The sequence below is a fragment of the Antarctobacter sp. genome, from assembly GCF_034670325.1.
In the GTDB taxonomy this organism is placed as follows: Bacteria; Pseudomonadota; Alphaproteobacteria; order Rhodobacterales; family Rhodobacteraceae; genus Antarctobacter.
The window spans coordinates 55,899-166,861 of the sequence record NZ_JAXMNR010000001.1 but is presented as its reverse complement, the minus strand read 5'-3'; the positions used below and the strand labels follow the sequence as shown (position 1 = coordinate 166,861).

The following is a 110,963-nucleotide window of genomic DNA, read 5'->3' as shown; positions in this document are numbered from 1 at the left end:
GATCTCCAGCTTACCGGGGCGCGGGTTCTCATGGTAGAACAGGGCCGCCTGGCGCAGCGATTCATTGGTGGTGTCGGTCATAAAGAGCCCCTCCCGAAGAGTTTGTTTAATGCTAAACGACCCCGGTCTCCCACGGCAAGAGTCGCGCGTCCGATAGCAGTTTCAGGATGCGATTGAAAACGAAATCCCGAGGCCCGTCCCGGCGGTTCGTCGCTGTTTCGCGCTAACATTCGACCCTCTCCGCCCCTTGCATTCCGCAGGCCGCCTCCGCAACATGGGGCGCGTTCATCGAGAAAGCCCCACCCCATGTCCAATTCCCCTTCCGAATTTGCCGAGCTTGCCGCTGCCGCCCGCGCGGTGCGCGAGAACGCCTATGTACCCTATTCGCATTTCAAGGTCGGCGCAGCCCTGCGCGCGCCCTCTGGTGCGGTTTACGTCGGCTGCAACGTGGAAAACGTCGCCTACCCCGAGGGCACCTGCGCCGAGGCCGGGGCCATCGCGGCGATGGTCGCGGCGGGCGAGACAGAGATTGTCGCCGCCTATGTCATCGCTGACAGCGCGCATCCCGTGCCGCCCTGCGGCGGGTGCCGGCAAAAGCTGTTTGAATTTGCGCGGGGCGATGTGGAGGTAACGATGGCAACCGTTGATGGCGGTGAGGAAACCGTGACGGTGGCGGATCTGCTCCCCGGTGCCTTTGGAAGTTCGCACATGGATCGCACCTGATGGACGCGCGCGGAATCATCGGAGAGCTGCGCCGTGGCGAAGAACCCGCGCCGAAGGAACTGGCGTGGTTTGCGCAAGGGTTGGCCGATGGCACGGTGAGCGCGGCACAGGCCGGGGCCTTTGCCATGGGCGTTTGTCTGCGCGGGTTGTCAGAGGCGGGGCGCGTGGCGTTGACGCTGGCGATGCGGGATTCGGGCCGGGTGCTGGACTGGGACATGGACGCGCCGGTGGTGGACAAGCATTCCACCGGAGGTGTGGGCGATTGCGCCTCTTTGGTGCTGGCCCCGGCCTTGGCGGCCTGCGGGGTCTACGTGCCGATGATCTCTGGCCGGGGGCTGGGCCACACCGGCGGCACATTGGACAAGCTGGAGGCGATCCCCGGCTATTCGGTTGGGGTGGATGAGGCTTTGCTGCGGCATGTGGTGGCGGATGTGGGCTGCGCCATCGTCAGTGCCTCTGCCGATATCGCCCCTGCGGACAAGCGGCTGTATGCGGTGCGCGACGTGACCGGCACGGTCGAGAGCCTTGATCTGATCACCGCGTCGATCCTGTCCAAGAAACTGGCCGCCGGGCTGCAATCGCTGGTGCTGGACGTCAAGACCGGCTCTGGCGCGTTTATGAAAACGGTCGAGGAGTCGCGGGCCTTGGCGCAGGCGCTGGTGAGCACGGCAAACGCTGCCGGGTGTCCCACGACCGCGCTGATCACCGATATGACGCAGCCGCTGGCCCCGGCACTGGGCAACGCGCTGGAGGTCGATGTCTCGATGGCGGTGCTGACCGGGCAGGCCAAGGGGCCGCTGCTGGATCTGAGTATTGCGCTGGGGGCGGAACTGCTGGCGACGGCGGGGATTGCCGATGGTGAGGCCAAGCTGACAAAGGCGATCACCTCTGGCGCGGCGGCCGAGCGGTTCGGCAAGATGGTTTATACGCTGGGCGGGCCGCTGTCCTTTGTCGACGACTGGCGGCGGTTCCTGCCGGAGGCGACGGTCATCCTTGAGGTCCCCGCGCTGGAAGATGGTTATGTGGTGCAGATCGAAGGCGAGGCTTTGGGGTTGGCCGTGATCGACCTTGGCGGCGGGCGGCGGGTCGAGACCGATGTGGTGGACCCGGCGGTGGGCTTTTCCGACGTGGTGCGACTGGGCGACAAGGTGGTCAAGGGCCAGCCCTTGCTGCGGGTCCATGCGGCGCGTGAGGAACAGGCCGCCGCTGCCGCGCAGGCGGTGCTGGGCGCAATCAGGATCGGTGACAAAGCCCCGTCGAATGTGCCCTTGGTTCTGGAAAGGATCAGCTGATGCGCGCTTTTCTGGTGGTGATGGATTCGGTCGGGATTGGCGGCGCGCCGGATGCGGCGCGCTTTTTCAACGATGGGGTGCCGGACACGGGGGCCGACACACTGGGCCATATCTTTGACGCCTGCGCGCGGGGGGAGGCCGAAGACGGCCGCAGCGGGCCATTGCACCTGCCGACACTCGACGGGCTGGGCCTGTATCACGCCGCCGACTTTGCCACTGGCGGAGCGCGCGGCGGTGGAACGGCGACCACCGGCCTGTGGGGCGCGGCAACGGAGGTGTCCAAAGGCAAGGATACGCCCTCGGGCCATTGGGAACTGGCCGGGCTGCCGGTGCCGTGGGACTGGCACTATTTCCCGAACACCACCCCTGCCTTTCCCGAGGAGGTGACCGCCGAGGTCTGCCGGATTGCCGGTGTCGACGGTATTCTTGCCAATTGCCACGGCTCCGGCACCGTGATGCTGGACAAATACGGAGCAGAGCATGTCCGTACCGGCCAGCCGATTTGCTATACCTCTGCGGACAGCGTGTTCCAGATCGCCGCGCATGAGGAGCACTTTGGCCTGCAACGCCTGCTGGATCTGTGTGAGACGCTGGCCCCCACCCTGCACGCGATGAAGGTGGGCCGTGTAATCGCGCGCCCCTTTGTGGGGACGCCGGGGCATTTCACCCGCACCGGCAACCGGCATGACTATGCCATCCAGCCGCCCGATCCCGTGCTGACCAACTGGGTGCAGGACGCCGGTCGCCGGGTCTATGCGGTGGGCAAGATCGGTGACATCTTTTCCATGACGGGCATCGACGAGGTGCGCAAAGGCGATGATGCCACGCTGATGGGGCATCTGTCCGACCTGATCGACGAGGCCGCGGCCGGCAGCCTGACTTTTGCCAATTTTGTCGAGTTCGACAGCCTCTATGGCCATCGCCGCAATGTGTCGGGCTATGCCCGGCATCTGGAATGGTTCGACGCGCAACTGGCGGCGCTGCTGCCGCGCCTGCGCGAAGACGACATGCTGGTGCTGACCGCCGACCACGGCAATGACCCGACATGGATCGGCACCGACCACACCCGCGAACGGGTGCCCGTGTTGGTCGCGGGCAAAGGCGCGGGCAGTCTGGGGCGGATTGCGTTTACCGATGTCGCCGCCTCGATCGCTGCGCATCTTGAGGTGCCCGCGCAGGGCCCCGGAAGGAGTTTCCTGTGATAGACCGCGACCCGATCACTGACGAAGAAGAACTGCACCGCATCGCCAACCTGCCCAAGGTCGAATTGCATCTGCATTTCGAAGGCGCGGCGCCGCCTGCCTTTATCCGCGGTTTGGCGAAGGAAAAGCATGTCGATATCAGCGGGATCTTCAAAGAAGACGGCTCATACGCCTACCGCGATTTCTGGCACTTCCTTGAGGTCTATGAGGCAGCGACGTCGGTTCTGAAAACGCCCGAGGATTTTGCCCGTCTCTGCACGGCCCTGCTGGAGGAAAGCGCGCGCAACGGGGTGGTCTATAGTGAGACCTTCCTGAGCCCCGATTTCTGTGGCGGCGGCGATGTGACGGCGTGGCGTGAATACCTGCACGCGATCCGCGAGGCGGCGGATGCGGCAGAGCGCGACATGGGCATCACCCTGCGCGGCATCGTCACCCCGATCCGCCATTTTGGCCCGGAAAAGGCCAAGCGCGCCGCGCGCTGCGCCGCCGAGACGGCGGGTGACTGGATTGTCGGCCTTGGCATGGGCGGCGACGAAAAGCAGGGCCGCCAGCGCGACTTTGCCTATAGTTTCGACATGGCGCGCGAGGCCGGTCTGCGGCTGACCAGCCATGCGGGCGAATGGCAGGGACCGTCAGAGGTGCGCGAGGCGGTTGAGGATCTGGGCGTCGAACGCATCGGCCACGGGGTCCGCGCCATCGGCGATCTGGCGGTGGTCGACATGCTGATAGAGCGCGAGATCACGCTGGAGGTCTGCCCCGGCTCCAACGTCTTTCTGGGGGTGTTCCCCTCGTTGAAAGAACATCCGATCGAGCGGCTGCGCGAACGGGGTGTCAAGGTGACGGTGTCCACGGATGACCCGCCGTTCTTTCACACCACCATGACGGATGAGTACCTTGGCCTTGCCAAGGCGCACCGTTGGGACGAAGAGGTGTTCGCAAAGATCAACCGCACCGCCCTCGACGCCGCGTTCTGCGATGTGGCCACGCGTGAGGCGGTCCTGAAAAAACTGGAGCCCCGCACATGAGCCAGCACCTGACCGTCGTCGATCACCCCCTTGTCCAGCACAAGCTGACCCTGATGCGGGAAAAGGACACCTCGACCGCGAGTTTCCGGCGGCTGCTGCGGGAAATCAGCTTGCTCTTGGCCTATGAGGTCACGCGCGAGATGCAGATGACCACCAAGCGCATTGAAACGCCGCTGTGTGAGATGGACGCCCCGGTGATCGAGGGCAAAAAGCTGGCGCTGGTGTCGATCCTGCGGGCGGGCAACGGGCTGATGGATGGCATTCTGGAACTGATCCCGGCGGCGCGCGTCGGCTTTATCGGGTTGTACCGGGACGAGGCGACGCTGAAGCCGGTTCAGTATTACAACAAGCTGCCGGAGCAGATGGGCGACCGTCTGACCATCGTGGTCGACCCGATGCTGGCCACCGGGAATTCGTCGGCCGCCGCGATTGATCTGGTCAAGGCTTCCGGTGCCAAGGACATTCGGTTCCTGTGCCTGCTGGCCGCGCCCGAAGGCGTCGCGCGGATGGAAGAGGCGCACCCGGATGTTCCGGTCATCACCGCGTCGCTGGATGAGCGTCTGAACGAAAAGGGCTACATCGTTCCGGGGCTGGGCGATGCAGGCGACCGGATGTTCGGCACCAAATAAGGGGGATGGGGGCGGTCGCGATGCCACCCATAGCGCGTGTGTTTCGCGGCCCGCGACAATCCTGGGTATATGACCCGATTTTCCGCGACCCCGGTTGTGGACATCTCAAAGCCGTTAACAATTTCAAGGCTTTACAGGACGCTTTGTGAAGGGGTATTCTATAGGCCACATCTGTGGGGGCAGACATGACCTTGAAAACGTTCTCTTTTTTTGCACTACTGGTTTCCGGATTCGGAATTTCTTCTCTGCCAGTGGACGCGCAATCCTCGGCCCGGGATGTCCCGGTCAACTTTCCACCGGCGTCTTATACTGGCAGTCAGTTCGTCGATAACCGCGGCTGCGTCTATGTGCGCGCGGGCTTTGACGGGGCGGTGACATGGGTGCCGCGGGTGTCGCGCCAGCGCCAGCAGCTGTGCGGTCAGACGCCGACCTTTGGCACCAAAACCGTCGCCGCACCTGCCGCGCCGGTGCCGACCACAACCAAACCTGTGCAGATCACCACAACGCCGCCGGTCAAGACAGTCGCACCCGCGCGGGTTCAGGTGACCACCACCGCACCCGCGCCCAAGAAGACGGTCAAGCGCACCGTGGTGCGCGCGTCCAAACCCGTCACCGCGCAAACCCCGCGCGTTGTGCGCCGGGTGCCCGTCGCCGCCGCGCCGGTGGCGAAAGCCCCGGTCAAGGTGGTGCCCAAAAGGGTGGTGCAGGGCGGGTATGCCTGCGTCAACGGTGAGACGTTCCGCGTTGTGAACGGCATGAAGCTGCGCGCAAGCTGCGGCCCGCAGACCGCGCCGCATGCCACCGTCATTCGCCGTGGCGAAGCGCCCGCTCCGGGCAAGAACGTCTATTACAACAAGAACAGCTGGGAGGGCAGCAGCCTGAACCTGCCGCCCGAGACGCGCATCGTGCCGAAACACGTGCTGGAACAGCATGATCCGCAGGTGGCCTACGTGCCCGAGGGGTTTAGCCCGGCATGGAAAGACGACCGGCTGAACTCTTACCGCGCATGGCAGACCGTGAAGGGGCATCAGGACACCCAGCAGGTCTGGACCAACACCGTGCCGCGCAAGCTGGTCACGCAGGTCCGCAGGCATGAGGTCAAGCCGCCGGTGGTCGTGGGTCATTCAAAATCGCCGCTGCCGCTGACGCCGGTTGTGACAACACGTGGCCATGCGCCCAAGGCCGTGAGCCAACCCAAGGTCGCAACTGGCCGCTGGATCGAGATCGGCGCCTTTACCACAGCCGACAAGGCGCGCACCGCCGCGCATCGGCTGCAATCGGCGGGTCTGACGGTCCGCATGGGCAGCCACAAGAACCTGTCGCTGCTGCGGGTCGGACCCTATGCCTCGCATGATCAGTTGAAGATGGCGCTTCGCCGGGTCCACATCACCGGCTATACGCAGGCCTATATCCGCTAAGGACAACGCCCCCGAAACAGCCCCGCCCGTGCGCCCCCGCGTGCGGGCGTTCTGCTATCCGCTGCAGATGCCTTGCAGGCGGACCCAATCGGCATCGGTCAGGACCTGACGGCTGTCCTGACCGCTGCGCGGGTCTGCCTCTATCAGCGCCAGCGTGCGCTCTCCGGTGATGTCCAGCGCATAGGCAAAGGGCGTGCTGCGGATCTCGGCCCGGGCAAAGGCGGCGATCAGCGCGTCGGAGGCAGGCAGGTCCGGCTCTATCGCCATCAGGTGTTCGGCATAGGCCGCCAGCGCGCTGTCAGGCAATGCGCCGGTCGTCAGCAGGCGCAGGCTGGCCACCAACCCCGCATGATCCAGCAGCGCAGCGAGCGGATCGGTTTCCCCGGCGCGCACGGTTTCCGATAGCACAAACCCGGCGGCGACGTCGGGATCCTCGTAATCCTCGACCACGGTGCGGCTGAGCAGGACGATCCTGCCCGGCAGATGTGCGCTGCGCCGGGCACCACCCGACAGGACGACAACGCGCCCGCCGCCCTCTAGCAGCCGCGCGGAAAACCGGTCCAGCGGGCCGCGCGCGTCCCGTGATGCGCAGGGTTTGCCCGCAACCCGTTCGATGTGGCGCAGAAGATGCCCGCCGATCTCTGTCCGCTTGACCGGCGGCACCACCGTCACCGCATAGCGTTCCAGTGCGTCCGGCAACCAAAAGACCGCGCCCGCGACCAGCGCCGCGAACAGCCCGCCGGTCAGCAGAAACCGCAGCTTTCCGGGGCGGGGGCGGCGGCGGTCGATCGCCCGCAACAGCCGGTCCACGCCTTCGATCATCTGAGCTTCTGAACCCGCCAGTTCCAGCGTCTCACCCGGTGCGTTGTCGGGGTGATAGATCGCCGGAATCTCCTTGCCGTTGGCGCGGTTGACCGCTCCCAAGGACCAATGCGCCAGCGCGGTGCCGTTGATGTCCGACAGGGTCAGCGTCGCCTCTCCCAGCGACACGATCACCTCGCGGCGCTGTTCCTCCGGCGAGGCCCGCCAGAGGCCGGTCGCTTCGAGACGTGCGAACTGTTTCAGGGCGGTCATCGGGGGCTGCTCTGCCTCACATTTTGGCAACGCTATCATGCGGGGCAGGGCGGGGCAATCTAGCGTACAAGCACCGCGTCAGCTGACGATGCTGATGTTGTAGGTGGAAAAAGCGCGGTCCCGAACCGGGATCAGCGCCTGATATTCCTGACTTTCGAACAATGCGTGTACGGCAGCAATATCCGGGTATTCAACCACCATGATGGTTTCCGCAACTTTTTTCCCGACCACCACGTCACCGACCGGAAACTGCTGAGAAAGTTGGCCTCCGACCTTTTCGAGTAGTGGCATGGCGGCGCTGATGTAGGTCTGGTAATCGTCATCATGGTCGGGGTTTACCGTCAGACAGGCAATGACATAGACGCTCATAGCGACTCCCAAGAGGGCGGTTACGCTTTTACTGTAAATATGCAGCCAAGAGCCGTTACAAAAAGCCTAATTCACAGTCACCAAAAGTCACGTTGCAATCGAGGCGCACCGCTGGATTTGGGTGGATCGGACTGTCACTCCAGCCGTTTGGCCTGTTCGCGCAGGGCGAATTTCTGGATTTTGCCGGTCGAGGTCTTGGGCAGTTCCTGAAAGACCACCTTTTTGGGGGTCTTGAACCCGGCCAGCCTTTCACGGGCAAAGGCGATCATCTCGGCTTCTGTCGCCTCATGCCCGTCCTTGAGTTCGACAAAGGCGCAAGGCACCTCTCCCCATTTCTCATCCGGCTTGGCGACCACCGCACAGAGCAGCACCGCATCGTGGCCCATCAGGCAGCTTTCGACCTCGACCGATGAGATGTTCTCACCGCCCGAGATGATGATGTCCTTGGCGCGGTCGGCGATCTGGACGTAGCCGTCGGGATGCTGGACCGCGATGTCGCCAGAGTGGAAATAGCCGCGCGCAAACGCCTCTGTCGTGGCCTTGGGGTTCTTGTAATATCCTTTCATGACGCCGTTGCCACGGAACATGATTTCGCCCTTGGTGTCGCTGTCGCGGGGGATGTCATGGCCTTCTTCGTCATGCACGGCGACCTCTTCCATAAAGGGCATGGCCACGCCCTGACGGGCCTTGATCGCGGCGCGGGCGTCGCCCTGAAGCGGCTCCCACTCGGGTTTCCATGTGCATTCGGTGGCGGGGCCGTAGACCTCTGTCAGGCCGTAGACCTGCGTCACGTTAAAGCCCATCGGTTCGATTTTCGCCAGCGTCGCCGGGGCCGGGGGCGCGCCTGCGGTGAACACCTCGACCACATGGCCGAAGTCGCGTTTCTGGTCGGCGGGGGCGTTCACCAGCATGTTCAGGACGATGGGCGCGCCGCCAAAATGGGTTGCGCCCTCATCGGCGATGGCGTCAAAGATGGCGGGCGCGGTGATGTCGCGGCAGCAGACAATCGTGCCGCCCAGCGCGGGCATCATCCACGTGTGGCACCAGCCGTTGCAGTGAAACAGCGGCACGATGGTCAGGTATTTGGGGTGCAGCACCATGCGCCAGCTGACGATCTGGCCCATGGCGTTCAGGTAGGCGCCACGGTGGTGATAGACGACACCCTTTGGCCGCCCGGTGGTGCCGGAGGTGTAGTTGAGTGCGATGCTTTCCCACTCATCCTCTGGCATGATCCAGGGGAAATCGGGGTCGCCGGTTTCAAGGAATGCCTCGTAGTTGGTGTAATGGCCATGGGCGTGGACGCCTGCGTGATCGTCGGCGACCTCGACCACCATCGGCGGTTCCCCCTCCATCAGGTCCAGCGCCTCTGCCAGCACGGGCAGGAACTGCGGATCGCAGAGCACGAGTTTCGCGCCGCCGTGGTCTAGGATATAGGCGACGGTGGTCACATCCAGACGGGTGTTGATCGCGTTCAGGATCGCGCCGCAGGCGGGCACGGCGAAATGCGCCTCTGCGTGGGCCGGGATGTTGGGCAGGATCGTGGCGACCACGTCGCCGGGCATCACACCCGACCGCGCGAGGGCCGAGGCCAGCCGCGTCACCCGTTCGATGTATTGGGCGTAAGTCTTGCGGTGCGGGCCGTAGACCACGGCCAGATGATCGGGCCAGATCCCGGCGGCGCGGCGCAGAAAGCTGAGCGGTGTCAGGGGCGTGTAATTCGCTGTTGTCTTGCCCAGTCCGGTTTCGTCTGCCAGCCAGCCCATGAGGTCCTCCCTTTCCGCGTGTTGCGGCGACTATGCGCAAGAGTATTGCGCAAGAAAAGCCCTGTAAGAGGGTTTCATTTCGCCGCATGCCGCGGCTAACCTGTGGGCATGATCCTGTCCCCCGGTCGCCGTTTCATCTTTGTCCATATCCCCAAGACCGGCGGCACCTCGATGGCGCTGGCGCTGGAGGCGCGGGCGCATCGCGACGACATCCCCATCGGCGACACCCCCAAGGCGCAACGCCGTCGCGCGCGGGCCAAGCGGCTGGCGGAGACGGCGCGGGGGCGGATCTGGAAACACGCGACGCTGGCGGATCTGGACGGGGCGCTGACCCCGGATGAGATTGGCGCGCTGTTCTGTTTCTGCCTTGTGCGCAATCCGTGGGACCGGCTGGTCAGCTATTACCACTGGCTGCGCGATCAGGGGTTTGACCACCCCGCCGTATCCCATGCCAAGGCGTATGATTTTGCCGGGTTCCTGCGGCATCCGCACACGCAGGCCACGCTGCGCGCATGGCCTTATGCGCGCTACATGCGCGATGCGGCGGGCCATGAACACGGGCATTTCCTGCGACTGGAGCATCTGGATCAGGACATCGCGCCGCTGGTGGATCATTTGGGCTTTGCCCCGGATCTGCCACATGAAAACAGATCGCAGCGGGCAGCGGATTACCGGGGGTATTACGATCCCGAGACACAGGAGATCGTCGCCGAGACCTGCGCCGAGGATATCGCGCGGTTCGGCTATGCCTTTTGACCGATTCGAATTGGCAGGCGCGGAGGCGCGGCCTTGGGGCAGGGGATCGCAGACCGAAAAGACCGACCGGCCCCGCCGCAAGGCAGACCCGGCCGGGTCGGGCGAGGGTTACGGGCAGACGCCGCCGATATTGAGGTACTTGCCATAAACCCAGCCATTGGGGTTGGCGGCCCCCCAAAGCGGGTTCTGGCAGCGTCCCGTCATACACTGCACCTGATACCAGCCGCCGGATCGGTTCCAGACGGCGATCTCATCACCCAGATACAGCTCTCCGATCTGCTGGTAGTTGGAACTCGGTCCCGTGCGGACGGCCAGAAACCCGTTCCCGGAATAGTGGTTGTATTGGCTGATCGGGCGCACGCCGACCACCCAGCCGGTACAATCCCCGGCCTGAACCTGTGGGGCGGCGACGGCCAATAGGGCGGCGGCGGCGAGGGCCTGAATGCGTGTCATGTCTCTCTCCCTTGTCGAGCTTCGCGCGCCGGTCCCGGATCGGGTCTGGGCGCGAAATGAGATTCGCATTCAACATGGCGCATGTCTTTGACATGGGTCAGCCAAGCACCCGGACAAAGGCGCGTGGGCTTCGGTGTCTTCTCTGTTCAAACACTCAAACCTGCGGCGCTGGCATCACGGGAAATGCCCAAGGTCTGCGACTGACGGGTCTGCAAGTTATTGATTTTAAGCGATGGTTTTACCGGATTGGTTCGAACCGGGCATCGGTCATCTGGCAGTCGCGCACCACGTCGCGCCCGCAGGGCACCGGGTCCAGATCCCGCGACAGGCAAATCCGCACCTCTTGGATGTGGCCCTCCTTGCAGGTGATCGTGATCATGTCCGGTTCCAGCGTCGGGTTTGCCTTGATGAAGGCCTCTTCGACCAGTTCGGCGGGCAATGTGACCGTCTTGTCCAGCTTGCGAAAGACATCCGGGCGCGTGACCGCGCCGTAGGCGTTCCGCGACAGGGCGTAGTATTGGCGCGCCGACAGGCCCGAGCAGACCCCGTGTTTCTTCCACTGGTGCCAGGCCAACCCGCCGGACCCCATGATGTCCTCCATCTCGGCGGTCATCCGCCGCGAGGGGGCGCGTTCGGTGGTGTTGCAGAAGGCCGGCCAGCCGCGATGGTACTGCGGCCAGAGCCCGTGCAACAGCCATCCGGCATCGGTTTCGCATTGTTCGGCATCGCGGGCGTCGCCCTCCAGCGCGCACCAGTTCGGCGACCAGCTAAGGGCCATGACATAATAGTCAAACTCTCCGGCGCGCTCGCCATCGGCGCGCAACATTCCCCCGATTAGACCGGCTCCCAGCACTAGAACACTCAGCAAACGCATTTTTACTTCCCCTTTGGACACGGCGTCACTATATAGGCGCCGAGTTCCCCGACAACGGTAACCCGCTCCGCCCGCCGGAGCCGCCCTTGGCCCCGACTGGCCCTGGGTCTGGCAAGAGGCATGGACGCGGGTCCCGCAAGACCAAGGAGATGATGACGAGATGTCCAAGCTGCTGCACCCCAAGGCGACCGCCGTCTGGCTGGTGGACAACACCACGCTGACCTTCAAGCAGATCGCCGATTTCACCGAATTCCACGAGCTGGAAATTCAGGGCATCGCCGATGGCGATGTGGCGGTCGGGGTCAAGGGCTTTGACCCGATCACCAACAACCAGCTGGATCAGGCCGAGATCGACAAGGCCGAGAAGGACTCGTTGTACCGGCTGAAGGTCAAGCACAACCCGGCTGCACGCGACGAGGACAAGCGGCGCGGCCCGCGTTATACCCCGTTGTCCAAACGTCAGGACCGCCCCAACGCGATCCTCTGGCTGGTGAAGTTTCACCCGGAACTGGCTGACAGCCAGATTGCCAAGCTGGTCGGGACCACCAAGCCGACGATCCAGACCATCCGTGAGCGCACGCACTGGAACATTCAGGCGATGCAGCCGATTGATCCGGTCGCTCTGGGCCTGTGCAAACAGTCCGAACTGGATGCGGCCGTGGCCAAGGCGGCCAAGGCGATGCAAGCGGTGATGACCGACGATGAACGGCGCAAGCTGGTCTCGACCGAGCAGAGCCTTGGGATGGAGCCGGAGCCGCGCCTGCCGTCCGCGATCGAGGGGCTGGAAACCTTCAGCTTGTCCGATCCGCGCGGTGACGATGACGACGAAGAAGACCGCCGCAGCGACAGCGAGTTTCTGGACGCCGACAGCTTTTTCAACCTGCCCGAAGGCGGCAAGGACGACGAAGACGAGGACGACGACAAGAAAAGCTGATCCGCGCTGCGAGGCGGTGCGCCGCTATCGAAGGCGGCGGTCGCCATCATGTTCTCCTGTCGGATCTGGGGCCGGATGTGTGGCTCAGGTCGGCGGAGCGGGTCGCGATCAGATCATGTCATTGACAAACGCCCCTGCGGAAATCTGCGGGGGCGTTTCTTTTAGGGTCTGCGGGAATTTGCGGCCACTGTCGCGCAAGGCAACGTCCGCTCTTGCAATGGACATTTGAGATCCTGCGTGCCATTCAAACAGCATGAGAAACCACGTTCAGTTCACCGGCGTTTGCCGCCTAATTCGAATTACTGTCCCGGTCTGAAACCGGGCCGGGAAATTCGTCTCTGAACGTCATTCACGTAAATTACGCCGAACACTGGGTTACTCATGTCCTCAACGCTGCCTGTCTTGCACTTGATGTGCGGAAAAATCGCATCCGGAAAGTCCACGTTATCCGCCGAACTCGGTCGCGCTGGCGACACGATTGTTATGGCCGAAGACGAATGGCTGAACGCTTTGTATGCAGATCAGTTATCAACGATTCCAGACTATATCCGGTGTACATCCAGGCTGCGGAGCGTCGTGGGGCCGCATGTGGCGTCCTTGCTCAATGCGGGAATTTCGGTGGTACTGGATTTTCAGGCGAACACCCTTGAAGCGCGCCAATGGATGCGAGGCATCTTGGAGCAGACAAACGCGCGGCACGTCCTTCACGTGCTGGATGTGCCGGATGATGTCTGTCTGGCCAGATTGCATGAACGCAACGCGGCAGGGGATCATCCGTTTGCCGCGACGGAACAGCAGTTCCGCCAGATTTCCAAGCATTTTGTCGCCCCGACCGCGGCAGAGGGGTTCAACATCGTGGTGCATGACAGCGTCACATAGCCCGTGCGGCGCGGCTGGGCGGTGTCGACCCAGCCGGTGACGCATTGGCCTGTTGGAATTTGCAGGTTCAGAACGCCATGCCCAGACGCAGGCCCCAAAGGGTCTCTCCCTCGGCATCGCGCGACAGTTCCACCCGGCCTTTCAGCCCGCCGTCGCCGGTGACAAAGCTGGTGCCCAGCGACAGCGCGCCGCCACCGCTGACGTCCGCCGGGTCAAAGCTGGTGCTGATGCCGCCGACGGAAAAGGTGATGTCGTCCGGCGTGCCGCCAAAGGCCGACAGTGCAAGGTAAGGCCGGATGGACGCGCCGTTGCGTTCCATCGGGACGCCCATTTCCAATCGCAGCGCAGAGCTTGTCGTGGTGCGTTCGGACACACGCCCGCCGGGGACGCCGGTGATCGGGTGGCTTTCGGTTGTGTGGCGCACAAAGTCGCCCTGAACCACCAGATCCACGCCGTAGTTCGCTGTCGGGTTTTGCCAGAGCAGGCTGCCGCCCCGCAGGCTGAGGCCCAATAGCTGGCCGTCAAAGTCCGCAGCCCCCGTTAGCGCCACCGGGCTTTCGATCTTATTGTGGGTTCGCCCGGCATACAGGGCGGCGTCATAGCTAAAGCGCCCGCGCTCACCGCTGAGGCCAAGGCCGATGAAATAGGACCGGATGCGGGTCTGCGTCACGCCATCGTCCAGATCGCTTTGCCCCTGCGCATAGCCGATGAAGGGCGCCAGGCCGTGCCAGCCCAGTCCATAGCCGATCGACAGGCCACGGGTTGCGTAATCGGCCCCCTGCGCGCTGTCCGGCGCAATGGTGCCGCCGTTGGCATAGGTGCCCAGCCACGGGCCGCGGTCGGTTTGGAAATCCAGCACGGTGCCGCCAACGCCCATGCCGATCTCACGCGACAGCCGGTCGGGTGAGGAAATCGGCGCTTCGTCGATGGGCGCGGCTTGGGCGCTGAGGGACGCAAGGCTGACAAGCAGGGCGGCAAGGGCAAGCGGGGATGTCCGGGGCATGGCTCAATTCCATCAGGGAAAGATGCGCGTCAGGTAGGAATGCCCCAACGGTTAAACCAGAACCCGCCTTCCACAAATGCCGAAATGCGGCAGGGTGGCAACGGTTCAGAGCGGTTTGCGGGCGTTCAGCGCGGCGGTGATGGTGCCATCGTCGAGGTAGTCCAGTTCGCCGCCAATCGGCACGCCCTGTGCCAGCGAACTGAGCGTGATGCCCAGCGGCTCCAACTGATCGGCGATGTAATGCGCGGTGGTCTGACCGTCGATGGTGGCGTTTAACGCAAGGATGACCTCTGTCACGTTCTCAGCCCCGATGCGGCGCATCAGTTGCGGGATGCGCAGGTCCTCGGGGCCGACGCCGTCCAATGCCGACAGCGTGCCGCCCAGCACGTGATAGCGTCCCTTGAAGGTGCCGCTGCGTTCCATCGCCCACAGGTCGGCAACCTCTTCGACCACACAAAGCAGCCCGTTGGCGCGGGCCTCGTTGGCGCAGATCGTGCAGATGTCGGAGGTGCCGACATTTCCGCAGTTCAGGCATTCGCGGGCGCTGCGGGCGACTTCTGTCATCGCCTCGGCCAAGGGAGCCAGCAGCAGCGCGCGTTTGCGGATCAGGTACAAAACCGCGCGGCGAGCAGAGCGCGGCCCAAGGCCGGGCAGCCGCGCCATGAGGTCGATCAGCGTTTCGATGGGGTTGGAATTGCGGATCATGTCAGGGGGCCTCGCCGGGCAGGGGGACGCGGGTGACAATGAACCCCTCGGCGCGCAGCAGTTCGATCATGCCCTTGTCGCCGGGCAGGTGAAAGTTGCCGACAGCGACAAACAGGTCGCCTTGCGTCAGCGTATCGCGCGCGGCGGTCACAAAATCGGCGTTGCGTTCATCGACAAGGTAGTCGGTCATCCGGTCGTATAACGCGGGGCCCTCATTGCCCAGTGCGGCGCTGACTTGCGCATGGTCCCAGACCATCATCATCCCGACGCGGCCTTCGCTATACAGGCCAAGGGCGGTCGCGCGCGCCTCTGGCGTGGCGCCGGGGGCAAGGTAGATGGCATAGGTGCCGATGATCGCGCGGGCCAGATCCTCATTGCCGGGGGTGTTCAGCTTTTGCGATAGGCGGTCGCTGTCTTCCAGTGGCAGGATCGGGATGCCCTCGATATGGGCGAGCGTCTGGATATAGCTGTCCTGCGTGGGCAGCACCCCGGCTGCGAAATCCTCGCAGGGGTCAAAAAGCAGCAATTCGGCGAGGGTGCCGAATTTCAGCAGGTCCAGCGACTCGCGCGGCCAGCCAAGCGATTCCAGCCGAATACGGAGATTGTTTTCGATGTCCCCCGGCAGGCCGAGGTCGGCAAAGCGAAAATTCGATTGCGACGGACGGTAGACGTTGTTGTTGCGGATAAAACTTTCATGGCTGGCGCGGTCGGGAAAGGTCGGGTCGATTTCCAGCGCCACCTGTGATGCACCGTGCAGCGCGTCCAGCACCGGCTGCGGCAGGTCCAGCACGCTGCGGTTGCTGCTGTGCATCGTGCCCCACAGGTAGGACGTGCCGCCAGTGGGCGCGGTGATGCGCCAGAACCGCCCGGTCGCATTGGGGATCAGGGCTGCGCGGCGCGCCAGTTCTGCTGCGCCCTCGGGGGCAAAGACCTCATCATGAATGGCGATCCGGGGCGGCTCGCAGACCTCACGCGTGGCCCATGCCTGCGCCTGCGCACCGGGTGCGGCGACAAGCAGGGCAAGAGAGGCGAGTGCCGCGCGCGCGAAACCCCGGATCGGTTTTGGCATGGGTCAGAAGGGCAGTTTCATGTCGGCGGGCAGGCCCATCTGTTCGGTCAGGGCGCGCATTTCGGCCTGAGCGCGCTCGCTTGCGCGGGCCTGCGCGTCCTTGATGGCGGCAAGGATCAGATCCTCGGCCACTTCCTTTTCCGACGGCACAAAGATGCTGGGGTCAATCTCCAGCCCGGTCAGTTCGCCCTTGGCGGTGGCGGTGGCCTTGACCAGCCCGGCACCGGATTCGCCGGTGACTGTCATATTGGCGAGGTCTTCCTGCATCTGGGCCATCTTGCCCTGCATTTCCTGCGCCTGTTTCATCATCTTGGCCATGTCGCCAAGCCCGCCCAAACCTTTCAGCATCGTCTGTTCTCCTAGTCGTTGGTCCGCCGATCCATCGGGGCGGTGTACAGGATTGTTCCTATACATATCGCAGTCACAAGGCCGATGAACAAGGTGGGCGACCCGATGCAGCCCTCTATTGTGGCCATTTGCCGGATGCCGGTAGGGTCCGTGTCAAAGACCCGCAGAGAGATCAGGATCGACCAGCCGCTGACCACGGCCAGCCCGCCCCATTTGCTGCGAAAGCGCAGGGCAAGGGCGGTGGCGACGATCAAAACGGCAGCAGGCAGGGAAGAGGCAAGAAACAGCGCCTCGCTGATGGTATTGGCAGGCGTGCCGTCCCAGCCCGGGCGTTCGGTGTCGCAGGCCGCTGCCAGCGCGGATGAAGGCCAGAGCAGCGTCAGTGCGGGCAGGATGCCCAGTGCGCGCAAGCCTGCCCTCATTCCTCGAACGGGTCCCATTCGTCCTCGACCTCTGGCAGCGCCTCTTCCAGCGCTTCGGTCGCGGCCTCCTGCGGGGTGCGGATATTTGTGATCGTGGCCTTGGGAAAGGCGGCGATGGCGGCCTGCACCAGCGGGTGTTCGCGGGCCTCTGCCCGCAGCGCCAGTTCCGCCGCGTCACGGGTTTCCACCACGGTCGGCGTTGTGCAGCCGTTCACCAGCGTCACCGCCCAGCGGTTGCCGGTCCAGCGTTGCAGCGCGCTGCCAAGCCGCTGGGCAAGGTCGTTTGCGGCGTCGTCTGCTGGCGTGAACTCGATCCGTCCGGGTTGATAGGCGGCAAGACGGACGCCTGCCTCGACCTCGACCAGCAGTTTGACGTCACGGTTGGAGCGGATCAGTTCCAGCACGTGATCGAAGGAGGGGTAGCGGGCCAGTGCCTCGACCGCGTCCGGGGCTGCGGCGGTGACCGCGCCGCCAGAGGCACTTCGGGCGGAGGGCGCGCGCGGGGCCATCGCCTGCGGACCTGCGCCGGGCGCATGTCCGCCGCCTTGCGGGCCGCCGGTGGGCGCGGGGGGCGGCGGGCTGTCGGCCAGCTTGCGCATCAACTCATCCGGCGTGGGGCCCTCTGCCACATGGGTCAACCGGATCACCGCCATCTCTGCCGCCATCATGGCAGAGGGCGCGTTGGACACCTCTTCGATGGCCTTCAGCAGCATCTGCCAAGCCCGCGCCAAGGCCCGCATCCCAAGACCGTCGGCAAAGGACTGTCCACGGCCGCGTTCATCGGGTGAGACGGTGGGGTCTTCGGCCGCTTCGGGGGTGATCTTGACCACGGAAATCCAGTGGGTGAGTTCCGCCAGATCGCGCAGCACCGCCAGAGGGTCGGCCCCGTCGGCATATTGCGCCGACAGTTCCTCCAAAGCGCCGGCGGCATCGCCGCGCATGATGCGTTCGAACAGGTCCATGACCCGGCCCCGGTCGGCCAGCCCCAGCATGGCGCGCACCTGATCGGCGGTGGTCTCACCCGCCCCGTGAGAGATGGATTGGTCTAGCAGCGAGGTCGCGTCGCGGGCAGACCCTTCGGCGGCGCGGGTGATCAGCGCCAGCGCGTCGTCGGTGATCTCCGCCCCCTCAGAGGCGGCGATCTTGCGCATCAGGGCGATCATGTCCTCGGGTTCGATCCGGCGCAGGTCAAACCGTTGGCAGCGCGACAGGACGGTGACCGGCACCTGGCGAATTTCGGTGGTGGCAAAGATGAATTTCACATGGGCGGGCGGTTCTTCCAGCGTCTTCAGCAGCGCGTTGAACGCGCTCTTGGACAGCATGTGAACCTCATCGATGATGTAGATCTTGTAGCGCGCGCTGGCCGCCCGGTAATGCACGCTGTCGATGATCTCACGGATGTCGTTGACGCCGGTGCGCGACGCGGCGTCCATCTCCATCACATCGACATGGCGGCCTTCCATGATCGCAACGCAGTGTTCGCATTGCCCGCAGGGTTCCGTTGTCGGGCTGCCCTCCCCATCCGGGCCGATGCAGTTCATGCCCTTGGCAATGATCCGGGCAGTGGTGGTTTTCCCCGTGCCGCGGATGCCGGTCATGATAAACGCTTGGGCGATGCGGTCCGCCGCAAAGGCGTTCTTGAGGGTGCGCACCATGGCGTCCTGACCGACAAGATCGGCAAAGGTCTCGGGGCGGTACTTGCGGGCGAGCACCTGATAGGCGGGCGAGTCGGTCATGGGGTGTCCTTATGGCGACGCGGCGAAGGTATCGGGTCGGCGGGGCAAACCGCAAGCCGTTGGGGGCGCATTCGGGGAACCGGCGCGCATCTTGCGGCGTTTGAAACGGAACGGGGATAGGTCGGAGACGCAATATGCGCCTGAGAAACGTGAAAAGCAGCCGGAACATCGAGGATCGTCGCGGGCGCGGCGGCCGGGGTGCGGCCGGTGTCGGCGGGCTGGGTATTGGCGGTGTGCTGTTTGTGCTGGCGGTCGGCTATTTCACCGGCATCGACGTGACCCCGCTGTTGAACGGCGGCGCGCAGCCGCAGCAGACCAGTGCCCCGCGCGCGTTGACAGAGGCCGAACAGCAGGCCGGCGAATTCAGCGCCCGCGTTCTGGCCACCACCGAAGAGGTCTGGGCCGGGATTTTCCCGCAGGCGTTCGGCAAACCCTATGACCCGCCGGTCATGGTGCTGTTTTCGCAAGTCACCTCCAGCCCCTGTGGCAATGCCTCTGGCGCAACCGGGCCGTTCTACTGCCCGGCGGATGAAAAAGCCTATCTGGACACCGATTTCTTTGCCACCATGCGCCAGCAACTGGGGGCGGGGGGCGATTTCGCCTCGGCCTATGTGATCGCGCATGAGGTCGCGCACCATGTGCAGAATGAGCTGGGCATTCTGGGGCAGGTCAACGCTGCCCGCCAGCAGGTCAGCACGCGGGAGGCCAATGCCCTGACCGTGCGGCTGGAATTGCAGGCCGATTGCCTCAGCGGCGTCTGGGCGCGCAATGTGGCGGGCCTGATGGAAAAGGGCGACCTTGAAGAGGCGCTGAACGCCGCGCGCAAGATCGGCGACGACCACTTGCAGAAACGCGCGGGGCGGGTGCCGCAGCCGCATACCTTTACCCACGGCACCTCAGAGCAACGGCAACGCTGGTTTGTGACCGGATACGAGTCGGGTGATCCGAACCACTGCAACACCTTCGACACCGACCGATTGTAGGTTTCCAGCGCGGCGGGGCTTGATTTGCCGCGCCGCGCACGGCAGAGATTGGGCAGGGCCGCTTGCCGGGGGCCTCCTGATCCGCGGAAAGCGCCTGCGCCGGCTTTAGACGAATTTTCACTGAGAATTCGGTTCTCTCTTGCCCGACCAGCGGATCACGGGCGTTGATGGAGGAAACCGACCGATGTCACCCGACGTCCCCCTTGTGCTTGATGACCTGCGGATAGAGGCCAAGCGCCTGCACCGCGCCTATGCCGCCTCTGAGGTCTGGGCGCTGCAGCGGTTGAAACAGCACCCACCCCGACACAACCCCGATGATCTGAAACGCGCCGATTTCCTGCATGTAATCGCGCAGGAGACCGGATTTGCCAGTTGGCCCAAGCTGAAGCTGGCGGCAGAAACCGTGGGGCTGGACCGGGCCGCCAAACAGCAACGGCTGAAGATTGCGCTGTTTCACGGGCAGGTGGCGCTGGTGGAAACCCTGTTGGCCGACATGCCGGACCTTGCCGACGGTCTGTTTGGCCTTGAATGCGCGCTTTACCGGCGAGAGGCGGTGGCAGAGGCGCTGGATCGCGACCCTGCCCTGGCGACCCGTCTGGCGGGTCCGCGCCGCCCGATCCTGCACCTGAGTTTTTCGCGCTGGATCAAGGCACACCCTGAACTGGAACCAGACATGCTGGCGGTGGCCGAGATGTTGCTGGCGCATGGGGCCGATGTGAACGACGGCTATCCCTTTGCAGAGGGCGACGATCACCAGTTGTCGGCGCTTTACGGGGCCATCGGGCACGCGGACAACATGGTGCTGGGCCGTTGGTTGCTGGACCACGGGGCCAACCCGAACGATGGCGAGTCGCTCTACCATGCGATCGAACTGGACCATCATGAGGGGCTGTCGATGCTGTTGCAGGCGGGGGCCGATCCCACGGGGACCAACGCGCTGCTGCGCGCGATGGATTTCCACGATCACACGGCGGTCGAGATGCTGCTGGCCCACGGGGCCAAGGCGGATGACTACAACGACGCCGAGGTCGGCGGCGAACAGCCTTGGGTCGTGCCCGCCCTGCATCAGGCGGCGCGGCGCGGCAGTGACCGGCGGATGGTCGATTTGCTGCTGGACGCGGGGGCCGATCCCGCCCGCAGCTATCAGGGGGCCAGCGCCTACGCCTATGCCCGCGTTTTCGGCAATCCGGCGGTCTGGCAGGCAATCGAGGCGCGCGGCGTGCAACCCGCGCTGTCGCCCGAAGAGACGCTGCTGGCCCGCGCGGCAGAGGGGCAGGACAGCCCCGGTCAGTACATCGACCCCGACAAACTGCCCGTGGCCTACCGTCTGATCGCCAACGAGATCCTGCACCTGCCCGACCGTCTGCCGCATCTGCGCAGGCTGATGGCACTGGGCCTGCCGTGGGACGCACCGAACGGCGAGGGCGTGACACCGGTGCAACTGGCCGGGTGGCAGGGCCTGCCCGAGGTGATGGCGTATTTCCTCAGCCTGCGGCCCGACCTTGGCCATGTGAACCGCTACGGCGGCACACTGCTGTCAACCATCCTGCACGGCGCCGAGAACGCGCCCGACCGCGACAGCCGCGATCACGTCAGCTGCCTGGAACATGCGCTGCACCACGGTGTCGCACTTCCCCGGCACGCCATCGCGCAGGTGGCGCGCGAAGACATCCGCGCCGTTCTGGAGGATTGGGCGGACCGGCATCCCGGTCAGGTCGTCTAGGTCTATCGCGTTCAGGAACCGGCGGTTCCGTTGCATTCTGAACGCAGTGCGTGAAAAACCGACCGCAACCCCCGCGAATCTGGCCCGGAATGGCCGGATTCGCGGGATCGAATCGCTAGGACATCGGTCCGGGGCGTGTATGCTTTCTATCGGCGGAAAGCCGCGGCCGTGGGGGCGGTCCGGTGCCGTTGCTGCTGTTTCGGGGAGTATGGGACATGGTCGGGGAGGATCAGGCAAGCGCAGATGCGTCCGGCTCTGTTGTCCTGCATGTCTTGCCAACGGGGGGCGGGATACTGGCGCTGTCGCCGCTTCCGGGCGCGCGCGGCGACTATCGCGGCGACCTTGATCACCTGTCCAGTTTTCGCCCCGCCTTTGTGATCTCTCTGGTGTCGCATGTCGAACTGCTAGAGGCGGGGGCCAAGGCGCTGGGGCAGGATATTCAGGACAAAGGCACGCGCTGGGTCCATCTGCCGATCAAACGCGGAGAGGCGCCCAATGCCAACGTCGAAGAGGATTGGCCAAGGATCAGCACGCAGGTTCGCAAGGCGCTGCTGGGTGGCGGCCGGGTGATGATCAACAGCCGCTACGGGCGCGGTCGGGCGGGCATGGTGGCCCTGCGCCTGATGATCGAGGCCGGAGAGGCCCCGGACGAGGCCGAAGAGCGGCTGGAAGCGGTGCAGGGGGCGGCGGCCCGTCTGGAGCCGTGGCAGCGCAACTGGTCGCTGCGGGCAGAGCGTGAGCCGGTGCCATTTGTGCGCCACGCCAAGTCGGGCTAGGGCTGTTCAGCGAACGTCGGAAAAGCATCGGCCCGGCGTTTGCACACCGGGCCGCTGATGGTGAGAGATTGTAACGACCCAAGCGGGTCCCGTTACGGCTGCTTCCTTCCGGATCTGACCGGGTTGGCGAGGCGCTTGCCCGCACAACCTCTCGACGCCCTATTTAGGCCCCTTGGACCGAATATGCAATGGGGGGCGATGGCCTCTCCCGTTCGGACGGACGGGGCGCTATGAAGCGGGATGGATCAGACGTTCGAGATATTCGCAAGCGCCCCTCCGGGGCTGGAACCCTATCTGCTGGCAGAGGTGCAGGAGGCGGGCTTTGGCACGCCCGTTCAGGTGCCGGGCGGTGTGACCTTTCAGGGCGGCTGGGCCGAGGTGGCGCGGGCCAATCGTGAGTTGCGCGGGGCGGGGCGTGTGCTGGCGCGTTTTGCGGCGTTCCGGGTCATGCATCTGGCGCAGCTGGACAAGCGTGCGCGCAAGCTGGACTGGGCGGCGCTGTTGCGGGTGGACGTGCCGGTGCGGGTCGAGGTGACGTGCCGCAATTCGAAAATCTATCACGACCGCGCGGCGCGGCAGCGGGTAGAGACGGCCATCGCCGAGACGGTTGGCGCGCCGGTTCTGAAAGAGGCCTCGGAAGAGGCGCTGCGCATCATGGTGCGGATCGAGGATGATCTGGCGGTCTTCTCGGTCGATACCTCCGGTGAGCCGCTGCATCGGCGCGGGTATAAGCAGCAAGTCGGCAAGGCCCCGATGCGAGAGACGCTGGCATCGTTGTTTCTGCGGGCTTGTGGGTATGATGGGACAGAAACGGTCGTCGATCCGATGTGTGGGTCGGGCACCTTTGTGATCGAGGCGGCAGAGATTGCGGCGGGGCTGGCTCCGGGGCGGGCGCGGGGCTTTGCCTTTGAGAAACTGGCGCTGGACCTGCCCGCGACATCGTTGGGAGAGCGGCGCGCCGTGGCGCAGCGGTTTTATGGGTCTGATCGGGATGATGGGGCGATCCGTAGCAGTCTGGCCAATGCGGAGCGGGCCGGGGTGGGGGATTTGTGCAGCTTCACCCGCGCCGCCGTTAGCGATTTGGTGCGCCCTGAGGGGCCGCCGGGGCTGGTCATGGTGAACCCGCCGTATGGGGCGCGGATTGGCAATCGAAAGCTTTTGTTCGCGCTTTATGGCAGCCTTGGGGCCGTGTTGAAGGACCGTTTTGGGGGCTGGCGGCTGGGGATGGTGACCTCTGACGGAGGGCTGGCCAAGGCGACGGGGTTGGCCCTGACGGCGGGGCCGCCGGTGTCTTTTGGAGGGCTTCAGGTGAAGCTGTATCAGGCGCAGATTTAGGGCGTGTCCACGCGTGGACAGCCGGGCGGGTGTGTAAGATCAAGGGGTTACAGAGGCGTTTTTACCTTGCGTTAAGGATAGCGCCGGGTTGGGGAGTGCCGGTTTTGCCGGTGGTGCCGGGCTGAAGCCCGGCCTACGGGCGGCCTAGGGCGTCACGTGACGTTACTCGCGGACCAGTCCGCCGGGGCAGAAGAACTGGGTGTAGGCACCGTAGCAGGTGGCCGTCATCTTGTAGCCGTTCAGATCGACGCGCGCGTAGAGGTGGCGGTCCTCATAGGTCATCTCGATGCCCGAGACCAGAAGATCGGTGCAGGCCGCAGGGTCCACGCGGCACAGCAGCAGCGCCGCCGCGTCGAGACCAGAGCGATTGTCCAGCTTTTCGTTGGCGACGGCCAGTTGGATCTGATCGCGCAGGGCGTCCTGCGCCGCCTCGGGGCCCGGTTTGGTGATAAACGCGGCGATCAGCGCCATGGCAATCATGCCGAGAACAAAGCGAAACATGGCGCACCTCTGGTCACAGGACAGTGGTCTGTGGAGTAGGCGAGGCACGCGATTTGCGCAACATCGCTTTCAGAGCAATCCGGCCATTATCGCGCCGCTCAGCAGATCCTCGGCAAGGTGATGGGCGTGCTGGCCCGTGGGCTTCACCAGATCCGCCACCTGCACAACGGTCATTCCGGCGGCAAAGGCGGCTGCGGCGCCGGTGTTGCTGTCCTCAAAGGCAAGGCAGCGGCGCGGATCGACACCAAGGCGCTGGGCGGCCAACAGAAACGGCTCTGGCGCGGGTTTGGCGCGGGTGACGCAATCGCGCGTGACCACCACGTCGAAATGCACCGCAAGCGCCGATTTCGCCAGCTTGTGTTCCGCCCCGGCGCGGCGCGAAGAGGTGGCGATGGCCTTGGGGGTGCCTTGTGCGGCCAGTTGCACCAACAGCGCCTCTGCCCCCGGTTTGTGCGGGATGCCCGCCTCTGCCAGTTGGTGATCCTCTGCCCGCCAATCGGCGTCGATGGCGTCAAAGTCGTGATCGCCGAAAAAGTCGTGTAGCATGGCGCGGCTGGTGGCGGCGTCGTTCCCGACAAGGCGCAGGAACAGCGGTTCGGTCAGGGTCAGCCCGTGCCGCGCAAGGGCGCGCTGGCCAGAGACAAAGGCCATGCGTTCGGTATCCAGCAGCGTGCCATCAAGGTCAAAGATCACGGCATCATAGGGCATGGAAGCTCCGGTTCTTTAGGGATGACAGCGGCGTACAACGACAACGGGCGGCCCGAAAGCCGCCCGCCGTCACAAGATATGTCGCGATCTTACAGGTTGATGCGGAACAGGGCGAAACCGTCTGCGCCCTCTCCTGCGTCCTCGATGGTCACGGCCTTGACGTCGCTGATAAAGTCGCGCGCCTTGGGGCCGGTTTCGAACAGGACGCTGGTGCCGTCCATCGGCTTGAACTTCCAGTTGGCATCCGCCGCCGGGTTGATGGTGCCCTGTTCGACGATGTAGCGCACGATCACGTCGCGGTTGGTGTCGGGGGCCTCGAATATGATGGTGTCGCCCTTGGCACCGGGGAAATCGCCACCACCGGAAGCGCGGTAGTTGTTGGTGGCGATGACAAATTCCATGTCGTCCGTCACCGGCGCACCGTTGTATTGCAGGTCGACGATGCGGTTGGCCTCGGGGTTTTCCAATTCGCCCTTGGGGCCGTATTTCGACGGTTGGCTGAGGTCGATCTGATAGGTCACGCCGTCGATCACATCGAAATTGTAGGACGGGAAGGAGGGGTTCAGCAGCACCACGTCCTGAGCGCCCGGAGCGACCTGATTGAACATGCCGGCAGAGCGTTCCAGCCAGTCCTTGACCTGCGCGCCATTCACCTTCACCGCGCGCACGGTGTTGGGATAGAGATACAGGTCGGCGACGTTCTTGATCGCCACGGCACCCGGCGCGACATCGGTGTAATACTCTGGCCCGCCACGGCCACCGGCCTTGAAGGGTGCTGCGGCGGAGAGGATCGGCAGGCCCTCATACTCGGTCCCGACCATCATCTGTTCGATGTACCATTTCTGGGCAATCGACACGATCTGGACCGAGGGATCATCGGCCACCAGCGCAAAGTAGCTGTGCAGCGGGGCCGAGGTCTGGCCCACGGCGCGGCGCACATAGGCCAGCGTTTCGTCGTGGTCCTGCTGGGTGGCGTCGATGATCGGCTGATAATCCTCGGCCAGCGCGGTGTAGGACCGATCCTCATTGCGCTTGGAGATCGGGCGCGCCTCTGAGGTAGTGGAGACAACGCGCCATGTGTTGCCGTCGCGTTCCAGCAGCAGGTCGATCAGCCCCATGTGCGAGCCCCAGAAGCCGCCCATGACGGCGGGTTTGCCGTGAATGGTGCCGGCGCCCACATCCACCGCAGCGTAATCCGCATAGGTGGGCGAGGGGAACACAAGGTGCGAGTGGCCGGTCATCAGGGCGTCGATGCCCTCGACCGCCGCCAGCGGCACAGAGGCGTTTTCCATGCCGTCGGTGTGGTCTGCCGAGCCGATGCCGGAGTGCGACAGGGCGATGATGATCTCTGCCCCCTGTTCCAGCATTTCCGGCACATAGGCGCGGGCGGTGGTGACGATGTCGCGGGCGGTCACGTTGCCCTCTAGGTGTTTGCGGTCCCAGTTCATGACCTGCGGCGGGGGAAAGCCGATGACGCCGATCTTGATGGCATGGGTTTCGCCCGCGCCATCGGTCAGCATCCGGTCAAGGATCACGTAGGGTGTGAACAGGGTGTCGTCCTCACGCGCGGTGGCACCTTGGGTCTTGGCGATGTTGGCCAGAACCACCGGGAAGTCGGCCCCGGCCATGGATTTGGTCAGGAAGTCGAGGCCGTAGTTGAACTCATGGTTGCCGATGGTCGCGGCGTCAAAGCCCAGCGTGTTCATCGCGGTGATGACCGGGTGCATGTCGCCCTCTTTCATGCCGCGCTCATAGGCGATGTAGTCGCCCATCGGGTTGCCCTGAAGGAAGTCGCCGTTGTCCACCAGCAGGGTGTTGGTCGCCTCGGCGCGGATGCCGTCGATGATCGAGGCGGTGCGCGACAGGCCGACGGTGTCGACGGGGCGGTCGGCGTAATAGTCGTAGGGGTGGACGTGGACGTGAATGTCCGTCGTCTCCATGATCCGGAGGTGGGCCTGATTGGAGGCGGCACGAGCCGAGTAGGGGTGCAGGGTGATCAAGGCGGCTCCGGCCGTGGTGCCGGCCAGAAACTGGCGGCGCGAAAGGGGGGCGTTGGGCAAGGACATGGGAAACCTTTCGTGTTTCGGTCTGGCGACCCCCATGCACCTCTTTTCCTACAGTCGCATGACAGTCACGCATATCAAGACTCAACTCTAGCGAGGGTGTGGCATTGTACCAAAGATAATCGTGCCGCCGGTTTGCATTTCACCCGCGCAATGGGCAGGTTGCGGCCAGCAACAGCGGGGGCGGGCATGAGACACGCGGAAGAGGTGACGTTCGGCGGTTCGGGGCTGGACCGGGCGGCAGAGATCCGGGGGGACGTCGGTGCGTTGGCGGCGGCTTTGCAGGACCCGGCGGCGCGGACGGTGCTGATCTGGCGCGGCAAGCCGCTGGTCGCGGGAGATGACACGGCGTTGCAGGCATTGCGGCTGCCGCTGGATCACCCGATCCTGTCAGAGGTGGGCAGCCCGCCGATCCTGCTGGGCCGCGAGGACGGCGCGGCGGTCTTTGCGCATGATATCTCTGGCTGGGTGCCAGAGGATTTCGACGCCGAGGCGCAGGCCTCTTTCCTTGATCCCAGCGAATACAGCCATGCCACCTGCCCCGAGGGCCGCTTTGCCGAGTTGCGGCGGATCATGACACAACTGACCCCGCGCGACGCGGAACTGGTGGCGACGGCGAAGGCGGTGTTCAGCTGGCACGCCAGCCACGCCTTTTGTTCGCGCTGCGGCGAGGCGTCAGAGATGCATCAGGCCGGATGGCAACGGATCTGCCCGGCCTGCGGCGGGCAGCATTTCCCGCGCACCGATCCGGTGGTGATCATGCTGATCACCCGTGGCAACCGCGCGCTGCTGGGCCGGTCGCCGCAATGGCCGCAGGGGATGTTTTCCTGCCTTGCCGGCTTTGTCGAACCGGGTGAGACGATAGAGGCCGCCGTGCGCCGCGAGGTCTGGGAAGAGGCGGGCATTCGCGTCGGCCCCGTGCGCTACCTTGCCAGCCAGCCATGGGCCTTTCCGGCCTCGCTGATGTTCGGCTGCCACGGCGAGGCACTGAGCGAAGACATCACCATCGACCCGGCGGAACTGGAAGATGCGATCTGGGTCACGCGGGAGGAGGTCGCAGAGGCCGCCGCCGGACAGCGGCCCGACCTGCTGCCTGCCCGAAAAGGTGCAATTGCGCATTTCATGTTGCGTAACTGGATGGCGGATAGACTGGACTGACACCGCCGTTGGGTTAGAGTGCCGGAAACTGGGCCGGAATCTGGGTCGGAAACCGGACGGGCACAGGCCAAAAAAGAGGCAAAAGCAGGCACATGGAACTGACGGCACGCGAAGATATCGAAGCCCCGCAAGACCGGGTCTTTGCCATGTTATCGGATTTTGACACGATCGAACGGCAGGCGATGCGGCGCGGGACGGAAATCACCCGCACCCATGATGGCCCCGGCGCGGGCATGGCCTGGCGCGCAACCTTCCAGTTTCGCGGCAAACGGCGCGTCGCCGCCGTGACCCTGTCGACCTTTGACCCGCCGGAGCGGATGGTGTTTGACAGTGTGTCGGGGGGACTGGAAATGGCGCTGACGCTGGATGTCGTGGCGCTGTCGCCCAGCCGGACGCGGATCAATGTCACCAGCGTGCTGAGCGCCAAGACCCTGTCGGCGCGGTTGTTCCTGCAATCCATCAAACTGGCGCGCGGCGGCATCGACAAGCGGTTTCGCAAGCGGGTCGGTGAATTGGCGGGCGACATGGAAAACCGGCTGCGCGGCATGGCGTGACCCGTTGCGGCGGTCGCATGGGGCGCTAGATTGACGCCAACGGCAGCCAAGAGGAACGCCACATGAGACGCCATCTGACCCGCCTGAATCGCCTGACCTTGGCTCTGGCCGTGCTGGCCTCACCGCTTTCGGCGCATGAGTTCTGGATCGAACCGCAGGCGTTCGAACTGGCAGAGGGCGCGCCGGTGATGGCGCAAACCCTTGTCGGGACAGAGCTGAAAGGCGCGACCTATAGCTATAATCCGCAAAACTTCACCCGGTTCGAGATTGTCACCGACGCGGGCGTGCAGCCGGTCGAGGGGCGGCTGGGCGACAAACCGGCGCTGAACATGGTGCCCGAGGGCAGCGGGCTGGCGACCATCGTGCATGTCACCCGCGATTACAGCCTGACCTACCGCGAGTGGGAAAAGTTCACAAACTTCTGCGAACACAAGGATTTTACCTGGGCCATCGACCGGCATCTGGAACGCGGTCTGGGGCAAGAGCGGGTGTACGAACGCTATTCGCGCCACGCCAAGAGCCTTGTCGCGCTGGGCGATGGGGCGGGGGCCGACCGCGAGGTGGGCTTGCTGACCGAAATCGTGGCCGAGGCAAACCCCTATACCGATGACCTGTCGGGCGGGTTTCCGGTGCGCGTGCTGTATCAGGGCGCACCCCGCGCCGACGTGCAGGTGGAACTGTTCGAACGCGACGCAAGCGACGCGGTCACGATCCGCCTGTATCGCACCGACGATCAGGGACGGGCGGAGGTCGAGGTCAAACCGGGGCATTTCTACCTTGTCGACGCGGTGGTGATGCGCGAGTTGGAGGTTGCCGGGGACACGGACCCGGCGTGGGAAAGCCTGTGGGCTTCGCTGACTTTTGAGGTGCCTGAATGAGCCTGCTTGACCAGTTGCACGGGATTCTGGACGGGGCCGGTGTCCTGACCGGCGGCGATATGGCCGCATGGTCACACGACTGGACCGGGCAATTGAACTGGACACCGCTTTGCGTGGCCCGCCCCCGCAGCACGGCCGAAGTCTCGGCTATCGTTAAGGCCGCTTATGACGCGCGTGTGCCGGTGGTGCCGGTCTCTGGTCTGACCGGGTTGGCGGGGGGCGGTTTCGGCGAAGGCGCGGTCATGCTGTCGCTGGACCGGATGACAGCCGTCGAGGAAATCCGGGGACCGGCACGGCTGGCAGTGGTGCAGGCCGGGGTGATCCTGAGCGATCTGCACAAAGCGGTCGAGGCAGAGGGGCTGAGCTTTCCGATGACGTTCGGCGCGCGCGGCTCTGCCCGGATCGGCGGGCTGCTGGCGACAAACGCGGGCGGTTCCAATGTGCTGCGCTATGGCAATACCCGCGATCTGGTGCTGGGTCTGGAGGCGGTGCTGGCGGATGGCCGCGTCGTCGATCTGATGTCGGAACTGCACAAGAACAACACCGGCTATGACCTGCGCCACCTGCTGATCGGGTCGGAAGGGACGCTGGGTGTGATCACCCGGGCGGTGCTGAAGCTGGTGCCGCAACCGCGCGCCTATGCAACGGCGATGGTGGCGACGGAAACGCTGACCGGCGCGCTGGAGGTGCTGAACCGTTTGCAGGACATGACCGGCGGTGCGGTCGAGGCGTTCGAATACATGCCGCGTCGTTACATGCAGTCCCATGCAGAAATGTTTCCCGAGGCGCAGCAGGTCTTTGGCACCGACCATGAGATCAATATCCTTATCGAGCTGGGCGCTATCGCTCCGCGCGACGTGACTCCGGGGACAGACGGACAAGTGCCGTTGTCTGGCTACCTCGAAGAGGTGCTGGGCGATCTGTTGGAGGCAGGCGATGTGGTGGACGCGGTCGTGGCCCAGAACGACGCGCAGCGCGGCGCGATGTGGGCCCTGCGCGAGGCCGCGGCAGAGATTGCGCTGTCGCGCAAGCCTCTGGTGATCAATGATATATCCGTGCCGCTGGACAAGGTGGAGGCCTTTCTGACTGAGGCGGATACGCAATTGGCCGCGCTAGACCCGCAGGCGCAGACGTCAGTTGTCGCGCATCTTGGCGATGGCAACGTGCATTACACGGTCTGGTTCGGGGATGAGGCGCTCAAGGACAAGGTGATGGAAACGGTCGAGGACGTGGTGCTGTCGCTGGGTGGGTCGTTTTCCGCCGAGCACGGGATTGGTCTGCTCAAGCGGTCCTCGATGGCACGTCGCAAGGACCCGGTCGCGCTGGACATGATGCGCGCGATCAAAGCCGCGCTGGACCCGCGCGGCATCCTGAACCCCGGCAAGTTGCTGCCAGAGTAAGCGGAGCGCCTGCGGCGCGCTGGATGTCTCGTTCCCCGCCTTTGGCAGGGCACTCGGGTTTGGCAGAGAAGTTGCGTTTCGATTGGGGCGGGACGCCGGTGGCGGCGTTGCAGTGAGTATTTCTGCCAAGAAGAAGGATCAGGGCGCGCCTGTGGCTTCCTCTTGGTCCAAATACTCAGAATCGGACCTCTCAGGCATCGCGCTTGGCGATCCAGTCGTGGTCCGGGTGGTTCTGGAACCGCCATTTGCGCAGCGGCCCGGCCATGACGTTGAGGTAGTACATCTCATAGCCATGGGGCGCGCCGCAGGGGTGGTGGCCTTTGGGCACCAGGACCACGTCATGATCGGACACCGACAGGGTGACGTCGAGGCTGCCGTCTTCGGTGAAGACGCGCTGGTGGCCGTAGCCCTGCGCGGGGTTGAGGCGGTGGTAATAGGTCTCTTCGAGGTAGGTCATGTTCGGGAAATTGTCCTCGTCATGACGGTGCGGCGGGTAGGAGGACCAGTTCCCGGCGGGGGTGTAGACCTCTGTCACCAGCAGCGAGGAGGCGATGTCGCGTTCTTCCATCGCGATGGGATGGATGTGGCGGGTGTTGGCGCCTTTGCCACGGTCCACCATCTCGATCCCGTCGGGGCCGATTTGGGCGGCGGGATAGTCGGCAATGGCCGGGGCGGAGCAGACCGCCAGCGTGCAATCGGTGGTGGCCGTTGCGGTCCAGGCAGCGCCTGCGGGCAGGTAGACGGCGTGGGGCGCGCCCTTGTCAAAGACATTCATGCGGTCGCCCAATTCGCCGAAGTCGTGGCCGCCGCCGCTGATGTGGGCCTTGCCCTCGACAAGGACAAGGATCACCTCGCGGTCGCCGGTCTGGCCTTCGGCGTGGTCGTCCATGTGCATGCGCCACAGGTCAAAGCCGACGTAGCCCCATTCGGGGCTGTCCGGCGTGCGGGCATTGGTGACGGTGACTTCGTGGACCTTGCCGGTGGTTCCGGTGGGTTTGCGGTGCAGTAGACTCATGGCGGATCTCCGGTCAGGGCTGTCGGCGGGCGTTTTGGGCATCCAGCGCGGCGGCGAAGTCCTTGGGCGAGAGGCCCTCGGCAAGTGCGCGGTGGAACAGGGCGTTCTGGGTTTCGGGGGCAAGCCCACCCAGCGGCGGGTCGTTGTCGAGGTTGGTGGGGAAGGAATAGCCCTCTGCGGCAGAGGCGATGGCGGCATTGAGGCCGGTGTCGTCCAGCGCGCCTTGCGCCCGGAGCGACTGGATCGCGGGGTAAAGCACCTGACACATGGCGGTGCGGTCGACGGTTTCCATCGCGCGTCCCAGCGCCGAGGAGATCTGTAGCAGGTTGGCCATCCGCTGGATGTCCGCGCTGCGGTTTTCGCCTGCGGCGTGGAACAGCGCCGGGTTGAAGAACACCGCGTCGCCCTTGGACAGGGGCAACTGGATGCAGTTTTCCTCAAAGAACTCGCGGAAATCGTCGCGCCGGTAGGCCATGTAGCCGGGGCGGAAGAGTTGCGAGAACGGCAGCAGCTTGGTCGGGCCGCTTTCGATGGGCATGTCGCAATGGGCCACGGCGCCTTGCAGCGTCATCACCGAGGACAGGTCATGCACATGGGCGGGGAACCGCGCCGCGACCTCGGCCGTCTGGAACCCGAGGTGATAGTCGCGGTGCGCACTTTGCGCCTGTCCACCGGGGCGGACAAGGTTCACCTGCGCGGTCATCTGGTAGAAGGGGCCAAGCCATGCCTCGCAGACGGCCGCAATGGCCGTATTGGCGTAATACAGCGCAAAGGCCTGCGGATCCTCGATGCAGTGCTTTTGCAGCGCGTTCCAGATCCGCGCATTGCTGCCCGCTTTGGCGAAATGGTCGCCCGCGCCTTTGCCCGCCTCTTGTTCGCGGCTGATGATCCGCTCAAAGATCGCGGTGGCGGCGTCGATGGGCGCGGTGTCGGCATAGGCCCCTTTCAGCGCCAGAACCCCGGCGGAGCGGCCCAGCACAAAGCCCCATTCGGCCAGCAGTTCTGCGCGTTGCACCGGATCGGACAGCACCCCCTGAAGGGAGGCCATGTCGTAGACCGGCACGTTCCTGTCCACCGCTGTCGCAAAGCGCAGGTCCGAGAGCGGCAGGCTTTGCCCCGTCAGGCGCGCGAACTCTGCAAGGTCGCAGCTGGTGACGTCGAAATAGGCACTGTCTTTCATGACGATCCTCCTTCGTCGGGGTACTTTTTCCGGATCGCCTCTGGGTCGAAGGCGATAAAGAACTGATGCGCGCAATAGGCACCGACGGCGGCAAAGAGCGTGGCCCAGAGCGGGTTGCCCCAACTGAGTTCCAGCCCCGCCCAGCCGAGGCACAGCACCACGGTCACGATCCGTCGCCAGAGCGGCAGAAAAAACGGGTGCTGGACGTCCATTGCGCGATTTTTCATGGGTCTATCCGTCGATTTCCAGCCCGGCCTTGGCGCAGACCTGCAAGATGTGCTGATAGCCCTTTTTCGAGTAGTCATAGGGCGGGGCCTTGGCCGGGTCCTGTTCGGCCTCGACCACGATCCAGCCGGTGTACTCCATTGCCTTCAGCTTGTCCGCGACGGCCTGAAAGTCGATGCAGCCATCGCCGGGCACGGTAAAGGCACCGGCAATCACCGCGTCGAGGAACGAGCGGTCATTGGCCCGCACATCCACGACCACATCCGGGCGGATGTCCTTGAAATGCACATGTCTGACCCGGTGCGACCAGCGATCCAGCGTGCGCATCACGTCGCCGCCACCGAACAGCAGGTGGCCGGTGTCAAAGCACAACTGGACCTCGTCCGAGGACCCCTCCATCAGCCAGTTCACATCGTCTTCGTCCTCACAGAACGAGCCCATGTGGTGATGGTAGGCCATCGGCATGCCCTGATCCGCCATCCATTTTGCGATCTCGGACAGCTTGGCGGCATAGGCCAGCACCTCGTCGCGGGACAGTTTGGGGCGGTTGTTGACCGGGGTGCCGATCTGGCCCTGCACGGTGGTCGAACATTCCGCGTAGACGATGCAGGGGCTGTTCAGGGCGACAAACTGGTCGACCTGCTGGCGCACCGCCTCGATTTCCTGCGGGACGTCGTTGACGAACAGGTTGCCAGAGCACCAGCCGCCGCAAAGCGCGATGTCGTATTTGTCGAGGTAGGCGCGCAGCCCTTCGGTGTCATGCGGCATCCGCTGGCCGCGTTCGACGCCGGTATAGCCGATGTCGCGGCTTTCCTTCAGCGCCTGTTCCATCGTGTAGGCGGCGGTGAGGTCGGGCAGGTCGTCGTTCTGCCAGGCAATGGGAGAGATCCCGATCTTGACGCTCATGGTGGTGTCTTTCCGGTCTTGGGCCAGTTTTGAGGGGGGTAAGCCGGGCTTAAGCCCGGCCTACGGGTCTGTCTCAGCCGCGCTCTTTCAGCGCTGCCTCATATCCTTTGCGGGCGTCTTGGACTTCGGCGCGGGTCGAGACCTCGGGAACGGCCACCTCCCACCACGATCCGCCATGCGGGGTGGACGGGTAGGGGTCCGTGTCGATGACCACGACAAAGGGGCCGGTCGCCTGTTTGGCACGGGCCAGCGCGTCCTCCAGTTCGGCGATGGACGAGACGTGGACAGAGGCCGCGCCCATGCTGGCGGCGTGTGCGGCAAAGTCGATGTTGCTGGGGTTTTCATGGACGGCGTGGTCCAGCATATTGTTGAACTCGGCCCCGCCGGTGCCCATTTGCAGCCGGTTGATGCAGCCATAGCCGCGGTTGTCGGTCACGACGACGGTGAACTTGACGCCCATCATGACGGCGGTGGCCAACTCAGAGTTGGCCATCATGTAGGTGCCGTCCCCGGCAAAGCAGATCACGTCGCGGTCCGGTTGCGCCATCTTGATGCCCATGGCACCGGCGATCTCATAGCCCATGCAGCTAAAGCCGTATTCCATGTGATAGGCACCGGGGCGCGGGGCCTTCCACAGTTTGTGCAACTCGCCGGGCATGGTGCCCGCCGCGCACATCACCACGGTGTCGGGGGTGCTGGTCCGTTGGACCGCGCCGATCACCTGCATGTCGGTGGGCAGGGCGTTGCCGTCTGCGGGCGCGTCGGTGAGCGGGTCGACAGTGGCGAACCAGTCGGTTTTCAGCGCGCTGTTCACGTCGTCGGCCCGGTAGCTGGCCAGTTCCAGCGCCAGTTCCGTCAGGCCGGTCTTGGCGTCCGATTGCAGCGGCAGCGCGCCGTGTTTTACCGCGTCATAGGCGTTGACGTTCAGGCTGATCAGCGTGCGGCCGGGGGTCTTGAACAGCGACCATGATCCGGTGGTGAAATCCTGAAACCGGGTGCCGACGCCCAGCACCAAGTCGGCCTCGCCACAGGCGGTGTTGGCAGAGGCCGCGCCGGTAACACCCACGGGACCAAGGTTCAGCGGATGATCCCACGCCAGCGCCGATTTGCCCGCCTGCGTTTCGACCACGGGGATGTTGTGCGTCTCGGCAAAGTCCTGCAACTGCGCGCAGGCGTCCGAGTAATGCACGCCGCCGCCCGCGATGATCACCGGACGCTTGGCGGCGCGGATCTTTTCGACGACGCGGTGCAGTTCGTGATGGTCGGGGCGAATGCGGCGCTGATACCATGTTTTCGGCTCAAAGAACGCCTGCGGATAGTCATAAGCCTCGGCCTGCACGTCCTGACAGAAGGCAAGGCACACCGGCCCGCAGGCTGCCGGATCGGTCAGCACAGCCATCGCGCGGGGCAGGGCGGTCAGCAGGTGTTCGGGGCGAGAGATACGGTCAAAGTAGCGCGTCACGGGGCGGAAACAGTCGTTTGCCGAGACCGTGCCGTCGCCGAAATCCTCAACCTGTTGCAGGACCGGGTCCGGGCCGCGGTTGGCGAAGACGTCACCGGGCACCAGCAGCACCGGCAGGCGGTTCACATGCGCCAGTGCGGCGGCGGTGACCATGTTGGTGGCTCCGGGGCCGATGGAGGACGTCACCATCATCGCCCGCTTGCGCTGGGACTGTTTGGCAAAGGCGATGGCGGCATGCGCCATGGTCTGTTCGTTGTGGCCGCGCCATGTGGGAAAGTCGTCCTTGGCCCCGTGCAGCGCCTCGCCCAGCCCGGCCACGTTGCCGTGACCGAAGATGGCCCAGCACCCGGCCAGAAAACGCTCGCCGTCCTCGTTCATCTGCGCCGAAAGATAGCGCACCATCGCCTGAGCGGCGGTCAGTCGGATCGTCGTCATGGTCATTCCTCCCCGCGTGCGGCATCCCAGTAGCCGCAGAGACGTGCATAAGTGTCTTTCATTTGCGCCACGGCCTCTGCGTCCGTGATCGCCCCGGTCATCCAGGCCTTGGCCGGGTCGGCAAAGATCGTGCGGCCGACGGCAAAGCCTTTGACCAGCGGATACTGCGCCGCAACCTCAAAGCTGTCCTTCAGTGCCTGCTCTTCTGCCCCCAGACCCAGCACCACGATACCACGGGTGTTGGGGTCGTTCTCTTCGATGGCGGCGATGGATTTTTCCCACGCGGCTTTTGTGGTCATCGGTTCCAGCTTCCACCAGTCGGGATAAACGCCCAGATCGTAGAAGCGGCGGATCACCTGCGCTGTGGTGTCGTCACCCACCGGACCGGCCTTGGACGGGATCACCTCCAGCAGGAACTCCAGACGGTTGCGGCGGCAGGCATGGAACAGGCGGGTGACGGTGGCCTCTTGTTCGGCCTTCATTTCTTCGGTGTCGTCGGGGTGGAAGAAGCACAGCACCTTGACCACATGTTCCAACGGCCATTCGTTCAGCCCGCCAAAGTCGGGGCCGATCTCTGGCTCCAACGTCAGGGGGCGAGAGCCGGGCCATTCCACCGGGCGGCCAATCCACAGACCGGTGCCCGCCGCCTTGTACAGCGCATCGCGGCCAAGGCGCGAGTCGCAGAGCAGGCCATAGCCGGGTTGTCCGTCCGCCACCTGTGCGCAGGCCTCAAGGCAGAGCGTCTTGAACGCGCCGATCTTGTCCGGTGTCGCGCCATCCAGATCCTCTAGCTGCATCCGGTGGTCAAAGGCAAAGACCCGCATGGTGGACCAGTCGCCCTTGCGGTTGGTGGCCCAGTGGACCTGCTCCAGTTCCGCGTCCTTGCGCAGGGCCTTTTCCTTGACGCCCCGTTGGAGGAAAAATTCCAGTTCCGCCCAAGACGGGTAGGCCGGGGTGCAGCCGTGGCGCGACACCGCAAAAGCGCCGCAGGCGTTGGCGTATTTCAGCGCGGTCGGCCAGTCCTGATCGGTCAGCCAGCCCTTGAGCAGTCCGGACATGAAACCGTCACCCGCGCCGAGCACGTTGAACACCTCGATCGGGAAGCCGGGGCCGCTTTGTCCCTCGTCCAGCGTGTCGGGGACATCGCCGGTAAAGGCGACGGCACCCATTGGCCCGCGTTTGCAGACCAGCGTCGCGTCGGACACCTTGCGCACCGCGCGCAGCGCCGCAATCGTGTCGGTCGAGCCGCCCGCGATGTGAAATTCCTCTTCGGTGCCGACGATCAGGTCGAACAGGTGCAGTGTCGATTGCAGCTTGGCCGTGACCTTGTCCGAGGCGATAAAGCGGCTTTCGCCATCGCCATGCCCCGCCAGCCCCCAGAGGTTCGGGCGATAGTCGATGTCCAGCGCGGTCTGCATCCCGTTGGCGCGCGCGATGGTCAGCGCCTTGAGCACGGCGGCCTCTGTGCGCGGGTGGCTGAGGTGGGTGCCGGTGGCGGTGACGGCGCGGGCCTCTTTGATGAACCCCTCGTCAATGTCGTCTTCGCAAAGCGCCATGTCGGCACAGTTGTCGCGGTAGAAGATCAGCGGAAACTGTTCCTGATCGCGGATGCCCAGCAGCACCAGCGCGGTCAGGCGTTCCGGATCGACGGCGATCCCGCGCGTGTCCACGCCCTCTTTTTGCAGTTCCTCGGTGATGAAACGGCCCATGTGCTCATTGCCCACACGGGTGATCAGCGCCGATTTCAGGCCAAGCCGCGCGGTCCCGGCGGCGATGTTGGTGGGGGAGCCGCCGATGTATTTGTTGAAGCTGGCCATATCTTCCAGCCGCCCGCCGATCTGTGCGCCGTACAGGTCGACCGAGGATCGGCCAATAGTGATCACATCCAGGGTCTTGCCCATTGGTTCTACCTTTTTCGATCGTTGAGGAAACGACCCGCTCTCCTCAGTGCGGTCCGTGTTGTCGTAAACTGGTCCGATTGAGGGCGCTGGGTCAATTCCCTACTTCACTCTTTGCCTCATTCATGAAAGTTTTTGAAAGCCGGGTGAGAGATATTTTGTCTCATTCTTGGAGGGCTCCGCTGTCTGGTGCCGGCCCGTATTCATCAAAGGATCATGCGTATCGTGCGCCTGTTGGAACCGCTGTTCCGGTGCTGGGTCGTGAGCCCATCGACGGCGCTGACAGCCGGGTCCAGAAAGGCGGTGCCGAAGCGAAATCTGCACCGCTGCGCCGTCTCAGACCGACTCTGGCAAGTAGAGATCGGGGTTGAGAAAATGTTGGCCCGGGGTGGGGGTGTCTGACTTTTGCACGGCGTCGATCATCAGGGCGACCGTATCGTTACAGAGCCGTTCCAGCGGAGTGGCAATAGACATTTCGGCGTAACGATCCGCCAGTGCGGAGCGCGACTCGGGGATGAGTTCGTGCAGGATCAGCGCGACCTGACCGGGCGCGCGCGCCTCGCGCAGCGCCGCGATGGCCCCCTCCATCCCGCCGCCCGAGCAATACAAACCCTTGAGATCGGGATGCCGCTGCAAGAGTTCCAGCGTGGCTTCATAGGTCAATTGCCGTGTTTCAAGGTTCACCATCGTGTCTAGAATGGTGAAATCGGGCGCGTATTCACGGAAGTAACTGCGAAAGCCGGTTTCGCGAAGTTCATGCCCGTGCCAGCGGTAACCGCCTACGAATACGGCGATTTTCCCAGATCGTGCCACCACCTTGGACATCATGTGCGCCGCGACCCGGCCTACTTTCATATTGTTGAGCCCGATATAGCCCTGCCGGATTCCCTGCGCATAATCGTTGAGCAGGGCAAAGCAGGGGACGCCGCGGTCCTTCAACTGGCTGACCGTGTCGGTGATCTGCATGTGGTTCACGGCAGAGGCCGCAATCGCGTCACAGCGACCCGCCAGCCCGGCCATCAGTCCGGCGATGTCGCCAGGGCTTTGCGAGGGCGCGAACTCCAGCACAATCTGGCCGCGAATGCCGGGGGCGCGGGCCACCGCGGCCTCCATCTCGCGCGCGACGCTCTGCCAGAAGGGCTGCCGCGCCTTGGGAAAGACAAAGCCAAAGCGGATCTCCGGCAGGTCGGCAAACATCCGTTGCCCGATCAGCGCCGCCGCGTGATAGCCGATGCGCTGCGCCGCCTCATAGACCCGCCGCGCGGTTTCCTCGCGCACCTTGGCGCGCCCGTTCAAGACCCGGTCTACCGTGGCCACACTGACACCCGATTCGCGGGCGAGATCGGTGATGGTTGGACGTTTGGCCATGAAGTCCTCTGGAGACTGAGAAGGGATACCCGCACTCTATGATGGTTTTTGCAAGAAATCCAATCCCCAACTCGCATGGTGCTGGGAATGTCGGTTTCGTTTGACTAGGGCTGATGTTCAGGGATGGAGGACAGGATGGCGGAACTGGGAATCGGTCTGATCGGCACCGGCTTTATGGGCAAGATCCATGCGCTGGCGTTTCGCATGGCGCGGGCGGTGATGGGGGGCGATCTGCCCGAGGCGCGGCTGGAACTGCTGTGTGACGCGCCGCGCGCCAAGGCGGACAGTATGGCGGCGCAATTCGGCTTTGCCCGCGCGACGGATGACTGGCGCGCGGTGGTCAGCGATCCGCGCATCGATGTGGTGTCGATCACCACGCCCAACGGGTTGCATCACGAGATGGCCTGTGCGGCGCTGAAGGCGGGCAAACACGTCTGGTGCGAAAAACCCATGGCGCTGACGCTGGCCGAGGCCGAAGAGATGGCCGCGGCGGCGCGCGCGGCGGGCACAGTCACGGTGGTGGGCTATAACTACATCCGCAACCCGGCCTTTCGTCATGCGCAAAAGCTGATCAGTGAAGGGCGGATTGGGCGCGTTGTGCATGTGCGCGGCTGGGTCGATGAGGATTATCAGGCGGACCCGGACCTGCCGTGGACATGGCGGGCGCGGCTGGCCGAGGCCGGGCTGGGCACCCTGGGGGATCTGGGCTGCCATCTGGTGTCGCTGATGGTGGGTCTGTGCGGCCCGATCCAAAGCCTTGTGGCGGACACGCAGATCATCCACGAAACACGCCCGCTGCCGGATGGCACCGGGCGCGCCGCGGTCGAGAATGAGGATACGGCGACGGCGCTGCTGCGCTTTGCCAGTGGCGCGCATGGATCGCTGGCGACCTCGCGGTCGGCATGGGGGCGCAAGAACAGGCTGGACTGGGAGGTGCATGGCACCAAGGGCATGATCTGTTTCGCGCAGGAGCGGATGAACGAGCTACAGGTGTACCTGAACGAGGGGCCGAAATCTGAACAGGGCTTTCGCACGGTGCTGTCTGGTCCGGATCACCCGCCGTTCGGGGCCTTTGTTCCGGCGCCGGGGCATCAGCTGGGGTTTGTCGATCTCAAGACCATCGAGGCCGCCGACCTGCTGGCGGCGATCCGCGACGGCGTGCAGGCCTATCCGTCGATGCAGGATGCGCTGGGGTTTGAGCGGGTGATCCATGCCATCGCCGACAGTGCGCGGCGGGATTGCGCGCGGGTCACTTTGTGACGGTGTCGTCCTCGGGTAGGGGATGCCTTGCCACAGGGCCTTTTCGACGCGGGGCGATAAACCAGCGCGTTTGCGCCCAGCCCCGGCGCGACGCAGATGAAACGGCGATCCAAGCCATCGGCGTCGTATTTCAGAACGCTCTGCGGCGTCTGCGCCTCTGCGATCTGTTGCGGAGAGACTCGGGTGCCGCCAAAGACCTCACCGCCGTCCGAGCCGCCGGTGCCGTATTTGATCGACAGGCACAGGCGATCCTGTGCCGCGTCTGGTCGTCCTGTGTCTTGCCTTGCCCCTGTATGCGGTCATTTACGTGCCGGGTGCAGGCTGGCGTTCCCACGCGGTCTTTGAAAGACAAGATTTAGATCGCAGGGTCTTCGGCCGCTTTTTCCAGCTTTTCACAGGCCCTCATCAGAGTGGTAAATTCCGCGTCGTCGAGATAGGCCCGCAGGTCGCGCTGGCGATCCCGCATACGCGGTATCGTGTGATCGAAAGTCGCGCGTCCCCTGTCGGTCAGGTCCAGATGAAGGGCGCGATTGTCCGATGCATCGCGGGTGATGGTGATCATCCCGTCGGCGGCCAGTGTCTTGACGTTTCGACTGATCAGGCCCTTGTCCATAGCGGTCAGTCGCGACAACTGGGCCGAGGTGCAGCGACCCGTGTCGCCGAGCACGGCAATGATGCGCCATTGCGTGATGGTGATTCCGGCGTGATCACGCAGAATCCGCGAGGCCTGAGCGTTCAGCTTGGCTTGTGCCTTTGCAAGGCGGTAGGTGAGAAAATTGTTAAGTGGCACCACAGTGTGCGGCAACACATTGCCATCGACGTCCATGAAAAATGTTTCCCTGCCTGCAAGGCAATGCCCTGCGGTTTCCAATTCGCTCACTCAGGTTAGCGAAGCGATTGAAGCGCTGGCAAGCTTTATCGCGGCTGCCGGGACGTCAGTGCATTTCATAACTTGATGAAGTTGAGCCAAAAAAAGACCCCCGCCCGAGGTTGGGCGAGGGTCCAAAGATCACAACCGGTTGGCTGTCTCAGTACCGGCAGACCGTGCTTGCGGTTTGCAGGACGGCACCCGGCGTATCGGGCAACCGCAGGAAAGTCACACGACGGTTTTCCGCCGCGCGGGGATCGTACTCGTTCTTCAGAACGTATTCGCCCCAGCCGACCGGGTAGAGCGGCACGCTGAGGTAAGCGCCTTCGATCAGACGCGTGACAGAGGCCGCCCGGCGCAGGCTGAGGTCGCAGTTGTAGCCTTCGGAGCCGACAGCGTCGGTGTGGCCGATCACGGCATAAGAAGTGCCCTGAAGGGCGGGATCGTTCAGAGCGGCAATCAGGCTGTCGATCTTGCCGCGCTGGTCGCCCCGGACGCGGTCGCTGTCATAATCGAACTCGATTGTGATGGCGACCGAGGGCAACGCAACCTTGCCGGTCTTGGGCGGTTCGGGCGCGTCGTATTGGGGCGGCGCGGGGGGCGGTGCCTTGCTGACGACGACTTTCTTGGTGTCGAGGTCCAGCACAAGGGTTTCGAAGGTGACCGAGGGGCCCGCGCTTTCCAACGCGATCCCGTCCGGGTCGATGTCGACGCCAGCGCAGTTGGCGGCGTTTGGGTTGAGCAGGCAGCTGGCCATCTGGCTCTGCGGCTGCGGTTTGATTTCCACCAGCGGATCGTTACCGGGGATAAAGATTTCGCCGCTCTGCGCATGGCCTGCCACGGGGGGCAGGCCAAGGCAGAGAGCGACGCTCAGGAATAGCTTTCGCATCGCTCTCATCTCCTTAGTATTCCCGGACCACGACCGAGATCTGAGCCTTGGTCACGTCGGGGTTATGTTTGGACACGGCACGGTAATCGACGCCGCTGTCCGTTTTCTTGGCGTCCTTGGCCCCGGCGTTGAGGTCAAGCACAAGGGTTTCGTTCACGATACCCTCGTAGCGGTCCTTGGAGACGGTCTTGTGACCGACCGAGCAAGACACCTTGGAGGTATCGCGGGTCACCTTGTCGATGGCCGCCTGACCGCCGTTGCAGATGGCAAGGATGGTTTCCAGCCCCGGCTCGGAGGTGCGAAGCGCACCGCGCGGCGGGAAGACGTACTGGGTGCCACCGGGGATCACGATGTCCTCAAGACCCGGGAAGGGGTAGAGCACACAGCTGTCGTGGTCGTCGTCGATCGAGATCAACGTCAGACGGCAGTCGTGGCGCGGTTCGATGAAGACCTGCAGTTCGTCACCAACCTTGTAGGTGGTCTGGTTGGTGTAGACGGTCAGGTGGCTTTGCGCCGCGACCGAGTGCTGGACCGGGTCATAATCGCCGCCGTATTTCTTGGCGTCGTCATGGGTCTTGATCGGCTCGTCACCTTTCACGACGTAGTCGGTGCCTGTCGGCTTGTAGTCGTCATCCTTGACCACGTAGTCCTTTTCGGGCGGGACATAACCGGGATCGCCGGGCTTGTAGTCGGCGGCAGGCGGCACGTAACCGGGGTCGCCGGGCTTATAGTCGGCAGCGGGCGGCACATAACCGGGATCGCCGGGCTTGTAGTCGACCTGCTTGACGACCTTGACCTTTTTCACCGGAGCGTAATCGGTGTCCTTGACCACCTGCTTGACCGAATAGCTGAGGTCCGCAGTGACCACGTGATCGGTCTTGTACGGACGGTAGTCGGTCAGCTTGTCCAGCAGGACCGGATACGCGGCCGTCCATTCATCCCGTGCAATCGGCGAGATATCCAGACGGGTCAGCAGGCCAGCCATGTCATGACCGGCAAAGGCCATACGGCTGCGCAGTTGTTCTGCCGTCAGGCCCAGTTCGTTGGCGGCCTGATTGAAGTCGACGAAGTAATCGACGTGATAGACAAACAGACCCCGCACCGGTTCCAGCCCGGCTGCCTTGATGGACGGCTCGATACCCGCGCTGGCGAGGGTGTTCAGGAAGGCGTCGGAATCGCGCTGGAAGTATTCATTGATGACATCCTTGCCCGGATAGATGGCGTCGATGGTCTGACGCGCCGAGGCGGGCAGAGACAGGTTGTTCAGTGCAACCTCACGCACCGAGTCATCGTTGAAGCGCATGCCTTTGGAGTGGCACGAGATGCACGAGATGCCATTCACAACCTCGCCGGTGCCATCCGGATAGTCGGTGTCGCGCACGATGGAGGTCGGACCCACGTCAAGACGCGCGCCATCGGCGGTGTTGAGGTAATAGGCGTGAAAGCCGTTGGGCAGGGTAAAGATCGACTCGCCGCCGTCATGTTCGAAGGCAAGATCGGGGCCGTAGGCATCGATCGGACCCAGCGGGTATTCGAAAAAGCTCTGGCGGCCTTTCGATCCGGCAAAGTCATAAGACGTCCAGAAAAAGCCGGTGCCAAGCGGGTGGCGTTCGATCAGGCGGTTATGCGAGGACACACCCGAATCCTGAAAACCGGCGCGGACGACCTGTTCGTTGAGGATGTTGCGGCTCATGCTGAAGCCCAGCTTGGCCTCCAGACCCTGCACCGTGTCGGGCAAGCCCAGCATGTCGTAGTAAAGCGGGCTGACAGAGGCGGTCGCCGTGAACCAGTCGGCACGGATGACCGGGGTCATGGAGCCTGACAAGTGTTGCAGCGACCCAAGATAGGGATCGGTGTCGCTTTCCATGGCGTAGGGGTACTGCGATTCGAGATAGCCCCAGGTTTCATGCGTCCAGTCCAGATCGGGCAGGAAGACGCGCAGCAGGACGCCGTGCGGATCGACCTTTTCGAACTTGTAGACGTTCGCGTTCCAGCTAAGCGCATTCAGCAGCTTGACGGTCGCCGCCAGATAACCCTGGTAGTTCTCGTCCGTCACGTCCGGGTCGTTCCACATCGGACGCATCGAGATATAGCGGATGCGGTCACGGCGGTTGGTGGGCTGCGCCTGCAGGTCGGCATGGGCCATGGCGTACATGTCGGCCAATGAGACGTAGGTCCGCGGTTCCGGTGCGGTGTCGCCCAGCGCGACAATCCACGACTGAAGCTGTTGCAGCTCTGCCTCTGTCGGCACACAGCTGGGGTCCCAGCAGTTGTCCGGCATCGCCGGCGCGCCGCCGGTGATCACCTGATAGAGCTTGGACTTGGCAGGGTCGCCGACGACCACGAACTTGGGATCGTTGGCAAGGCGGCGCATGTCGAGGACGTGGCCGAAACCGGCCTTGGGTTTGGTCAGTCCATCGCCAAGCACACCTTCCTGGTGGCAGTCCGAACAATACTTTTGCAGGACGCCATAGGCGGCCTTTTCATAATCGGTTGCGTCGGCAGGAAGCTGATAGTTCAGATCTTCTGGATCAACCAGCAAGGTCTGATCCTGCGCCACAGCGGGCAGGGCAAAGGCGGTCGTCAGTGCGATGACGCTCACCTTTATCAGGTCGTTGGGTTGCATGACATAAGTCTCCTGTTGAAAGAGGGCTTGGGTGGAATTCTGATTAACGGCACCGGATGGAAAGGTACTTTTTGGAGGCCCAGCCGGTCACGCCGCCGGAGCCCCGGAAGGGGTTCTTGCACTGACCCGACAGGCAGCGGATCTGGGCCCAGTTGCCGCTTTGGTTCAGCACTTGAACGGTGTCGCCGAGATACGTCTCGGAGATGATCCGGCCACGGGTGCTGGCCTGCGTCCGGATGTTCAGGAAGCCACTGCCGTTGTTGCGGGTATGGCTGGAATAGCGATTCAGGTTCACCACCGTGGCGGTGCACTGGGCGACAGGCTGTTCCTTGGGCTTGTTCGAGGCGAGATAGCGGTTCGAAACCCAACCGTTCTGGCCGTTGGACAGGCGCACGTTGTTCCAGCCGTCGCTTTCACCCAGCACGGTCACCTTGTCGCCAAAATCGATCCGGTTGACCACGCCATTATGCGTGCCCGGACCAGAGCGGACGTTGAGGTGGTCGGTTCCCGTGACATACATCGTATAGGTCTGGGTGGGCGGCGGCGGCGTCACCTTCTCAGGCGTCTTGAGATAGGTGATCCGGTCGATCACCACGCGCGAGATACAATCGGCATCCGCGCCACAGCGGTCACGGGTTCCGGTGCGCCAGACGGACTGCTGGGTCGAGGTCACGGCACGGGCGGGCGATTTATACGCGCGCTCCATTTCCTCATCCAGACCGGCAAGATAGCGGTCACCGCAGATCGTACGTTCGGTCGCGTTCAGACCGCCGGACGTGCACCACCACAACAGCGGTGTTGTGTCGACGACCTCTTCGGGCGGCGGCGGGGGCGGCGTCACCTCGACCGGGTCGGGGGTGCTGCACAGCCGCGCGACATAGGACTTGGCAAGGATCGAATAGGGGTGATCGCCGCAGACCTGAAGGTAGGCCTCATAGGCGAAACATTCGGAGAATTCCTTGGCCTCGTCGTACAGTGCGTCGCACAGCTTGACCGCGGTTTCATCCTTGGTGTCGGGCGGCGGGGGCGGCGCGGTTTCGCCGGTGTCCACCGGGGGTGTCGGCGTTGGTGTCGGATCGTCGGCACCGGGCACGAAGACCCCCTTGAGCACCTTGGAGTGGGCCAGAATATCCCCCATCGGGATGGCGTAGTTGACCGCGTCGCGATTGGACCCGGCATGGTGCAGGCCCACGACCTTTTGCAAGGAGGCGTCAATCACCGGCGAGCCGGAGTTGCCCGGCAGCGTGTCGCAGGTGTGCAGCAACTGCTTGTTCGACAAGGCAGGCGCATTGGCGCGGCATTTTTCGCGGCTGATGCGCTGGGCCTCTCCCATGGGATGGCCGATCACCCAGTAAGGATCGTTGTCGTTCGGCGTCACCGCAACCAGATCGAGGGTTCCGAATTCCGCCGAGGGATCGCCGATCACCTCCAGCACCGAATAATCAAGGTCCTTTGAGGTCTCGATCGGGGTCGGAACCACGGTATAGCGGCGCGTGCCCTGATCGACACCCGGCTGGCGATAGCCCGCAACGAAAAGCACGGAATCGATGCGGGTGGCCCCGGCGCGTTCGTTTTCCAGAATGCCGGGCACACAGTGGTTGTTGGTTAGGATGTGCTTCTTGTCGACGATAAAGGCGGTGCAGGGATAGACGCCGGTGTCGGTCAGGATGTCCAGCCGACCGACCGCCAGACCCAGCTTTGAGAATACGCTGTTTTCGGAGTAGTTGAGGATCGGCTCATTGTTGTAGTCGCCAACCGCCAGTTCAAGGGTGATGTCGCTGCCGCCCGCCGCAGACTGATTGCGGCTAAGCACGACGCTGCCAAAGCTTGTGCGGTCAAACCCGACAAAATCCTGCGCGTGCACAGGGGCGGGCGCGATGGCCGACAACCCCAGTGAGGCGATCAGTGTTGCCAGAGCAGTAGACGTACGCACGGCAGGTCCCCTTTGAAAAAATGAATATTAACAAGTTGCCTTGATGTTCCTTCAGAAGGGGCAATCCGTCAACGAAGGAAAACCCGACCTTCGGAAAAGTCAGGGAAAATCCGGCATTTGAAGGGCATGAATCGGGGTTTTGGCCGCATGCGCCTAGAGCACGCGGGACAAGAAGGCGCGCGTGCGCTCTTGCCCGGGGTTGGCAAAGAGCTGTTCCGGCGGGCCGGATTCGAGAATTCGGCCACGATCCAGAAAGCAAACCGTGTCGGCCAGTTCGCGGGCAAAGCCCATTTCATGGGTGGCCAGAACCATGGTCATGCCCTCGGAGCGCAACTGGCGCAGGACGTCCAGCACCTCTCCCACCAGTTCGGGATCGAGGGCCGAGGTGATCTCATCGAACAACATAATCTGCGGTTTCATCGCCAGCGCGCGGACGATGGCCACGCGCTGCTGCTGACCGCCTGAAAGCTGGTCGGCGTAGTGGTGCATGCGGTCGGCCAGACCAAAGCGCGCGAAAAGCTCTGCCACCTTGGGTTCCAGTTCGGCCCGGCTGGTGCCGTGGACCCGGCGGGGGGCAAGCAGCGCGTTGTCGAGCGCGGTCATGTGCGGGAAAAGATTGAAGCTCTGGAACACCATGCCGATGCGCTGGCGCACCGGCTGCGGGTCAAAGCCGGGCTCTGATATGTCGATCCCGTCAAGCGTGATGGTGCCGTCGTCGATCGGTTCCAGCAGGTTCATGCACCGCAGAAGCGTGGATTTGCCCGACCCGGACGCGCCGATCAGGCAGATCATCTGACCGCCGGACACTGTCAGATCGACGCCTTGGAGGACCGGGTTGTTGCCAAAGCTTTTCTGGACGGCGTTCAGGACAAGTGTGGGCATCAGCTGCGGGCCTTGCGCTGGCGGTTCATCAGGTGATCGGCGTAGCGGGTGGCGGGAATGGTGATCGCAAGGAACACCAATGCCGCGCCGACATAGGGCGTGAAATTCGCCAGTAGGGATTTGTAGACGCCGGCCTGCCGGAAAATCTCGACCGGGCCGATAAAGGACAGCAGCGCCACGTCCTTTTGCAGCGCGATGAACAGGTTCATATTGGCGGGCACGACCCGGCGGATGGCCTGCGGCAGGATCACAAAGCGCATTGCATCGGAGGACGACAGCCCCAGCGACAGTGCGGCGGCGCGCTGGCTGTCGTGGATGGACTCGATGCCCGAGCGGATGACCTCTGCCACATAGGCGGCATAGACCAGCACCAGCGCCAGAGAGCCCCAGATATAGGGCGAATTCCACGGCCGCGGCAGGCCGAGACCGGGAATGCCAAAGCCGATCAGGTAGATCACAAGGATCACCGGCAGCCCCCGGAACACATCCGTGTAGAGGATCGCCAGCAGTTTGACCGGATACAGCGCCGGGGTGCGCAGGTCGCGCGCGACGGCCACGGCCAGCCCAAGCGCGGCGATCAAAGGCGCGCACCAGGCAAAGATCGCGATGTCCATCAGAAAGGCGTTCAGCAGGCCCGGAAATGTCTTGGCAAAGACTGCGCCGTTGAAAAAGCTGCGCTGCACGGCCTCCCATCCCGGCGCCAGCGGCACCAGCACGATCAGCGCCAGCAGCACCGCGCCGGTGGACCCGGCGGCGATCAGGTTGGCGCGTCGGCGCTGGCGGGATTCAAAGATTTGGCGGCGGGTGGGCATGGATCGGCCTGTAGGACGAAAAAGCACCGGAGGAAAGGGGGCGCTGCCCCCGTCCCTGCGGGACTCCCCCGGAGCATTTTTGCCAAGAAGAAGCCGGGGCGCGGCGCATGGCCTGCCCCGAGGCGACTTATTCGATGACCGGTACGCCGGTTGTGGCTTGCAGCCATTCGGCCTCGATCTCGGCCAGTTTGCCGCTGTCCTTGAGCGCGGTCAGGGCGGCATCGACGCAGGATTTCAGCGGGTTGCCCTCTTCGAGCAGCATGCCGAACTGGTCGGGGTTCTCGCTGCGCTCTGGCGGGAACTGACCAAGGATCACGCCGTCATTGACCACCACCGCCGACAGATACAGCGCGGTGGGCAGATCAAACAGCGCGGCGTCGATCTGGCCCGCCTGCATGGCGGCGGTCACGTCGACGTTGTCGCCGTAGAGCATGGGCTGTTTGTCGGGGCCGATCAGATCGGTCAGCATCGGCACGGCGGTGGTGTTGGCGTCGGCCCCCCAGATCAGGGTTTTCAGGCTGGCGACGGTTGGCGCGGCGCCGCCGTCAACCACGGATTTGGTGGTCAGGACCGCCATCGCCGAGCTGTAGTAGGGCATGGAGAAATCGACCACCTGTTCGCGTTCCTCGGTGATCGAGAACTGTTGCAGGTTGACGTCGAAATCCTTGGCACCGGGCTGGATCGACTGGTCGAACGAGGTGCGGACCCATGTCACCTGATCGGGGCCAAAGCCCATCTCGGCGGCGACGGCATAGGCCACGGCGGCCTCGAACCCTTTGCCGCTTTCGGGGGCGTCATCCAGCACCCAGGGAAAGAACGCCGGGTTGCCGGTGGCGATGGTAAACGTGCCATCGGTCAGGGTTTTGCCCGCAGCACAGTCGTTTTGCGCAAAGGCAGCACCGGCGAGGCCGCAGGCAAGCGCGGTGAGGGTCATGAGTTTCATCGGAAAGGTCCCTGTCGGATTATGGTTGCGCACAGAGTTGCCGCCGGGGCGTGACTTGTCAATTTGGCCCTGCGCGCCGCGCGTACCGACAGCCACGATTTTCCGTTCAAGTGTCTGTCTTGCAGGTATTTTTGTCGGTTGCACCCGGATTGCCGCCCGCCGTTGGTTTTGTCTTAATCCTGAAATGTCCCCGGCCTACTATCAGTGGGATTCGGGTTGGGGGCGGGCCATGAAATTCATCCATATGTCCGATATTCATCTTGGGACGCCGGGGATGCTGGTCGAGGGGATCGATCCGCAAGCGCGCCTTGCGCGTGCCTTTGGTCACATCGCCGAGCATCACGCGGACGCCGTGCGCCTTGTCATCACCGGCGATCTCACCCATTGGGCCGATCCCGAGGCTTATGCCGCGCTGAAACAGGCCCTGCGGGTGCTGCCGATGCCGGTGCGTCTGATGGTGGGCAACCATGACGACCGGGCGGTGTTTCTGGACCACTTCCCGGACCATCCGAGCGATGAAGGCGGTTTCATCAACCACGCCGAGGATCTGCCCGAGGGGCGGTTCATCTATTGCGACACGGTGCAGACGGCGACCCATGCAGGCCATTTCTGCTCTGCCCGGCGGGGTTGGTTGCAAGGCCAGCTAGAGGGCTGCCAAACGGCCTATGTGTTCTTTCACCACAACCCGTTGCATCTGGGCGATCCATCGACCGATATGCTGTCGTTGAACGATGCCGATCAGGCGCCGTTGCGGGCCTTGCTCAAGGCGCACCGGGACAAGATCGCGCATATCTTCTTTGGCCATGTGCATGAGCCGCTGTCGGGCACCCTGGCGGGCATCCCGTTTTCCGGCGTGCCGTCGACCGTGCATCAGGTGATCCCGAACCTGTCGCCCTCCATGTTCTCGGGCATGGCACCGCTGGAGCCGTCCTACCGCGTGGTGCTGCTCCGGGGAGAGGACGTGGCGGTACACCAGATCCCCTTCGCCTGGGAGGGTGAGGTGATCTGGCATGGCAACGATTGGAACGACTGGGCGAAAGAGGCCTGCGGCGTCAGCCGGGAAAATTAGGCGCGAATCGACATTAAGGCTCTGGCTTTGCAAATCTTTTCGTCATGTGCAATGCATGCACAAACCATGCACAATCCATGCGCATGACGATGCACGGATACACAGGTAAACGGAGCGTGCGCTGGCGCGTGGGCGCGTCAGCCGGGTTTGTAGTCGCGGTTGGCCTCGGGGTCTTCGTCGGCAAAGGGCAGGGCCATGAGGTCATCCCAAAGCGCGGCGGGCAGTTTCATCGCCGCCCAGTCCATCGTCTTTTGCACCCGTTCGGGGCTGGACACGCCGATCACGGTCGAGGTGATGCGCGGGTCGCGCAGCGAGAATTGCAGCGCCGCGACGCCAGTCGGGACGTTGTGGCGGGCGCAGATCTCTTCGATGGCGCGGACGGGGGCAAGGGCCGCGTCGTCGGCCTCTTGATAGGTGACGCGGGGCATGGCGGCGCTGCCCTTGGCCAGCACGCCACCGGCAAAGGGGGCTGCGTTCAGGATGGCGATGCCCTGATCATAGGCGTAATCGAACATCGCATCCGCCGACCGGTTCAGCAGGGTAAATCGGTTGTGGGAGATCAGCGCGTCAAAGGGATAGGCGCGCAGGATCGGCTCCATCACGTCGAGCCGCCCCATGGCGAGGCCGACAGCCTGTGCGAGGCCCTCTTCCTTGAGCTTGAACAACTCGTCCAGCGCGCCGCCGTCGCCGGTGATCTCATTCAGATCGCGGGCGTGTTCCGGGTCATGCAGGTGGAGCAGCGGGATGCTGTCGAGATTGAGCGCCGTCAGGCTTTCCTCGATCGACTGGCGTACGCGGGCGGCGTCAAAGCGGCGGGTGTCCATGTCGCGGTCCAGCTTGGTCGACAGGACAAAGCCGTCGGGCAGGCCGCCGCGGTCCTTGATGACTGCGCCGATGCGTTCTTCGGACCGGCCAAAGCCGTAGTTTCTGGAGGTATCGAGGAAGTTCACAGGCCCGTCGAAGATAGCGTTGACCGTGGCGTGGGCGCGGTCCTCGGGGACGGAATAGCCGTAGGTGTCGGGCATGTCGCCGAGGGCGGAGGCTCCGAAACAGAGGTCTGTCACTTCGAGATCGGTCTTGCCGAGGGCGTAGCGGGCCATGGGGGTCTCCTGCGTGTCCGGGGTTTGGGTGATTTGTGACCGGGACGGGGCGGCATGGCAAGGGGGCGTGCGGGGGTGTCCACGCGTGGACAAATTTCGCCGTGTGAAAAATCAAGGGGTTACAGAGGCGTTTTTACTTTTTGTTAGGAAGTGCCCGGTCCGCCGCTCCTGCGTCGGGGTGGTTGGATGATCGTCTTTTGGCGCTTGAACGGGCTTGGCACGAATGGGCCGGACTCGTTGCCGAATGTGATGCTGGTTGCGCGTTGTTGGATGCGTGATCAGGTGTTGAGCAAGGTCCGGTCCGAGCCCATGGTGCCGAACTCTGCAGAGCGAACGAATGGCTGCATTGAGGAGTGCAGTATGATTTACAGGCGCTGCACGGTTGCAATGAAGGTCCTCGCAAATTGGCACATTATGATGCCGAAGCGTTATCGGAAAATAATGCTGAAGTAGTTGAAAAGATTATGTCACTAAATGCTAAGCTGTCCGCTTTTTGGGCCTCTGCTCACGGCTGGGCACCCGACGATGCCGCGAACTTGCTCTCCAAATCACGCTTAGACTGGCAGGTCTCACTTTCAAAAACGCTTCATTTGTGGATCGATCGCGACCCAATGACCGACGGGGAATTGATCTTGGCTTGGGCTAATTTAGGGGCGTTACTTGAAGGGACTCTGAAGCTCTTCTTTTCAATTTTCTATTTGGATTTTCAAACGGATATCGACGCGCTCAAGAAGGCGAATGCTTACGACCACAAGAAGAAGACCCACAAGGAGCCTGACGGGCTAACACTCGAGGTCCTGCGTAGATATGTTATTCAAAAAAATCTCTTCGAAGAGGCACATCAAGAGATGTTTCAACGTGTGCAAAGCCGTCGAAATGCGTTTCACGCCTACAAGGATCGTGAGCTGGGCACCGTAATTGAGTTTAGAGACTCTGTTCGCGGCTACATGAAGTTTTTAACTCACGTTGATCTTCGCGTTCCATATCCAAATTACCCGTGAGGCTCGCGCCTGAAAGCCGCCATCTGCGCATCCGCCGCGAAATGGCGCTCCGTCCACACAGCAGCCATCCAACACGGCAACGCCCCGCAACACCCTGCCGGTGCGCTTGTGCCCCAAGCGTCTGGACGCACAGCGCCGCCCGCTCACCTATGACCCGCATCCCGATTGGGCGTGCGTTGTGTCAGGCGCGGGCAGCGCGACCTTTGCGCAGATAACCTTAGTGGCGGAATTTTGGCTAGGGGTCGCCTATGCCTCGCTACTGTCCGACCCAGCCATAATAGCTCTCGCCTTCGTCATTTTTCGCCGTGCAGGGCGTGCCGACCGTTTGCGACCGGCCGCTCAGCGGTGTGCGAAACGACTCGTTCACGCAGCGGTTTCCCTTGTCGGTGACATGCAGGCATTGGCCAACGATCTGGATAAAGCCGGGACCGCAGTAATCTGAGCATCCCGCCTCGACGCAGGTCTGGGCGGCGGACGGCACGGGCATCACAGCGACGGAGGCCGCGAACACTGCCAAAGACAAAAATTTCCGGATCATTCTATTTCCTTTCAAATGGGGCTTTGCCCTTTGGTAGAACCCGAGTGCGCGGAGCGCTCGCGCTTTGAACGCTTAATGTCCTGTGCAAACGGAGGCGCTGAGCGCGGCGAGCACTGCACGGCCGACAGATTGGCTGTCTGGGTAGTTTTGGTCGATCGCGCCCCACCGCCACGTCGGGGAGGCACCGCATCTGATGGTCAGATCGCCCCCGAAATCGCCAATTTTTCCCTCGCCCTTGACCTTGGCAGAGCAAGACCCGTCGCCGTTTCGGGTCACGTTTTCGACCCACCAGTTTTGGCTGTAGACCCCTTCGAGGTCTTCGGTATAGGCCCCGCCGCCCCAGCATTCCGCCTGTGCCGCTGAGGATGCAAATGCCCCGATCAACAGTGCAACTGTCAGTTTGAAGGTCATAATATCCGCTTCCAATATGTGCATTGCGCAAAGCCGGACGGCACCGACGAACAGGCGCGAGTGCCCCAACCCTGGCCGACATTCCCCAAGCGGAATGCCATCCATTAAATGGAGGAGCATGGATGCGCGCCTCTCACGGTTTTTGTGCCCGCCCCATGACCATCCTCTGCGAGCATCTTACGGGATCGCGTGACATATAGCGACTCTGCTCAAGTATAGCGCGGGAGGCCGCGCCGCCGGTTCCCCTGTGCAGCGCGTCCGGTAAGGGGGTGGGCGAGGGCTAGCCTCTGGGCCGGAGCATTTGCGGGTCATAGGGGCTGGGGTCGATGACCTTGGCTTTGAACCGCTGTCCCAGCAGGTCAAGCTCCAGCTTTGTGCCGGGGGGGGCAAGATCGGGATCGACGAAACCCAGCGCAAGGTTCAGGCCGGTGCGAAAGCCGTAGGCGCCCGAGGTGACGGTGCCAACCACCTTGTCGCCTATCATCATCGAGGCACCGGGGGCGGCGCGGCGGTCGGGGGCGTCGTGGCTGAGGGTGACAAGGCATTTGCGCGGGCCGTCCTTTTGGCGTTTGAGCAGGGCGGCTTTGCCGATGAACTCCTTGTCGCGTTTGACGAAGCGGTCCAGCGCGGTTTCAAACGGGGTGAATTCGGTGAGCAGGTCGGCCTTCCAATGCAGGAAGCCTTTTTCGAGGCGCATGGACTCGACCGCGTGGCTGCCGAAGAGGCGCAGCCCGTGCTTCTCGCCCGCCTCGCGCAGGGCGGTGTAGGCGGCGTAGAGGGAGGCGTTGGGGACGTGGATTTCATAGGCCAGTTCGCCGGAAAAGCTGACCGCAAGGACGGTGGCGGGGGCGAAGCCGATGAAACATTCGCGGGCAGATAGCCACGGAAAGCCCTGCGCTGACCAGTCGCCGCGCGAGGTGGCGGACAGGGTCTCGCGGGCTTTGGGGCCGGCCAGCACGAGGATTGTCATGTCGTTGGTGAGGCTGCGGATCTGCACGTCCTCATCGGCGCGTTTGTGCGTCCTGAGCCAATCCATGTCGTGAAATTCGGATGCGGCGGCGGAGCCGTACCAGACCCGTTCAGGCCCCCGGTCCGAGGCGGGCAGGTTGGCGAATGTTGCCTCTGCCTTGACCATGCCGTGGACGTTCAGCAGGTAGCCAAGGCCGACGCGGCCAGGTTTTTGGGTGACGCGGCCACAGCAGAGCCGGTCGAGGAAGGCGTGCCGGTCGGTGCCGGTGATTTCCAGCCGGTTGAAGCCGTTGACTTCGCACAGGCCGACGGCGGTGTGGACGGCACCCACCTCTGCGGCGACGGCGTCATGCGCCTCATCAAAGCGGTAGCTGGGGGTGATGTGCAGGCCGGGGGCAAAGACTTCGGCCCGTTCCCAGCCGTTGACCGGGCCGAAATGCGCCCCTTCGGCTTGCAGGATCGGGGTCAGGGGCGTGGTCTTGGCCATGCGGCCTGCGGGGCGGTGTTCGTTGGGAAAGTGAAAGCGGAATTCGTTTTGATAGTCCTGCACGGCGTAGCGGGCGCAGAGTTCGACATTGGTGTGGCCGGTGTAGCGGCGCGGGTCGATGACCCATGTGTCATAGCAGGCCTCGCCATGCACGATCTGTTGCGCCAGCAGCCAGCCGTGACCGCCGCCCTCGCCCAGACCGGCGCGCAGGCCGATGATGCAATAGGCGTTGCGCTTGCCCGGAATAGGCCCGACCAGCGGCGCGCCGTCGATGGTATAGGTGATGGGGCCGTTGACCACGGTGGTGATGCCGATCTCTGTCAGGGCAGGCATACGGGCGAACGCGCCCTCCAGCACGTCCATCACGCGGTCCAGATCGTCCGGGCAGAGCGCGTTGACAAAGTTCGGGTCGATCCCGTCCATGCCCCAAGTCTTGCAGTCCTGTTCGTAGAAGCCGACCAGCAGACCGTTCTTTTCCTGACGCGAGTAGTAGTCCGAGATCGGGCAGCGCAGCAGCGGCATCCGGTGGTCTGCGTCGCGGATGGCGGGAATTTCCTCGGTCACGAAATACTGGTGTTCCATCGACATGACGGGGTGGTGTACGCCCATCATGGCGCCGACCTCGTTCACGCGGTAGCCGCAGGCGTTGATGACGACCTCTGCGTGGATCTCACCCTTTGGGGTGGTGACGATCCAGGTGTCGTCGGGCAGTTGGCGCAGGGCGGTGACGGGGGTGTTGCGGTGGACCTCTGCGCCCGCCTTTCGCGCTCGGCGGGCCAGCGCCTGACAGAGTTGCGCCGGGTCGATGTCGCCGTCCAGCGGATCCCACAGCCCGCCGATCAGATTGTCGGTGGAGATCAGCGGGTGGCGGCGGGCGCATTCCTGCGCATCGATCACCTCGAACTCGACCCCCATGCCGCGGGCCATCGAGGCGAAGTGGCGGTAGCCGTCCATATGCGCCTGCGTGTTGGCAAGGCGGATGCCGCCGTCGGCGTGGTGGTAGGTGATCGGGTAATCCGGGTCCTCGGCCAGTTCCTTATACAGCGCGATGGAGTGGCTTTTGAGGCCAACCATGGTCTGCGTCATGCCAAAGTTCGTGACCTGCGCGGCGGAATGCCATGTGGTGCCGGAGGTCAGCTCATCCCGTTCGAGCAGCATGACATCACTCCAGCCCTCTTGGGTCAGGTGGTAGAGCGTGGAACAGCCTGCAATGCCGCCGCCGATCACGACGGCGCGTGTGGTCGTCTTCATGGGAACCTCCGTGGATTGGCGGTATCGGCTGTGATTTTCTTCTTTCGGGCAAGGGGTTCGTTGCGGCTTTGCGGTTCTGAAAACTGCGATTTCGTTTGGGTGCAGATGTGTTGTCCCGCTTGTCAGGTTTGCCAGCGCGGCGCGTAGTGGCGGCATGGATGAGGATCAGGATCAGCGGACCCTGCCTGGGGGCCGAGGCGGGCGGCGGTTGGGGGGCCGGGGGGCGCGGCATGTGGCGCGTGCGGCGGGGCCGGTGAACCCGGCACCACCGGGGCAGCGGGGCGGACGTTATGCGCCGCTGACGGATGCCGACCTGTGGGCGATCTACCGGACGGCCAAGCGGTTGTTGGCGGACCTGGGCATGGGCGAGGTGCCGGCGCGGCTGCGGGGGGATCTGCTGGCTGCCGGGGCAGAGGCGCGCGGCGACCGGGTTTTGATCCCCGAGGCGCTGATCGAGGCGGCGGTGGACGGCGCGGCGAAACGCTTTCCCTTGTACGGGCGCGATCCGGCGCGGGATATCGAGGTGGGCGGCGACCGGGTGCATTTTGGCACCGGGGGCGCTGCGGTACAGGTTCTGGACATGGACAGCGCGCGCTACCGCGCGGCGACCTTGCAGGATTTGCGCGATTTCACCCGGTTGCAGGACGCGCTGGAGAACGTCAGTTGGTTCACCCGCTGTTGCATCGCGACGGATGTGCCGGGGGTGCGGGAACTGGACCTGAACACCGCCTTTGCGCTGCTGGCGCATACGACAAAACCGGTGGCGACGGCGTTTACGGTGGCCGACAGTGTCGCGCCGGTGGTGGCGATGATGGACATGGCGCTGGGGCGCGAGGGGGCCTTTGCGGCGCGGCCTTTCATCAAGGCGCATATCAGCCCGGTGATTTCGCCGATGCGCTACGGCGAGGACGCGGTGGAGGTGGTCTATGCCTGCATCGACCATAATATTCCCATGTCCTGCATCACCGCTGCCCAGTCGGGCGCAACGGCCCCAGCCCCTTTGGCGGGGTTCCTTGCGCAATCGCTGGCCGAAACCTTGGCCAGCCTTGTGATGGTGCATGTGATCCGGCCCGGACATCCGATGGTGTTTTCCAACTGGCCCTTGGTGATCGACCTGCGGACGGGCGCGTTTTCCGGCGGCGGCGGAGAGGTGGCGCTGTTGAATGCCGCCTCGGCGCAACTGTCGAACTGGTTGGGGCTGCCGTCCGGCGTGGCGGCGTCGATGACGGATGCCAAGGCGATTGATGCGCAATACGGCATGGAAAAGGGCATGACGGCGCTGGCCGCGGGGCTGGCAGGCGGCAATCTGGTGTATGAAAGCGCGGGCATGACGGCGGCCCTGTTGGGGGCCAGCTTTGAGGGGTTTGTGCTGGACAATGAGATGCTGGGCGCGGTGTACCGCGTGCTGCGCGGGGTCGAGGTCAGCGACGACACGCTGGGCTTTGACGCGATCCGCGAGGCGGTCTTGGGCGAGGGGCATTTTCTGGGCTCTGCCCAGACCCATGCGGCGATGGAGCGGGATTATGTCTATCCCCGGATGGCCGACCGGACCGATCCGCGCACATGGGAGGCGGCGGGGGCCGAGGATGCCTGGACACGCGCGCGGGCCGAGGCGCGGCGTATTCTGAACGACCATCGGCCAGAGTACCTGAGCACAGCGCAGGTGTGCGCGATCCGGCAGGCCTTTCCCGAGGTGCTTTGAGGCTAGACCGAGACCTTTTCCAACAGCACGGCGCGCGGGGTGTCGGCCTTGGTGGCGTCGTGGATGACGCGGCCGCGTTCCAGCGCCACGAAATGATCGCCAAGATCATAGGCAAAATCAAAGAACTGCTCGACGAGGATGATCGCCATGTCGCCCTTTTCGCGCAGGTATTTGATGACCTCGCCGATCTGCTTGATGATGTTGGGCTGGATGCCCTCTGTCGGTTCGTCCAAGAGCAGGAGTTTCGGCTTGGCGATCAGCGCGCGGGCGATGGCAAGCTGTTGCTGCTGGCCACCGGACAAATCCCCGCCGCGCCGGGCAAGGAACTGATCGAGGATCGGGAACAGCTCAAATATCTCGGCGGGGATGTGCCATTCGGATTTCGGGATGCAGGCAAAGCCGGTCTCAAGGTTCTCTTTCACCGTCATCAGTGGAAAGATGTCCCGTCCCTGTGGCACATAGCCGACGCCCGCGCGGGCGAGCGCATGGGCCGAGGTGCCCTTGGGCATGTCGTTGCCTTCGATACTCATCTCACCCCCAGAGCGCGCATGGGTGCCCGATATGGCCTTGAGCAGGGAGGTCTTGCCGACGCCATTGGTGCCCATCAGGCAGGTGACGGCACCGGGTTTGGCCTGCATCGAGATGCCGTGCAGGATCTGGCTGTGGCCGTAATGGAGGGTCAGGTCGGAGAGGCTCAGCATGGCGGCGGTGTTCCTGTCGTCCGGACGATGCGCTGTGTGGCGCGGGCGGAAGTGAGTATTTGGACCAAGAAGAAGCCCATGGGTCAGCGCCCCAGATAGACTTCGATGACCTGCGGATCGCTGGTCACATGGTCGATGGAGCCTTCGGCGAGGACGGAGCCCTCATTCAGGACGGTGACCTTGCAGTTCAGGCGGCGGACAAATTCCATGTCGTGTTCCACGACAACGACGGCGCGGGTTTTCGCCGCTTCGACCAGCATTTCGGTGGTCTTTTCGCGCTCTGCCGGGGTCATGCCGGCGGCGGGTTCATCGACCAGCAGCAGGCGCGGTTCCTGCGCCAGCAGCATGCCGATCTCCAGCCATTGTTTCTGTCCGTGGCTGAGTTCGCCCGCCGGGCGGGTCAGGCTGTCGGTCAGGCCGGTCTGTTCGGCGATCGCCTCAATGCGCTGCGCGCCGTCGGCGGTCTTTTTGTAGAACAGCACGTCAAAGGGGCCGCGCGGGTTTTTCAGCGCCATGGCGAGGTTTTCGCGCACGGTCTGGGCCTCGAAAACCGTGGGTTTCTGGAACTTGCGGCCGATGCCCTCACGGGCGATGGCGGATTCCGACATGCCCAGCAGCGAGATTCCCTTGTCGCCCCAGAGGATATGGCCGTCATCCGGTTTAGTCTTGCCGGTGATGATATCCATGAAGGTCGTCTTGCCCGCGCCGTTGGGGCCGATGATGGCGCGCAGTTCCGGCTCGCCGATCTGGAAGCTGAGGTTGTTGATCGCCTTGAAGCCGTCGAAGGAAACGGAGACGCCGGAGAGTTCGAGGAGCGTCCTGCTCATGCTTTTTTCCTCACCAGTTTGTCGACGAGGCCGCCGATGCCTTGGGGGGCGAAGAGGGTGACGGCAACAAACGACAGGCCCAGCAGCACCAGCCACCAGTCGGTCCATTTGATGACGTAGAAACCGAGGTTGATGTCAGGCGCGCCGCCGCCGGTGAACCAGCTGGACGCCAGCGTGACAAAGACCGTGCCGAGGACCGCGCCGTACAAGCGCCCGCGACCGCCGATGGCGACCCAGACCGCGAGGTAGATCGAGGCGATGGGCGCGATTTCTGCCGGGTTGATGATGCCCGCCTGCGGGTAATAGAGCGCACCCGCGATGCCCGCCACGATGGCGGTCAGGGTGAAGACGAAGAGCTTGTAGCTTTCCACGTGGTAGCCAAGGAAGCGCACGCGGGTTTCATCGTCGCGAATGGCGCGGATCACGCTGCCCATCTTGCCCGAGGTGACAAAGGCAAAGAGGATATAGCCGATGGCCAGCGCCAAGGCGGAAGCCCAGAAGAAGGCCATCGAGACGAGGCTTTGCGGGGTCGATTCAAAGCCGGGGATGTTTTGCAGGCCCGAGAGGCCGTTGTTGCCGCGCAGGCCGCTGTCGTTCTGGAAGAGATACAGCGACAGGGCCAGCGTCATCGCCTGTGTCAGGATCGACAGGTAAACGCCGGTGACGCGGCTGCGGAAGGCGAGCCAGCCAAAGACCAGCGCCAGCAGGCCGGGGACCAGCACAACCATCAGCAGTTGCAGTGGCAGGGAATGGGCAAAGGACCAGATTGTCGGCAGTTCGGACGCGCCAACCACGCCGAAGATCTGGCTGGCGATGGCGTCAGAGACCTCTTGCGGGCTGGGCGGGATCACTTGGTTCGCCATGCTGCCGGTTACGATGACCTCTGTCCGGGCGTACATCAGCCACATGCCGATGGCATAGCCGCCGATCCCGAAAAAGGCGAAGTGGCCAAGGCTGAGGATGCCGCAATAGCCCCAGACCACGTCCATCGCGATGGCGATCAGGCACAGGCACAGTGTCTTGCCCAGCGTCTTGACGAAACTGGTGGAGATCAGGCCGGTGCCGGTTGCCTCTGCCATCAGGGTGACGCCAAGGGTGAACAGGGCGAGAATGGCGAGGAACCAGAGGATCGACGGGTTTTGTGCAAAGAAACTGCGGTTCATGCCGGGACTCCCAAAGATGTGGCGCGCGGCGGGCTTGGGGGTTCTGCCCCCCTTGTCCCTGCGGCCCAATCACCGCCGCAATTTTTCGGGCCCAAAGCCTCTGTGGCCTTGTCGACCGGGGCGGGAGGAGCCCGCCGTGGTGTGCCGGGGCCGCAGTTATCCATGTCGGCGGCGTTGGGTACGAGGATGCCGTTGCAATGGCTGCAAAAGAGGGTGCGCATGATCAGTCTCCTGCCGCGCGGCCCTTGAGGGCGACGATGCCCTTTGGCCGGAACTGGATGAAGAGGATGATGAAGAGGATCATGTAAGTCTGCGCCGCCAGCGTGTTGGACGGGTTGAAGAACTCGATCCCTTTTTGCAGGGTGCCGATCATGAAGGCACCGGCAAGGGTGCCCCAGACATTGCCGACCCCGCCGACAACCACGGTCATAAAGCTTTGCACGATGTAGTCCGCGCCCATTTCTGATGTGACCTTGGCGTAAAGGCCGATGGCGACACCGGCGATGCCCGCGATGCCGGAGCCAAGGCCAAAGGTCATCATCTTGATCCGGTCCGGGTTGATGCCCATCGAGGCGGCCATGCGCGGGTTCTGCGTGACGGCGCGGACCTCCAGCCCCAGACGGGTTTTCTTGAGGATGAACAGCAGCAGGCCGAGGAACAGCAGCGCAAGGACAAAGATGGCGATGCGGATATAGCTGATGGCGATCACGTCGTTGATCTGCCACGCGCCGTCCAGCCAGCCGGGCGAGGTCAGCGGACGGGCCTGCGTGCCAAAGATGTTCTTGGCCAGCTGTTGCAGCGCGATGGAGACACCGAAGGTGGCCAGAAGGGTTTCCAGCGGGCGGTCGTAGAGCCAGCGGATCACCAGCCGTTCCATCGCCACGCCCGCGCCGAAAGTCACCGCAAAGGCCAGCGGCAGGGCGACGACCAGCGACAGGGTGTAATCGGGGATGAACAGTTGCACGACGTAGCCGGTATAGGCCCCCATCATGATGAACTCGCCGTGGGCCATGTTGATGACGCCCATGACGCCAAAGGTGATGGCAAGGCCGATAGCGGCAAGGAAATAGATCGAGGCGAGCGAGATGGCGTCCAGCCCTAGGTCCGCTGCCTGAGACACAGCCACGCGGTTTTGCACGGCGGCCTGGGTCGTTTCGGCGGCGTCGGTGATGGCGGCGTCCGGCTCGTCGTAGACCTCGTAGATCGTCCAGCCCGCCAGCGTTTCAGCGATGATTTCAGGCGTCGCCCGTGGCGGAACCGTGCCCGCTACGGCGAGCGCATCGTAGGCGCGCAAGCGGGCCTCTGGTGTGGTCAGTTGGGCGGCGGGCAGGCCACCGGCCTTGCCGTTTTCGACATGGGTTTCCAGTGTCGGGCGGATGCGGGACGGGTCGATCAGGGCCGGCGCGCCGGATTTGGCGGCGATCATGGCATAGGCCTCTGCCTCTGGCAGATCGGTGCCGGGCTTGAGGATGCGGGCGACGTTTGCGTCGGCGGGGATGTCTTGCGCGACCTCGGTTTCGGTCGACAGGATTTGTGACAGGACGGCGCGGCCATCGACGCTGAGGTCTGACGACAGCGCCCGGATGGCGGCGATCCGCGCCGCTGGCGTGTCCCCGTAGCGGGCGGCCAGATAGTTCAGCAGGCGTTGCTTGCGCAGCTTGAGCGCGGCATCCGGCTCCCCGTCGATCGAGGCGGCAAGCGGCGCGATCTGGCTGGGGCTAAGGCCGCGGGCGATGGCGTCAACCGCCCCGGCGCGGCGGGTGATATCGGGGTCGGAGAGCTGGAACTGAACCAGCGCCTCGGCGATGGCGCGGCGCACACCGCCGTTGGGTTTGATTTGCTTCAGGGCGTCGGGATCAACGGCGGTCTGAACCGGCTCACCTGTGCCAAGGTCGATCAGGGTGACGGTATCGCCGGTTTCCTCGACGTAGAAGAACAGGCCGTCATCCTCGCGGGTATAGACCTCTTTGTCCTGCCAGCGTTCCAGAAAACGCGGCACCTCTGGCAGACCGGAGGCAGAGAGCGACTCCAGCACCGGACCAACTGTCCCGCGTGAGGGCTTGGCAACCTCCGCCTGATGCGCTTGCAGGATTGTCTGCAGGTCCTGGGCGAAACCGGGCGCGGGCAGCCACGCGAAGAGAAGAGCCGCAAGAAGGGCACGGAGCATGGATCGGCCTGTCTTTGGTGGGAGGGGAGGCAGGCAGGGCGATTTCCGCCCTGCCGTTGGTCACGCTGTGGCGGGGCACGCCAAGGCGCGCCCCGGTGTCAGCCGATCAGTAGTTCGACTTGATCTGCACGCAAGTCGAGGTCTCGGTGTTGTACATGCCGCAGCCGAGGTCTTTCCAATCCGACTTCAGCACAGCCGATTCCGGCAGGAAGTCGGTCCATGCGTCGCCGGGAACCGGGTCGGTCTGGCTGATGATGTCGAACTGGCCCTCTGCGGTGATCTCACCGATCAGGACCGGCTTGGACAGGTGGTGGTTGGGCAGCATGACGGCGGTGCCGCCGGTCAGGTTCGGGAATTCCTGCCCGTACATCGCGGTGCGCACGGCATCGACATCGGTGGTGCCTGCGGCGGTGGCTGCGTTCACCCACATGTTGAAGCCGATGTAGTGTGCTTCCATCGGGTCGTTGGTCACGCGGTCTTCGCCCATGCGGGCCTTCCACGCGGCGATCCATTCCTCATTGGCGGCACCTTCGGCGGACTGGAAGTAGTTCCATGCGGCGAGGTGACCGACGAGGTTGGAGGTGTCGAGGCCCGAGAGTTCCTCTTCGCCAACCGAGAAGGCGACGACGGGGATGTCATCGGCGGAGACGCCAGCGGCGGCCAGTTCCTTGTAGAAGCCGATGTTGGCGTCGCCGTTGATGGTGCTGATCACGCCGACCTGCTTGCCATCCTCACCCAATGCCACGACGTCGGCAACGATGGTGCCCCAGTCGGAATGGCCGAAGGGGGTGTAGTTCACAAAGATGTCTTCTTCGGCGATGCCCTTCGACGCCAGATAGCTGGCGAGGATGTTGTTGGTTGTGCGCGGATAGACATAGTCGGTGCCAAGCAGGGCGAATTTCTCGACGCCCAGTTCCTCAAGGAAATAGTCGACCGCCGGGATCGCCTGCTGGTTCGGCGCGGCACCGGTGTAGAAGACGTTCTTGGAGGATTCTTCGCCCTCGTACTGGACCGGGTAGAACAGCAAGCCGTTCAGTTCCTCGATCACCGGCAGTACCGATTTGCGCGAAACGGATGTCCAGTTGCCGAACATCACGTCGACCTCATGCACGGTCAGCAGTTCGCGCGCCTTTTCGGCGAACAGCGGCCAGTCAGAGGCCGGGTCGACCACAACGGCCTCCAGCTCACAGCCCAGCAGGCCGCCCTTTTCGTTCTGCTGTTCGATCAGCATCAACATGGTGTCTTTCAGTGTCGTCTCGGAGATTGCCATGGTGCCGGACAGCGAGTGGAGCACGCCGACCTTGATCGGGCAATCCTGGGCGCTGGCGCCACCGGCAATGAGGGCCAATGTAGCGGCACCGGACAGCAGTTTCGTGAAACGGTTCATTCGTGTCTCCCCGCGGGTGAGCCTCCCTTGTCCCGGCATGGCCGAGCGTCTAGGTCATCCCCCGCAACAGTATGTTGCATCCAGTGTGGCGGCCTGTTCGAGCTGCAAACCTTTCAGGTCGTCACACGCCCTTTTCCACCGATCTCACAGCAGCGCGGCGTGGGCGCCCCGAGTCATCAGTTCACCTTGCCCTTCGGTCAATCGCGGGGCGGATCAGGGGGGAGTGGCAATCTGCTTTGCCTAATTATTGATCTAAAACTCAGACATTAGGCTAATTATTGGGCGATTGCGTTGAGCAATCCGTTAACTTTTCACCCAAGTGCGTTGCATTGCCAGACGCGGGGTGGCGGTATTGGCCAAAGACACGTCGCGGTTGGGACAATGACACTGCATATGCGCGAAAATCAGGCGGTTGCTGCGCCACTGCCGGGAAATGTGCCTCGCGCTCGCGGGACGCTGGACCTGACGACCAAACAGCGTGGCGACCGTTCGGCCATTGACAGGCTGCGGACGTCGGGCTGTCTGCGGGCGCTGTTTTCCCGTCGTACCAAGGCGGTCGAGGCCATCGTAATCAATACCTCCGGCGGGCTGACAGGGGGCGACAGCCTGTCTCTTTGCGGGGCAGCGGGGGTGGGGTCACAGTTGAGCCTGACGACACAGGCGGCAGAGCGCGCCTATCGCGCCAGTTCCGATGTGGCGCGGGTCGAAACGCGGCTGGAGGCCGGGGCGGCTTCGGTGCTGCACTGGCTGCCGCAAGAGCTGATCCTGTTCGAGGGCGCGCGGTTGCGGCGGCGTCTGCGCGTGGACCTTGCCGCCGATGCGCGCCTGCTGCTGGTGGAGCCGGTGATCTTTGGCCGCACTGCCATGGGCGAGCGGTTGCGCGACGTGGCGTTTTCCGACCGGATCGCGGTCTGGCGCGCGGGCGCGCCGCTGTACCTTGACGGGCTGGACCTGCACGGCGACCTTGAGACCGGCATGGCCCGTCCGGCGCTGGGCGGCGGGGCCGGGGCGATGGCGAGCCTTGTCTATGTCGCGCCCGACGCCGAGTCGCATCTGGCGCCGCTGCGGGCCTTTATGCCCGATACGGGCGGCGTGTCGCTGATGCGCGACGACCTGTTGGTGGTGCGCCTGTTGGCGTCCGACAGCCTGAACCTGCGGCGCAGCCTGCTGCCCGTTCTTGACCGGCTCAGCCGGGACACTTTGCCGATTTCGTGGAGACTCTGACACCATGCAACTGACCCCGCGCGAGAAAGACAAGCTGCTGGTCGCGATGGCCGCCGAGGTGGCCCGCAAGCGGCTGGCCCGTGGTGTAAAGCTGAACTACCCCGAAGCGATTGCGCTGATCACCGATGCGGTGGTCGAAGGCGCGCGCGACGGGCGATCCGTGGCTGACATGATGATGGCCGGGGCCGAGGTGATCACCCGCGCGCAATGCATGGAAGGCGTGCCCGAGATGATCCACGAGGTTCAGGTCGAGGCGACGTTTCCAGACGGCACCAAGCTGGTGACGGTTCACGATCCGATCCGGTGAAGTGCTGGGTATTTTTAAACAGATGAAACCAAGGGGAACCAAAATGAAGACTGTTTTGACATTCGCAACCGCGCTGCTGGCGGCGGCACCTGCTCTGGCCCATGAAGGCGGGCACATGCATCCGCACGGGATGGAAAGCGGTCTGTCGCTGTTGCCGATGGCGGCGCTGATCGGGGTCGCAGCCCTGGTCGCCTGGAACCGCCGATGATCCCTGGTGAACTGTTCCCGGCAGAGGGCACGCTGACCCTGAACGAGGGGCGCGAGGCGATCACGCTGCGCGTCGCCAATACCGGCGACAGGCCGGTGCAGGTCGGCTCTCATTACCATTTTGCCGAGGCCAATCCGGCGCTGGATTTCGACCGCGATGCGGCACGGGGCACGCGGCTGGACATTGCCGCCGGAACGGCAGTGAGGTTTGAGCCGGGGCAGGCGCGCGAGGTGAACCTGATCCCGATGTCCGGCGGACGCACCATCTATGGTTTCAACCAAAAGGTGATGGGCGCGCTGGACTGACACGGGTGAGTCGGGTGACGCTGGTGTTCTGGACACCAGAGAGGAAAGACCATGTGCGATATCTGTGTGATGACTTCGGTGAAGGAACGGATGCTGTCTCGGCGCTCGTTCTTCAAGGCAGGCGCGGCGGTTGGCGCGGGCGCGGTGCTGGGCGTTGGGACGACAACGCCGGCGATGGCGGCGGGCCATGGCAGTGTGGTGGACATGAGCCATGTCACCGACGAGACCTTTCCCACCTATTTCGGGGCACCGGGGATTTCCTACGACAAGGCTTTCGATTTCGCCAAGGACGGCTTCAACCTTTATAATCTGACGGTGAATGAGCACACCGGCACCCATGTCGACGCGCCGCTGCATTTCTCGGCGGACGGGCAGTCGGTGGATGAAATTCCGGTCGAAAACCTTGTCTGTCCGCTGGTCAAGATCGACATTGCGGCACGGGCGGCCGACGATCCCGATACCATGGTGACGCCGGACGATCTGAAAGCCTGGATTGCCGCGCATGGCGAGATCCCGGACGGGGCCTGTGTGGCGATGGACTCGGGCTGGGCAGCGCGGCTGGGCGGTGACGGGTTTCGCAATGCCGACGGCGATGGTGTGATGCATTTTCCCGGCTTCCACGTCGAAGCGGCGCAGATGCTGGCCGAGCAGACCGGGGCGGTGGCCATCGCGGCGGATACGCTGTCGCTGGACCATGGGCCATCGGCAAGCTTTGACACCCACTACGCTTGGTTGCCGACCAACCGCTATGGGATCGAGTGTCTGGCCGGACTGAGCCAGGTGCCCGCTGCGGGCGCGACGCTGATCGTGGGCGCGCCGAAAACCGGTCGGGGCACAGGTGGCCCGGCCCGAATATTTGCAATGGTGTAACGAATATGGCTCTGCCAACCCCTTTGGACCTTTGGATATCCGTGACACGGATGGCCTGCATGTCTGCCGAAGCGCAGGCGGTGATAGCGATGCGACTGATGGGGATGGCGGGGCTGTGGTCCGTCACACCGGATGAGACAACGCGCATGGTGCGCGAAAAGGTGGAACATTTCCCACGGGCGTTTCACGCGGCCACCCGCGCGGCGATCGAGGGGGGCGACCCCCTTGCCGCCGCCATCGGGCCGCTGCACCGGCAGACCCGCGCCAACGCCAAGAGGCTGGCGCGGCGCGGGCCAAAGAGGGCATTCTGATGGCGACCGTCCCGCTGTTGTCCGACGCGGACCTGACGCCCGAGGCGCGCGCGGTCTTTGATGACATTCGCGCGGTGCGGGGATCGGATTTCGTCAATAACTTCTGGCGCGCGCTGGCGCATGACCCTGCGCTGCTGAAGGCGACGTGGGAGCGGTTGAAGGTGGTGATGGCGCCCGGTGCGCTGGATCCGCTGATGAAGGAGATGCTCTACGTTGCTGTCTCGGCCACCAATGGCTGTGAATATTGCGCGCATTCCCACACAGCCGCCGCCCGCGCCAAGGGCATGACGCCCGAGATGTACGGCGAGCTGCTGGCCGTGCTGGGCATGGCCAATCAGACCAACGCGCTGGCCAGTGCTCTGCAGGTGCCGGTGGACGACGTTTTCAAGGAATAAAGTAGCGCCGGGCACCTGTTGCCCGGTGACCCGAAGGATGAGGATACAATGCCTGCCATTATCAAACGCTCTGACTATGCCGCCATGTTCGGCCCCACAACCGGGGACCGGCTGCGGCTGGCCGATACCGATCTGATCATCGAGGTTGAGCGTGACCTGACCGCCGAGGCTGTGGGGGCCGCGCAGACCGGCGGCACAGGTGCCAATGCCGCGATCTACGGCGAAGAGGTCAAGTTCGGCGGCGGCAAGGTGATCCGCGACGGCATGGGTCAATCGCAGGTCACGCGCGCCGGGGGGGCGGTGGATACCGTCATCACCAACGCGCTGATCGTCGACCATACTGGCGTGTACAAGGCGGATGTGGGCCTTAAGGGCGGGCGTATCCATAAGATCGGTAAGGCGGGCAATCCGGACACGCAGCCGGGGGTCAACATCATCGTCGGACCGGGAACAGAGGCCATCGCCGGTGAGGGGCGTATCCTGACGGCGGGCGGCTTTGACAGCCACATCCACTTTATCTGCCCGCAACAGATCGAGGATGCCCTGCATTCCGGCCTGACCACCATGCTGGGCGGTGGCACTGGCCCCGCGCATGGCACACTGGCCACCACCTGCACGCCGGGGCCGTGGCACATCGGGCGGATGTTGCAGGCGGCGGATGCCTTTCCGATGAACCTTGCCTTTGCGGGCAAGGGCAATGCCTCTCTGCCTGCCGCGCTGGAGGAGCAGGTCAAGGCCGGTGCCTGCGCGCTGAAACTGCATGAGGATTGGGGCACGACGCCGGGTGCCATCGACTGCTGCCTGTCGGTGGCGGATGCGATGGACGTGCAGGTGATGATCCACACCGACACGCTGAACGAAAGCGGCTTTGTCGAGAACACCGTCGCTGCCCTGAAGGGCCGGACCATCCATGCCTTTCACACCGAGGGCGCCGGGGGCGGCCATGCGCCGGATATCATCAAGATCTGTGGTGAAGAGCACGTCTTGCCGTCCTCCACCAACCCGACGCGGCCTTTCACGGTCAACACGCTCGAAGAGCATCTGGATATGCTCATGGTCTGTCACCACCTCGACAAATCCATCCCCGAGGACGTGGCCTTTGCCGAGAGCCGCATCCGTCGAGAGACCATTGCCGCCGAGGACATCCTGCACGACATGGGCGCGTTTTCGATCATCGCCAGCGACAGTCAGGCCATGGGCCGCGTGGGTGAGGTGCTGATCCGCACATGGCAGACCGCCGACAAGATGAAGAAGCAGCGCGGGCGTCTGGCCGAGGAGGTCGGCGACAACGATAACTTCCGCGTGCGCCGTTATATTGCCAAATACACCATCAACCCGGCCATCGCCCACGGGATCGCCCATGAGATCGGCAGCATCGAAGAAGGCAAGCGCGCCGATCTGGTGCTGTGGAACCCGGCCTTTTTCGGCGTCAAGCCCGAGATGGTGCTGATCGGCGGCACCATTGCCTGCGCGCAGATGGGCGATCCGAATGCCAGCATCCCGACGCCGCAGCCGGTCTATTCCCGGCCCATGTTCGGGGCCTATGGGCGCAGCGTGGAAAACTCGGCTGTGATCTTTGTCTCCGAGGCGGCGCAGGCTGAGGGAATTGGCGCGGAACTGGGTCTGGCCAAGCAAACGTTGGCGGTGCGCAACACGCGCAACATTGGCAAGAAGGACCTCAAGCTGAACGATGCCACCCCCAAGGTCGAGGTTGATCCCGAAACCTATGAGGTGCGTGCGGATGGGGAACTTCTGACCTGCGAACCGGCCAGCGAACTGCCGATGGCGCAGCGCTACTTCCTGTTCTGAAGACCGGATCGTCGCAGCGTTGGCCGGTGCTTGATCTCCGCTGGGCGCTCGCGCAACATGACCCGCGCCCGACAGATCGAATTGGAGAATGAAGATGCGTTTCCACGTAGCGGCCCTGAGCCTTGTTCTCGCCCCCCCCGCCTTGGCGGACTGCCCGGTGGCGGCGGACCTCGACGCGGGCATCCGCTTTACCGTCGATGGCGTCGACACCGAGGAATACCGCCGGTCCGGTCCCGGTGTGGTTGAATCGCTGTATATCTCTGCGGACGGGGCCATCTCGCGCAGCCTGTTGGCGCAGGGGATCTATCTGATTGAACTGGTGGACATGGTGGACGGCAGCCCCGATCAGGACACCCGCACCACCTATGCCTTTCCCGGTCGGGCCGAGGATTTGGCCCTGCCGGCGTCGGGACAACAGGTGGTCTATGATCTGGCCGTGAACACCCTCGGCGACCTGAGAAAAGAGCGTCAGACCTATGATTTCGGTCAGGCAGGGATACTCAATTTCGGGGCCTGCGAATATGAGATGATCCCGATCGAAATCCGCTATGACCCGGACGAATCCGGTTCCGTGGACTTGCTGTACTACCTGCCGGGACTCGGCTTTTCCTACTATGCGGGCAGCGACCATGCCGATGGGTCGGACCGCTACATGTATTCCAACATCGAGGTGATCGAGTGACCGACCTACCCGTCGCCCAGATCCTGCATCGCGCCGGAGAATGGTCCGGTGCGCATGACGCCTGCCGCCTGACCTATGACGCGCGATTCCTGCGTCGCAAGGTGCTGACCACCGTCGCGGGGGACAGGTTTGTGGTCGATCTGGAACAGACCACATCTCTGGATCAGGGCGACGCGCTGGAGCGGGCCGATGGGCGGTTGGTCGAGGTTATCGCCGCGGAGGAGGATTTGCTGGCGGTGACCGGCGATCTGCCGCGTCTGGCATGGCATATCGGCAACCGGCACACGCCCTGTCAGGTGGCCGAAGGACGGCTGCTGATCCAGCGGGACCCGGTGATCCGGCATATGCTGGAACATCTGGGCGCGGGCATCACAGAGGTGTCGGAACCCTTTACACCCGAGGGCGGGGCCTACGGCCATGGCCGCACCCACAGCCATGAACACGGCCACACCGCCCATGCCCATTGATCCCCACCTGCTGACCCTGACGCAATGGTTGTCCCCGGCGTACCCGGTGGGGGCCTTTGCCTATTCGCACGGGATGGAAAGTGCCGTGCATCAGGGCTGGGTCTCTGACGAGGCGGCGTTGGAGGCGTGGTTGTCCGACGTCCTGAGCGATGGCACGGGCAAGACGGATGCCTTGTGGATCTGGCAGGCTTGGCGGGGGGATCATCCGGTTGCCGAACTGGACGCGATGGCGCGGGCGTGGTCACCTGCACAGGAACGCCTGCGCGAGGCAGACCGGCAGGGCGCGGCCTTTGCCAAGGTCACGGCAGAGGTCTGGGGGCTGGACCTGCCGCCGATGCTGTTGCCGGTTGCGCTGGGGGCGGCGGCGCGGCAGATGGGGATGGACCCGGAACAGGTGGCGGCGCTGTATCTGCATGCCTTTGCGGGCAACCTTGTCGCGGCGGCGCAACGGCTGATGCCGCTGGGTCAGACCGCGGCGCAGGGAGTGGTGTCCCGCCTGACGCCGCTGTGCACCGATGTGGCCGCCCGTGCCGGGGAAATGGCGCTGGAGGATATGTCCTCCAACGCCTTTCTGTCGGACGTTGCGGCCATGCGACACGAAACACTTGAACCAAGGCTATTCCAGTCATGACCCAAATGAACGGCCCCCTGCGCATCGGCATCGGCGGCCCCGTCGGCGCGGGCAAGACCACCCTGACCGCGCGGCTGGCCGCGCGGCTGAAGGATGAGTTTTCCATCGGCGTGATCACCAACGACATCTATACCCAAGAGGACGCCGAGGCGCTGATGCGGATGCAGATCCTGCCCGCCGACCGGGTGATCGGGGTTGAGACCGGCGGCTGTCCGCATACCGCGATCCGCGAGGATGCCTCGATCAACCTTGCTGCCGTGGCCGAGATGCGGCAGCGCCACCCGGAGGTGCAGGTGGTGCTGATCGAATCCGGCGGCGACAACCTGTCGGCCACCTTCAGTCCCGAACTGGCGGATCTGACGGTCTATGTGATCGACGTGGCGGCGGGGGAGGAAATCCCTCGCAAGGGCGGCCCTGCGATCACGCGGTCAGACCTGCTGGTCATCAACAAGACCGATCTGGCGCCCTATGTCGGGGCCTCTCTGGAGGTGATGGAACGGGATGCGACGCGGATGCGGGCGGGGCGGCCGTTTGTGTTTTCGGCGTTGAAAGGCGGTGAGGGCGTGGACCGGATATTGACCGAAATCCGCGCGATTGCCGGGCTCTGACCATGTCGCAGGATGTTATCGTGATCGGCGGCGGCATCGCCGGGATCAGCGCGGCGGCAGAACTGGCGCGCGGGGCCAAGGTGACCGTGATCGAGGCGGAACCGCAGTTGGGCTATCACGCGACCGGACGTTCGGCGGCGCTGTTCATCCGCAACTACGGCAACGCGACGCTGCGGGCCCTGAACGCGGCGGCCTATCCGGCGCTGGCCGGGGGTCTGTTTGGCGACAGCGTGCTGTCGCCGCGCGGCGAGTTGATGCTGGCGCGCGAAGAGGACCTGCCGGTTCTGGAGGACTATCTGCACGGCTCCACCGGGATCGAGCGGCTGACAGCGCAGCAGGCGACCGACTTGGTGCCTGTCCTGCGCACCGATCAGATCGCGGCGGCGATGCTGGAACAGGACGCGCAAGGCATCGACGTGGACCGCCTGTTGCAGGGCTATGCACGACAGGTGCGCGCGCGCGGCGGGGTGATTGAGACCGGCAGCCGGGTCACGGCCATCACGCGGGACGGCGCTGGCTGGCGGGTCGAGGCGGGGGGACAGGTGTTCACCGCCGGGACGGTGGTCAACGCGGCGGGCGGCTGGGCCGATCAGGTGGCGCAGATGGCCGGGGTGCGGCCCGTGGGTCTGGTGCCCAAGCGGCGCTCTGCGGTGATCATGGCGGTGCCTGCGGGCATCGATCCGGACGGCTGGCCGCTGTTCGGCTCTATCGCCGAGACATGGTACGCCAAACCCGAGGCAGGGCGGCTGATGATCTCACCGGCGGATGAGGACCCGGTGACGCCCGGCGATGTCCATGCCGACGACATGGTGCTGGCCGAGGGGCTGGACCGGTTTTCGCAAATGGTGGATTTGCCGCTGGTGCGTCCGTCGCACAGTTGGGCGGGGATGCGCAGCTTTGTGGCGGACAAGACGCCAGTGGTGGGGATGGACCCCGATGCAGCGGGGTTCTTCTGGCTGGCGGGGCAGGGGGGCTATGGGGTACAGACCTCGCCTGCCTTGGCGTGTCTGACGGCGGCCCTGTGCCTTGGGGAAACGCCCGCTTTGGCGGCGGATGTTTTGGCTGCGCTGGCCCCGGACCGGTTGCGGAAGTGACCGGGGAAATCGCTTGATATCAAGGGGGTGATGGGCGGATCAGAACGCCGCCCAATCGGTAAAGCGGTAGGTTGCGGGCTTGCTGTTGCCGGGGGTGGGCATTGTGGGCTGGGCGGGGGTCGGTTGATTGTGCTTGGTCATTTTGTGTCTCCTTCTATGCCTACAAAGGTGGGGGAGACGGGGCCTTTTCGACAGTCATGTTTCCAATACCTACCGGGGATGTGACCGTCAGCGCGGCGGGATGACGCCCTTTTTCAGGATGATATTGCCATAAAGCCTTGATTCCCCGGTCTGAATCACGGCGAAAGCTGTCTTGGCGCGGTCGTAGAAGGCAAAGCGTTCCAGCGTCGCGATGGGCGCGGGATGGTCGGCGACGCGATCTATAATCCCTTGAAATTCCTGCACGATTTCCGGAACGGCCTCTGGGTCTCCGACCACCTGCATGGTCTGGGACGGGTCGCTGACGAAACTGTCCAGCGGCATCAGTGTCAGCACCGCCTCCAACACCTCTGTCGCGCTGATGCCGTCCAGCCTGTGAACCTTGCAGCCCATTGAATAGGCAGGGAAATTGGCGTCCGAGATCACGATCTCATCGCCGTGGCCCATGGCCCTCAGCGTGTGCAGGATGTCGGGGGACAGGATGGGGGGGACGTTGTGCAGCATGGGCGGAACCTCTGGAATACCCGACCATGAAAAGCGCCAAACGCGCGCGGCGCAAGGGCAAAACGCGGCGCGTCGGGGTGGGGCAGGCCATGGCGGGGCGGCAGATCGCCTGATTCTGATCAGATCGGGCGTGGGGCGGCATCGCGGACCACCTTGAGGCGGCGCAGGCTTTGCGGCAATGCTGGGCGGCGGCCTGTGGGCCAAGGGACGTGGCAAAGGAGCGGCGATGCCGGAATGGGTGCCGGAACTGATGGAGGGCGCGGTCTTTCTGGGGATCGTGACAGCGGTTGTGGTCCGCGCCGTGGTCAACAGGTCGGGCACGCGGCGGTTGCCGCTGTGGGGCACCGCGCTGGTGGGAGTCGCTGCGGCGTGGATCGGGATGCCTGCGCTGGTCTGGGCGCAAGGGCTGTGGCGCGCGACGCCCTGGCTGCCTGAGATCACCGGCGGGGCGTTGTTCATCGGGGCCTGGGTGGCGATGATTGCGGCGGTGTTTTTCGAACAAAAGGGCGCGCCGCGCCGCGTGCCGCTGTGGGTGGCGGCAGGGGTCGGAGCCTTGGCCATGCTGGGTGTGCCGCCGCTGCTGGATGCGGTGACGGGGTCCTATCAGCGTGCGTCGTTCCGGTCGGATGTGAACCACTGCACGCGCGGGATGCTGGGTCAGGTGCAGCCGCGCGAGGTGACGAATACCTGCGATTTCCCGATCACGGTGGGGCTGTGCCTGCCGACAGAACAGAACCCCGATCCCTGCGCCCAGTCGGTGACGCTTGCGCCCGGAGAACAGGCGCGGATCGATCCCGGCTCAGCCAGGCTGTCGTCGGTGCCGTCCAACCCGGCCGGGCTGACCGTGGTCGCCTGCCGCGTGCCGCACCGGCCGTCGCGCACCCCCAAGGTGACGGGCCGGGGGTTTGACGGCGTGTGCCTGCCTGCCGGATAAGGCGCGCAAAGGATCAACCGAACAAGCGTGGGGTTAGAGAGCGGATGCTGACAATTGTGTTGCGGTACGGAGTCCTTGCCGTGGGCCTGTTGTTCCTCTGGTTCGCGTCGCTGAGCGCCCGCTTTGGAGAGCCGCCGCCGCTGTCGCTGTTCAGCCCGCGTGAGACGCTGACCGTCGAAACCTCAGAGGTTGTCACGTCGCCGGTGGGCAACGGCACCACGCGCACAGACCCGGTGCTTACCGTTGAATGGCCGCGTGGCAGCGGCGATCAGGTGGCCGTCAAAGGCCTGCTGGCGCTGACGCAGCGGGGCAACGTCGACCGCGCGCGCGCGATGGTGGCGGCCTATCCGCCGGGTTCTGACATCCGCCTGCGGATCGTGGGCGTGCAGCCCATGGCCAACCGGCAGGATCTGTTCGGCACGCTGCACGCGGTGTTCATGGGGCTGATGGGCTGCCTGATCGCCGCCTTCGGCGTGGTCCTGAACCGCGCGCTGAAGAAATAGGCCCGGGCGGACCTGTGGCTGGTCACATGGCGCGAATTGGGTCACTGATAGGGACAGGGCGCATCGGCACGAATGACGGCGGTGCGGAGCAACAAAGGGACAGGCCCATGGACGACAACGGCCCAAAAGGCGAACTGACGCTGCGCACGCTGGCGATGCCAGCGGATGTGAACGTGAACGGCGATATCTTTGGCGGCTGGGTGCTGGCGCAGATGGACATCGCCAGCGGTATGGTGGCCGGGCAACGCGCGCAGGGGCGGGTGGCGACGATTGCCGTGGACGCGATGAAGTTCATCCGCCCGGTCAAGGTAGGGGACGTGCTGTGCATCTACGCCCGGCTGGTCCGGGTCGGGCGAACCTCGATGGCCATCGGGCTGGAGGCATGGGCCCTGCGCAACCGGATCGGCAAGCGCGAAAAGGTGACCGAAGCCGTGTTCACCTACGTGGCCATCGACGATGAGGGCAAAAAGCGTGAGGTGCCGCCCGAGTCCGAAGTCCCGGGCGGCGTGTAAGGTCAGAGCAGTTCGATATCGGATGCGCTTTCGCGGCCGTCCCGGCCTTCGCGCAGTTCAAAGCTAACTTTCTGGTTGTCGGCGAGGCCGGTCAGACCCGAACGCTCGACCGCCGAAATGTGGACAAAGACGTCCTTGCCGCCGCCTTCGGGCGCGATAAAGCCAAAGCCTTTGGTGGTGTTGAACCATTTCACGGTGCCTGTCGCCATCGTGATGTCTCCATGTGCGTGTTCTGCCGCACGCGGAAGTGCTGCGGCCCGGCATAGGTCAGAGCAGTATCGTTTGCGCTGACCCCGCCGGGCGGAGACAGGTGGGCGATAGTGATAACATAGCGCGAAAAAAATCTCAGATTCGGGGGTTTGGATCAAGTGGGATCAGGCGTCGGCGGCTGTGTGATCGCGGTCGTGCCGCCTGATAGCAGGGCGTCAGGCCGGAGCCTGTGCGGACAGGCCCCGGCGCGTTGAACGGCTCAGTTCATGGTGACTTCGCCGGTGATCTTGTTGGTATAGGCGTCGCCTTCGCCGCCCGCGTCAAAGGTGCCGCCGCCGGTGATTGAGGCCCATTTGCCCGTTCCGCCCAGCACCATCCATTCCCCTTGGGTGCGGCCCTCGGCACTCAGGCCCTTGGCCATCCATTTGACAACGGCAACCTCTTCGTCGGCGTCGGTATAGCGGCACAGGCCCTCACCAGAGACGGCCCCCTTGTTGATCAGGATCGCGCCGAAGCAGGGGCCAGAGGCCGAGGCAAAGGGACTGTTGGCGTTGTCGCTTTCGAACCGTTCATAGGTCGAGGTCGCGTGGACCACGATCAGGCTTTCCGAGGCGGGCATCGCAGTAGAGGTCGTACTGCCATGGCCGACGCCGGACACATTGACGGTTTCGGCAAAAGTTGGGGTGGACACAAAAAGCACAATGGCCGCGAGGGCCGCAAAACGGTTCGAATACATGATTTTCTCCTCCAAAAGCCGCTCTCTTTTGTTGAGCGGTTCGGGGAGTGTAGCACAAAACCCGACAGAATTGCCGGGTACAGGGCAATCGGCCCGGAGCGCGCTGTCAGTCGATCATTGAAGGGGCTGGCAAACGTCGCGAAGGTGTTCCCGCAAGGCCGCGCGGCCTTGCGGGGGGAGAGGGTGCAATCAGTTGCAGGTGAACCGCTCTGTCCACGTGCCCCAGTTGGACATGTCCATCCGGCGCGTGCGGAACCCGTAGGTATTGGACGAGCCACGGATCCGATAGTGCCGGTCCGTTCCGGCCCAGTTGATCCGCTCGTTGATGGGCGCGATGCTTTCGCCATAGGTATAAAAGATCCGGTTTGTGGTCGTGGCGACAAAGGCCTGCTGGCCGGGTTCCAGCGTCCACCAGCCCTTGGTGACCCAGTTGCCGTTAAGGTCACGGACATGGATCGCGGTCTGGATGCGCCGCCAGCAATCGTTTTTGTAGTAGACGGCGAAATTGTTGTTCTGCGCGGCAACTTCCTGCGCGCCGGTTGCCATGAAGAGGCAGAGCATGAGCCAAAAAAATCTATGCATGTGGATATCCTGAATTTTAGAACGTGCGTATCAGGTTAGGCGAGGGAAAGCGTTCGGGCAAGGCCGGTATCCCTGACCGCGGCGCGGGGGGTGCGGAGGCTGCGCAAGGAATGTGCGGCTTGGGGCTGGTGCGGCGGGCACGGTGGACTTTTGGGAGTAAAGTTGGCGTTGTGGTTGCGGACGAGGATGAGAGATGATCATCGGGCAGCCGGGGGCGGCTTTTGGGGGGATTTTGGCAGATCAGGGCGTTTGGGGTGGCGCAGGTCGCCTGCTGTGTCCACGCGTGGACAGCTTTGTGGCCTAGCAACTTCAATGACTTACAGAGACGAATTTACCTTTGATAAAGGTTTGGCGTGATCCGCCGGGGACGGCGCGAACAGGAGAGGCAAGATGGGAGTGATCTGGGCTGGAGTGCTGATCGGCATCGGGGGGACCGTGGCAATGGACCTCTGGGCGCTGCTGCTGAACCGACTGGCGGGGCAGGGTATGCCGAACTGGGGCAACGTGGGCCGCTGGGTGGCTTGGCTGTTCCGGGGAAGGGTGTTTCACGACGATATCGGCGCGGCGGCCCCGGTGCGGGGGGAGGTCGCGCTGGGCTGGGCGTTCCACTATTTTGTCGGCGTGGTTTACGGCGTGGTCTTTGCGCTGATCGTCGGGCGCGCGTGGTTCGGCGATCCGGTGTTCTGGCAGGTCTGGCTCTGGGGGATCGTGACGATTGCCGGCGGCTGGTTCCTTCTGCAACCGGGCATGGGGCTGGGCTGGGCCCTGTCGCAGACGACGCAGCCTTGGGTCGGGCGGATCAAGGGATTGATCGCGCACACGGTCTTTGCGCTGGGGATGTGGGGCGTGGCACTGTTGGGGTGAATGTTGACGCCGGTGGGTTTCGTAGGGCGGGGTTCACCCCGCCGCTAACCCTGCGTTAACCGCTTTGCGCCAACGTGGCGGTATGCCGAATTACCGCCGCCCCAAGGTTCGCGGAGGAACCGTCTTCTTCACCGTCTGCCTTGCAGATCGGGGGAGTCGCTTGTTGCTGGATGAGATCGAGATCTTGCGCGAGGCGGTGCAGGTAACGCGGGCGCGGCGGCCGTTTGCAATCGACGCTTGGGTGGTGTTGCCGGATCACATGCACGCGGTTTGGACCTTGCCGGAGGGCGACGCGAATTACTCGGACCGATGGGGCGCAATCAAGGCGCGGTTTTCGAAGCGGGTGCGGTTGAAGGAGGGCGGGGCGGTGGGTTGCAAACCCACCCTACCGGTGGGGCGTAGGGTGGGTTTACAACCCACCGATGCCGAACGGCTTCGCGCAGGGCGGACCCCCAGCAAGGTGGCGAAACAGGACGCCGGGATTTGGCAACGACGGTTTTGGGAGCATCACATCCGGGATGAAGCGGATTATGCGGCGCATGTGCGGTATTGTTGGGGGAACCCGGTGAAACACGGGTTTGTCGAGCGCGCGGCGGATTGGCCGTATTCGTCATTTCACCGCGACGTGCGCATGGGGCGCGTTGATCCGGAGTTTGTCGGGACGGTTGAGGTTGGTGCGTTTGGAGAGGTGGCGTGAGGGGTGGGTTGTAAACCCACCCTACGATTGCCGCGTGATTACCGCACAAACTTCTTGAACTTCACCCGTGTTGGCTCCAGAGCATCCGCCCCAAGGCGGCGCTTCTTGTCCTCTTCGTATTCCTCGAAGTTGCCTTCGAACCATTCCACATGCGCCTCACCCTCGAACGCAAGGATGTGCGTGCAGATCCGGTCAAGGAAGAAACGGTCGTGGGAGATGACCACGGCGCAGCCGGCGAAGTCGACCAGAGCGTCTTCCAAAGCGCGCAGGGTTTCCACGTCCAGATCGTTGGTCGGTTCGTCGAGGAGGATGACGTTGCCGCCCTCCTTCAGCAGCCGCGCCATGTGCACGCGGTTGCGTTCACCGCCGGACAGCAGGCCGACCTTTTTCTGCTGGTCGCCGCCCTTGAAGTTGAAAGCCGAGCAATAGGCGCGGGAGTTCATTTCCGCATCGCCAAGCTTGATCTGTTCGGCGCCGCCGGAGATTGCCTCCCACACGGTCTCATTGGCCGAGAGGTCATCGCGCGACTGGTCGACGTAGGCCAGTTGCACGGTGTCGCCCAGTTCGATGCTGCCCGCATCGGGTTTGTCCTGACCGGTGATCATCTTGAACAGCGTGGATTTACCCGCGCCGTTGGGGCCGATCACGCCGACGATGCCGCCGGGCGGCAGCGAAAAGGACAGGTCCTCGATCAACAGCTTGTCGCCCATGGCCTTGGTCAGGTTTTCGACCTCGATCACGCGCGAGCCAAGGCGTTGGCCGTTGGGGATGATGATCTGTGCGCGGGCGAGCTTTTCCCGCTCTGACTGGTTGGCCAGATCGTTATAGGCGCTGATCCGGGCCTTGGATTTCGACTGGCGCGCCTTGGCCCCCTGCCGCATCCAGTCCAGTTCGCGTTCCAGCGTCTTTTGCTTGGCCTTGTCTTCGCGCGCTTCCTGCGCGAGGCGTTTGGCTTTTTGTTCCAGCCAAGCCGAGTAGTTGCCCTCATACGGGATGCCGCGGCCGCGATCCAGTTCGAGAATCCAGCTGGTGATGTCGTCGAGGAAATAGCGGTCGTGGGTGACGATCAGGATGGTGCCCTTGTATTCCATCAGGTGGTTTTGCAGCCATGCGATGGTTTCGGCGTCGAGGTGGTTGGTCGGTTCGTCGAGCAGCAGCATGTCAGGCGCTTCGAGCAGCAGTTTGCACAGCGCGACGCGGCGGGCCTCCCCCCCGGACAGGGTGCTGACCTCGGCGTCATCGGGGGGGCAGCGCAGGGCCTCCATCGCGACGTCGATCTGGCTATCGAGATCCCAGAGATCCTGACTATCGATCTCATCTTGCAGCTTGGCCATCTCTTCGGCGGTCTCGTCCGAATAGTTCATCGCCAGTTCGTTGTACTTGTCGAGGATGGCCTTTTTGGCCGCGACACCCAGCATGACATTTTCGCGCACGTTCAGGGTTTCGTCCAGTTTCGGCTCCTGCGGGAGATAGCCTACTTTGGCGCCTTCGGCGGCCCATGCCTCACCGGTGAAATCCTTGTCGAGACCGGCCATGATCTTCATCAGGGTGGATTTACCGGAGCCGTTGACGCCGACGACACCGATCTTGACACCGGGGAGAAAGTTCAGGCGGATGTTTTCAAAGCATTTCTTGCCGCCCGGATAGGTCTTGGAGACGCCATCCATGTGATAGACATACTGGTACGAGGCCATGATCCGCTCCTGCGCGCTTGTGCGTTGTTTGCGACGGAGTATCGCTTTGGCGGGATGGGTGCAATCGGGGGCGGGTTTCTTGCGCAACGGCCTGCGAGGGCGTATCGGGTGGCGCGGTGCGCAGGGACGCAGGAGGATGCGGCGTGCCGCAGGGGACGGATGGAGTGAGGGCGGCGATACAGGCGGGGGCGCGGGGCCTTGGCGGGCGGGCTATGCCGCGGGGCGCGCGGGTCGGGCTGCTGGGCGGGTCGTTCGATCCGCCGCACGCGGGGCATCTGCACCTGTCGCGTGAGGCGCTCAAGCGGTTTGGTCTGGATCTTGTGGTCTGGCTGGTCAGTCCCGGCAATCCGCTAAAGCCGAACCCGCCCGCGCCCTTGGCCGACCGGATGGCGGCGGCCCGCGCGCTGGTCGATCATCCGCGCATCCTGATCAGCAATTTCGAGGCGCGGTCCGGCACGCGCTATACGGCGCAGACGCTGGAGGCGCTGCAAGGCCAGTTCCGCGATGTGCGATTCACTTGGCTGATGGGGGCCGACAACCTTGCGCAGTTTCACCGGTGGGAGAACTGGCAGGATATCCTGCAAACCGTTCCGGTGGGGGTGCTGGCGCGTCCGGGTCTGCGGATTGCCGCGCGCAGCTCGCCCACGGCGCGAATCTATCGGAACGCGCGCCTGCCTGCCAAAGCCTCGCGCACACTGGGGGCCGCCGCTGCGCCCGCGTGGTGTTTTGTGAACATCCCGATGAAGGCTGTCAGCTCTAGCGCGATCCGCGCGGCTGGCCACTGGGCAACAGGCCCGAAATCGTGAAGGGCCGCGCCTCAGTTGTTGGTTGTCGGGCGTGGCGGGATTCGCTTAGATCACGCGCATGACCAAAGGCTTTTCCAGACGTGTCTTTATGGGCGGGGCTGCCGGACTGGCGCTTGGCGGGGCGTTGCCCGGCTGGGCGCGCGCGCCGGACACCTCATTGCGCCCGGTGGCGCGGGCGGATGATTTCCGCAAACGCGTCCAACCCCCTGCCGAGGCGCTGATAGAGCGCGCCGCCTTGGACGGCGATGTCAGCTTTGCCGTCGCGCGGTTGCAGAACGGCGAGGTGCTGGAAACACATTCCCCGGATGTCGACCTGCCCCCGGCCAGCGTCGCCAAGGCGCTGACGGCGGGCTATGCGCTGGATGTGCTGGGGCCGGGACACCATTTCGTCACCCGCGTGATTGCCACGGGTCCGGTGAAAGAGGGCGTGGTGCAGGGCGATCTGGTGCTGGCGGGCGGCGGCGATCCAACGCTGGACACCGACGCGCTGGCCGATCTGGCCAAGGCGGTGAGCGCCGCTGGCGTGACCGGCGTAACCGGCGGGCTGAAGGTCTGGGGCGGTGCGCTGCCCTCATTGCCGGGAATCGATGACAGCCAGCCGGATCATGTGGGCTATAACCCCTCGGTGTCCGGTCTGAACCTGAATTATAACCGGGTGCATTTCGAATGGCGCCGCGCCGGGGCCGACTACGCGGTCACGATGCAAGCGCGGTCCAGCGCGCATCGGCCAGATGTTCGCATGGCCCGCATGGCGCTGATCGACCGCAGCCTGCCAGTTTATACCTATGAGGACGCGGGCGGGCGCGACAACTGGACCGTGGCGCGTGGCGCGTTGGGCGATGGCGGCGCGCGCTGGCTGCCGGTCAAGAAACCCGAAGCCTATGCCGGTGAGGTCTTTCAGACGATGCTGGCGGCCAATGGCGTACGTGTCGGCACGGCGACACTCGCCGCCGGATTGCCCGAAGGCGAGATGCTGGCAAGTCATGACAGCCAGCCGTTGCGGATCATCGTGCGCGACATGTTGAAATGGTCGACCAACCTGACGGCAGAGGCCGTCGGGCTGGCCGCGACGGTCAAGCGGACGGGCGTCGTCCCCGCCTCTTTGGCGGCTTCGGCGGCAGAGATGAACTCTTGGGCGCGGGCCAAGCTGGGCGTCGACGGTTTGGCGCTGGTCGATCACTCTGGCCTTGGGGATCAGAGTCGGATCAGCGCGCGCGAGATGATGGGATGCCTGCGGGCGCTGCGGATGACCATGGGGATCAAGCCGCTGCTCAAGGACATCCCGATGCGGGACGCGGATTACAAGGTGGTCGAGGATCATCCGGTGAAGGTGCGGGCCAAGACCGGGACGTTGAATTTCGTTAGCGGGCTGGCCGGGTTCATCGACCTGCCGGATGGCACCGAACTGGTCTTTGCGATCTTTGCCGCAGATATTCCGCGCCGTGACGCGCTGACCAAGGCGCAGCGCGACCGGCCCGATGGCGGGCGCAGCTGGAACAGCCGCGCCAAGATCCTGCAACAGGGTCTGATCGGGCGCTGGGGCGTGCTGTACGAAAGCGATCCGGTCTGAGGTTGCTTGGGCTAACTTGAAAGAATGCCAGGAAAAAGGCCCCGCAGTGACTGCGGGGCCTGTCTGTTTCGCGGGCAGCCAAGCTGCCGGGACATTGATCAGTTGTCGATCACGACCTTCATGTTCTTTTTGCCGACCTGCTGGGTCAGCTTGAACAGCACAGCCGCATGTTCGGGATGCAGGCGCACGCAGCCTGCCGAGGCGGGACGACCAAGGCGGCTGATCTGGTCCGTGCCATGGATCGCGTAGTCACCATTAAAGAAGATGGCGAACGGCATCGGCGCGTTGTTGTAGATGCTGGACCGGTGGTGTTTGGACAGCCAGTAGGCATTCCACTGGCCGCGCGGCGTGTACTTGCCGTTGCGGGCGGTGGACACCGGCCAGCGATAGGCGACCTGACCATTGTAGATCACGGTCATCGTTTGGGTCGATACGTCTACCTTGGCCACAAGAGGCGCGGCCATCGACATCAATGGGGTCAGGCAGAGCAGTGCCGCGCCGAGCGCGGCGGCATAAAAACGGTTCATTTGTCCCTCCAGGTAACAAGCTTGGCAGCTTCGGCGAAAAAATGCCTGAAGGGACCCTACTACGCGGTTAACCGCCGGTCAGTCCGGGATACCTGACCTTTCGGATTCGAGGGAAAACAAGCCTTTCGGATATGGGATTTATGCAACGGTTTGAGGGGCGATTTGGCCAATTCGAACGATTTCAGGGCTGAAGGTGACGCGCGCGGGCACCGCGTTCGATTGCGGCGGCGTGCAGCCGGTCCAGATTGAGCTCATAGCGAATCTCTTCGAGCAGGCGCAGCTCTTCTTCGCGCAGGGTGCCGTCGGCGGCGGCGACGTCACAGGCCAGCGCATAAGCGGTCTCGAACAGGCGTTCGGGCAGGTTGTCGCGGATCAGGCCAAAGAGCGCATCCAGCCCGTCTTCCTGATCGAAGAGTTCGAAAATCAGGCTGGACATGGTGCGGACACGGTCGGCGTCATAATCGGCAAAGATCGGCAGCATGTTCACGGCGCTGTCGATCTTGACCAGTTCGGCGGTCCGGACGTTTTCGTCCGAGGCCGAGACGGCGATCATCAGCGCCACAAGGCAATCCTGCGGGCTGAGCGGCTGGGTGTCGTCGGTCATCTGGGGCCTCGGCTTGTTTGCAGCGATGCGGCGCAATTTATTGACGCTGACCCCAAGGGGCAATAGGAAGCGCGCGCAACATTCCATCAGGAGCAATTGAAATGTCCGATCTGCGTGACGCCGCAATGAGTTCAAAGGCTTGGCCTTTCGAAGAGGCGCGCCGGATCCTCAAACGCTATGAAAAAGCGCCCCCCGAAAAGGGTTACGTGCTTTTCGAGACCGGCTATGGCCCCTCTGGCCTGCCGCATATCGGCACCTTTGGCGAGGTTCTGCGGACCACGATGATCCGCAAGGCGTTTGAGGTGATCTCGGACATTCCGACGCGGCTGATCTGTTTTTCGGACGATCTGGACGGGATGCGCAAGGTGCCGGGCAACGTGCCCCAGCAAGAGATGCTGCGCGAGCACCTGCAAAAGCCGCTGACCTCGGTCCCCGATCCGTTCGGCACGCACGACAGCTTTGGCGATCATAACAACGCCATGCTGCGGCGGTTTCTCGACACCTTCGGGTTCGAGTATGAGTTCTATTCGGCGACCGAGTTCTATCGCTCCGGCCAGTTCGATCCGATTCTGCGGCGGGCGGCGGAACGCTATGACGACGTGATGAAGATCATGCTGAAGAGCTTGCGCGAAGAGCGCCAGCAGACCTATTCGATCTTCCTGCCGATCCACCCCGAAACGGGCCGCGTTCTGTACGTGCCGATGAAGCACGTCGACGCGGAAAAGGGTGAGATCACCTTTGACGACGAGACCGGGCGTGAATGGACGCTGCCGGTGACGGGCGGCAACGTGAAACTGCAGTGGAAGCCGGACTTTGGCGCGCGCTGGGCCGCGCTGGGCGTCGATTTCGAAATGTACGGCAAGGATCACAGCACCAACACGCCGATCTATGACGGCATCTGCCGGGCGCTGGGAGAGAGGGCGCCGGAGCATTTCACCTATGAGTTGTTCCTAGACGACAAGGGGCAGAAGATATCGAAGTCGTCGGGCAACGGTATCTCGATCGACGAGTGGCTGTCCTATGCCTCGACCGAGTCGCTGTCCTATTTCATGTTCCTCAAGCCCAAGACGGCAAAGCGGATGTATTTCGACGTCATCCCCAAGGCGATGGACGAATACCATCAGCAGTTGCGCGCCTACGCGACGCAGGACCAGAAAGCGCAACTGGCGAACCCGGTCTGGCATATTCACGGCGGCGATGTGCCGGAGTCGAAGATGGTGGTGCCGTTCTCGATGCTCCTGAACCTTGCCAGCGCGGCGGGCGCGCATGACAAGGAAACGCTGTGGGGCTTTATCCGCCGCTATGCGCCGGATGCCACGGCGGAGACCCATCCGGATCTGGATGCGGCGGCGGGCTATGCGGTGAAATACTGCGAGGACTTCGTCCTGCCGAACAAGACCTTCCGCGCGCCGGATGAGAAAGAGCGCGCCGCAATGGCAGACCTTGCTGCGCAACTGCGCGCGCATGACGGGGCGACCGACGACGAAACGCTGCAATCCATGGTCTTTGCCATTGGCAAAGCGCATGAGTTCGAGAACCTGCGCGACTGGTTCAAGGCGCTGTACGAGGTCCTGCTGGGCCAGAGCCAAGGGCCGCGCTTTGGTGGGTTCATCGCGCTGTACGGTGTGGATGAGACCGCCACCCTGATCGACAAGGGACTGGCGGGCGAACTGGGCTGAAGGCTCTCACCGCTGTGTGATTTTGACCTCGCCTCCTTGCGGCTTACCTTTGGGAAAGTCGCGAGGAGGATGATATGCGAAAATTGATGATCGGGCTGGCCGTTGCGGCGGTTCTGGCCGGAGCGGTGCGGGCGCAGGACGCGCTGACGCCCAATCCGCAGATCCAAGGCATTATTCAGGGTCAGATAGACGCGTTTCAAAGCGATGACTTTGTGACCGCCTTTGATTTTGCCAGTCCGGGGATCAAGGGCACCTTTCGCACCCCTGAGAATTTCGGCGCGATGGTGCGACAGGGGTATCCGATGGTCTGGCGACCGCAGGACCTGCGATTTGGCCCCTTGCGCGAGATTGACGGCGCGCTCTGGCAGCAGGTGTTGATTGAGGACGCGGCTGGCAAGCGTTTTGTGGTCGAGTACCGCATGGAGCAGGTGGACGGCGTGTGGCGAATCTCTGGCGTTCAGGTGGTCCCCGCGTCCGGTCTGTCCGCCTGACAGGGCGGGACGGGCGCGGCGCTCGTGCGCTGCGCGCACATTGCCCCGCCCACCGTCCCCGGTCGCAAGAGGCGGTTTCGCAAGGTCTAGAAGTCGGTCCAGACCCCGAACTTCAACCCCATGGAGGTGTCGCCCGTCAGCCCCCATGTGAGCCCCGTTTCGAGTTTGACCGGCCCCCGCAGCGGCAGCACAAGTGACGGTGCGATCCGCACAAATGGATCGCGCCCGTCCGGCTGGCCTGTCTGCACCTGCAGGATCAGTTTCCGGTCCTTGGACAGATTTCGCCCCCATGTCATGTCCAGCTTGAGATCGGTCTTGCCGGTGTCGACATAGGTTTCGGCGACGCTGTCGATCGAGATCCAGCCTTTCTTGAGGCCCCATCCCACCGACAGTGCCGGGCGCACGACGCGCTGGCCCGAAACCGTGCCAAACCCGAACTGCGCCGAAACCTGCGCCCCTGTGTCCGACTGTCGGAGCGGCCACTGGAAAAACAGCACGGTCTTGCCACTGCCGGACACCGAATGACCAACGTCCAGCCCCATGGTCAGCCGATCCGTCAGGCCGTATTCGACATAGAGCGTCGAATAGTCTTCGGTCGGGTCAACGGATGTCCAGGTGCCCATGTCCTGTGGCCAGCCCAGCCGGATCGACAGGCTGGCAAAGCCGTCGCCCTGTTTGCGCGGCCATGCACCGGCCTGCGCCGACCCGGCGACAAGGCAGGCAATAAGTCCAGCGGCAAGGGCATTTGCCAAAAAGCGGGCAGGTCGGGGCATCTGTGGTGCGCGGGAGCGCCTCCGTTAAGGTCTTATTCACGATGGTAAAGACGGTTTGGTTAACGGAAGGTGAAGCATTTCAAGGGGAGGGCTGGATTCCCCGCGTCCCGGGGTGCAAGGTCGTCCGAAACGGCGTGCGGGGGATATCATGGCTGGACAGGTGATCACGGTCGCGCAGCAAAAGGGCGGCAGCGGAAAGACGACGCTGGCGGCGCATCTGGCGCTTGGCTTTCACGGACAGGGCAAACGCGTGGCGGTGGTGGACCTTGACCCGCAGGGCAGCCTTGGCCGCTGGTTCATGACCCGGATCGAAAACGCGCCCGAAAGCTGTGAGGGGCTGGAATTTGCCACGTCCTCGGCCTGGGGGATTTCGTACGAGGTGCGCAAGCTGTCGGCCTCCAACGATATCGTCATTATCGACACCCCGCCCAAGGCGGACAGCGACCTGCGGCCTGCGCTGCGGGCTGCGGACCTTGTGGTGGTGCCGGTGGCGGTCAGCCATGTGGACCTGTGGGCAACCGAGGGCGTGCTGGATCTGGCCGCGCGGGAGAACTGCAAGACGCTGCTCGTGATGAACCGCACACGCGTGGGCACGCGGCTGAACGCCGAAGTGGCAGAGGCGGCGGCGCGGCTGGGCGCGGATGTCGCCAAGGCCAGCCTTGGCAACCGCGTCGGCTATGCCGAGGCGCTGGGGCAGGGGCGCGGCGCCCATGAGGGGGTCAAGACGCCCGCCCGCGCCGAGATCGCCGCACTGTTGCAGGAGGTGGCGGAGCGGCTTGGGACCGGATAAGGGAGCGCCAAGGAGACGCCCGATGACCGATCTTGACGCACTTTCCCACCTGATCCGCGCCGATGCCGAGGCACGGGGGCAGACGATTTCCCGCCTTGGCTATTTCTGCGCGCCCTTCCGCCCGGACAGCGGCCCGCTTTCGGACAAGGTGATCAAGGTCTATCGCGGGTTGCGCGATGTCGCGGCGCTGGAGCGGCTGCACCAATGCCATGACGATTACGTTGTGGCGCTCTTGGCGGGCGGTGTGCCGATGCCGCAGACAGAGTTTCATCTGCTTGACCTCGACGGAGCCAAGGTGCCGGTGATCGTGCAAGAGGCGCTGCCGGTGGACAGCCTGATGCGCCCCTTGATGCAGGACGCGCCGTTGGCGGCCACGCTGGAGATGATGGAGGCGGCGGGGCAGGTCATCGCGCGCTTCTGGCATTGGGCCGAGGCGCAGGAGGGGCGGATTGGCTTTCACCCCTCGATCCGCAACTTTGCCATCATTGACGGTGGTGCGGTGTTTTTCGACACCTTCCCGCCGTTGATCCACTACAGCCGCGAAGAGATGGGCCGGATGCTGCTGACCTTTTCGGACAAGCGGTTGATGCGCGTGATCGGGCCGTTGATGCAGCGGCGGGTGACGGGCATTCAGGACGAATGGTATTCGCCGGCGGAGACGCTGGTGGGGCTGGTCGGGTCGGCCTGCCGGCTGCGGCCTGACCATGCGGCGGTCTATCTGGATTGGGGCCGGGATTTCGTTGGCCGTGAAATGACGCCTTGGGCGGATGAGGCACTGGCCGGGCTGAACGCGCCGCCCAAGCTGCCGGGCTATTGGACCGGCTTTCGCAAGCTGCTGGGCCTGCAGGGTGAGCCGAACGTCTGAGGCAAGCGGTCCGGTGGCATCCGCGCAGAATGTCGCCGTGACGGCTTGGCCTTTTGCGCGTGGGGAATTACGCCTTGGACATGCCAAGCAAGACTCCGGATTTCTTTGACACTGATGCGCTGGTGGGCGTGCTGACCACGCAGCCGCTGGACCGGGTGCTGGATTATCGCGCGCCAGAGGGCGGGTGCTGGCAAGGGGCCTATGTCGAGGTGCCGCTGGGGCCGCGCAAGGTGCTGGGCGTTGTCTGGGGGCCGGGGCGCGGGGATTTCGACGCCTCGAAGATACGCGCCATCAACCGCGTGCTGGATGTCGCCCCGATGCGCGAAGAGATGCGGCTGTTCATCGAGAAATCCGCCGCTTACACACTGACGCCGTTGACCGCGATGCTGCGGCTGGCGACGCGGGCCCCGGGGCTGGGTGATCCGCCGTCGATGCGCAAGGTTTACCGGCTGGGTGAGGGAGAGCCGCCGCGCATGACCGACGCGCGGACCCGTGTGCTGGATGCGGCGCGTGAGATGGGCGGGCTGTCGCTGACGCTGAAGGAACTCGCCGAGGCGGCGGGGGTGACGACATCTGTGGTCAAGGGACTGGTCAAGAGCGGCGCGATCCTTGAGGAGGACACGCCGCGCGACACCGCCTTTGCCCGGCTGGACGCCGAGTATGGCGGCAAGGAGCTGACGGCGGATCAGGCGGCGGCGGCAGAGGTCTTGCGCGCGGGGCAGCGGGCCGGACGTTATGAGACGGTGCTGCTGAAAGGCGTGACCGGGTCTGGCAAGACCGAGGTCTACCTGGAGGCGGTGGCCGAAGCGTTGCGGCAGGGGCGGCAGGCGCTGGTGCTGCTGCCGGAGATCGCCCTGTCTGCAGAGTTCCTGACGCGGGTCGAGGCGCGCTTTGGCGCGCGCCCCGCCGAATGGCATTCCGGTGTCACCATGACCGAACGGCGGCGGGTTTGGCGCATGGTCGGCGAGGGTAAGGCGCAGGTGGTGGTTGGGGCGCGGTCGGCGCTGTTCCTGCCGTTCCAGAACCTTGGCGTGATCGTCGTCGATGAGGAACACGACACCTCTTACAAACAAGAGGATGGCGTCCTTTATAACGCCCGCGACATGGCCGTTTTGCGGGCGTCGATCCTTGGGGCGCAGGTGGTATTGGCCTCGGCCACGCCTGCGCTGGAAAGCTGGGCCAATGCGGACGCGGGCAAGTACAAGCGTCTGGTGCTGACCTCACGCTTTGGCCCGGCGGTGATGCCGCAAATGCGGGCCTTGGACATGCGGGGCGAGGATTTGCCCTCGGGGACATGGATTTCTCCGAGCTTGCAGGCGGCGGTCCGGGTGCGGATGGAAAAGGGTGAGCAGGCGCTGCTGTTCCTGAACCGGCGCGGCTATGCGCCGGTGACGCTGTGTCGGGCCTGCGGCGAACAGATTGCCTGCGATCATTGTGACGCGCGCATGGTCGAGCATCGCTTTCTCAAGCGGCTGATCTGTCATCAATGTGGTGAAAGCAAGCCGGTGCCGGAGGTCTGCCCGTCCTGTCAGGTCGAGGGCAAGCTGGCCGCCGTGGGGCCGGGGGTGGAACGGCTGGCCGAAGAGGCGACGGCGAAATTTCCGGACGCGCGGATAGCGGTGCTGTCCTCGGACCTGTTCGGGACGGCGCGTGAGTTGAAGGCGCAGATCGAGACGATTGCGGCGGGCGGGGCGGATATCATCATCGGCACACAGCTGGTGGCGAAGGGGCACAACTTTCCCCACCTGACGCTGGTGGGCGTGATCGACGCGGATCTGGGCCTGCAAGGGTCCGACCTGCGCGCGGCAGAGCGGACCTTTCAACTGATGCGGCAGGTGGCGGGGCGTGCGGGGCGGGCGGAAAAGCCGGGACAGGCGCTGTTGCAGACCTTTCAGCCGGAGCATCCGGTGATCCGGGCCATTCTGGCGGGCGATGAAGAGGCGTTCTGGAAGGCCGAGGCCGATGAGCGGCGGCTGGCGGGAATGCCGCCCTATGGGCGGCTGGCGGGGATCATCCTGTCGGGCGGGGACGTGGCAAAGGTGTTTGATCTGGGCAATTATCTGGCCCGAAACGATGCCGCCCTGCGGCGGGTCGATGCGGTGGTCTGGGGGCCTGCGCCCGCGCCCATCGCACGGGTGAGGGGGCGGCATCGGGTGCGGCTGCTGGTGAAGGCCCCCAAGGGCGTGGCCCTGCAAGGAGCGCTCGCGGACTGGGCTGGACAGGTCAAGCTGACAGGCGATCTGCGCATGGCGATCGATATTGATCCGCAAAGCTTTTTCTGAGCTGCGTGATCCATCTGTCCACGCGTGGCCAGGGTGGGTGACGTCGCGTCTTCAGGGGCTTGCAGAGACGGTTTTACTTTTGTTTTACCTTTTCCGCGCAAAGATGGGTGCGGGAAACGTGAGGCCGTCAAGGGGGTTCAGCGCCATTCCATGCGGCAATTGACCAGCAGGCCCAGAGGGCCGCGTTGGCACACCTTGACCCGGCGTTTTTTGGGCGTGGCGTTTGTCGCGGATCAGCCGGGCCTGTTGGGCGGCGTTCATCCGCTTCGGTTGCCGGGGCGGTCGGCGCGGCAGAAGTGGCGGCTTTCAGAGGGGGCGGGACACTTCGGGTGCGGTCACGGGACGTGCAGGTATCGGCCTTGTCCCTGCCAGAACATCGAACATGTCGAGAGCGCTTGACCTGCCGCGATCCGGGATGCCACGGGCGACGTGTCAGGGAACAGGATGAGGCGGCACAGGCTTAACGCTTCGATAGAGAATGAGGGGAGCGTTATGACGTGAAGGCCGTGTTGGGTCCTCTCGACCGTTTTGAACAGAGTTCAATCGGGTGCCGGGCGCACCACAACGGCCAGCGTCAGCGCCAGAAGGCCGCGCAAAAGGCGATTGGACAAGCAAGGCGTTTGACCGGGCATGAGACCACCAGTTTCCCCGACGTTGCCTGTTGCCGCAAGGGTATTTCGCGAAGGCGTGGGCGCGCGGGGCATGAATCGCGCGACCAAAGCGCCACAACACCGCGTCTTTTCAGGGGTCGCCTTGTTTGTCCCCATGGCCGTCTCTACATCGCCAGCCATGAGACGTTGGATCCCCTTTCTGAAATCCGTGCCACGGGTGTCGGTTGTGCGCCTGCAAGGTGCCATCGGCGTGCCGGGCCGGTCGAGCATCAGCGACCGTTCGGTTGCGACGATGCTGGAAAAGGCCTTTAAATCCAAACCGGACGCCGTTGCGCTGGAAATCAACTCTCCGGGCGGGTCGCCGGTGCAAAGCTCTTTGATCGGCGCGCGCATCCGGCGGCTGGCGGATGAGCATGAGGTCCCGGTCATCGCCTTTGTCGAGGATGTGGCGGCCTCTGGCGGGTACTGGATCGCCTCTGCGGCGGATGAGATCATCGCCGACCCCAGTTCGATCCTTGGCTCTATCGGGGTGATCTCGGCGGGCTTTGGCGCGCATCTGTTCATGGAACGGCAGGGGATTGAACGCCGGGTGCATACGGCGGGTAAATCCAAAAGCATGTTGGACCCGTTCCGCCCGGAAAAACCAGAGGATGTGGACCGCCTGAACCGGCTGCTGGAGCAGTTGCACGGGACGTTCATTGCCCAGATCAAGGACCGGCGCGGCGATAAGCTGACCGATAACCCTGATCTGTTTACCGGCGAGGTCTGGATCGGGCAGTCGGCGGTTGATGAGGGGCTGGCCGATGGCATCGGCCATCTGGTGCCCGCGATGAAAGAACGTTTTGGCGACAAGGTGCGTTTCAGACGCTTTGAGCAGCGCAAGCCGCTGATCCCGCGACTGGGCGCGCAGGCCGTGCAGGGCACGCTGGGCGAGATCGAGGAACGCGCGGAATACGCGCGGTTTGGTCTGTCTTGATCGTCAAGATCGTCACCCTGTTTCTGGTGTTCATCGCCGTGCTGGGGTTCTTTGGCAAATTGCGCGTGCCGGGGGCGCGGAAGTTGGGACAGCTGCGCGACCGCGCGCGGCTGGCGTCGACAAAGTGCCCGCACTGCGGACGATACAAGATCGGCAAGGGGCCTTGCGACTGCCGAAAAGGAAAGACCTGAGATGGTTTACGTCTATGCGGCGCTTGGCCTTGTGATCCTGTTGCTGGCCGGGGATGCGCTGGTCAAAGGGGCGGTGAACGTGTCGCTGCGGATGGGAATCCCGGCGCTGATCGTCAGCCTGACCATCGTTGCCTTCGGCACTTCGGCACCGGAACTGCTGATTTCCATCAAGGCTGCGCTGGAGAATGCGCCGGGCATTGCGCTGGGCAACGTGGTAGGGTCGAACACCGCCAACGTGCTGTTGGTGCTGGGGGTGCCGGGGCTGATCACCATCATGCACACCAGCGAATGTGACACCCGGTCCAGCTATTTGCAGATGATCGGCGCGACGCTGGTCTTTATCGCGCTGGCCTTTCGCGGCGTGTTCGACATGACGGCGGGCATTGGCCTGCTGGCCTTGCTGGCGGTCATTCTGGGCGGGCAGGTGCGCGCGGCGCTGCGCCACCGGGCCAAGGGCGACGTTGACGACGACCTTGAAGAGCCCGAGGGCGCGGACCCGGACATGCCATGGTGGAAGATCGGCTTGTTTCTGGCGCTGGGCCTGATCGGCCTGCCGCTGGGCGCGGACCTGCTGGTCGACAGCGCCGAGGAAATCGCGCGCATGTTCGGGGTGCCCGATGCGGTGATCGGCCTGACGCTGGTGGCGCTGGGCACCTCGCTGCCGGAACTGGCGACGACGGTCATGGCGGCGATCCGCAAGCAGGCGGATGTGGCCATCGGCAACGTGATCGGGTCAAACCTGTTCAACCTGCTGGCCATCATCGGCGTCGCCTCTCTGATCGCGCCGATCGAGGTCAGTCCGGGTTTCTTGCAGTTTGACCTCTGGGTGATGCTGGTGGCCTCACTGTTGCTGATGCCCTTCGTGTTCTTGGGCCGTGACCTTGGCCGGGGATGGGGCATCCTCTTGTCGGCGCTTTATGTGAGCTATGTCGTCATCGTATTGACGTGACGGAGGATCGCATGAGCGGAGAGGCAGGACGTGCCCTTGTGACCGGGGCGGGGCGGCGGCTGGGCCGCGCCATGGCAGAGGCGCTGGCGGCGCAGGGCTACGCGGTGGCGGTGCATTACGCGGGATCGCGGGAGGCGGCGCAGGAGGTCGTTTCTGGCATCACGGCGCGGGGCGGGCAGGCGGTGGCCTTGCAGGCGGATCTGCTGGTCGAGGAGGAGACGCAGGCCTTGGTGGCGCGTGCGGCCGAGGCGCTGGGCGGGCCGCTGACGGTGTTGGTCAACAATGCCTCGATCTTTGAGCACGACGACATCGCCAGCGCCACGCGCGACAGTTGGGACCGGCATTTCGAAAGCAACCTGCGCGCGCCCTTTGTGCTGACGCAACGGTTCGCTGCGCAGGTGCCAGAGGCGGTCGCCGATGCGCAGGGAGAGCCGGTGGCGCAGGGCCTTGTGGTCAACATGATTGACCAACGGGTCCGCAAGCTGACGCCGGAATTCATGACCTACACACTGGCCAAATCGGCGCTCTGGACCTTGACGCAGACTGCGGCGCAAGGGCTGGCGGACAAGGTTCGGGTGAACGCGATCGGGCCGGGGCCGACACTGCAAGGCGGGCGGCAGGACCCGGAGGCCTTTGCCCGCCAGAGGGCTGCAACGGTGCTGGGGCGCGGGGTCAACCCGGAGGACATCACCGACGCGCTGCTGTTCTTCCTGAAGGCGAAAGCCGTGACAGGGCAGTTGCTTTGCATTGATGGTGGGCAGCATCTGGCGTGGCAAACGCCGGATGTGACCGACGTGGAGTGACCTGCCGCCGCGTAAGTTTTGCACTGGTCACAAACCCTTAACAAAAGCGTTACGAAAAGATTAGCAGACTCAATAGCTTGTAAGGCCTCTGTATTTTTTCACAATGAAATCAATGCCTTGTTTAAGTGATTAAAAATTGTGCAATGCAGCGAAGTGGGCCAATTCCAACGAAAATTTCGACCTGCCCGGAATTTGCCCGCAGACTTATCCACAGTTTCGGTGGATGCAATAGTGCTTGAACCGGCCTCAGCCGCGTTGCAGCAAAGACAAGGAATCGGGCATAGGATGGCGCAGGCGGACGGCCGCGCAGCAGAGCTTGGCAAGGGAGGTATTCCACCGTGGCGAACGGGCACGACATCATTCAGGGCTATCTGAAAACGCTGGACAGTTCGCCCGGCGTTTACCGGATGCTGGATGACCAGAGCCGCGTTCTGTACGTCGGAAAGGCCCGCAATCTGAAGGCGCGAGTGTCCAGCTATGCGCGACCCACGGGGCATTCGCGGCGGATCGAGCGGATGATCGCGGGCACCGCGTCGATGATGTTCCTGACCACACGGACCGAGACCGAGGCGCTGCTGCTGGAGCAGAACCTGATCAAGCAGCTCAAGCCAAAATTCAACGTGCTGCTGCGCGACGACAAGTCGTTTCCGAACATCCTTGTGACCGACCATACCTATCCGATGATCAAGAAGCATCGCGGCGCGAAGAAGGAAAAGGGCGACTACTATGGACCCTTTGCCAGCGCGGGCGCGGTCAACCGGGTGCTGAACCAGTTGCAGAAGGCGTTTTTGCTGCGCAACTGCTCGGACTCGATGTTCGACACGCGCACGCGGCCCTGCCTGCAACATCAGATCAAGCGGTGCAGCGCACCCTGTGTGGGCAAGATCAGCCCCGAGGAGTACGGTGCCAGCGTCAAGGACGCGCAGCGCTTTCTGTCGGGGCGGTCGACGCAGATACAGGCGCAGTTGAAGACGCAGATGGCGGAAGCGTCCGAGGCGATGGAGTTTGAGCGCGCGGCCGCCCTGCGCGACCGTATCCGCGCGCTGACGCAGGTGCAGACCGCGCAGGGGATCAACCCGCAGACCACCGCCGAGGCGGATGTGATCGCGCTGCACATGGAGGGCGGACAGGCCTGTGTGCAGGTGTTTTTCATCCGCGCGAACCAGAACTGGGGCAATCAGGATTTCTATCCGCGCGTGGGTGAGGACGTGAGCCATGCCGAGGTGATGGAGGCCTTTCTGGGCCAGTTCTACGACCAGAAGGAACCAGCCCGCTTGCTGCTGCTGTCCCACGGGATCGAGGACGCGGACCTGATGTGCGAGGCCTTGTCCGACAAGGCGGGCCGCAAGGTCGAGATCACCGTGCCGCAGCGGGGCGAAAAAGCCGAGCTGATTGACGGCGCGCTGCGCAACGCCAAGGAGAGCCTTGGCCGCAAGATGTCGGAAAGCGCAGCGCAGGCCAAGCTGTTGCGCGGGTTGGCGGAGGCGTTCGACCTGGACGGACCGCCGGCGCGGGTCGAGGTTTATGACAACAGCCATATTCAGGGCACCAATGCCGTCGGCGGGATGATCGTGGCCGGGCCGGACGGGTTCATGAAGAACCAGTACCGCAAGTTCAACATCAAGGGTGAGGATCTGGTGCCGGGAGATGACTTTGGCATGATGAAAGAGGTCCTGCACCGCCGTCTGACCCGGTTGCAGAAGGACGACCCGGATCGCGACAAGGGGCTGTGGCCGGACCTGATGCTGATCGACGGCGGCGCGGGACAGGTGTCGGCGGTGGCGGAGATCATGGCCGAACACGGGGTCGATGACGTGCCGTTTGTCGGTGTGGCCAAGGGCATCGACCGGGACGCGGGCAAGGAAGAGTTCCACCGCGTCGGACAGCGGCCATTTGCGCTGCGACGCAATGATCCGGTGCTGTATTTCGTCCAGCGCCTGCGGGATGAGGCGCACCGCTTTGCCATCGGCACCCACCGGGCCAAGCGCGCCAAGGCACAGATGGCCAACCCGCTGGACGAGGTGCCCGGCGTGGGCGCGGCGCGCAGGCGCGCGTTGATGGCGCATTTCGGCTCGGCCAAGGCGGTGAGCCGCGCAAACCTTGCCGATCTGAAAGCGGTGGAGGGTGTGAGCGCGGCGCTGGCGGAGCGGGTTTACGCGTATTTCCACGAGAAGGGGTGATGTGGTGTGTGTGGCCGTGGGCTTGGGTCGATTGGCGCGGTTTCGGTGTAATCCAATTGGCGCGCCTTCGGCGCGACAGGTTTAGCTTGCGGGCAAGGCCCGCAAGCGGTGAGGGGCGCTGCCCCTCTGCCTGCGGCATTCACCCCGGGATATTTCCCGGACAGAAGAAATCAGCAGCGGTGCGCAGTGTCCTGATGGAGTGCCTGATTGTTGGCGAGGTCAGGGCAGGAGGGCCTGCAGAGTCTCGCGGAGTGGCAGAGGCAGCGGTGCGGGGCGGCCCTGGGCCCCGGTGAGGACCTGGGTGAAGAAGCCCTCTGTGCAGGCTGTGTTCTCATCGTTGCGAAAGAGGCCGATCTCTGTGCGCATGGAGGAGGTGCCGATGTGGCCGAGGCGCAGGCCCGCGTGGATCGTGTCGGGAAACCCGGCCTCTGCGTGGTAGCGGCAGCCGGTCTCGACCACCAGAAGGCGCATCGCGTTTGGCCCCCGGATCGGGATGCCGTTTTCCATTTGCCACAGGCTGATCGCGGTGTCGAAAAGCGACAGGTAGGTGGCGTTGTTCATGTGGCCGTATTCGTCGTTGTCCATCCAGCGCGTCGGCAGGGTGCGAAAGGCGCGGTAGTCGGCGCGGGTGCCGGGGGCCGGGCGGGTCATTGTGACCTCAGGACGCGGAAGGCGGCGGACGCGCCCCAACCTGCGGCGATGGCGATGAAGAGGGACATCAGGCCGTAGATCAAGGGCTGTTGCCGAGAGAGGCCGAAGAGCCAGCGTTCAAGGCCGACCTTGCGCACCTCGATTTCGGTCTCATAGGAACTGATCACCTCGCCGCCGCGGGTGAGGAAGATGCGGGTGGGGTAGGTGCCTTCGGTCAGGTTGGCAGGCATCGAGACGGCGGTGTTGAAGAGGGTTTCCTCACGCAGGGTCACGGTGTTTTCGAGCAGTTGGTAGGTGCCTTCGTGGGTGCGGATGCGGATCACCGCCTCGGTGAAGCTTTGCGCGTCGGGGACGTCCATCGGAGCGCCAACAGAGCGGATCGCGCGCGGGATCGATATTCTGTGGCGCAGGTCTTCGGTGTCCGAGATCACCGACTCCCACGGGGCGGTGGTGGCGATGGCGTAGAAGCTGGGCGCGGCGTCGACCTCGACCGCGTGGGCGTTGACCCAGATGCCGAAGCGGCGGGCCTGACGCCAGACGGTGAGCGGCTTGTGCGGGCCGGCAACGGCGACGATGACCTGCAGCGGGTCGCCGGAGATGGGTGTTTCACGCTTGACCGCGCCGAAGATCAGGATGTCTGAGCCGTCGAAATCGGTGGAGATCTGGACGATGTCCTTGCTCAGGCCGAGCACCACCTCTTCTGCCCGGGCGGGCAGGGCAGCGACGAGGAACAGGAGCAGCCAGCGCATCATGATCCGGCACTTTCGGCGATGACATAGAGTTCTGACGGGGTGAGCAGCAGGTCGAGCGCCAGCTTGCCGCAGACCAACAGCACGAGCCCGGCCAGCAGGATGCGCAGTTGTTCGGCCCGCAGGCGCATACCGATGGTGGTGCCGACCTGTGCGCCGATCACGCCGCCGACCAGCAGCAGCACCGCCAGCATCACGTCGACGGTGTAGTTGGTGGTGGCGTGCAGCAGGGTGGTGAAGGCGGTGACGAAGATGATCTGGAACAGCGAGGTGCCGATGACGACCTTGGTCGGCATGTTCAGCAGGTAGATCATCGCGGGCACCATGATAAAGCCGCCGCCCACACCCATGACCGCCGCCAGCACGCCGACGGCAAGACCGACCAGCAACGGCGGGATCACGGAGATATAGAGACCGGAGGTGCGAAAGCGGATCTTGAAGGGCAGCGCGTGGACCCAGTTGTGTTTCTTGCGTTTCGGCGGCGCGCCGCGGCGGGATTTGCGCAGGGCGTTCAGGCTTTCGACGAACATCAGCGCGCCGATGATGCCAAGGAAGACGACGTAACACAGGTTGATCAGCAGATCGACCTGACCCAGCGATTTCAGATAATTGAACAGCACAACGCCAAAGGCCGCCCCGATAAGGCCGCCGATCAGCAGGACCGTGCCCATTCGGAGGTCCACCGTCTTACGTTTGAGGTGTGCCATCAATCCGGACACGGACGAGGCGACAATCTGGTTTGCCCCGGTGGCCACGGCCACGGCGGGCGGGACGCCGATGAAAAACAGCAGCGGTGTCATCAGAAACCCGCCACCCACGCCGAACATCCCAGACAAAATGCCGACAAGCCCGCCAAGCCCCAGAAGGAGGAAGACGTTGACTGACACTTCGGCAATCGGGAGGTAGACCTGCATGGCGCAAGCTATCCTCAAGCATGGTGGCTTTGCAAGTGCTGCAATGCGGCATTTTCGGCCTGTTTGCGCCTGCGGGCGCGCAGTGGGTTGAAGAGGACCCTTACCGCTCTTTCACATAGGGTTCACCGCCAGCGCGGGGCGGGATCGCCTTGCCCACGAACCCGGCGAGGATGACCACGGTCAGGATGTAGGGCAGCGCGTCCATGACCTGTACCGGGACGACAAAAGCGCCAAGGTCGATGTTCTGGAATCGCAGCGCCACCGCCTGCAGAAAGCCAAAGAGCAGGCAGGCCCCCAGCGCGTACCACGGCCGCCATTTGGCGAAGATCAGCGCCGCCAGCGCGATATAGCCCCGCCCTGCCGTCATCTCACGCACAAAGCCCGCTTGCAGGCCGGTGGCAAGGTAGGCCCCCGCCAGACCGCAGAGCACGCCTGCGATGGCGATGGAGGCAAAACGCAAGCCGACAACCGAAACCCCGGCGGTGTCCACCGCCTCGGGGGCCTCACCCACCGCGCGCAGGCGCAGGCCGAACCGGGTGCGGAACAGGATCCACCATGTCAGCGGCACCATCAGGAAGGCGACATAGACAAGGATCGAATGTCCCGAAATCAGGTCAGCGTAGATCGGGCCGATCACCGGCACCGGGCGCAGGCTGTCGGCAAAGGGCAGGGTCAGTTCACTGAACCGCGCGCCCCCCACCAGCGAGGGGGTGCGGCCGCCTTGGGAAAACCACGTCTGGGCGATCAGCACGGTCAGCCCCGAGGCGAGAAAGTTCAGCGCCACGCCCGAGATGATCTGGTTACCGCGAAAGGTGATCGAGGCCAGTCCGTGCACCGCCGACAGCGCCATCGACGAGGCGATGCCCGCCAGCAGACCCAACCAGACCGACCCGGTCATAAAGGCGATGGCGGCGGAAAAGAACCCGGCGATCAGCATCTTGCCCTCAAGCCCGATGTCGACAATGCCGGAGCGTTCCGAAAACAGCCCGGCAAGGCAGGCCAGCAACAACGGTGTGGACAGGCGCACGGTGCTGTCGAGCACCTGAATGACTGTATTGAAATCCATCATGCGTCTCCCTTGCGGAAGGAGAGAAAGATTTTTTCCAGCGGCATTCGGATCATATTGTCCAGCGCGCCTGTGAACAGGATCACCAGCGCCTGAATGACCGTCACCAGTTCACGCGGGATCGAGGTCCAGAAGGCAAGCTCTGCCCCGCCCTGATAGAGAAAGCCGAACAGCAGCGCGGCCAGAAAGACCCCGACCGGGTGTGAGCGGCCCATCAGCGCCACCGCGATGCCGAGGAAACCCGCCCCTTCGGAGGCGTTCAGCACCAGCCGCTCTGCCTCTCCCATGGTGGTGTTCAGCGCCATCATGCCCGCCAGTCCGCCCGAGATCAGCATGGTGATGACGGTGATGCGCACGGGCGAAATACCGGCGTATTTTGCGGCGGTCTCGGAGTTGCCAAAGGCGCGGATTTCATAGCCCAGACGGGTGCGCCAGATCAGCAGCCAGACCAGGATGCAGGCCAGAATGGCGACAAAGAAGGTGACGTTGGCCGGGGAGCCCCGGAACAGCACCGTTTCAGAGGTTGAAAACATCTGCTGGAAGGTTGGCAAAAAGGTCTCTTCGGGGAAGCGGCCGGAGGCTGGCTCCATCGCGCCTTTGGGTTTCAGGACGTTGACCAGCACGTAGTTCAGCACCGCCGAGGCGATGAAGTTGAACATGATGGTGGTGATCACGATATGGCTGCCGCGCTTGGCCTGAAGATAGCCGGGGATCAGCGCCCAGGCCGCCCCGAAGATCGCCGAAGAGGCGGTGGCCCCGATCAGGGCAATGGTCCAGTGCGGCCACGGCACATAGAGGCAGGCCAGAGCCACGCCCAGTCCGCCGATCAGGGCCTGCCCTTCGCCGCCGATGTTGAACATCTTGGCCTGAAAGGCGACCGCGACGGCCAGCCCGGTGAAGGTGAAATTGGTGGCGTAATAGAGCGTATAGCCCCAGCCAGAGGATTTCATCAGCGCGCCGTCGACCATCAACTGAAAGGCCGTGACCGGGTTTTCGCCGATGGCGAGGATCACCAGCGCCGAAATGAAGGCGGCCAGCAGGACCGAGATCAAGGGGACAAGGACCGCGTCGGCCCAGGCTGGCATCTTATCCATATTGGATCCCCGCGTAGGTTCTGGGCATTCTGATCTTCCTTACCAATGGCATGCGTCCCTCAACGGGCGCACGGCCTCTTCAAGGCCGCGTATGTCGAATTCTATCTCCAGCGGGCTTTCGCTGTGGGGCGTCAGTCGCAGGAACAATGTCTCACCCCCCAGCAACTGCTTGATCACCGGGATAGAGACGCCCCCGTTCCACAGGCCAAGCGCCGTGTTGTCCGTCGAGACGTTCATGGACTTCGCAAACGGCTTTTGCGTGTCCACGCGCATGTCGACACGGTCCCGTCCCTGAATGTCCGACAGAAAGAACCCGCCCGCGTTGACGTAAAGGACCGTGGTGTTTTCCTTGCAGCGCAGAAACAGGGCCGCGGACTTTGTCTGCCCGAACCGGTCGTAAAGCGTGTTCTCGGCAGGCAGGGACAGGACAACCGTGGCGGTGTCGTCGAACTTTGATACCGACTTGGAGACTTGCCATTTGCCGGGATCGGGCTGAACCGGCGTGGGCGTGGGCGCGCCAAGTCGCAGGGGATCGGTGTTGACCGGGCCATTTACGGTCAGGCAGGTCCCCTGCTCTTCAGAAATCACCTGACCTTCCAGGCTGACCTGTAGAATGCCGGTCTGGGGGGCGAAGGTCAGGCCGTAGCCTTCGACATTGGCGCTTTCAAAGCGGTGTTGGCCCTGCCCGACATGGAGTGTGACCGGGGCCCGACCGCCGAACCTGAGAGTCGCATCCTGCAAGCGGTCGGACGGGTAGTGGGTGACCACATCGGGGAGAGTTTCGAATGAACAGGCCAGATAAACGCCATCGGACGCGAAGGCGGGGGCCGCAGCCAGAACCGCGGGCAAGAGAAATGCGCGCAGCAGGTCAGCCATTCTTTGCCGCCTCCTCACGTTGTTTTTTCGCTTCGAGTTGTGCGTTCACCACCTCGATCAGCGGTTTGTCCTTGTCGGGCATCTCTGTCACGCCCGCCATCAACAGGCCCAGTTCGGTCTGGTTGGTCTCTGACGGCAGCCGTTCGCCCATGATCTGACCGTCGAACATCACTGCGATGCGGTCCGACAGGGACAGGATTTCGTCCAGTTCGACCGAGACCAGCAGGATGGCCTTACCCTTGTCGCGCAGGGCGACGATCTGCTGGTGGATGAACTCGATCGCGCCGATGTCGACGCCGCGGGTGGGCTGGCCGACCAGCAGGATTTCGGGGTTGCGTTCGATCTCGCGGGCGAGGACCAGCTTTTGCTGGTTGCCGCCGGAGAAATTGCGCGCGGCGAGGTTGGCATTCGGCGGGCGGACGTCGAACCGCATCATCTTTTGCGCCGCCTCTTCCTTGATCGCGGCGTTGTTCATCAGCGGGCCGGATTGATAGGCCGCGTCGTTGTGATAGCCGAAGATCAGGTTTTCCCAAGCGGTGAAGGGCAAGATCAGCGCCTCGTGGTGGCGATCCTCGGGGACATGGGCGATGCCGCGGGCGCGGCGGCTTTGGCCATCGGAATAATCGCCGGTCAGGTCGATGTCCTGACCGTTTACGCGCACCGTGCCGGTGGCGTCGGCGTAGCCACCCAGCACATGCAGCAGATGGGTCTGTCCGTTGCCGGAGACGCCCGCCAGCCCAAGGATTTCCCCCGCGCGCACGGTGAGCGAGATGCCTTTCAGCCGCTCGACACCGGCCTCGTCGACGTGGCGCAGATTCTCGACCTCCAGCACGGGTTTGCCGGGTTTGGCCGGGGTCTTGTCGACGCGCAACAGCACCTTGCGGCCCACCATCAGCTCTGCCAGCTGTTCTGGGCTGGTCTCTGACGTCTTGACCGTCGCGGTCATCTCGCCCCGGCGCATGACGGAAACGGTATCGGTGATCTCCATGATCTCGCGCAGTTTGTGCGTGATCAGGATGATGGTCTTGCCCTCACGTTTCAGCCCTTCGAGGATGCGAAACAGGTGGTCGGCCTCGGCGGGGGTCAGCACGCCGGTCGGCTCATCCAGAATGAGGATTTCCGCCTCGCGGTAGAGCGCCTTGAGGATCTCGACCCGCTGTTGGTGGCCGACGGAGAGATCCTCGATCAACGCATCGGGATCGACCTGTAGTTCATATTCCTCGGCCAGATGTTTGAGCACGCCGCGCGCCTTGGCCAGCGAGGGTTGCAGCAGCGCGCCGTCCTCAACCCCAAGGATGACATTTTCGAGGACAGAGAAATTCTGGACCAGCTTGAAATGCTGGAAGACCATGCCGATGCCGGCGCTGATGGCGGCCTGACTGTCGGGGATCTGGGTCTTTTTGCCGTTGATGAAGATCTCACCTTTGTCGGCTTTGTAAAAGCCGTAGAGGATCGACATCAGGGTGGATTTGCCCGCGCCGTTCTCACCGATGATGCCGTGGATCGTGCCGGGCATCACGCGGATCGCAATGTCCTTGTTGGCCTGCACGGGGCCGAAGGACTTGGAAATGCCCTTGAGTTCGATGGCGGGGGTATCGGTCATGTTTGGACGGCTTTCGAATTTGCAACTGCTTAGGGGTTCACGATCCTTGAACCGCTTTTCGTTTGAACCACGCAGCTACTTTCTTTGACTGTCGGAAGGTTAGTGTAAGGCTTCATGTTTTTTGCTTGCTCCTTGCTGCAATTCGGGAGGCTAATCGATTGATAGCCCATTTGCGCCATACATTGAGCGACTACTTCATTCCGAAGTTTTTCGTTGGAGTCATAGCTATAAGTTTGACCACCGTGCACTTGTCCTCCGTAAGTGTTGCACTGGGTGGTGTAGCCTGTCGAATAACAGTTCGTCTGCCCAGGCGTCACGTATGTCGGCGTCGTTCGAACCTGCGTGTTTACCGGAACACTTTGCGCGGCCCGTACTCGACAGTTCACAAAATCAGAGTTTAGTTTTGAAGTCGAAGCACCTGCTTTGTACCAGAAGCTAGTGGGTGTGCATCCAGTAGCTGCCGCAAGACAAGCTACAATGAGAAGCCTATAGTATATCAATTTTATTCCTCTCAGGCGACGCATACCCACCGTCGCTAAACGGTGGGTATGCTTTTGGCATCGCGATCAGTCGCGGGATCAGAAGTTCAGAACCGGGCAGCTGTCGTCGGCCGAATAGTCGTGGACGGAAATCTCGCCTGCGATGATCTGCTCACGCGCGGCATCCACGGCGGCCTTCATCTCGGCGCTGACCAGTTCGGCGTTGTTGTCGTCCAGCGCGTAGCCCACGCCATTGTTGGACAGACCCAGCGCAATCACGCCGGTTTCCAGATCGGCACCCGCCGACATGGCGTCGAACACGGCGACATCGACACGCTTGAGCATCGAGGTCAGGACCGAACCGGGGTGCAGGTAGTTCTGGTTGCTGTCCACGCCGATCGACAGGATGCCCTCATCGGCGGCGGTTTGCAGCACGCCCAGACCAGTGCCGCCAGCGGCGGCATAGATCACGTCCGCGCCCTGCGAAATCTGTGCCTTGGCCAGTTCCGAGCCTTTGACCGGGTCGTTCCATGCGGCGGGTGTGGTGCCGGTCATGTTCGCGATCACCTTGGCGTCAGGTTTGACGGCCAGCACGCCCTGCGCATAGCCGCAGGCGAACTTGCGGATCAGCGGGATGTCCATGCCGCCGACAAAACCGACGGTGTCCGACTCGGACGCCATCGCGGCCATCATGCCGACAAGGTAGCTGCCCTCATGTTCGGCAAACAGGATCGACAGGACGTTCGGGTGCGCGGCGGGATCGACATAGCCGTCGATGGTCACGAACTTGGTGTCCGGATAGTCGGGGGCCACGGCAGCGATCGGCGAGGACATGGAAAAGCCGGTGGTCACGATCGGGTTGAACCCGGCCTCGGCAAAGCGGCGCAGGGCCTGCTCACGCTGGGCTTCGGCCTGCAATTCGATGTCGCGGTAGTTGCCACCGGTTTCGGCTTTGTACCGTTCGGCACCGTTGAACCCGGCCTCGTTGAAGGATTTGTCGAACTTGCCGCCGAGGTCGTAGATCAGCGCCGCGTCGGCAACTGCCGCGCCGGCGCTGAGTGCCAGAGCGGCGACGGTGCCGAGGGTCTTGGCAAAGAAGGTCATGAAAGGCTCCCTGGTGTGACGGGCAGGTTTTCCGCCCGGTCTGTTTATGATGCGGCAATGAAAGCCGCAGGGGACAGGGGGGGTCAACCGATTTCTACAGGAGTGCCAAGGGGGAGGCCGTTACGTCAGGGCAGTGTGCGGGACATGATCACCGCATCATCACGGGTGCCATCGGGCTGTGGATAGTAGCCAGGGCGCAGGCCGACCTCGGCATAGCCATGCCGGGTGTAGAAGGCGCGGGCGGGGGTATTCGCGGCGGCGACCTCAAGGAAGACACGGATTGCGCCGCGCGCTGCGGCCTGCGTGTGAAAGGCGGTCAAGGCGCGCGTCGCCTCTCCGGTGCGCTGCCTGTCAGGATCGGCGGCAAGCGCGAGGATTTCGGCCTCATCGGCGATGATCTGGCCCAGCACAAAGGCGTGGTCGCTGCTTGTCAGCAGGCTGAACCGGCCAGAGAGCGTCTGTTCGAATTGCGCCGCGCTCCACGGGGTCAGGTGGCGGTAGGCGCGCTGGGTGAGCGCGGACAGGGCCTCAGGCGTCATCCAGAATCACCGGCGGCGCGTCGCGCGACGGGGCGGCATCGGCGGGTTTGAGGTATAGCGGCGCGGGGCGCGGCGGCGCGTCCTGCCAGCGCGTTGCCGCGATGCGGGCCACCGCGGCGGCGGGCGCATGGCGGGCGGGGGCGTGGGTGGCGGACAGGTGCGCGGCGACCGCTTCGGCAGCGGAGCCGGTGCAGGTCAGGCCGAGGCGTGCCCAGTCTGCCGGGATCGCCGATATGGCGATCAGTTGCGCGGCCACGCCGGGGGTCATGCCCTGCGATTGCACATAGGCCTGATCGCGCGGGGCGCTGAGGCAGGTCAGCACCGGGTCGGGGATATCCAGCGCGGCGGCATCTAGCAGGGACACACCCACCGCCGGGATGCCCAGCGACAGCGCCAGCCCACGGGCGGCGGCCACGGACAGGCGGACGCCGGTGAAATTGCCGGGGCCGACGCCCACGCCAATGGCGTCGAGGTCGCCCCAGCCCAGACCGGCCTCGGTCAGCACCTCTGTCAGCAGGGGGATCAGGCGTTCGGCCTGCCCGCGCGCCATGTCCTCATGGGCGGCGGCGCGCACTTCTGCGCCGTCAAACAGTGCCGCCCCGACATGGGCGGCGGAGGTGTCGAAGCCAAGGATCAGGGGCATGGGGTCATCCGGGGGGTGTCCGGGGCATGGTCGTTTGGCAGAGCGGCCCGAGATTGCGAAAGGGCGCCGCAATAGCAGCGCCCTGTGAACTGTTCCGACTTGGGGTCTGGCACCGTTCAGACCGCGACGGGGCGGACCTCTGTCACTTCGGGGATGTAGTGGCGCAGCAGGTTCTCGATCCCCATTTTCAGCGTCAGCGTCGATGAGGGGCAGCCTGCGCAGGCCCCCTGCATGTGCAGGTAGACAACGCCACGGTCGAACCCGTGAAAGGTGATGTCGCCGCCGTCCTGCGCCACGGCGGGGCGCACGCGGCTGTCCAACAGTTCCTTGATCTGGCCGACGACCTCTGCATCCTCGCCGTCATGCGCGGCATGGCCGCCCGCCTGCGCGGCACCGTCCATCATGACCGGCTGGCCGGACTGGAAGTGTTCCATGATCGCGCCGAGGATCGCGGGTTTCAGGTGGTCCCAATCCGAGGCGTCGCTTTTGGTCACGGTGACAAAGTCATTGCCGAAGAAGACGCCGGTGACGCCGTCCACCGCGAACAGGCGCTGCGCCAGCGGCGAGGCGCTGGCGGCCTCGGGGGCGGGGAAGTCCGCAGTACCCATGTCCAGCACGGTCTGACCGGGCAGGAATTTCAGGGTGGCGGGGTTGGGCGTGGATTCGGTTTGAATGAACATCTTGGATCACCCTTTTCTGGTTGTTCCCTATATGCGCCTCGGGGCGGCAGGCGTCAAGGATTGGAACGGTTCTAAACTGTGCGCCCGATGCCCCGGTTTGACCTTGCGCAAGGATAACGACAGGCGTTGTACGCCCGTGGCACACGCTCAGAGCGTGTGGATCATGAGTGTTTGTGCTGCGGTGATTCCGATCCCGACGCCCGCTACGCGACGCCGCCCGACTGCGGTCAGGTGATCGCCTCAAGCCGTTCTTTGGACAGGTCGCCCGGCACGATCGTGACAGGGACCGGCAGCGACCCGGCATTCCGGGTCATGTGGCTGACCAGCGGGCCGGGGCCTTTCTTGTCAACTGCCGCACCCAGCACCAGCAGGCCGATTTCAGAGTCGTCCTGCACCTGAGCGACGATTTCCGTCGCCGGATCGCCCTCGCGGATCACCAGTTCGGGGTCGACACCCTGCTTGTCGCGCATCCACTTGGCGAAAACCTCAAAATGCGCGTGAATCCGTTCGCGGGCCTCTTCGCGCATGATGTCGCCGACACCGATCCAGTGGTTGAACTCATCCGGCGGGATGACGGACAGAATTGCGACACCGCCGCCTGACTTGGCCGCGCGCATGGCGGCAAAGCGCATGGCGTTCAGGCACTCTCGGCTGTCGTCGAGGACGACAAGGAACTTGCGCATGAAGACTCTCCTGAGCGGGGATCGTGGCAGAGCGGGCTGTGGCTGTCCAGCGATCAGCCGCTGTGCGCCCAGTCCCAGTACATTTCGCGCACGCGGCGGGTGACGGGGCCAACCTGATAGGACTTGTCCTCGAACGCGGTCACGGGGGTGACCTTGTTCATGTTGCCGGACATAAAGACCTCATCGGCGGCGTTGAAATCCTCAAAGCTCAGCACCGTCTCTTGCACCTCGACGCCATCGGCGCGCAGGTTGGCGATGTGGCGCCCGCGGGTGATGCCCGACAGGAAAGTGCCGTTGGGGATGGGGGTAAAGACCACGCCGTCGCGCACCATAAAGATGTTGGCCGTGGCGGTTTCGGCGACATTGCCAAGGGCATCGGCGACCAGCGCGTTGGCAAACCCGCGCGACCGCACATCGGCCAGCATCCGGGCGTTGTTGGGATACAGGCACCCGGCCTTGGCATTGACGACCGAGCTTTCCAACACCGGTCGGCGGAACCGGGTGTGGCCCAGCGTGGCGCTGGCGGTCTCCGGGGCCATCGGGATTTCCTCAAGACACAGGGCAAAGCCGGTCTCATCCGGTTGCGGTACGATGGCGGTGATGTCGCCATGAATGCCCCAGTACATCGGGCGGATATAGACGGCGGCATCGGGGGCATAGGCCTTTAGCCCCTCCTGAACGATCTGCACCATCTCATCGGTCTGAACGGTCGGGCGCAGCATCAGCGCCTCGGCCGATCGATTCACCCGGGCGCAATGGGCGTCCAGATCGGGGGTGACACCCTGCACATGGCGCGCGCCGTCAAAAACCGAGGACCCCAGCCACGCGCCGTGATCCCCGGCGCGCATGATCATCGCGTCGCCTTCGTGCCAAGTGCCGTTGAAATAGGTGTGGATGTTGGTTCCGGTCGCCATGCCTTGCCTCTCTGGTGAACTGCGGCAGGCTAGGCCCGGCGGCGGCGAAGGTCCAGAGCCGTTACGCCGCCTCCGCCAGCAGTGCGTTCAGGTCCAGCGGCGCGTTGACCATCTTGAGGGTGCCGTTTGCGTCGCGGTGCCAGTCCTCGGGCGCGCGGTCGCGGTAGATTTCGATGCCGTTGCCGTCGGGGTCCGAGAAATAGATCGCCTCTGACACGCCATGATCGGCGGCCCCCTCGATCTCGATCCCGGCGTCGAGGGCGGTTTTCAGCGCCTGCGCAAGGGCCGGACGGTCCGGGTAGACAAAGGCGGTATGATACAGGCCCGGCGCGCGCGGATCGGGGCGCGGGCCGTTCTTGCTGTGCCAGGTGTTCAGGCCGATGTGGTGGTGATAGCCGCCAGCGGACAGAAAGGCCGCCTGCGCGCCATAAGATTGCATGACCTCCAGCCCGATCACATCGCGGTAAAAGGCGATGGAGCGGTCGAGGTCGGTGACTTTCAGGTGAACGTGGCCGATGCGGGTTTCGGGATGTGCGGGCATGGTAATCTCCTTTACACCAGAAGATGGCGTATTGGCCCTGCCCTGATAAGTCCCAAGTCCCGAAGGCCATTGGTGCAAAGGCGCGCAGATCGGCCCCGGCAGCGTGGTCGGGCGGGCCCCGAACCCGGCGAACGCCGCGGGTCGCGCCTTTTGTCGATGTTGCCAATTCGGCGACCCGCGCATCACGATGTCCGCAACAGATAGGACAGACCGGCCTGTTTTAGAGCAACCCGTGTCGCATCGGAAACCGCTTGGCCGCAAAAACACGCGATCCTGTCGGGATTGGCCAGCGAAACCGACGCGCCCCATGCTTTATACAGGCGCAGAAGACGGGAGAAGCGCATGTCCGAAACGATCCGATTCACGCTAGACGGCCAAGAGGTCGAAGCGGAACAAGGCATGACGATCTGGGAGGTGGCCAACGGCCGCGGTCTCAAGATTCCGCATCTGTGCCACAAGCCACAGCCGGGCTATCGCCCCGACGGCAACTGCCGCGCCTGCATGGTCGAGATCGAGGGCGAGCGCGTGCTGGCGGCCTCCTGTATCCGCGAACCTGCCGAGGGCATGGTGGTCCAGACCGCCACTGCGCGCGCGAAAACCGCCCGCAAAATGGTGATGGAACTATTGCTGGCCGATCAGCCAGAGCGGGACGCGGCGCATGACAAGTCCTCGCAATTGTGGGACATGGCCGAAGAGAACGGCGTTTCAGAGTCGCGGTTTCCGACGCTGGAGGCAGAACGCATTCCGCTGCTGGACGACAGCCATATCGCAATGAAGGTCAATCTGGATGCCTGCATCCAGTGCGGGTTGTGCGTGCGGGCCTGCCGCGAGGTGCAGGTGAATGACGTGATCGGCATGGCCGGGCGCGGGCACGACGCCTACCCGGTGTTTGACCTCGAAGACCCGATGGGCGCGTCGTCCTGCGTGGCCTGTGGTGAATGCGTACAGGCCTGTCCGACCGGCGCGCTGATGCCGTCGAGCGTGGTCAACGAGGCGCAGGTTGGCGACAGCAAGGATTTCGACGAAGAGGTGAAGTCCGTCTGTCCGTTCTGCGGCGTCGGCTGTCAGGTGTCGGTCAAGGTCAAGGACGGCAAGGTCAAATACGTCGAGGGCATCAATGGCCCGGCGAACGAGGGGCGGCTGTGCGTCAAGGGGCGCTTTGGCTTTGACTATATCCACCACCCGCACCGGCTGACCAAACCGCTGATCCGCCGCGATGACGCGCCGGAAAAGGGTCTGAACGTCGATCCGAATAACCCGTGGACGCATTTCCGCGAGGCGACATGGGAAGAGGCGATGGAAAAGGCGGCGCACGGTTTGGCGGACCTGCGCAGCTACTATGGCGGCACCTCTGTCGCGGGCTTTGGCAGCGCCAAATGCACCAACGAGGAGGCCTACCTGTTCCAGAAGTTCATCCGGCAGGGCTTTGGCCATAACAACGTCGATCACTGCACGCGGCTGTGCCATGCCTCATCGGTGGCGGCGCTGATGGAAAACGTCGGCTCTGGTGCGGTCACGGCCAGCTTTAACGAGATCGAGAACGCCGATCTGGCGATTGTGATCGGCGCAAACCCGACCGAAAACCATCCCGTCGCGGCGACCTATTTCAAGCAGTTCGCCAAGCGCGGCGGCGAGCTGATCATCATGGACCCGCGCGGCACCGCGATGAAGCGGCACGCGGCCCATATGTTGCAATTCCGCCCCGGCACCGATGTGGCGCTGCTGAACGCGATCATGAACGTGATTGTCGAGGAAAAGCTGTACGACCGGCAGTATATCGAGGGCTTTACCGAGGG

At 63.8% G+C, this 110,963-nt stretch carries 112 protein-coding genes and 1 other RNA gene (2 of these 113 cut by a window edge); 52 read left to right on the top strand and 61 right to left on the bottom strand.

From position 1 onward, the window contains the following. On the bottom strand, positions 1-81 hold the beginning of the coding sequence (locus tag VOI21_RS00835) for an NADP-dependent malic enzyme (protein ID WP_323766742.1). It extends 2,199 nt beyond the left edge of the window; 81 of the gene's 2,280 nt are visible here — the first part of the coding sequence; its start codon is at positions 79-81; the stop codon falls past the left edge of the window. Between the two features lie 225 nt (positions 82-306). Here VOI21_RS00835 and VOI21_RS00830 point away from each other — a divergent pair, with 225 nt between their 5' ends. From VOI21_RS00830 to VOI21_RS00805, 6 genes are all read left to right on the top strand, one after another. Further along, on the top strand, positions 307-723 hold the full coding sequence (locus VOI21_RS00830; protein ID WP_323766740.1) for a cytidine deaminase: 417 nt from the start codon (positions 307-309) through the stop codon (positions 721-723). Further along, positions 723-2,015 carry a thymidine phosphorylase gene (locus VOI21_RS00825; RefSeq protein ID WP_323766738.1) on the top strand — a complete coding sequence of 431 codons (1,293 nt, stop codon included), beginning with the start codon at positions 723-725 and terminating at the stop codon, positions 2,013-2,015. The genes VOI21_RS00830 and VOI21_RS00825 overlap by 1 nt, the downstream gene beginning before the upstream one ends. Then, entirely contained in the window at positions 2,015-3,217 is a 1,203-nt protein-coding gene (locus VOI21_RS00820) for a phosphopentomutase (RefSeq protein ID WP_323766736.1), read from the top strand. The genes VOI21_RS00825 and VOI21_RS00820 overlap by 1 nt, the downstream gene beginning before the upstream one ends. Beyond that, positions 3,214-4,242 carry an adenosine deaminase gene (locus VOI21_RS00815; protein ID WP_323766734.1) on the top strand — a complete coding sequence of 343 codons (1,029 nt, stop codon included), beginning with the start codon at positions 3,214-3,216 and terminating at the stop codon, positions 4,240-4,242. Before VOI21_RS00820 ends, VOI21_RS00815 begins: the two co-directional genes overlap by 4 nt. After that, positions 4,239-4,871, top strand: coding sequence for a uracil phosphoribosyltransferase (gene upp, locus VOI21_RS00810; RefSeq protein WP_323766732.1), 633 nt, complete (start codon positions 4,239-4,241; stop codon positions 4,869-4,871). Before VOI21_RS00815 ends, upp begins: the two co-directional genes overlap by 4 nt. Before the next feature lie 185 nt (positions 4,872-5,056). Next, positions 5,057-6,289 carry an SPOR domain-containing protein gene (locus tag VOI21_RS00805; protein WP_323766730.1) on the top strand — a complete coding sequence of 411 codons (1,233 nt, stop codon included), beginning with the start codon at positions 5,057-5,059 and terminating at the stop codon, positions 6,287-6,289. Between the two features lie 54 nt (positions 6,290-6,343). On the opposite strand, the gene VOI21_RS00800 is transcribed toward VOI21_RS00805, so the two are convergent. The 3 genes from VOI21_RS00800 to VOI21_RS00790 form a co-directional block, all read right to left on the bottom strand. Then, entirely contained in the window at positions 6,344-7,363 is a 1,020-nt protein-coding gene (locus VOI21_RS00800; RefSeq protein WP_323766728.1) for a hypothetical protein, read from the bottom strand. 78 nt (positions 7,364-7,441) lie between these two features. Next, the gene (locus VOI21_RS00795) at positions 7,442-7,732 is read right to left on the bottom strand and encodes a DUF1330 domain-containing protein (protein ID WP_323766726.1); all 291 of its coding nucleotides are present in this window, start codon (positions 7,730-7,732) and stop codon (positions 7,442-7,444) included. Positions 7,733-7,866: 134 nt separating this feature from the next. Beyond that, positions 7,867-9,495, bottom strand: coding sequence for an AMP-binding protein (locus VOI21_RS00790; protein ID WP_323766724.1), 1,629 nt, complete (start codon positions 9,493-9,495; stop codon positions 7,867-7,869). 108 nt (positions 9,496-9,603) lie between these two features. Between VOI21_RS00790 and VOI21_RS00785 the strand changes: the two genes are divergently transcribed. Continuing rightward, a complete protein-coding gene (locus VOI21_RS00785) occupies positions 9,604-10,251 on the top strand; it encodes a sulfotransferase family 2 domain-containing protein (protein ID WP_323766722.1) in 648 nt (215 codons plus the stop codon). A gap of 108 nt (positions 10,252-10,359) precedes the next feature. Here the strand turns inward: VOI21_RS00785 and VOI21_RS00780 are convergent, their stop codons facing one another. Together VOI21_RS00780 and VOI21_RS00775 are read right to left on the bottom strand one after the other, a co-directional pair. Continuing rightward, entirely contained in the window at positions 10,360-10,704 is a 345-nt protein-coding gene (locus VOI21_RS00780) for an SH3 domain-containing protein (RefSeq protein ID WP_323766720.1), read from the bottom strand. Positions 10,705-10,942: 238 nt separating this feature from the next. Continuing rightward, positions 10,943-11,578, bottom strand: coding sequence for a ribonuclease T2 (locus tag VOI21_RS00775; RefSeq protein ID WP_323766718.1), 636 nt, complete (start codon positions 11,576-11,578; stop codon positions 10,943-10,945). A gap of 160 nt (positions 11,579-11,738) precedes the next feature. Between VOI21_RS00775 and VOI21_RS00770 the strand changes: the two genes are divergently transcribed. Both VOI21_RS00770 and VOI21_RS00765 read left to right on the top strand, forming a co-directional pair. After that, positions 11,739-12,512 (top strand): DUF1013 domain-containing protein, encoded by a 774-nt coding sequence (locus tag VOI21_RS00770; protein WP_323766717.1) that lies wholly within the window; start codon positions 11,739-11,741, stop codon positions 12,510-12,512. 381 nt (positions 12,513-12,893) lie between these two features. Then, positions 12,894-13,391: an ATP-binding protein gene (locus tag VOI21_RS00765; RefSeq protein WP_323766715.1), complete on the top strand. Its 498-nt coding sequence runs from the start codon at positions 12,894-12,896 to the stop codon at positions 13,389-13,391. A 67-nt stretch (positions 13,392-13,458) separates the two neighbouring features. On the opposite strand, the gene VOI21_RS00760 is transcribed toward VOI21_RS00765, so the two are convergent. The 6 genes from VOI21_RS00760 to VOI21_RS00735 all read right to left on the bottom strand — a co-directional run bounded on the left by VOI21_RS00760 (position 13,459) and on the right by VOI21_RS00735 (position 18,674). After that, entirely contained in the window at positions 13,459-14,394 is a 936-nt protein-coding gene (locus VOI21_RS00760; RefSeq protein ID WP_323766713.1) for an autotransporter outer membrane beta-barrel domain-containing protein, read from the bottom strand. Between the two features lie 105 nt (positions 14,395-14,499). Next, positions 14,500-15,099, bottom strand: a complete 600-nt coding sequence (recR, locus tag VOI21_RS00755; protein ID WP_323766711.1) for a recombination mediator RecR — start codon at positions 15,097-15,099, stop codon at positions 14,500-14,502. 1 nt (position 15,100) lies between these two features. After that, positions 15,101-16,168 carry a TraB/GumN family protein gene (locus tag VOI21_RS00750; RefSeq protein ID WP_323766709.1) on the bottom strand — a complete coding sequence of 356 codons (1,068 nt, stop codon included), beginning with the start codon at positions 16,166-16,168 and terminating at the stop codon, positions 15,101-15,103. A gap of 3 nt (positions 16,169-16,171) precedes the next feature. Beyond that, positions 16,172-16,516 (bottom strand): YbaB/EbfC family nucleoid-associated protein, encoded by a 345-nt coding sequence (locus VOI21_RS00745; protein WP_323766707.1) that lies wholly within the window; start codon positions 16,514-16,516, stop codon positions 16,172-16,174. Positions 16,517-16,527: 11 nt separating this feature from the next. After that, positions 16,528-16,926 (bottom strand): hypothetical protein, encoded by a 399-nt coding sequence (locus VOI21_RS00740; protein WP_323766705.1) that lies wholly within the window; start codon positions 16,924-16,926, stop codon positions 16,528-16,530. An 8-nt stretch (positions 16,927-16,934) separates the two neighbouring features. Then, a complete protein-coding gene (locus VOI21_RS00735) occupies positions 16,935-18,674 on the bottom strand; it encodes a DNA polymerase III subunit gamma/tau (protein ID WP_323766703.1) in 1,740 nt (579 codons plus the stop codon). 134 nt (positions 18,675-18,808) lie between these two features. On the opposite strand from VOI21_RS00735, the gene VOI21_RS00730 reads away from it, so the two are divergent. From VOI21_RS00730 to VOI21_RS00720, 3 genes are all read left to right on the top strand, one after another. After that, the gene (locus VOI21_RS00730) at positions 18,809-19,657 is read left to right on the top strand and encodes a neutral zinc metallopeptidase (RefSeq protein ID WP_323766701.1); all 849 of its coding nucleotides are present in this window, start codon (positions 18,809-18,811) and stop codon (positions 19,655-19,657) included. Between the two features lie 184 nt (positions 19,658-19,841). Continuing rightward, the gene (locus VOI21_RS00725; RefSeq protein WP_323766699.1) at positions 19,842-21,380 is read left to right on the top strand and encodes a hypothetical protein; all 1,539 of its coding nucleotides are present in this window, start codon (positions 19,842-19,844) and stop codon (positions 21,378-21,380) included. Positions 21,381-21,595: 215 nt separating this feature from the next. Continuing rightward, positions 21,596-22,156, top strand: a complete 561-nt coding sequence (locus tag VOI21_RS00720) for a protein phosphatase (protein ID WP_323766697.1) — start codon at positions 21,596-21,598, stop codon at positions 22,154-22,156. Between the two features lie 56 nt (positions 22,157-22,212). On the opposite strand, the gene ffs is transcribed toward VOI21_RS00720, so the two are convergent. After that, positions 22,213-22,312, bottom strand: an RNA gene (gene ffs / locus VOI21_RS00715) — signal recognition particle sRNA small type. An 84-nt stretch (positions 22,313-22,396) separates the two neighbouring features. On the opposite strand from ffs, the gene VOI21_RS00710 reads away from it, so the two are divergent. After that, on the top strand, positions 22,397-23,491 hold the full coding sequence (locus VOI21_RS00710) for a class I SAM-dependent RNA methyltransferase (protein ID WP_323766695.1): 1,095 nt from the start codon (positions 22,397-22,399) through the stop codon (positions 23,489-23,491). Between the two features lie 162 nt (positions 23,492-23,653). On the opposite strand, the gene VOI21_RS00705 is transcribed toward VOI21_RS00710, so the two are convergent. The 3 genes from VOI21_RS00705 to VOI21_RS00695 all read right to left on the bottom strand — a co-directional run bounded on the left by VOI21_RS00705 (position 23,654) and on the right by VOI21_RS00695 (position 26,766). Continuing rightward, entirely contained in the window at positions 23,654-23,992 is a 339-nt protein-coding gene (locus VOI21_RS00705; RefSeq protein ID WP_323766693.1) for a hypothetical protein, read from the bottom strand. Between the two features lie 69 nt (positions 23,993-24,061). Continuing rightward, on the bottom strand, positions 24,062-24,700 hold the full coding sequence (locus tag VOI21_RS00700) for an HAD family phosphatase (RefSeq protein ID WP_323766691.1): 639 nt from the start codon (positions 24,698-24,700) through the stop codon (positions 24,062-24,064). An 89-nt stretch (positions 24,701-24,789) separates the two neighbouring features. Then, a complete protein-coding gene (locus tag VOI21_RS00695) occupies positions 24,790-26,766 on the bottom strand; it encodes a bifunctional 2',3'-cyclic-nucleotide 2'-phosphodiesterase/3'-nucleotidase (RefSeq protein ID WP_323766689.1) in 1,977 nt (658 codons plus the stop codon). A gap of 186 nt (positions 26,767-26,952) precedes the next feature. Here VOI21_RS00695 and nudC point away from each other — a divergent pair, with 186 nt between their 5' ends. From nudC to VOI21_RS00675, 4 genes are all read left to right on the top strand, one after another. Then, positions 26,953-27,921 carry an NAD(+) diphosphatase gene (gene nudC, locus VOI21_RS00690; RefSeq protein WP_323766687.1) on the top strand — a complete coding sequence of 323 codons (969 nt, stop codon included), beginning with the start codon at positions 26,953-26,955 and terminating at the stop codon, positions 27,919-27,921. A 92-nt stretch (positions 27,922-28,013) separates the two neighbouring features. After that, positions 28,014-28,475, top strand: a complete 462-nt coding sequence (locus VOI21_RS00685) for an SRPBCC family protein (RefSeq protein WP_323766685.1) — start codon at positions 28,014-28,016, stop codon at positions 28,473-28,475. Between the two features lie 62 nt (positions 28,476-28,537). Then, positions 28,538-29,353, top strand: a complete 816-nt coding sequence (locus tag VOI21_RS00680; protein WP_323766683.1) for a DUF4198 domain-containing protein — start codon at positions 28,538-28,540, stop codon at positions 29,351-29,353. After that, positions 29,350-30,753: an FAD-binding oxidoreductase gene (locus VOI21_RS00675; RefSeq protein WP_323766681.1), complete on the top strand. Its 1,404-nt coding sequence runs from the start codon at positions 29,350-29,352 to the stop codon at positions 30,751-30,753. Before VOI21_RS00680 ends, VOI21_RS00675 begins: the two co-directional genes overlap by 4 nt. Before the next feature lie 190 nt (positions 30,754-30,943). Here VOI21_RS00675 and iolB read toward each other — a convergent pair whose 3' ends face one another. From iolB to VOI21_RS00640, 7 genes are all read right to left on the bottom strand, one after another. After that, the gene (gene iolB, locus VOI21_RS00670) at positions 30,944-31,768 is read right to left on the bottom strand and encodes a 5-deoxy-glucuronate isomerase (RefSeq protein WP_323766679.1); all 825 of its coding nucleotides are present in this window, start codon (positions 31,766-31,768) and stop codon (positions 30,944-30,946) included. A 13-nt stretch (positions 31,769-31,781) separates the two neighbouring features. After that, a complete protein-coding gene (locus VOI21_RS00665; RefSeq protein ID WP_323766677.1) occupies positions 31,782-32,948 on the bottom strand; it encodes a phytanoyl-CoA dioxygenase family protein in 1,167 nt (388 codons plus the stop codon). Next, positions 32,945-33,175: a hypothetical protein gene (locus VOI21_RS00660; protein WP_323766675.1), complete on the bottom strand. Its 231-nt coding sequence runs from the start codon at positions 33,173-33,175 to the stop codon at positions 32,945-32,947. Before VOI21_RS00660 ends, VOI21_RS00665 begins: the two co-directional genes overlap by 4 nt. 4 nt (positions 33,176-33,179) lie before the next feature. Beyond that, positions 33,180-34,079, bottom strand: coding sequence for a myo-inosose-2 dehydratase (gene iolE / locus VOI21_RS00655; RefSeq protein WP_323766673.1), 900 nt, complete (start codon positions 34,077-34,079; stop codon positions 33,180-33,182). Positions 34,080-34,152: 73 nt separating this feature from the next. Next, positions 34,153-35,976 carry a 3D-(3,5/4)-trihydroxycyclohexane-1,2-dione acylhydrolase (decyclizing) gene (gene iolD / locus VOI21_RS00650; RefSeq protein WP_323766671.1) on the bottom strand — a complete coding sequence of 608 codons (1,824 nt, stop codon included), beginning with the start codon at positions 35,974-35,976 and terminating at the stop codon, positions 34,153-34,155. A gap of 2 nt (positions 35,977-35,978) precedes the next feature. Further along, a complete protein-coding gene (locus VOI21_RS00645; protein ID WP_323766669.1) occupies positions 35,979-37,877 on the bottom strand; it encodes a bifunctional 5-dehydro-2-deoxygluconokinase/5-dehydro-2-deoxyphosphogluconate aldolase in 1,899 nt (632 codons plus the stop codon). A 333-nt stretch (positions 37,878-38,210) separates the two neighbouring features. Continuing rightward, entirely contained in the window at positions 38,211-39,242 is a 1,032-nt protein-coding gene (locus tag VOI21_RS00640) for a LacI family DNA-binding transcriptional regulator (protein WP_323766667.1), read from the bottom strand. Between the two features lie 135 nt (positions 39,243-39,377). Here VOI21_RS00640 and VOI21_RS00635 point away from each other — a divergent pair, with 135 nt between their 5' ends. Then, a complete protein-coding gene (locus VOI21_RS00635) occupies positions 39,378-40,502 on the top strand; it encodes a Gfo/Idh/MocA family oxidoreductase (protein WP_323766665.1) in 1,125 nt (374 codons plus the stop codon). A gap of 355 nt (positions 40,503-40,857) precedes the next feature. Here VOI21_RS00635 and VOI21_RS00630 read toward each other — a convergent pair whose 3' ends face one another. From VOI21_RS00630 to VOI21_RS00600, 7 genes are all read right to left on the bottom strand, one after another. After that, a complete protein-coding gene (locus VOI21_RS00630; RefSeq protein WP_323766663.1) occupies positions 40,858-41,328 on the bottom strand; it encodes a MarR family winged helix-turn-helix transcriptional regulator in 471 nt (156 codons plus the stop codon). Positions 41,329-41,530: 202 nt separating this feature from the next. After that, positions 41,531-42,259 (bottom strand): OmpA family protein, encoded by a 729-nt coding sequence (locus VOI21_RS00625; protein ID WP_323766661.1) that lies wholly within the window; start codon positions 42,257-42,259, stop codon positions 41,531-41,533. Between the two features lie 13 nt (positions 42,260-42,272). Continuing rightward, positions 42,273-44,885, bottom strand: a complete 2,613-nt coding sequence (locus VOI21_RS00620; RefSeq protein ID WP_323766660.1) for a DUF4384 domain-containing protein — start codon at positions 44,883-44,885, stop codon at positions 42,273-42,275. A gap of 43 nt (positions 44,886-44,928) precedes the next feature. Then, positions 44,929-46,818: an SH3 domain-containing protein gene (locus VOI21_RS00615; protein WP_323766658.1), complete on the bottom strand. Its 1,890-nt coding sequence runs from the start codon at positions 46,816-46,818 to the stop codon at positions 44,929-44,931. Between the two features lie 153 nt (positions 46,819-46,971). Next, the gene (locus VOI21_RS00610) at positions 46,972-47,700 is read right to left on the bottom strand and encodes an amino acid ABC transporter ATP-binding protein (protein ID WP_323766656.1); all 729 of its coding nucleotides are present in this window, start codon (positions 47,698-47,700) and stop codon (positions 46,972-46,974) included. Further along, positions 47,700-48,512, bottom strand: coding sequence for an amino acid ABC transporter permease (locus tag VOI21_RS00605; RefSeq protein ID WP_323766654.1), 813 nt, complete (start codon positions 48,510-48,512; stop codon positions 47,700-47,702). The genes VOI21_RS00610 and VOI21_RS00605 overlap by 1 nt, the downstream gene beginning before the upstream one ends. Positions 48,513-48,639: 127 nt before the next feature. Beyond that, positions 48,640-49,455 (bottom strand): ABC transporter substrate-binding protein, encoded by an 816-nt coding sequence (locus VOI21_RS00600; RefSeq protein ID WP_416358943.1) that lies wholly within the window; start codon positions 49,453-49,455, stop codon positions 48,640-48,642. A 229-nt stretch (positions 49,456-49,684) separates the two neighbouring features. Between VOI21_RS00600 and VOI21_RS00595 the strand changes: the two genes are divergently transcribed. Beyond that, entirely contained in the window at positions 49,685-50,524 is an 840-nt protein-coding gene (locus VOI21_RS00595) for a metallophosphoesterase (RefSeq protein WP_323766652.1), read from the top strand. Between the two features lie 137 nt (positions 50,525-50,661). Here VOI21_RS00595 and VOI21_RS00590 read toward each other — a convergent pair whose 3' ends face one another. After that, positions 50,662-51,624, bottom strand: coding sequence for an aldo/keto reductase (locus VOI21_RS00590; protein WP_323766650.1), 963 nt, complete (start codon positions 51,622-51,624; stop codon positions 50,662-50,664). A gap of 353 nt (positions 51,625-51,977) precedes the next feature. Between VOI21_RS00590 and VOI21_RS00585 the strand changes: the two genes are divergently transcribed. After that, a complete protein-coding gene (locus VOI21_RS00585; RefSeq protein ID WP_323766648.1) occupies positions 51,978-52,625 on the top strand; it encodes a hypothetical protein in 648 nt (215 codons plus the stop codon). Positions 52,626-52,881: 256 nt separating this feature from the next. Here the strand turns inward: VOI21_RS00585 and VOI21_RS00580 are convergent, their stop codons facing one another. The 3 genes from VOI21_RS00580 to VOI21_RS00570 form a co-directional block, all read right to left on the bottom strand. Continuing rightward, on the bottom strand, positions 52,882-53,163 hold the full coding sequence (locus VOI21_RS00580) for a hypothetical protein (protein ID WP_323766646.1): 282 nt from the start codon (positions 53,161-53,163) through the stop codon (positions 52,882-52,884). 72 nt (positions 53,164-53,235) lie between these two features. Further along, positions 53,236-53,574, bottom strand: coding sequence for a hypothetical protein (locus VOI21_RS00575; protein WP_323766645.1), 339 nt, complete (start codon positions 53,572-53,574; stop codon positions 53,236-53,238). 280 nt (positions 53,575-53,854) lie between these two features. Beyond that, positions 53,855-56,281, bottom strand: a complete 2,427-nt coding sequence (locus VOI21_RS00570) for an FAD-dependent oxidoreductase (protein WP_323766643.1) — start codon at positions 56,279-56,281, stop codon at positions 53,855-53,857. Between the two features lie 154 nt (positions 56,282-56,435). Here VOI21_RS00570 and VOI21_RS00565 point away from each other — a divergent pair, with 154 nt between their 5' ends. Then, positions 56,436-57,983 carry a trimethylamine methyltransferase family protein gene (locus VOI21_RS00565; protein WP_323766641.1) on the top strand — a complete coding sequence of 516 codons (1,548 nt, stop codon included), beginning with the start codon at positions 56,436-56,438 and terminating at the stop codon, positions 57,981-57,983. A 2-nt stretch (positions 57,984-57,985) separates the two neighbouring features. Here VOI21_RS00565 and urtE read toward each other — a convergent pair whose 3' ends face one another. The 5 genes from urtE to urtA all read right to left on the bottom strand — a co-directional run bounded on the left by urtE (position 57,986) and on the right by urtA (position 64,228). Then, positions 57,986-58,684, bottom strand: a complete 699-nt coding sequence (gene urtE, locus VOI21_RS00560) for an urea ABC transporter ATP-binding subunit UrtE (RefSeq protein ID WP_323766639.1) — start codon at positions 58,682-58,684, stop codon at positions 57,986-57,988. A gap of 83 nt (positions 58,685-58,767) precedes the next feature. Continuing rightward, the gene (gene urtD, locus VOI21_RS00555; protein ID WP_323766637.1) at positions 58,768-59,511 is read right to left on the bottom strand and encodes an urea ABC transporter ATP-binding protein UrtD; all 744 of its coding nucleotides are present in this window, start codon (positions 59,509-59,511) and stop codon (positions 58,768-58,770) included. Then, positions 59,508-60,674: an urea ABC transporter permease subunit UrtC gene (urtC, locus tag VOI21_RS00550; protein ID WP_323766635.1), complete on the bottom strand. Its 1,167-nt coding sequence runs from the start codon at positions 60,672-60,674 to the stop codon at positions 59,508-59,510. Before urtC ends, urtD begins: the two co-directional genes overlap by 4 nt. Before the next feature lie 223 nt (positions 60,675-60,897). Next, the gene (gene urtB, locus VOI21_RS00545) at positions 60,898-62,841 is read right to left on the bottom strand and encodes an urea ABC transporter permease subunit UrtB (protein WP_323766632.1); all 1,944 of its coding nucleotides are present in this window, start codon (positions 62,839-62,841) and stop codon (positions 60,898-60,900) included. Positions 62,842-62,947: 106 nt separating this feature from the next. Next, positions 62,948-64,228 (bottom strand): urea ABC transporter substrate-binding protein, encoded by a 1,281-nt coding sequence (urtA, locus tag VOI21_RS00540; RefSeq protein ID WP_323766630.1) that lies wholly within the window; start codon positions 64,226-64,228, stop codon positions 62,948-62,950. Positions 64,229-64,609: 381 nt separating this feature from the next. On the opposite strand from urtA, the gene VOI21_RS00535 reads away from it, so the two are divergent. The 13 genes from VOI21_RS00535 to VOI21_RS00475 all read left to right on the top strand — a co-directional run bounded on the left by VOI21_RS00535 (position 64,610) and on the right by VOI21_RS00475 (position 73,139). Then, complete coding sequence (locus tag VOI21_RS00535) at positions 64,610-65,452, top strand: urease accessory protein UreD (protein ID WP_323766629.1); 843 nt, start codon at positions 64,610-64,612, stop codon at positions 65,450-65,452. Positions 65,453-65,456: 4 nt separating this feature from the next. After that, complete coding sequence (locus tag VOI21_RS00530) at positions 65,457-65,759, top strand: urease subunit gamma (protein ID WP_323766627.1); 303 nt, start codon at positions 65,457-65,459, stop codon at positions 65,757-65,759. Between the two features lie 43 nt (positions 65,760-65,802). Beyond that, positions 65,803-65,967, top strand: coding sequence for a peptidase M23 (locus tag VOI21_RS00525; protein WP_323766625.1), 165 nt, complete (start codon positions 65,803-65,805; stop codon positions 65,965-65,967). Then, on the top strand, positions 65,964-66,272 hold the full coding sequence (locus VOI21_RS00520) for an urease subunit beta (protein WP_323766623.1): 309 nt from the start codon (positions 65,964-65,966) through the stop codon (positions 66,270-66,272). The genes VOI21_RS00525 and VOI21_RS00520 overlap by 4 nt, the downstream gene beginning before the upstream one ends. Positions 66,273-66,323: 51 nt before the next feature. Further along, positions 66,324-67,142, top strand: a complete 819-nt coding sequence (locus VOI21_RS00515) for a cyclase family protein (RefSeq protein ID WP_323766621.1) — start codon at positions 66,324-66,326, stop codon at positions 67,140-67,142. Positions 67,143-67,201: 59 nt separating this feature from the next. Then, on the top strand, positions 67,202-67,453 hold the full coding sequence (locus VOI21_RS00510; RefSeq protein ID WP_323766619.1) for an antifreeze protein: 252 nt from the start codon (positions 67,202-67,204) through the stop codon (positions 67,451-67,453). Beyond that, entirely contained in the window at positions 67,453-67,848 is a 396-nt protein-coding gene (locus VOI21_RS00505) for a carboxymuconolactone decarboxylase family protein (protein ID WP_323766617.1), read from the top strand. Before VOI21_RS00510 ends, VOI21_RS00505 begins: the two co-directional genes overlap by 1 nt. A gap of 48 nt (positions 67,849-67,896) precedes the next feature. Further along, positions 67,897-69,657 (top strand): urease subunit alpha, encoded by a 1,761-nt coding sequence (gene ureC / locus VOI21_RS00500; protein ID WP_323766615.1) that lies wholly within the window; start codon positions 67,897-67,899, stop codon positions 69,655-69,657. Positions 69,658-69,751: 94 nt separating this feature from the next. Further along, entirely contained in the window at positions 69,752-70,339 is a 588-nt protein-coding gene (locus VOI21_RS00495) for a hypothetical protein (protein ID WP_323766613.1), read from the top strand. Next, positions 70,336-70,806, top strand: a complete 471-nt coding sequence (ureE, locus tag VOI21_RS00490; RefSeq protein WP_323766611.1) for an urease accessory protein UreE — start codon at positions 70,336-70,338, stop codon at positions 70,804-70,806. The genes VOI21_RS00495 and ureE overlap by 4 nt, the downstream gene beginning before the upstream one ends. After that, on the top strand, positions 70,802-71,437 hold the full coding sequence (locus VOI21_RS00485) for an urease accessory protein UreF (RefSeq protein ID WP_323768386.1): 636 nt from the start codon (positions 70,802-70,804) through the stop codon (positions 71,435-71,437). The genes ureE and VOI21_RS00485 overlap by 5 nt, the downstream gene beginning before the upstream one ends. Further along, entirely contained in the window at positions 71,434-72,045 is a 612-nt protein-coding gene (ureG, locus tag VOI21_RS00480) for an urease accessory protein UreG (RefSeq protein ID WP_323766609.1), read from the top strand. Before VOI21_RS00485 ends, ureG begins: the two co-directional genes overlap by 4 nt. A 2-nt stretch (positions 72,046-72,047) precedes the next feature. Beyond that, complete coding sequence (locus tag VOI21_RS00475; RefSeq protein WP_323766607.1) at positions 72,048-73,139, top strand: FAD-binding oxidoreductase; 1,092 nt, start codon at positions 72,048-72,050, stop codon at positions 73,137-73,139. A gap of 228 nt (positions 73,140-73,367) precedes the next feature. Here the strand turns inward: VOI21_RS00475 and VOI21_RS00470 are convergent, their stop codons facing one another. Beyond that, positions 73,368-73,802, bottom strand: a complete 435-nt coding sequence (locus VOI21_RS00470) for an RbsD/FucU family protein (RefSeq protein WP_323766605.1) — start codon at positions 73,800-73,802, stop codon at positions 73,368-73,370. Positions 73,803-74,028: 226 nt separating this feature from the next. Between VOI21_RS00470 and VOI21_RS00465 the strand changes: the two genes are divergently transcribed. The 3 genes from VOI21_RS00465 (at position 74,029) to yciA (ending at position 75,751) form a co-directional block, all read left to right on the top strand. After that, a complete protein-coding gene (locus VOI21_RS00465; protein ID WP_323766603.1) occupies positions 74,029-74,736 on the top strand; it encodes a hypothetical protein in 708 nt (235 codons plus the stop codon). 44 nt (positions 74,737-74,780) lie between these two features. Continuing rightward, positions 74,781-75,239, top strand: a complete 459-nt coding sequence (locus VOI21_RS00460; protein WP_323766601.1) for a hypothetical protein — start codon at positions 74,781-74,783, stop codon at positions 75,237-75,239. A 107-nt stretch (positions 75,240-75,346) separates the two neighbouring features. Further along, positions 75,347-75,751, top strand: a complete 405-nt coding sequence (gene yciA / locus VOI21_RS00455; RefSeq protein ID WP_323766598.1) for an acyl-CoA thioester hydrolase YciA — start codon at positions 75,347-75,349, stop codon at positions 75,749-75,751. A gap of 2 nt (positions 75,752-75,753) precedes the next feature. Here yciA and VOI21_RS00450 read toward each other — a convergent pair whose 3' ends face one another. From VOI21_RS00450 to VOI21_RS00440, 3 genes are all read right to left on the bottom strand, one after another. Beyond that, the gene (locus VOI21_RS00450; RefSeq protein ID WP_323766596.1) at positions 75,754-75,960 is read right to left on the bottom strand and encodes a cold-shock protein; all 207 of its coding nucleotides are present in this window, start codon (positions 75,958-75,960) and stop codon (positions 75,754-75,756) included. A gap of 260 nt (positions 75,961-76,220) precedes the next feature. Further along, on the bottom strand, positions 76,221-76,697 hold the full coding sequence (locus VOI21_RS00445; protein WP_323766594.1) for a hypothetical protein: 477 nt from the start codon (positions 76,695-76,697) through the stop codon (positions 76,221-76,223). A gap of 189 nt (positions 76,698-76,886) precedes the next feature. Continuing rightward, complete coding sequence (locus VOI21_RS00440) at positions 76,887-77,279, bottom strand: DUF1036 domain-containing protein (protein WP_323766592.1); 393 nt, start codon at positions 77,277-77,279, stop codon at positions 76,887-76,889. A gap of 390 nt (positions 77,280-77,669) precedes the next feature. On the opposite strand from VOI21_RS00440, the gene VOI21_RS00435 reads away from it, so the two are divergent. Continuing rightward, positions 77,670-78,143 (top strand): DUF2938 family protein, encoded by a 474-nt coding sequence (locus tag VOI21_RS00435; protein WP_323766590.1) that lies wholly within the window; start codon positions 77,670-77,672, stop codon positions 78,141-78,143. An 82-nt stretch (positions 78,144-78,225) separates the two neighbouring features. Further along, the gene (locus tag VOI21_RS00430) at positions 78,226-78,840 is read left to right on the top strand and encodes an REP-associated tyrosine transposase (RefSeq protein WP_416358942.1); all 615 of its coding nucleotides are present in this window, start codon (positions 78,226-78,228) and stop codon (positions 78,838-78,840) included. A gap of 38 nt (positions 78,841-78,878) precedes the next feature. Here the strand turns inward: VOI21_RS00430 and ettA are convergent, their stop codons facing one another. Next, complete coding sequence (gene ettA, locus VOI21_RS00425; protein WP_323766586.1) at positions 78,879-80,534, bottom strand: energy-dependent translational throttle protein EttA; 1,656 nt, start codon at positions 80,532-80,534, stop codon at positions 78,879-78,881. Positions 80,535-80,746: 212 nt separating this feature from the next. On the opposite strand from ettA, the gene VOI21_RS00420 reads away from it, so the two are divergent. Both VOI21_RS00420 and dacB read left to right on the top strand, forming a co-directional pair. Continuing rightward, entirely contained in the window at positions 80,747-81,340 is a 594-nt protein-coding gene (locus VOI21_RS00420) for a nicotinate-nucleotide adenylyltransferase (RefSeq protein ID WP_323768384.1), read from the top strand. Positions 81,341-81,398: 58 nt separating this feature from the next. Beyond that, the gene (gene dacB / locus VOI21_RS00415; protein WP_323766584.1) at positions 81,399-82,910 is read left to right on the top strand and encodes a D-alanyl-D-alanine carboxypeptidase/D-alanyl-D-alanine-endopeptidase; all 1,512 of its coding nucleotides are present in this window, start codon (positions 81,399-81,401) and stop codon (positions 82,908-82,910) included. Positions 82,911-83,008: 98 nt separating this feature from the next. On the opposite strand, the gene VOI21_RS00410 is transcribed toward dacB, so the two are convergent. Beyond that, positions 83,009-83,437: a L,D-transpeptidase gene (locus tag VOI21_RS00410; protein WP_323766582.1), complete on the bottom strand. Its 429-nt coding sequence runs from the start codon at positions 83,435-83,437 to the stop codon at positions 83,009-83,011. 181 nt (positions 83,438-83,618) lie between these two features. Beyond that, positions 83,619-84,041, bottom strand: coding sequence for a tellurite resistance TerB family protein (locus tag VOI21_RS00405; RefSeq protein WP_323766580.1), 423 nt, complete (start codon positions 84,039-84,041; stop codon positions 83,619-83,621). 101 nt (positions 84,042-84,142) lie between these two features. Between VOI21_RS00405 and VOI21_RS00400 the strand changes: the two genes are divergently transcribed. Both VOI21_RS00400 and VOI21_RS00395 read left to right on the top strand, forming a co-directional pair. Then, positions 84,143-85,720, top strand: coding sequence for a lysine--tRNA ligase (locus tag VOI21_RS00400; protein ID WP_323766578.1), 1,578 nt, complete (start codon positions 84,143-84,145; stop codon positions 85,718-85,720). 74 nt (positions 85,721-85,794) lie between these two features. Further along, on the top strand, positions 85,795-86,211 hold the full coding sequence (locus VOI21_RS00395) for a DUF4864 domain-containing protein (RefSeq protein ID WP_323766576.1): 417 nt from the start codon (positions 85,795-85,797) through the stop codon (positions 86,209-86,211). Positions 86,212-86,297: 86 nt separating this feature from the next. On the opposite strand, the gene VOI21_RS00390 is transcribed toward VOI21_RS00395, so the two are convergent. Next, positions 86,298-86,984, bottom strand: coding sequence for a hypothetical protein (locus VOI21_RS00390; protein ID WP_323766574.1), 687 nt, complete (start codon positions 86,982-86,984; stop codon positions 86,298-86,300). Positions 86,985-87,132: 148 nt separating this feature from the next. Between VOI21_RS00390 and parA the strand changes: the two genes are divergently transcribed. The 8 genes from parA to uvrC all read left to right on the top strand — a co-directional run bounded on the left by parA (position 87,133) and on the right by uvrC (position 96,631). Then, positions 87,133-87,774, top strand: coding sequence for a ParA family partition ATPase (parA, locus tag VOI21_RS00385; protein ID WP_323766572.1), 642 nt, complete (start codon positions 87,133-87,135; stop codon positions 87,772-87,774). Between the two features lie 22 nt (positions 87,775-87,796). Continuing rightward, positions 87,797-88,639 carry a DUF6206 family protein gene (locus VOI21_RS00380; RefSeq protein WP_323766570.1) on the top strand — a complete coding sequence of 281 codons (843 nt, stop codon included), beginning with the start codon at positions 87,797-87,799 and terminating at the stop codon, positions 88,637-88,639. 80 nt (positions 88,640-88,719) lie between these two features. Next, positions 88,720-90,921: a primosomal protein N' gene (locus VOI21_RS00375; protein WP_323766568.1), complete on the top strand. Its 2,202-nt coding sequence runs from the start codon at positions 88,720-88,722 to the stop codon at positions 90,919-90,921. Between the two features lie 789 nt (positions 90,922-91,710). After that, a complete protein-coding gene (locus VOI21_RS00370; protein ID WP_323766566.1) occupies positions 91,711-92,508 on the top strand; it encodes a S49 family peptidase in 798 nt (265 codons plus the stop codon). Further along, a complete protein-coding gene (locus VOI21_RS00365) occupies positions 92,505-92,699 on the top strand; it encodes a hypothetical protein (RefSeq protein ID WP_323766564.1) in 195 nt (64 codons plus the stop codon). Before VOI21_RS00370 ends, VOI21_RS00365 begins: the two co-directional genes overlap by 4 nt. A 1-nt stretch (position 92,700) precedes the next feature. Further along, positions 92,701-93,648: a calcium/sodium antiporter gene (locus VOI21_RS00360; RefSeq protein WP_323766562.1), complete on the top strand. Its 948-nt coding sequence runs from the start codon at positions 92,701-92,703 to the stop codon at positions 93,646-93,648. Positions 93,649-93,659: 11 nt separating this feature from the next. Continuing rightward, positions 93,660-94,451 (top strand): SDR family oxidoreductase, encoded by a 792-nt coding sequence (locus VOI21_RS00355; RefSeq protein ID WP_323766560.1) that lies wholly within the window; start codon positions 93,660-93,662, stop codon positions 94,449-94,451. Between the two features lie 338 nt (positions 94,452-94,789). Next, a complete protein-coding gene (gene uvrC, locus VOI21_RS00350; RefSeq protein ID WP_323766558.1) occupies positions 94,790-96,631 on the top strand; it encodes an excinuclease ABC subunit UvrC in 1,842 nt (613 codons plus the stop codon). A 219-nt stretch (positions 96,632-96,850) separates the two neighbouring features. Here the strand turns inward: uvrC and VOI21_RS00345 are convergent, their stop codons facing one another. The 14 genes from VOI21_RS00345 to VOI21_RS00280 form a co-directional block, all read right to left on the bottom strand. After that, entirely contained in the window at positions 96,851-97,282 is a 432-nt protein-coding gene (locus VOI21_RS00345) for an acyl-CoA thioesterase (RefSeq protein WP_323766556.1), read from the bottom strand. Further along, positions 97,279-98,034 (bottom strand): TIGR02186 family protein, encoded by a 756-nt coding sequence (locus VOI21_RS00340; RefSeq protein ID WP_323766554.1) that lies wholly within the window; start codon positions 98,032-98,034, stop codon positions 97,279-97,281. The genes VOI21_RS00345 and VOI21_RS00340 overlap by 4 nt, the downstream gene beginning before the upstream one ends. Further along, positions 98,031-98,945 carry a sulfite exporter TauE/SafE family protein gene (locus VOI21_RS00335; RefSeq protein WP_323766552.1) on the bottom strand — a complete coding sequence of 305 codons (915 nt, stop codon included), beginning with the start codon at positions 98,943-98,945 and terminating at the stop codon, positions 98,031-98,033. The genes VOI21_RS00340 and VOI21_RS00335 overlap by 4 nt, the downstream gene beginning before the upstream one ends. Positions 98,946-99,045: 100 nt before the next feature. Continuing rightward, complete coding sequence (locus VOI21_RS00330) at positions 99,046-100,011, bottom strand: ABC transporter permease (protein WP_323766550.1); 966 nt, start codon at positions 100,009-100,011, stop codon at positions 99,046-99,048. Continuing rightward, positions 100,011-101,105 (bottom strand): ABC transporter permease, encoded by a 1,095-nt coding sequence (locus VOI21_RS00325; protein WP_323766548.1) that lies wholly within the window; start codon positions 101,103-101,105, stop codon positions 100,011-100,013. Before VOI21_RS00325 ends, VOI21_RS00330 begins: the two co-directional genes overlap by 1 nt. A 39-nt stretch (positions 101,106-101,144) precedes the next feature. Beyond that, a complete protein-coding gene (locus VOI21_RS00320; protein WP_323766546.1) occupies positions 101,145-101,981 on the bottom strand; it encodes a type VI secretion system-associated protein TagO in 837 nt (278 codons plus the stop codon). Then, on the bottom strand, positions 101,974-103,584 hold the full coding sequence (locus VOI21_RS00315) for an ABC transporter ATP-binding protein (protein WP_323766544.1): 1,611 nt from the start codon (positions 103,582-103,584) through the stop codon (positions 101,974-101,976). The genes VOI21_RS00320 and VOI21_RS00315 overlap by 8 nt, the downstream gene beginning before the upstream one ends. A 578-nt stretch (positions 103,585-104,162) precedes the next feature. Further along, positions 104,163-105,167: a BMP family ABC transporter substrate-binding protein gene (locus tag VOI21_RS00310; RefSeq protein ID WP_323766542.1), complete on the bottom strand. Its 1,005-nt coding sequence runs from the start codon at positions 105,165-105,167 to the stop codon at positions 104,163-104,165. Positions 105,168-105,292: 125 nt separating this feature from the next. Then, entirely contained in the window at positions 105,293-105,706 is a 414-nt protein-coding gene (locus VOI21_RS00305) for a GNAT family N-acetyltransferase (RefSeq protein ID WP_323766540.1), read from the bottom strand. Beyond that, positions 105,696-106,349, bottom strand: coding sequence for a tRNA (adenosine(37)-N6)-threonylcarbamoyltransferase complex dimerization subunit type 1 TsaB (gene tsaB / locus VOI21_RS00300; RefSeq protein ID WP_323766538.1), 654 nt, complete (start codon positions 106,347-106,349; stop codon positions 105,696-105,698). Before tsaB ends, VOI21_RS00305 begins: the two co-directional genes overlap by 11 nt. Before the next feature lie 116 nt (positions 106,350-106,465). Continuing rightward, positions 106,466-107,029 (bottom strand): NifU family protein, encoded by a 564-nt coding sequence (locus VOI21_RS00295; protein WP_323766536.1) that lies wholly within the window; start codon positions 107,027-107,029, stop codon positions 106,466-106,468. A 227-nt stretch (positions 107,030-107,256) separates the two neighbouring features. Next, the gene (locus tag VOI21_RS00290; protein ID WP_323766534.1) at positions 107,257-107,712 is read right to left on the bottom strand and encodes a universal stress protein; all 456 of its coding nucleotides are present in this window, start codon (positions 107,710-107,712) and stop codon (positions 107,257-107,259) included. A gap of 53 nt (positions 107,713-107,765) precedes the next feature. Beyond that, entirely contained in the window at positions 107,766-108,626 is an 861-nt protein-coding gene (locus VOI21_RS00285) for a branched-chain amino acid aminotransferase (protein ID WP_323766532.1), read from the bottom strand. 61 nt (positions 108,627-108,687) lie between these two features. After that, positions 108,688-109,167 (bottom strand): VOC family protein, encoded by a 480-nt coding sequence (locus VOI21_RS00280; protein WP_416358941.1) that lies wholly within the window; start codon positions 109,165-109,167, stop codon positions 108,688-108,690. 342 nt (positions 109,168-109,509) lie between these two features. Here VOI21_RS00280 and fdhF point away from each other — a divergent pair, with 342 nt between their 5' ends. Then, a protein-coding gene (fdhF, locus tag VOI21_RS00275; protein WP_323766530.1) for a formate dehydrogenase subunit alpha crosses the window boundary here: on the top strand, positions 109,510-110,963 show its 5' portion. 1,330 nt of this gene lie beyond the right edge of the window; only the first 1,454 of its 2,784 coding nucleotides appear in the window; the start codon lies at positions 109,510-109,512; the stop codon falls past the right edge of the window.

What these genes read in the sequence shown, in the direction of transcription:
- VOI21_RS00640 (WP_323766667.1), bottom strand. Translation starts at nt 39,242, where the DNA reads ATGGCCAAACGTCCAACCATCACCGATCTCGCCCGCGAATCGGGTGTC.
- iolD (WP_323766671.1), bottom strand. Translation starts at nt 35,976, where the DNA reads ATGACGACGATCCGACTGACCGCCGCTCAGGCGATGGTGCGCTATCTT.
- VOI21_RS00450 (WP_323766596.1), bottom strand. Translation starts at nt 75,960, where the DNA reads ATGGCGACAGGCACCGTGAAATGGTTCAACACCACCAAAGGCTTTGGC.
- VOI21_RS00520 (WP_323766623.1), top strand. Translation starts at nt 65,964, where the DNA reads ATGATCCCTGGTGAACTGTTCCCGGCAGAGGGCACGCTGACCCTGAAC.
- iolE (WP_323766673.1), bottom strand. Translation starts at nt 34,079, where the DNA reads ATGAGCGTCAAGATCGGGATCTCTCCCATTGCCTGGCAGAACGACGAC.
- VOI21_RS00730 (WP_323766701.1), top strand. Translation starts at nt 18,809, where the DNA reads ATGCGCCTGAGAAACGTGAAAAGCAGCCGGAACATCGAGGATCGTCGC.
- VOI21_RS00630 (WP_323766663.1), bottom strand. Translation starts at nt 41,328, where the DNA reads ATGGACGTCGATGGCAATGTGTTGCCGCACACTGTGGTGCCACTTAAC.
- iolB (WP_323766679.1), bottom strand. Translation starts at nt 31,768, where the DNA reads ATGAGTCTACTGCACCGCAAACCCACCGGAACCACCGGCAAGGTCCAC.
- VOI21_RS00440 (WP_323766592.1), bottom strand. Translation starts at nt 77,279, where the DNA reads ATGCATAGATTTTTTTGGCTCATGCTCTGCCTCTTCATGGCAACCGGC.
- upp (WP_323766732.1), top strand. Translation starts at nt 4,239, where the DNA reads ATGAGCCAGCACCTGACCGTCGTCGATCACCCCCTTGTCCAGCACAAG.
- VOI21_RS00760 (WP_323766713.1), bottom strand. Translation starts at nt 14,394, where the DNA reads ATGCCCCGGACATCCCCGCTTGCCCTTGCCGCCCTGCTTGTCAGCCTT.
- VOI21_RS00575 (WP_323766645.1), bottom strand. Translation starts at nt 53,574, where the DNA reads ATGACCTTCAAACTGACAGTTGCACTGTTGATCGGGGCATTTGCATCC.
- VOI21_RS00775 (WP_323766718.1), bottom strand. Translation starts at nt 11,578, where the DNA reads ATGCGTTTGCTGAGTGTTCTAGTGCTGGGAGCCGGTCTAATCGGGGGA.
- VOI21_RS00380 (WP_323766570.1), top strand. Translation starts at nt 87,797, where the DNA reads ATGACCGATCTTGACGCACTTTCCCACCTGATCCGCGCCGATGCCGAG.
- VOI21_RS00635 (WP_323766665.1), top strand. Translation starts at nt 39,378, where the DNA reads ATGGCGGAACTGGGAATCGGTCTGATCGGCACCGGCTTTATGGGCAAG.
- VOI21_RS00495 (WP_323766613.1), top strand. Translation starts at nt 69,752, where the DNA reads ATGCGTTTCCACGTAGCGGCCCTGAGCCTTGTTCTCGCCCCCCCCGCC.
- VOI21_RS00610 (WP_323766656.1), bottom strand. Translation starts at nt 47,700, where the DNA reads ATGCCCACACTTGTCCTGAACGCCGTCCAGAAAAGCTTTGGCAACAAC.
- VOI21_RS00565 (WP_323766641.1), top strand. Translation starts at nt 56,436, where the DNA reads ATGGATGAGGATCAGGATCAGCGGACCCTGCCTGGGGGCCGAGGCGGG.
- VOI21_RS00725 (WP_323766699.1), top strand. Translation starts at nt 19,842, where the DNA reads ATGTCACCCGACGTCCCCCTTGTGCTTGATGACCTGCGGATAGAGGCC.
- VOI21_RS00800 (WP_323766728.1), bottom strand. Translation starts at nt 7,363, where the DNA reads ATGACCGCCCTGAAACAGTTCGCACGTCTCGAAGCGACCGGCCTCTGG.
- VOI21_RS00420 (WP_323768384.1), top strand. Translation starts at nt 80,747, where the DNA reads ATGCCGCGGGGCGCGCGGGTCGGGCTGCTGGGCGGGTCGTTCGATCCG.
- VOI21_RS00330 (WP_323766550.1), bottom strand. Translation starts at nt 100,011, where the DNA reads ATGGATTTCAATACAGTCATTCAGGTGCTCGACAGCACCGTGCGCCTG.
- VOI21_RS00340 (WP_323766554.1), bottom strand. Translation starts at nt 98,034, where the DNA reads ATGATGCGCTGGCTGCTCCTGTTCCTCGTCGCTGCCCTGCCCGCCCGG.
- VOI21_RS00285 (WP_323766532.1), bottom strand. Translation starts at nt 108,626, where the DNA reads ATGGCGACCGGAACCAACATCCACACCTATTTCAACGGCACTTGGCAC.
- VOI21_RS00445 (WP_323766594.1), bottom strand. Translation starts at nt 76,697, where the DNA reads ATGTATTCGAACCGTTTTGCGGCCCTCGCGGCCATTGTGCTTTTTGTG.
- VOI21_RS00505 (WP_323766617.1), top strand. Translation starts at nt 67,453, where the DNA reads ATGGCGACCGTCCCGCTGTTGTCCGACGCGGACCTGACGCCCGAGGCG.
- VOI21_RS00390 (WP_323766574.1), bottom strand. Translation starts at nt 86,984, where the DNA reads ATGCCCCGACCTGCCCGCTTTTTGGCAAATGCCCTTGCCGCTGGACTT.
- parA (WP_323766572.1), top strand. Translation starts at nt 87,133, where the DNA reads ATGGCTGGACAGGTGATCACGGTCGCGCAGCAAAAGGGCGGCAGCGGA.
- VOI21_RS00395 (WP_323766576.1), top strand. Translation starts at nt 85,795, where the DNA reads ATGCGAAAATTGATGATCGGGCTGGCCGTTGCGGCGGTTCTGGCCGGA.
- ettA (WP_323766586.1), bottom strand. Translation starts at nt 80,534, where the DNA reads ATGGCCTCGTACCAGTATGTCTATCACATGGATGGCGTCTCCAAGACC.
- VOI21_RS00335 (WP_323766552.1), bottom strand. Translation starts at nt 98,945, where the DNA reads ATGCAGGTCTACCTCCCGATTGCCGAAGTGTCAGTCAACGTCTTCCTC.
- VOI21_RS00320 (WP_323766546.1), bottom strand. Translation starts at nt 101,981, where the DNA reads ATGGCTGACCTGCTGCGCGCATTTCTCTTGCCCGCGGTTCTGGCTGCG.
- VOI21_RS00410 (WP_323766582.1), bottom strand. Translation starts at nt 83,437, where the DNA reads ATGAACCGTTTTTATGCCGCCGCGCTCGGCGCGGCACTGCTCTGCCTG.
- VOI21_RS00460 (WP_323766601.1), top strand. Translation starts at nt 74,781, where the DNA reads ATGCTGACAATTGTGTTGCGGTACGGAGTCCTTGCCGTGGGCCTGTTG.
- VOI21_RS00720 (WP_323766697.1), top strand. Translation starts at nt 21,596, where the DNA reads ATGGTCGGGGAGGATCAGGCAAGCGCAGATGCGTCCGGCTCTGTTGTC.
- nudC (WP_323766687.1), top strand. Translation starts at nt 26,953, where the DNA reads ATGAGACACGCGGAAGAGGTGACGTTCGGCGGTTCGGGGCTGGACCGG.
- urtA (WP_323766630.1), bottom strand. Translation starts at nt 64,228, where the DNA reads ATGAACCGTTTCACGAAACTGCTGTCCGGTGCCGCTACATTGGCCCTC.
- VOI21_RS00805 (WP_323766730.1), top strand. Translation starts at nt 5,057, where the DNA reads ATGACCTTGAAAACGTTCTCTTTTTTTGCACTACTGGTTTCCGGATTC.
- VOI21_RS00600 (WP_416358943.1), bottom strand. Translation starts at nt 49,455, where the DNA reads ATGAAACTCATGACCCTCACCGCGCTTGCCTGCGGCCTCGCCGGTGCT.
- VOI21_RS00570 (WP_323766643.1), bottom strand. Translation starts at nt 56,281, where the DNA reads ATGAAGACGACCACACGCGCCGTCGTGATCGGCGGCGGCATTGCAGGC.
- VOI21_RS00315 (WP_323766544.1), bottom strand. Translation starts at nt 103,584, where the DNA reads ATGACCGATACCCCCGCCATCGAACTCAAGGGCATTTCCAAGTCCTTC.
- urtC (WP_323766635.1), bottom strand. Translation starts at nt 60,674, where the DNA reads ATGAACCGCAGTTTCTTTGCACAAAACCCGTCGATCCTCTGGTTCCTC.
- VOI21_RS00375 (WP_323766568.1), top strand. Translation starts at nt 88,720, where the DNA reads ATGCCAAGCAAGACTCCGGATTTCTTTGACACTGATGCGCTGGTGGGC.
- VOI21_RS00660 (WP_323766675.1), bottom strand. Translation starts at nt 33,175, where the DNA reads ATGAAAAATCGCGCAATGGACGTCCAGCACCCGTTTTTTCTGCCGCTC.
- VOI21_RS00280 (WP_416358941.1), bottom strand. Translation starts at nt 109,167, where the DNA reads ATGCCCGCACATCCCGAAACCCGCATCGGCCACGTTCACCTGAAAGTC.
- VOI21_RS00780 (WP_323766720.1), bottom strand. Translation starts at nt 10,704, where the DNA reads ATGACACGCATTCAGGCCCTCGCCGCCGCCGCCCTATTGGCCGTCGCC.
- VOI21_RS00825 (WP_323766738.1), top strand. Translation starts at nt 723, where the DNA reads ATGGACGCGCGCGGAATCATCGGAGAGCTGCGCCGTGGCGAAGAACCC.
- VOI21_RS00580 (WP_323766646.1), bottom strand. Translation starts at nt 53,163, where the DNA reads ATGATCCGGAAATTTTTGTCTTTGGCAGTGTTCGCGGCCTCCGTCGCT.
- ureC (WP_323766615.1), top strand. Translation starts at nt 67,897, where the DNA reads ATGCCTGCCATTATCAAACGCTCTGACTATGCCGCCATGTTCGGCCCC.
- VOI21_RS00685 (WP_323766685.1), top strand. Translation starts at nt 28,014, where the DNA reads ATGGAACTGACGGCACGCGAAGATATCGAAGCCCCGCAAGACCGGGTC.
- VOI21_RS00705 (WP_323766693.1), bottom strand. Translation starts at nt 23,992, where the DNA reads ATGTTTCGCTTTGTTCTCGGCATGATTGCCATGGCGCTGATCGCCGCG.
- VOI21_RS00820 (WP_323766736.1), top strand. Translation starts at nt 2,015, where the DNA reads ATGCGCGCTTTTCTGGTGGTGATGGATTCGGTCGGGATTGGCGGCGCG.
- VOI21_RS00435 (WP_323766590.1), top strand. Translation starts at nt 77,670, where the DNA reads ATGGGAGTGATCTGGGCTGGAGTGCTGATCGGCATCGGGGGGACCGTG.
- VOI21_RS00530 (WP_323766627.1), top strand. Translation starts at nt 65,457, where the DNA reads ATGCAACTGACCCCGCGCGAGAAAGACAAGCTGCTGGTCGCGATGGCC.
- VOI21_RS00465 (WP_323766603.1), top strand. Translation starts at nt 74,029, where the DNA reads ATGCCGGAATGGGTGCCGGAACTGATGGAGGGCGCGGTCTTTCTGGGG.
- VOI21_RS00355 (WP_323766560.1), top strand. Translation starts at nt 93,660, where the DNA reads ATGAGCGGAGAGGCAGGACGTGCCCTTGTGACCGGGGCGGGGCGGCGG.
- VOI21_RS00665 (WP_323766677.1), bottom strand. Translation starts at nt 32,948, where the DNA reads ATGAAAGACAGTGCCTATTTCGACGTCACCAGCTGCGACCTTGCAGAG.
- VOI21_RS00675 (WP_323766681.1), top strand. Translation starts at nt 29,350, where the DNA reads ATGAGCCTGCTTGACCAGTTGCACGGGATTCTGGACGGGGCCGGTGTC.
- VOI21_RS00475 (WP_323766607.1), top strand. Translation starts at nt 72,048, where the DNA reads ATGTCGCAGGATGTTATCGTGATCGGCGGCGGCATCGCCGGGATCAGC.
- VOI21_RS00620 (WP_323766660.1), bottom strand. Translation starts at nt 44,885, where the DNA reads ATGCAACCCAACGACCTGATAAAGGTGAGCGTCATCGCACTGACGACC.
- VOI21_RS00605 (WP_323766654.1), bottom strand. Translation starts at nt 48,512, where the DNA reads ATGCCCACCCGCCGCCAAATCTTTGAATCCCGCCAGCGCCGACGCGCC.
- urtE (WP_323766639.1), bottom strand. Translation starts at nt 58,684, where the DNA reads ATGCTGAGCCTCTCCGACCTGACCCTCCATTACGGCCACAGCCAGATC.
- VOI21_RS00735 (WP_323766703.1), bottom strand. Translation starts at nt 18,674, where the DNA reads ATGACCGACTCGCCCGCCTATCAGGTGCTCGCCCGCAAGTACCGCCCC.
- VOI21_RS00710 (WP_323766695.1), top strand. Translation starts at nt 22,397, where the DNA reads ATGGATCAGACGTTCGAGATATTCGCAAGCGCCCCTCCGGGGCTGGAA.
- VOI21_RS00290 (WP_323766534.1), bottom strand. Translation starts at nt 107,712, where the DNA reads ATGCGCAAGTTCCTTGTCGTCCTCGACGACAGCCGAGAGTGCCTGAAC.
- VOI21_RS00595 (WP_323766652.1), top strand. Translation starts at nt 49,685, where the DNA reads ATGAAATTCATCCATATGTCCGATATTCATCTTGGGACGCCGGGGATG.
- VOI21_RS00830 (WP_323766740.1), top strand. Translation starts at nt 307, where the DNA reads ATGTCCAATTCCCCTTCCGAATTTGCCGAGCTTGCCGCTGCCGCCCGC.
- VOI21_RS00400 (WP_323766578.1), top strand. Translation starts at nt 84,143, where the DNA reads ATGTCCGATCTGCGTGACGCCGCAATGAGTTCAAAGGCTTGGCCTTTC.
- VOI21_RS00700 (WP_323766691.1), bottom strand. Translation starts at nt 24,700, where the DNA reads ATGCCCTATGATGCCGTGATCTTTGACCTTGATGGCACGCTGCTGGAT.
- VOI21_RS00745 (WP_323766707.1), bottom strand. Translation starts at nt 16,516, where the DNA reads ATGCTGAAAGGTTTGGGCGGGCTTGGCGACATGGCCAAGATGATGAAA.
- ureG (WP_323766609.1), top strand. Translation starts at nt 71,434, where the DNA reads ATGACCCAAATGAACGGCCCCCTGCGCATCGGCATCGGCGGCCCCGTC.
- VOI21_RS00305 (WP_323766540.1), bottom strand. Translation starts at nt 105,706, where the DNA reads ATGACGCCTGAGGCCCTGTCCGCGCTCACCCAGCGCGCCTACCGCCAC.
- VOI21_RS00590 (WP_323766650.1), bottom strand. Translation starts at nt 51,624, where the DNA reads ATGGCCCGCTACGCCCTCGGCAAGACCGATCTCGAAGTGACAGACCTC.
- VOI21_RS00785 (WP_323766722.1), top strand. Translation starts at nt 9,604, where the DNA reads ATGATCCTGTCCCCCGGTCGCCGTTTCATCTTTGTCCATATCCCCAAG.
- VOI21_RS00770 (WP_323766717.1), top strand. Translation starts at nt 11,739, where the DNA reads ATGTCCAAGCTGCTGCACCCCAAGGCGACCGCCGTCTGGCTGGTGGAC.
- VOI21_RS00430 (WP_416358942.1), top strand. Translation starts at nt 78,226, where the DNA reads ATGCCGAATTACCGCCGCCCCAAGGTTCGCGGAGGAACCGTCTTCTTC.
- VOI21_RS00680 (WP_323766683.1), top strand. Translation starts at nt 28,538, where the DNA reads ATGAGACGCCATCTGACCCGCCTGAATCGCCTGACCTTGGCTCTGGCC.
- urtD (WP_323766637.1), bottom strand. Translation starts at nt 59,511, where the DNA reads ATGAGCAGGACGCTCCTCGAACTCTCCGGCGTCTCCGTTTCCTTCGAC.
- VOI21_RS00625 (WP_323766661.1), bottom strand. Translation starts at nt 42,259, where the DNA reads ATGCGAAAGCTATTCCTGAGCGTCGCTCTCTGCCTTGGCCTGCCCCCC.
- VOI21_RS00535 (WP_323766629.1), top strand. Translation starts at nt 64,610, where the DNA reads ATGACACTGCATATGCGCGAAAATCAGGCGGTTGCTGCGCCACTGCCG.
- VOI21_RS00515 (WP_323766621.1), top strand. Translation starts at nt 66,324, where the DNA reads ATGTGCGATATCTGTGTGATGACTTCGGTGAAGGAACGGATGCTGTCT.
- yciA (WP_323766598.1), top strand. Translation starts at nt 75,347, where the DNA reads ATGGACGACAACGGCCCAAAAGGCGAACTGACGCTGCGCACGCTGGCG.
- VOI21_RS00405 (WP_323766580.1), bottom strand. Translation starts at nt 84,041, where the DNA reads ATGACCGACGACACCCAGCCGCTCAGCCCGCAGGATTGCCTTGTGGCG.
- VOI21_RS00360 (WP_323766562.1), top strand. Translation starts at nt 92,701, where the DNA reads ATGGTTTACGTCTATGCGGCGCTTGGCCTTGTGATCCTGTTGCTGGCC.
- VOI21_RS00790 (WP_323766724.1), bottom strand. Translation starts at nt 9,495, where the DNA reads ATGGGCTGGCTGGCAGACGAAACCGGACTGGGCAAGACAACAGCGAAT.
- VOI21_RS00470 (WP_323766605.1), bottom strand. Translation starts at nt 73,802, where the DNA reads ATGCTGCACAACGTCCCCCCCATCCTGTCCCCCGACATCCTGCACACG.
- VOI21_RS00510 (WP_323766619.1), top strand. Translation starts at nt 67,202, where the DNA reads ATGTCTGCCGAAGCGCAGGCGGTGATAGCGATGCGACTGATGGGGATG.
- urtB (WP_323766632.1), bottom strand. Translation starts at nt 62,841, where the DNA reads ATGCTCCGTGCCCTTCTTGCGGCTCTTCTCTTCGCGTGGCTGCCCGCG.
- VOI21_RS00525 (WP_323766625.1), top strand. Translation starts at nt 65,803, where the DNA reads ATGAAGACTGTTTTGACATTCGCAACCGCGCTGCTGGCGGCGGCACCT.
- VOI21_RS00795 (WP_323766726.1), bottom strand. Translation starts at nt 7,732, where the DNA reads ATGAGCGTCTATGTCATTGCCTGTCTGACGGTAAACCCCGACCATGAT.
- VOI21_RS00345 (WP_323766556.1), bottom strand. Translation starts at nt 97,282, where the DNA reads ATGACCCGCCCGGCCCCCGGCACCCGCGCCGACTACCGCGCCTTTCGC.
- VOI21_RS00645 (WP_323766669.1), bottom strand. Translation starts at nt 37,877, where the DNA reads ATGGGCAAGACCCTGGATGTGATCACTATTGGCCGATCCTCGGTCGAC.
- VOI21_RS00765 (WP_323766715.1), top strand. Translation starts at nt 12,894, where the DNA reads ATGTCCTCAACGCTGCCTGTCTTGCACTTGATGTGCGGAAAAATCGCA.
- VOI21_RS00325 (WP_323766548.1), bottom strand. Translation starts at nt 101,105, where the DNA reads ATGGATAAGATGCCAGCCTGGGCCGACGCGGTCCTTGTCCCCTTGATC.
- recR (WP_323766711.1), bottom strand. Translation starts at nt 15,099, where the DNA reads ATGATCCGCAATTCCAACCCCATCGAAACGCTGATCGACCTCATGGCG.
- VOI21_RS00310 (WP_323766542.1), bottom strand. Translation starts at nt 105,167, where the DNA reads ATGACCTTCTTTGCCAAGACCCTCGGCACCGTCGCCGCTCTGGCACTC.
- VOI21_RS00695 (WP_323766689.1), bottom strand. Translation starts at nt 26,766, where the DNA reads ATGTCCTTGCCCAACGCCCCCCTTTCGCGCCGCCAGTTTCTGGCCGGC.
- dacB (WP_323766584.1), top strand. Translation starts at nt 81,399, where the DNA reads ATGACCAAAGGCTTTTCCAGACGTGTCTTTATGGGCGGGGCTGCCGGA.
- VOI21_RS00295 (WP_323766536.1), bottom strand. Translation starts at nt 107,029, where the DNA reads ATGTTCATTCAAACCGAATCCACGCCCAACCCCGCCACCCTGAAATTC.
- VOI21_RS00750 (WP_323766709.1), bottom strand. Translation starts at nt 16,168, where the DNA reads ATGCCAAAACCGATCCGGGGTTTCGCGCGCGCGGCACTCGCCTCTCTT.
- tsaB (WP_323766538.1), bottom strand. Translation starts at nt 106,349, where the DNA reads ATGCCCCTGATCCTTGGCTTCGACACCTCCGCCGCCCATGTCGGGGCG.
- VOI21_RS00370 (WP_323766566.1), top strand. Translation starts at nt 91,711, where the DNA reads ATGAGACGTTGGATCCCCTTTCTGAAATCCGTGCCACGGGTGTCGGTT.